This is a genomic window from Pseudomonas sp. Root329, from assembly GCF_001424925.1.
GTDB classification, from domain to species: domain Bacteria; phylum Pseudomonadota; class Gammaproteobacteria; order Pseudomonadales; family Pseudomonadaceae; genus Aquipseudomonas; species Aquipseudomonas arabinosi.
This window is the reverse complement of record NZ_LMCV01000010.1, coordinates 1-115,343: the sequence shown is the minus strand read 5'-3', so window position 1 is coordinate 115,343 and position 115,343 is coordinate 1. Positions and strand designations below refer to the sequence as shown.

Genomic DNA, 115,343 nt, shown 5'->3' with positions numbered 1-115,343 from the left:
TCTGTTCGTGCATTTCCGCGCTATTCAGGGCAACGGCTTCAAGAGCCTGAAAGAAGGCCAGAAAGTGACTTTCGTTGCTGTGCAAGGCCAGAAAGGCATGCAGGCTGACGAAGTACAAGCAGAAGCCTAACCTTCTGTAACGAAAAAGCCCCTGATGCTGACATCAGGGGCTTTTTTGTGCGCGTAAATCCGTAAAATGGCTTCTTTTTTCCGCCCAGAGGCTGCCATGTCGAAACACCTGCTCAAACCCCAGGGCGACTTTCCCGTCGCCACCCTGGGTCGTCGCCTGGCAGCGATGTTCTACGACTTCCTGTTGTGTACCGCCCTGCTGATCGTCACCAGCGGCATTTACAAGATGATCCAGATGGCGATCATCGGCGAAGACAAAATGCGCACCCTGACCGAAGCCGGCGCGCTGGACGGCGATCCATTGCTGTCGACGGTGCTGCTGTTTGTGCTGTTCGGTTTCTTCGCCAAATTCTGGACCTGGTCCGGTCAGACCCTGGGCATGCAGGTCTGGTGCATACGCGTGCAAAACGCCGATGGCTCATCCATCAGCCTGTGGCAGGCGTTGCTGCGCTTTGTGGTGTCGATCGCGTCCTTGCTGTGCGTCGGGCTGGGTTTCTTCTGGTCGCTGTTCGACAAACAGAAACGCAGCTGGCACGACATCTACTCCAATACCCAGCTCGTGCGGATTCCAAAGAAAACCAAGTAATTCAGCAGATGCAAAAACGCCCCGATCAAATCGGGGCGTTTTTTTTGGCTCACTGTCGGCGAATCAGGCGTTACCGGCCAATTTCATCCGCGCTGCCTGTGTGAAGTCGAGCATGCGCTTGAGCGGCCGAATCGCTTGCGGAATCAGCGCGGGATCAACAAAGATCTCGTTAGCCCCCTCCTTCAAGCTCTTGAGCGTGCGCTCAAGGGTATTCATCGCCATCCACGGGCAATGTGCGCAACTGCGGCATGCTGCGCCGTTACCGGCCGTTGGCGCTTCGATGAAGACCTTGTCCGGGCACAGCTGCTGCATCTTGTAGAAGATGCCGCGATCAGTGGCGACGATAAAGGTCTTGTTTGGCAGGCTCTGCGCTGCCGCAATCAATTGACTGGTGGAGCCGACGGCATCCGCCAACTCGATCACTGAAGTCGGCGACTCCGGATGCACCAGAATCGCTGCGTCCGGGTACAGCGCCTTCATGTCTTCGAGCTGCTTTGACTTGAACTCTTCGTGAACGATGCAGGCACCGTCCCACAGCAGCATGTCCGCGCCGGTCTGGCGCTGGATGTAGGTGCCCAGGTGTTTGTCCGGGCCCCAGATGATGGTTTCGCCGTTATCCATCAGGCTTTCAACGATCTCCAGCGCGCAGCTTGAAGTCACCACCCAATCCGCCCGGGCTTTGACCGCCGCCGACGTGTTGGCATACACCACCACGGTACGTTCCGGGTGCTGATCACAGAACGCCGAGAACTCGTCCACCGGGCAACCCAGGTCCAGCGAGCAGGTCGCTTCCAGGGTTGGCATCAGGATGCGTTTTTCAGGGTTGAGGATTTTGGCGGTCTCGCCCATGAACTTCACACCGGCGACCACCACGGTCTTGGCCGGGTGAGCACTGCCGAAGCGAGCCATCTCCAGCGAGTCGGAGACGCAACCACCGGTTTCTTCGGCCAGGGCCTGAATGACTGGATCGCAATAGAAGTGAGCAACCAGCACCGCATCCTGAGCCTTGAGCTCGGCAGCGATGGCGGCACGGTAATAGGCCTCTTCCTCGGCAGTCAGCGGCTTGGGCTGCTTGGCGTCGAGGTGGGCTTGAACCAGAAGGCGTTCGGAAATCTGCGTCATGTTCGCAAGACCTGCAGGCGCGTTCGCGCGAAAGTCGAGTATACACCCGGCTCCGGACCCTTCAGGGTACCGCCGGGAGAGTGAGTATCATCAGCCACGGACAACGTTGAAGCTGCGCAAGGCTACAGAATATCCCGTTGATGCAAAAGATGATTCTGACCTGCGTCACGGGTCGCAGCCCGGAACTGGGCGAGCTCAAATCGCGGGCAAAAAAAAATCCGGAAATCCTCACTTGCGTGGGCCTTCCAGACTTTTAAAACTGCTACAAAAATGGTGGGTCGTGTGGGATTCGAACCTACGACCAATTGGTTAAAAGCCAACTGCTCTACCAACTGAGCTAACGACCCGCTGTGTGGTGGCGCGTATAATACTGATTTTTAAGGACTATTCAACACCTAATTTGAAATAAATCAAAAATAAGGTGTTGGGTCGCTGATTCCGGCCGCCGCGAAGCCTTCTGCACGCAGTCGGCAGCTGTCGCATTTACCGCATGCACGGCCGTTATCGTCGGCCTGATAGCAGGAAACAGTCAGCCCGTAATCAACACCCAGCTTCACGCCTGCCTGGACGATCTGTGCCTTGCTCAGGTTCTGCAGTGGAGCCTGAATGCGGAAACCATTCCCCTCTACACCAGCCTTGGTCGCCAGATTGGCCATGCGCTCGAAGGACTCGATGAACTCGGGACGGCAGTCCGGGTAACCGGAGTAATCCACGGCGTTGACACCGATGAAGATGTCGCGGGCACCGAGCACTTCAGCCCAGCCCAACGCCAGCGACAGAAATACCGTGTTGCGCGCCGGCACGTAAGTGACTGGAATGCCCTCCCCCAGCTCTTCCGGAATGTCGATGCTGCTGTCAGTCAGTGCCGAGCCGCCCATACCGTTCAGGTTGAGACCGATCACCTTGTGCTCGACCACACCCAGGTCACGGGCAACACGTGCAGCGGCGTGCAACTCTGCTTGAGACCGCTGACCATAATCGAAGCTCATGGTGTAGCAGCTGTAGCCTTCAGCACGAGCCATCGCCACGACGGTCGCCGAGTCAAGGCCGCCGGACAGCAGAATGACCGCACGTTTTTCGGTAGTGTTCAGTTGTTCAGTCATTTCAGCGCCCCGGCTCGTCATTCCAAAGATATTTATGCAACTGCAATTGCAGACGCACTGGCAGGTTGTCCGCCACCACCCAGTCAGCCAGGTCCCGAGCATTCAGGTCATGGTGACTGGGCGAGAACAGGACTTCGCCGGCGCGCTGATCCAGACCGTACTGGATCAGCTTGGACACGGCCCAGTCATAGTCTTCCCGCGAGCAGATGACAAACTTCACCTGATCGTTGCGCGTGAGCAGTTCGATGTTCTCGTAGCGGTTGCGGTGAGCTTCTTTCGAACCCGGGGTTTTCAGGTCGACGACGCGACTGACCCGTGGATCGACCGCAGAGATATCCAGGGCACCGCTGGTTTCCAGCGAGACCTCGTAACCGGCGTCACACAACTGCTTGAGCAATGGGATAGCGTTGGGTTGTGCCAGCGGCTCACCGCCGGTGACACAGACGTAACGCGGACGAAAACCGGCCACTTGCTCGAGGATGTCATCGAGCGGGCGAATGGTGCCGCCTGTGAATGCGTAGGCGCTGTCGCAGTATTGGCAACGCAATGGGCAACCGGTCAGGCGCACAAAAACAGTGGGCAGCCCGGCAGTCCGCGTTTCACCCTGCAACGAGTAGAAAACTTCGGTAATTCTCAATGTGTCTTGCATAGTCGCCACGGGCATAACAGCTAAACAGGCTGTCCGCCTCCGTCAGGCACTTCAAGGAACCCCGCCAACGCGCAGATTCCAAAAAGCGTGTTTCATAAAAAGGGCGTGAATTCTAACGAAAAAACCCGCGACAAGCGCGGGTTTCTTCAAAACAGGTCAAGCAGCCTTACATCTTTTGCAGATCACGCTGGGCCAGCTGAGCGGCGGAAGTGCCCGGATATTGGGACACAACCTGCTGCAGAATGCCTTTGACCTTGTCGGGATGACCAAGGCGACGCTCTACATCAGCCAGCTTGTACAGCGAATCAGGCACTTTAGGGTGCTTGGGGTACAGCTGCGAAACCTTGGCAAACGCCTGACCTGCACCTTGCAGATCGCCTTTGGCCAAATTCACTTCGCCCAACCAGTACTGAGCATTGCCCGCGTACTGGCTGTTCGGGTACTTGCGCAGGAATGCGGCAAACGCCTGGCTGGCCTTGTCGAAATCCTTGGCCTTGATCAGGTCGAAGGCTGCATCGTAATACAGTTTTTCCTTCGCCGGATCAGCCGGTTCGCTACCCGCGGCAGGTGCCTGAGCGGCTGCCGCTCCTGCGGCTGCCCCCGCTGCTGCACCGGGGGCATTCAAATTGCCACCGGTGGAAGAATTATCAGGAGTCGCGGCTGGTGCAACGCCGGTTCCTATGCGCCGATCAAGATCCTGATATCGCTCCAGGTTCTCTTGCTTCATGCGCGCTACATCATTTTGCAGAACTTCGATGATGCCTTGTTGGCGCGAGATCTGCTCCTGCATTGATTGCAGTTGGTTGAACAGCTCGCCCTGTGCCGAGACAGGGGCCGAAACCCCTCCCCCGGCATAGGCGCCGTTCGTACCGTAACCTGCAGGCGGATTACTAGTCCCGCTATTGGTATAGCCGGAGTCGTTATCGACCACAGGAACCGCAGCCCACACCGCAAGCGGTGCGAGGCTGAGAGCCAAAACAGTTACAGCACGACGGCACGTTCGCATGACGAATTACTTACGCAGTTCGACGCGACGGTTTTGAGCCCAGGACTGCTCGTCGTTGCCGGTAGCAACTGGACGCTCTTCGCCGTAGGAAACCAGTTCCAGCTGAGCTGGGGAAACACCTTGCAGTACCAGGTAACGCTGAACGGCTTTCGCACGACGCTCGCCCAGTGCCATGTTGTACTCACGAGTACCACGTTCGTCGGTGTTGCCTTCCAGAACAACGCGAGCGCCGTTTGCTTTCAGGTCCTTGGCGTGAACGTCCAGAGCGCGCATGGCTTCTGGCTTCAGGTCCGAACTGTCGTATTCGAAGTAGAAAGTGGTGATTGCGCGCAGAGCAGCTTCTTCGCTCAGGGAGCCGTCAACTGCACCAGTGTTTGCGCCGTAACCAGCGTTTGGATCTACAGCGCCTTCACCGGCATTGTCGCCGCCTTTGGACGAGCAACCTACAGCTACAGCCATGGCCAGAGCCAGCGCAGCAAATTTACCAAACTTCAGCATTTCCATCGTAAAACTCCTAATGAACCCCAATGTGTTAAGTACAACGTATAGCGCCGCGTCAGTTCAGGTAAGGGGACCAGGAAGGTTCTCTGACTTCGCCTTGTGCGGTAGGAAGCGGGAGCCTTACGCGTCCATTAATGGACACGAGCATCAAGACTCCCCGGCCCTGCTGGCGGGTGGCGTAGATTACCATGGTGCCGTTGGGCGCAACAGTAGGCGACTCGTCCAGAGTGCTATCAGTGAGGATTTTTACGCTTCCGCGCTGCAAATCCTGGGCCGCCACCTTGAAATTAGTGAAACCTTCCTGACGATGGATCATCACCAGGGTCTTTTCATCAGCCGAAAGCTTAGGGTTAGCGTTGTAGTTACCGATAAAGGTCACACGTTCCGCACCACCACCGCCTGCGCTGGTTTTGTAGATCTGCGGCTTGCCGCCACGGTCCGAGGTGAAGTAGATGGTCGAACCATCCTTACCCCAGAACGGTTCGGTGTTGATGCCAGGACCGTTGGTGACGCGAGTGATCTGACGCGAACCCAGGTTCATCACGTAGATGTCCGGGTTGCCGTCTTTCGACAGTACGAATGCCAGACGATTGCCATCAGGCGACCACGCTGGCGCGCCATTCAGGCCTTCGAAGTTGGTGATCTGCTCACGGCGACCGGTGTCGATGTTCTGCATGAAGATACGCGGACGCTTCTGCTCGAACGACACATAAGCGATGCGCTTGCCGTCCGGTGCGAAACGCGGCGACAGGATCGGCTCGCGCGATTGCAGCAGGGTCACGGCACGGGCACCGTCATAGTCCGAACGTTGCAGCGTGTAGCGAGTGTTCTTCTCGGAGAAACGCTCGGCCGTCACGTACAGCAGACGAGTCGAGAACGCACCTTTGATACCGGTGAGTTTTTCGAACGACTGGTCCGCAATGTAGTGCGACATGTCGCGCAGTTGTTCGACGCTACCCGACACACTGCCGGTCAGCACTTGCTGCTCGGTGGCGACGTTGAACAGTGCGTATTGAACCTGCAGGCGACCGCCCGCAGGAGCAATGCTGCCGACCATGACGTACTGGGCGCCCAGCGCCTTGAAGTCACGGAAGATGATTTCGCTGGCCTGGCTTGGCTGGCTGATCATGTTCTGTTTTGGAATCGGCGAGTAGTAACCCGAGTTGCGCAGGTCGTTACCGATGATTTCGGCCATGTCGTCCGGCAGCACGCTGCCGCCCTGGTTGCCAAACGGAACGACTGCGATCGGGGTGGCCCGATCACTGCCGCTGGTGACCAGAATGTTTTTTTCATCGGCTGCCGCTATCCCTGCCATGCAGCAGATAACGACAAGCATTCCTCGAAGAAGGTTTCTCACAAGGCTAGATCCTCAGGTGTGAATGTCATCTTGAATGAACGATACGGAGCGAAATCGCTCGGCTTCATTCCCTGCATTTCTGTCAAACGTCCAATATTCTTCACCGCTGCTACAGCCGAAGCGTCGAACGGACCATCGCCACTGGACTTGGCCACGCTGACCGAAGTCACCGTACCGTCCGGCAACATGCCGATTTGCAACACGACTGTCATGCCTTTACGGGCCGAAGGTGGACGAGCCCAGCCTTCCGCTGCACGAGCACGGATCAGATCATCGAAACTACCGGCGACTTCGTCACCCTGCTCATCCGCCAAGGCCTGCTGACGCTGCGGCGTGTCGGAAAGCAAATCTGCCAGGGCCTGAGCCTTTTTGTCTTCGGCGGATTTACGCGACGCTTCCTGCGATTTTTTCTTCGCAGCATCGGCAGCAGCTTTCTTCTTCGCGTCTTCCGCGACTTTCTTCTTCGCGTCTTCAGCTTCAGATTTCTTCTTGGCGTCTTCCGCGGCTTTCTTCTTCGCGTCTTCGACGATCTTTTTCTTCGCTTCTTCAGCGGCCGCTTTCTTGGCCTCTTCTTCAGCTGCTTTCTTGGCTTCTTCTTCAGACTTCTTCTTGGCTATATCAGCCAATTGTTTCTCTTCGGCCTTTTTGGCTTCGGCGGTCTTCTTCGCTTCATCGGCTTTCTTGGCTTCATCAGCCTTTTTAGCCTCTTCCGCTTTCTTCGTCTCGTCAGCCTTTTTGGATTCTTCGGCTTTTTGAGCCGCATCTTCCTTCTTTTGTTCCGCGGCTTTGATCGCTTCCTGCTCGATCTTCTTCTGTTCCATCTGTTCGACTTCGGTCTGGCGCGCAGCAGATTTCTGCGCCTCACCCGCAATCTTCTGATTGGTCTGAGTGGTCGCCCGACTTTTCGATTTCAGTTGGTACAGGGTTGCCTGGACAATAGGCTTGGCCGGCGGTAATTCCGGCGTGAAGGCGAAACTGACAAACAGCATGCCGAAAACCAGCACGTGCAAGACAAGCGCCCAGACACTAGGCCAGAAGTAGCTTTCCGAGGCGGACGGCTCTCGCATTTGCTGCATCAGGGTGCCTCGGTAATCAAGCCAACATTACCGACCCCGGCTTTCTGCAACCCGCCCATGGCGCCCATGACGGAACCGTAGTCGACGGTCTTGTCGCCGCGGATGAATACCTGGGTACGCTTGCCACCTTCAGTGCCGGCGCGAATGATCTTGGTCACGGCGTCAGTCATCTGCGGCAAGGTCATGGCCTTGTCCTGTTGCTTTTCAGTGTCGACTTCGCTGCCAAGGTTCCAGTAGTAGGTCTTGTCAGCCTTGATCGAAATGGTCAGGACCTGGGTGTTGTTGTCCTGCGGCAAGGCTTCGCTGGAAACCTTGGGCAGATCAACTTTCACGCCCTGATTGAGCATCGGAGCGGTCACCATGAAGATGACCAGCAGCACCAACATCACGTCGATGTAAGGCACCACGTTCATCTCGGCAACCGGCTTGCGCTTTTTGCGAGCTCGAGCGATTAAAGCCATTGGAAATTACCTGCTTATTCTTCGCTGGTGTGCACTTTGCGGTGCAGGATCGCCTGGAATTCATCGGCGAAGGTGTAGTAACGGCTCAGCAGGGTTTCACTGCGAGCAGCAAAACGGTTGTAAGCGATAACGGCCGGGATGGCGGCGAACAAGCCGATCGCGGTTGCAATCAGTGCCTCGGCGATACCTGGAGCCACAGTGGCCAGGGTCGCTTGCTGGGCAGTGGCCAGGCCACGGAAGGAGTTCATGATCCCCCAGACGGTACCGAACAGACCGATGTACGGGCTGACGGAACCTACGGTCGCGAGGAACGGCAGGCTCTGCTCGAGCTTTTCTTCTTCGCGGGAAATGGCGACGCGCATGGCACGGGCCACGCCTTCCATGACCGCTTCCGGGTCAACGCCTGGCTGCTGGCGCAGACGGGAGAATTCCTTGAAACCGGCACGGAAGATCTGCTCTACGCCCGAATCCGGATCAGGGTTGCTGCCGGCCTGACGGTAGAGTTTGGACAGGTCGATACCCGACCAGAAGCGCTCTTCAAAGCTCTCCAGGGCACGTCGACCGGCGCGCAGCAGGTTGCTGCGCTGAAAGATCATGATCCATGAGGTCACCGATGCGGCTACCAGGATCAGCATTACCAGTTGCACCACGATACTGGCATTGCTGACCAGGCTCCACATGGAGGAATGGTCGACGACGTTAGCTTCCACGCTTTATCTCCTGCTTTGAGTGTGTACCCGCGCCGCTCACGTCGGCAAAGGCCGCACGTAGAGCTTCGGGAATGGCCCGGGGTTTCAAACTGTTAGTGCGCACACAGGCCACCAAAAACTGCCCTTCGCAGAGCAGCGCATTATCCGTGGCTCGCCTGACCTGCTGTTTAAAGCGCAGGCTGACACGGTTCAATTCGATTACTTCAGCGCTTACCAGCAGCTCGTCGTCCAGTCGCGCCGGCGCGTGGTAACGCGCTTCGCTGGAATGCACGACGAACAACAGGTCCTCACCTGCCAGCTGGGATTGGGCAAAGCCCAGCTCCCGGAGCCGCTCGGTTCGAGCCCGTTCCATAAACTTGAGGTAATTAACGTAATACACGATGCCGCCCGCATCGGTGTCCTCGTAATAAACGCGACAACGAAGTGCGAAAGGCTCAAGCCCGTTTTGCGCGCGCATACTCTAGTGCTTACTCCTCAGGTTGCCAATCCGGCCAGGCAACTGTTTTTCATTGATTCACGGCTTTCTGGCGAAAGTACGGTCCTGAGACCGCACAAACCCCGAATAAATCAGCGCGCAAAGGTTATTAATCGTCCACGGCATCGAGGAACTCGTCTACCACGGGCATCTCGCCCAATCGTGACGGGATGTTTAAACCGAAGTGCAAGTACGCATGCCGGGTCACCACTCGCCCCCGCGGCGTACGCATGATGTAGCCCTGTTGGATCAGGTACGGCTCCAGCACGTCTTCAATGGTGTGGCGCTCTTCACTGATGGCTGCGGCGAGGCTATCGACCCCGACCGGTCCACCGTCGAACTTCTCGATCATGGTCAACAACAGACGTCGATCCTGGTGATCGAAGCCACGCTCGTCGACATCCAGCAGGTTCAAGGCCAGGTCGGCGATCGGTTTGGTGATGTGGCCCTTGGCGCGAACTTCGGCGAAATCCCGAACCCGGCGCAGCAAGCGGTTGGCGATCCGCGGCGTACCACGGGCACGGCGGGCGATTTCGAAGGCGCCTTCAGGGTCCAGCGGCAAGCCGAGGATGGTAGCCGAACGACTGACAATCGTTGCCAAGTCAGCGGTGTTGTAGAACTCAAGGCGCTGGACGATCCCGAAACGGTCGCGCAGCGGATTGGTCAGCATTCCCGCCCGCGTCGTCGCACCGACCAGGGTGAACGGTGGCAGATCAAGCTTGATCGAGCGCGCGGCCGGCCCTTCGCCGATCATGATGTCGAGCTGGAAATCTTCCATGGCCGGGTACAGCACTTCTTCGACGATCGGCGAGAGCCGATGGATTTCGTCGATGAACAGCACGTCGTGTGGCTCAAGATTGGTCAGCAGCGCAGCCAGATCACCCGGGCGTTCAAGCACTGGGCCCGAGGTGCTCTTGATCGAAACGCCCATTTCCTGGGCGATGATGTTGGCCAGCGTGGTTTTACCCAGACCCGGCGGGCCGAAAATCAGCGTGTGGTCCAGGGATTCATTGCGCCCACGGGCAGCCTGGATGAACAACTCCATTTGCTCGCGAACGGTCGGCTGGCCAATGTACTCGGCCAGACTGACAGGACGTATCGCCCGGTCCTGGACTTCTTCGCGGTCACGAGGGCCAGGCGTGGCCGTAATCAGACGATCAGCTTCAATCACTTAGATCATTCCCTTCAGGGCACGACGAATCATGTCTTCACTGCTCAAACCTTTCTCCTTGATCGCAGAAATCGCCTTGCTGGCTTCCTGCGGCTTGTAGCCCAGGGAGATCAGCGCGCTGACCGCGTCATTTTCGGCGGTGGCGACCGGCGTCGTATCTGGCCCACCCGGCTGGTTTGGTACCAAAGCGAACATCGCCGGCACCGTTTCCCAGGCCTTGAAGCGGTCCTTGAGCTCCACCAGCAAACGCTCGGCAGTCTTCTTGCCCACGCCCGGCACCTTGGTCAGCGCCGAAGTGTCCTGGGACTGAACGCAGCGGACCAGTTCATCGACTTCCAGGCTCGACATCAGGGCCAGGGCCAGTTTCGGCCCTACACCATTGAGACGGATCAACTCGCGAAAAAAGTCTCGCTCACGCTTGCCGAAGAAGCCATAGAGTAACTGCGCGTCTTCGCGTACGACCAAATGGGTGTGCAAGGTCAGCGGTTCACCGACCGACGGCAAGCGATAAAGCGTGGTCATGGGCACTTCCAGCTCATACCCCAGACCGTTTACATCCAGAATCAGGTGCGGCGGCTGTTTCTCAGCCAGTGTGCCGCGCAAGCGTCCAATCACGTTTCAGATCCTTGAGCGTTGGCCAGATCAGTGCTGGCGACTGACAGAACAAGGGTTTTGCGCCGACGACACAGGCGCAAAACCCTCGCTCCATAAAAAATGATTGCTGATGCTATCAGAGACGCAGGCGCCCGCCACGACTGCGTGCCGTACCCAGGCCATGGGGCAACAGGCTGGAACGGGTGTGAGCATGGCAAATGGCAATGGCCAGGGCGTCCGAGGCATCGATTTGCGGCTTGCTGGTCAGTTTCAGCATGTGCATGACCATCATTTGCACCTGTTCTTTATTCGCCGCGCCGGTCCCGGTCACCGCCTGCTTGACCTGGGTCGCGGTGTACTCAGCGATTTCCAGGCTTTCTTCCGCCCCGGCAACGATGGCTGCGCCGCGGGCCTGGCCAAGTTTCAGCGCAGAGTCGGCGTTGCGCGCCATGAAGACTTTTTCGATGCCCATGGTCACCGGGCCGTAGGTCTGGATGACTTCGCGTACACCGCGATAGACGATTTGCAGGCGTTCATGCAGCTCGCCGGAACCTGTGCGAATGCAGCCCGACGCCACGTACACGCAACCACGCCCGGTATCACGCACCACGCCATAACCGGTAATGCGCGAACCGGGGTCGATACCAAGAATTAAAGTCATAACGCCTGCAAAGCTAGTGCGAGTATTCGAGGGTAACTGTAGGAGCTGCCGAAGGCTGCGATCTTTTCAAATAAACGCTGAAAATCAAAAGATCGCAGGCTTCGCCAGCTCCTACCTGTACAGCGTAGGGCTTTGTGAAGGCTGCGATCTTTAATAAATGCATCAACCGAGCTGCGCAGCGACCGACTCAGGGATATCCGCGTTGGAATAAACGTTCTGCACGTCATCCAGGTCTTCAAGCATGTCGATCAGCTTGAGAACCTTCTCGGCGCCTTCCAGATCCAGTTCGGCACTGGTGGTCGGCAACATCACGATTTCCGCGTCATCACCTTTGAAACCGGCCGCTTCCAGCGCGTTACGCACCGAGTAGAAACCGGCGAACGAGGTGAATACGTCGATGGAGCCGTCTTCGTGGGTCACCACGTCATCGGCATCGGCCTCCATTGCCGCTTCCATCAGCGCATCTTCATCGACGCCCGGCGCGAAGGAAATCTGCCCCTTGCGCTCGAACAGATAGGCCACCGAACCGTCCGTACCGAGGTTGCCGCCGCACTTGCTGAACGCGTGGCGAACAGCGGCTGCGGTGCGATTGCGGTTGTCGGTCATGCACTCGACCATCACCGCCACGCCGCCCGGGCCGTAGCCTTCGTAGCTCAGTTCGACCATGTCGTCGGTGTCGGCAGCACCGGCGCCGCGGGCGACCGCGCGATCAATGATGTCGCGGCTCATGTTCGCGCCGAGGGCCTTGTCCAGCGCCAGACGCAAACGCGGGTTGGAACCCGGATCACCACCGCCCTGACGGGCAGCAACGGTCAGTTCACGAATCCACTTGGTGAAAATCTTGCCCTTCTTGGCATCCTGACGTTCTTTGCGGTGCTTGATGTTCGCCCACTTGGAATGACCCGCCATATCTCGCTCCGAATTCTCTTTGAAACATTGCCCGCCGCGCCATGAGGCGCCAGCCAGCAAACAAAAATCTCGACCATTCTATAAAGAAAGGGCGCATCCGAAGATGCGCCCTTCTGGTCAGCCTTACTCAGCTTTAGGCGTTTCGCGCAGACGAATGTGCAGTTCGCGCAATGCCTTGGCATCTACAGCACCCGGAGCCTGAGTCATGACGTCAGCCGCGCTCTGGGTTTTCGGGAAAGCGATCACTTCACGGATCGACTGGGCGCCGGTCATCAGCATCACCAGACGGTCCAGACCGAAGGCCAAACCACCGTGTGGCGGCGCGCCGTACTTCAGGGCGTCGAGCAAGAAGCCGAATTTCTCTTCCTGTTCCGCTTCATTGATACCCAACAGGCGGAACACCGTCTGCTGCATTTCCTTGCGGTGGATACGGATCGAACCGCCACCCAGCTCGGTGCCGTTCAGGACCATGTCGTAGGCACGGGACAGAGCGGTCGCCGGGTTGGCTTCCAGTTCTTCCGGGGTGCACTTCGGCGCGGTGAACGGGTGGTGTAAGGCAGTGAAGCTACCGTCGTCGTTCTCTTCGAACATCGGGAAGTCGACGACCCACATCGGCGCCCACTTGCAGGTCAACAGTTCCAGGTCGTTACCGACCTTGATCCGCAGCGCGCCCAAGGCTTCGCTGACGATCTTGGCTTTGTCGGCACCGAAGAACACGATGTCGCCGTCAACCGCGCCAACGCGATCGAGGATCACATTGAGGTTGGCTTCAGGGATGTTCTTGACGATTGGCGACTGCAAGCCTTCAACGCCTTTGGCGCGCTCGTTGACCTTGATGTACGCCAGGCCCTTGGCACCGTAGATGCCGACGAACTTGGTGTAGTCGTCGATCTGCTTGCGCGGCATGCTCGCAGCACCTGGAACGCGCAGGGCGGCAATACGGCATTTCGGGTCGTTGGCCGGGCCGCTGAACACCTTGAAATCGACGTCTTTCAGTTGGTCGGCAACGTCAACCAGTTCCAGCGGGTTACGCAGGTCCGGCTTGTCGGAACCGTAACGACGCATGGCCTCTTCGAAGGTCATGTGCGGGAAGTCGCCGAATTCCAGATCCAGCACTTCCTTGAACAGGTTGCGGATCATTTGTTCGGTGATGCCCATGATCTCTTTTTCATCGAGGAAGCTGGTCTCGATGTCGATCTGGGTGAATTCAGGCTGACGGTCGGCACGCAGGTCTTCGTCGCGGAAGCACTTGGCGATCTGGTAGTAGCGGTCGAAGCCGGCAACCATCAGCAGTTGCTTGAACAACTGTGGCGATTGCGGCAAGGCGAAGAAGGAACCGGCGTGGGTACGGCTCGGCACCAGGTAGTCGCGGGCGCCTTCCGGGGTGGCACGGGTCAGGATCGGCGTCTCGACATCGAGGAAGCCGTTCTCGTCCAGGAAGCGACGGATGCTGGTGGTCATGCGCGAACGCAGACGCAGCTTCTCGAGCATTTCCGGGCGACGCAGGTCGAGGAAGCGATAACGCAGGCGGGTTTCTTCGCCGACGTCGGAGAACTCGTTGAGCGGGAACGGCGGGGTTTCCGATTCGTTCAGCACTTCAAGCTCGTAGCCCAGCACTTCGATCATGCCCGACGCCATGTTGGCGTTGGTGGCACCGGCCGGACGCAGGCGAACCTTGCCGGTGATCTTGACCACGTATTCGCTGCGCACGCGATCGGCGGCGGCGAAAGATTCAGCGCGGTCCGGGTCGAACACCACCTGGGCCAGACCGTCACGATCACGGATATCGAGGAAAATCACCCCACCGTGGTCACGGCGACGGTGAACCCATCCGCAAAGGGTAATTTCCTGGCCTTCCAGGCTTTCGTTCAGTTGGCCGCAATAATGGCTGCGCATCATGGTAGTGGTTTCGCTTCTCGTAATTCGAAATTCGGTTGGAGACCTTGCTCATATCCTGCCCTTGTGAAAGGCGCCAGATGAGGCAAGAGCTCGCACGTGTCGTTCAACTCAGGTTCAAGACCCTAGTCAGCTTTGTCGCCGCCGGCCAGATTCTTCTTGGAACCGGTCTTGAAATCGGTTTCGTACCAGCCGGTGCCGCTAAGGCGGAAGCCCGGCATGGACAGCATCTTCTTAAGCTCTGGCGCCTGGCAGGCAGGGCAGTCGACCAGCGGTGCTGCGCTGATCTTTTGAATGGCTTCCAACTGATGACCACAGGAAGCACATTGATAGTCGTACATCGGCATGGGGGTTGTCTCGGCGATCAGATTGCTACCGCACACGCTGGGTTTTGCGGCAAAGAGCGGGATTATATCCATTAAATGCAGCCTGTGCAGCCGTAAGACTGCACAGACCGACACTCTACCCATTCCACCCCTTGTGGCTAAGGCATGGCGACGCAGCCGCCTTCCTTCAGACTGTGCACGACGCACACAACCCGCACCAGCCCGGTGAAGTTCTTGACCCCGCCGTGACGCAAATGCACCTCGCGGTCCACATGGGACAACAGCGCACTGACCGTACAGCAGTTGTCCTTGGCCATGTCGCCCAAAATATCCCAATAGACCTGCTCAAGCCGCAAGCAGGTGGCGAAGCCATTCAAACGCACCGACCGGGATAAAGGCTGGGCCAGGCCCATATCAAATTCGCTGACAAATGGATCGATCCTTATCTCCTTGACCGGGCCGACCCTCCCCTCGTTTCTCCTGTCTTCGTAATCCATATCGTTGACACTCCTTAGCCATCCTTGCCTTCTTTAAGAGCAATATCTGTTGCCCTATAAAAGCGCAGGCGCAAAGGTATATCCAGATGACTTTATGACCATCAACGTAGGATAAGCCAACAACTGAAGGGCGATCATGGAGACCGTCCTAGGCCGGCCATTTTCCTACACGCCTGAGCGCAATATCATTCAACAGAAAGACACTTACGCGACAAATCGACCCTCAGGGCACCGCTGGACTGGCTGATTTGAGTAGCCGCAGGCTTTGCTGTTAAATAGACAGTGTGTCGCTACCGCCTATTTTCCGGGGGCTGCGCATAGGCTGGTACCGGGTACGTGTCCAACGCCTCTTATTGTTCTGAAGCGAACCGTGCTCAATCAGCTCTTCCTTGTGATCCGTCTTAACGTGAGTTACTCAAAATGTTGAAAATTGTCCACCTGCTAATGGGCGCAGCAGCCTTGCTGTTGTCCTTCATCCCTAGCCTGCGATCCGAAGCCGTACCTTACCTGCAACAACCCGATGCGCTGTACCTGGCCTTTTTCGGCCTGCTCAACCTCACCCTCGCTCCTGTTATCCCTTACTGGAACAAAGGCCCGCGTCATCAACTGCAAAACCTGGTCAGCGCCCTGCTGGTTCTGGCCGTCGTCCTGCAAACCCTGACGCTGATCGCGCCAATGCCTGTCATTGCCGGTCAACCTGCTGTTCTGTTCAGCCTGGTCGCTGCCCTGATTGCCGTTTTTCTGCACCTGGCCATCAGCTTCTACAAATCTTCACCGGCCGCCGCCTCGCCAAGCTATGACATGAGCAACCGCGATACCGGTACCGTAAAGTGGTTCAACACCTCTAAAGGCTTCGGCTTTATTTCCCGTGATTCCGGTGATGATATTTTCGTGCATTTCCGGGCCATTCGTGGCGAAGGTCATCGTGTTCTGGTCGAAGGCCAGCGTGTGGAGTTCTCTGTCATGAACCGTGACAAAGGCCTGCAAGCCGAAGATGTGATCGCCGCACTGCCGCGTCGCTGATCCAAGGCTAAAAAAAACCGCGAACAGCCTGGCTATTCGCGGTTTTTTATTGTCCGTCTGTTGGTCACAACTCAGTAGTGTGGCGGCGGCGCTTCTTCTTCGAACGTCTCGAACTGACCGGCCATTTCCTCTTGCCGCTTGAGCAAGGCGGCCATTTGCAGTTGCAGTCGCTCAACCGCACGCTGCTGCGTCGCCAGCACATCACTCAATGCCTGGATGGTGTCATCCTGAAACGCCAGCTGGCTCTCCAGATCGGTAACGCGATCTTCCAGGCTCATGATTCAACCCTCCAGAAACGTAAAATCATCGGTCAAAACCAGGCGCAACCGTTCGCGAATCAACGCGATCTGCTCCGAGTTATAAGCCTTGGCTGGGTGTCTACCCCAGACCGGCGCCGGCCAGGCGGCATCCTCACGCTTGCGCACAATCACATGCATGTGCAACTGACTGACAACGTTACCCAGGGCCGCGACATTCAACTTGTCCGCGTCAAACGAGTCCTTGAGCATTTCTGCCAGTGCGGTCGTTTCCTGCCACAGCTGCTGTTGATCGGCGACATCCAACTGAAATATCTCACTGATATCGTCGCGACGTGGCACCAGAATGAACCAGGGGTAGTTCGAATCATTGGACAGCAGCAACCGGCAGAGTGGGAAGTCCCCGATCGGTAATGTGTCTTGTTGAAGCCGTGGATCTAAAGCGAACACTGCGCGCACTCCCGCCTGGTCATCATTTTTCAGCTTAGCGTCCATCCCGAGAGACAGCGCACCAAGCGACAGGACGGCAGCATACCTGCGAACGCCGCCGGCTTCACGACGAACCATGGTCGAAGCTAACCTGAAAAACTACAAACGACTGGTCGCGCGCCCCGACATGAGTCATTTTCGATCAGGGCGCACCATTACAGAACCAATAACCACGCAAAAAACGCCGAACTGACTGAAAAACAACGAAGCGTTCGTGATTGGCAAACGGGTGCACTGTATGAATTCAGTACAGCGATAAAAATTTTTTGCACCAAAACCGCACAGTGCGTCTACGCTGAGTCGGTCAGGCATCCGCCATCTACTCACTGGTGGGGTGAACCGGTAACGTTTTTGGTTGTCATGCAGTCGGCCACGAGGGTACAACACGATGCAAACCATGGCGTCAAGCCCGAACAAAAGGTGCTTGAACACCCCGGTTTTATGAGGTTTTTACAGCGACAGGCGGGCATTCAGAAAAAAAACCAGCAGGATTCTGATTTGTGCACGCTTGTTGCATTCACACCCACATCGCCTCTAAAGCGTCCGCTGGAAGTGGACGCCTTAAGGCAAATAAAAACAGTGGCAGGGTTGCCCGATGGAGATTCAAACGTTTCACCAGGGACTCTTTTTACCGATGCCCAGGCCCTGGAAAACAACGCTAAAGTTGCCAGCCCGCTTGCATTGAGGCTATAAATTTGCGACATCTACCAAGCTGTTTGCGACAGGGTCGTAAAGAAGCTGAAAGGTTAGATACGCAAGTATCGCCAACATGGTCGGCGTGATATAAGTTTGCGCCGACACAAAAAGAAAGAGCCGCCCAGATAATAAATCAGGTGGGACGGCAGTACTCTTCTAAAACCAAAGGAGCAAATCACGATGCGCGTGATGAAGTGGAGCATGATCGCACTGGCAGTTGCAGCAGCAGCCAGTACTCAGTTGGCTACGGCCGCACCTTTTGTAAGTGACCAGGCTGAAGCCAAGGGTTTTGTTGAAGACTCCAAGTTGAACTTGAATCTTCGCAACTACTACTTCAACCGTGACAACAAAAACACCAACCACGACCAAAAAGACTGGACCCAGGGCTTTTGGGCCAACTACAGCTCCGGTTACACCCAGGGTCTTGTAGGTGTTGGCGTTGATGCATTCGGTTACCTGGCCATCAAACTGGATGGCGGCGATGGCACTTCCGGTACGGGTAACATGAGCCGTAGCGACACCGTTAAGGCCAACGGTTACGCCCACGACGTCAACGACAGCCAGGGTAAATCCGGCGCAGCCGTTAAATTCCGCATCTCCAAAACCGAGCTGAAAGTCGGTGACATGCAGCCAAGCACTGCTCCAGTGTTCGCTGTTGGCGGTTCCCGTGTCCTTCCTCAAACTGCCAGCGGTTTCCAACTGCAGAGCAGTGAAGTCAAAGACCTTGACCTCGAAGCCGGTCACTTCTACTCGTCGACCAGCCAGGACAAAAACGCTCGTGACGGCGGCCTGTGGGCAACCTACGCTGGCGTGGAAGCCAACTCCATCGACTATTTCGGTGGCAAGTACGGCATCACCGACAACCTGAGCGCATCGCTGTACGGCGCCAAGTTGGAAGACATCTGGAACCAGTACTACGCCAACCTGAACTACACCATTCCAATGGGTGGCGATGAGTCGGTTAACCTGGACGGTAACATCTACCGCACCACTGATACCGGCAACGCAAAAGCTGGCGAAATCAGCAACACCGCCTACTCTCTGGCAGCTGCTTTCTCGTTCCTGAAAGCACACACCATCACCCTCGCCTTCCAGAAGGTTAACGGTGACACTCCGTTCGACTACATCGGTGTAGGTGGTCACAATGGTTCCACCAACCGTGGTGGCGACTCGATTTTCCTCGCCAACTCCATCCAGTACTCCGACTTTAACGGCTCAGGCGAGAAATCGGCTCAAGTCCGTTATGACCTGAAAATGGCTGAGTACGGCGTTCCTGGTCTGAGCTTCATGACCCGTTACGTGAAAGGCTGGAACATCGACGGTACCAACACTCCAGCAGGCAGCCAATACGCTGGTCTGTATGGCGAAGATGGCCGGCACCACGAAACCAACTTGGAAGCCAAGTACGTCGTACAAACTGGCCCGGCAAAAGATCTGTCCTTCCGTATTCGTCAAGCATGGCACACCGCTAACGCTGACGAAAAAGAAGGCGATGTTAAAGAGTTCCGCCTGATCGTCGACTACCCGATTTCGGTTCTGTAATTGCCGAAAGCTAGTTCGCGGTAATAAAAAAAGGCCCATCTTCGGATGGGCCTTTTTTGTTGCTTACTGCACCGCCGATTCCTGAACCACTCGAATCACCCGCTGTGGAAACGGAATATCGATGCCAGCCGTTTTCAAACGATCACGGGATTGCTCATTGAACATGAACATCACATCCCAATAATCCGCTGTCTTGACCCACACCCGCAGAGAAACAGTAATCGAACTATCACCCAGCGTCGAAATCACCGCCTGCGGTGCCGGCTCAGTTAAAACACGCTCATCTTTAGCCAGTTCCAGCAAAACATGACGAGCTTTCTGCAGGTCCGCTTCGTAATCAACGCCCACATCAAACACGACTTTGCGGGTCGGTTGACGGTTGGTATTGGTGATGATGCCGTTCGACAAGTTGCCGTTAGGCACAATGATGGTTTTGTTATCGCCGGTACGCAGTACGGTGTGGAAGATCTGAATGCTGTCGACTGTGCCGGCAACACCTTGGGCTTCGATCCAGTCACCAATGCGGAACGGACGGAACAACAGAATCAGCACACCACCGGCGAAGTTCGCCAGACTGCCCTGCAAGGCCAAACCGATTGCCAGACCTGCCGCACCGATGGCCGCGACGAACGAAGTGGTTTCCACCCCGATCATTGATGCCACGCTGACGATCAGCAGAACCTTGAGAATAATGTTCGCCAGGCTGCTGATGAAGCCTTGCAGCGCGAGGTCGGCGTTACGCAGCGCCAGCAGGCCGCCGAGCTTTTGCGCCACCTTGTTGATCAGCCACCAGCCGATGGCCAGGGTGATCACCGCCAGCAGCACGCGGCTGCCGTATTCCATGATCATCGGAATCCAGGCTTGTGACGCCTTGACCAGGTTGTCCACTTCAGTATTCAAATCCATCTACATTCTCCTGATTTCCGGCCATCCGGCACGCGAAAATAAGCGGCAGAAAAAGACCCGCCGGAATAAACACAATCCCTGTGGGAGCGGGCTTGCTCGCGAAAAAGGTGTATCAGTCGACATCATTGTTGAATGACACACCGCTTTCGCGAGCAAGCCCGCTCCCACAGGTTCCCGCCTGAAAGGTCAGTCGCGGAAGTTGTTGAACTGCAGCGGCATATCGAACGTCTTGGCGCGCAGCGCCGCGATGGCTTCCTGCAAGTCATCACGCTTCTTGCCAGTAATGCGCACCTGCTCACCCTGAATGGCAGCCTGAACCTTGAGCTTGGCGTCTTTGACATGAGCGACGATTTTCTTCGCCAGCTCTTTGTCGATGCCTTCCTTGAGGACCGCTTCCTGCTTCATCAGCTTGCCCGACGCGTAGGCATCCTTGACTTCAAGGCACTGCACGTCGATTTTGCGCTTGACCAGGGCCAGCTTGAGGATCTCAATCATCGCTTCGAGCTGGAAATCGGCTTCAGCTGTCAGGTTGACGGTCAGGTCCTTTTCCTTGAACTCGAAGGTGCCTTTGCCTTTCAGGTCATAACGACGATCGAGTTCCTTGACGGCGTTCTCGACCGCGTTGGTGACTTCGTGTTTGTCCAGTTCGGATACCACGTCGAACGACGGCATGTAATCTCTCCAATAAAAGGGCATGCTCGATCACGAGGGAGCACGCCTGGCTTGCGGTTAAAATCCGCGCTGATTATAACGGGTCTTTCCCATCATTCACTGCGAGCCTCCCATGCGCGCGATAAACAGAGCAAAAAGCTGATGTCCACCACCTGGCATGTTCTGGGCGCCGGCAGCCTTGGCACCTTATGGGCCACTCGACTGGCGCGGGCCGGCGTGCCGGTCAAGCTGATCGTGCGGGACGCTGCCCGCTTGCAGGCGTATGAGGCGGCGGGTGGGTTGACGCTGGTCGAACACGGTAAAGCGCAGTGTTATCCGGTGCCTGCCGAGACACCCGACAACAATGAACCGATCAACCGCCTGCTGGTGGCCTGTAAAGCCTACGATGCCGAGAAAGCCGTGGCCCAACTGGCACCGCGCCTGGCCCCCGACGCCGAGCTGATCCTGTTGCAGAACGGTCTTGGCAGCCAGGACGCCGTCGCCACGCAGGTGCCGCAGGCTCGCTGCATTTGTGCGTCGAGCACCGAAGGTGCCTTTCGCGATGGCGACTGGCGCGTGGTATTCGCCGGCCACGGTTACACCTGGCTGGGGGATGCCGGGCATCCCGTGGCGCCGATCTGGCTGGATGACGTGAGCGCCGCCGGTATTCCCCACGAGTGGAGTACCGACATCCTGACCCGGCTGTGGCGAAAACTGGCGCTCAACTGTGCGATCAATCCGCTGACCGTGCTGCACGATTGCCGTAATGGCGGTTTACAGGAACACCACTGCGAAGTCGCCACCCTTTGCGTCGAATTGACCGAGTTGCTTGAGCGGTGCGGTCAGCCAGCAGCGGCCGAGGACCTTCAACAGGAAGTCGAACGGGTGATTCACGCGACCGCCGCCAACTTCTCTTCGATGTACCAGGACGTCGCGAACCAGCGCCGAACCGAAATCAGCTATCTATTGGGTCATGCCTGCAAAGTCGCCGCGAGGCATCAGTTGAACCTGCCGCACCTCAATCAACTTGAGCAAAGGCTGATCACCCATCTGCACAGCCTTGGATTGCCCAGCGACTGAGCAGCGGCTACGCTGGCCACTTGTTCCTTTTCAGCGATGAACCTGATGCCATTGCGCCAGCGCCTTGAAAACCTTCCGGTCGGCCAGAAATTGCTGGCCGCCCTGCTGGTGCTGTTGACCACCGTCCTGCTGGTCGCCAACCTGACCTTTATCAGCGCCGCGTACTACATCTCCCAGGAAAGCATGGCACCTCAGGCCTTGCAGACCATCGGCCGCCTGGTGTCCAATCCTAGCCTGGTGTCCGAAGCCTTGCAGTCACCGCAAAGCGCCGAACGCCTGCTCAATGAACTCAACAGCTATTCACCGCTGCGCGCGGCGGCCCTTTATGACGGCAAGGGCGAGCGTCTGGCGCAGTTGCAGCATGGCGAGAATCTGAGCCTGCCAACGCGTTACCGGCACATTGAATCCTGGCAAGCCACCGAGTTTCGCAGCAACCAAATCATCACCCTGCCCCGCCCCGGCACCGCGCCCGGCCACCTGTTACTGGTCGCCAGCAGCGAACTGCCGATGGCGTTCTACACCGGCACCCTCACCGCCAGCCTCGGGATTCTGATCTTCAGTGTGCTGTTGTGGCTGGTGATCGCCCGACAGATCAAACGCCTGATTACCCGGCCGATCCATGAGCTCGAAGAGTTGTCCCGGCAAGTGACCCGGGAGGAGAACTACGCCCTGCGCGCCTCCCGCGGCAACCATGACGAAATCGGCAGCCTCGCCGAGGCGTTCAACACCATGCTCTCGCGGATCGAGGCCCGTGAGCAGCAACTCAAGCGGGCCCGGGACGATTCCCAGGCCGCGTATGACCAGGCTCAGGGCCTGGCCGAAGAGACCCGCCATACCAATCGCAAACTGGAACTCGAAGTTCAGGTGCGCAGCAAGATCGAGAAGAAGCTCACCGGTTTCCAGAACTACCTCAACAGCATTATCGATTCCATGCCATCGGCGCTGATCGCTCTTGATGAACAGCTCTACGTGACGCAGTGGAATCAGGAGGCCAGCGCCCTCTCCGGGACGCGCCTCGACGAAGCTTTGAACCAGCCGATTTTTCTCGCTTTCGAACCGCTCAAACCGTTTCTGCCACAGCTCAAGCAAACCGTCGAGCAGCACACAGTGGCCAAGATTGAACGGGTGACGTGGTTCAAGGACGAAGAACCCAAGCACTACGCGCTGACGTTCTACCCGCTGATGGGCGGCGCCGGGCGTGGTGTGGTGATCCGGATCGACGACATCACCCAGCGCCTGTCGCTGGAGGAAATGATGGTGCAGTCGGAAAAAATGCTCTCGGTCGGTGGCCTTGCCGCGGGTATGGCCCACGAGATCAACAACCCGTTGGGCGCGATCCTGCACAACGTGCAGAACATTCGCCGACGCCTTTCGCCTGATCTGCCGAAGAATCTCGAACAAGCCGAGCAAACCGGGATCGCGCTGGATACGGTCAATAAATACCTGCAAGCGCGCGAAGTCCCGCAGTTGCTCGATGGCATTCAACAGGCTGGCGCCCGGGCGGCGAAGATTGTCACGCACATGCTCAGCTTCAGTCGCCGCAGTACCCGGCAAATGGCCCCGTGCGACCTGCCGGCGCTGATCGATCAGGCGGTAGAAATCGCCGGTAACGACTTCGACCTGGCGATCGGTTTCGACTTCAAGGGCCAGGCAATCATTCGCCAGTTCGATCCACAACTCGGCCCCGTGCCCGGTACCGCCAACGAACTGGAGCAGGTGCTGCTCAATCTGTTGAAAAACGCCGCTCAGGCGATTCACCAGCGCGAAGACGACCGCGAGCCGGGACGGATCATTCTGCGCACCAAACTGAACCCGCCCTGGGCGGAAATCCAGGTGGAGGACAACGGCATCGGCATGAGCGAGAGTGTGCGCAAACGCACCTTCGAACCGTTCTTCACCACCAAGGAAATCGGTCAGGGCACCGGCCTTGGCCTGTCGGTCTCGTATTTCATCATTACCAACAACCACAAGGGTCAGATGGAAGTGCAGTCGACCCTGGGCCAAGGCACATGTTTCACCTTGCGCCTGCCCTTGGCGGGCACCCCGCTCGTCTCTCAAGAACTCAATCAGCTATCGAGGTAACCATGGGCTTTCGCTTGTCGAAGATTTACACCCGCACCGGCGACAAAGGCGAAACCGGGCTGGGCGACGGCCGCCGCGTGCCCAAGGATCATCCGCGGATCGAAGCCATTGGCGAAGTCGATACGCTGAACAGCCAGGTGGGTGTGCTATTGGCCGGGTTGGCGGCGGAAAGTGGCGAGTATCCGGGCTTGAACGAAGTGATCGAGGTTTTGGCGCCTTGCCAGCATCGGTTGTTCGACTTGGGTGGCGAGTTGGCGATGCCGGTGTATCAGGCACTGAACACGGCAGAAGTCGAACGTCTGGAAGCGGCGATTGATGTGTGGAATGAAGAACTGGGGCCGCTGGAGAATTTCATTCTGCCGGGTGGTTCGGCGTTGATTGCCCAGGCCCATGTGTGCAGATGCCTGGCACGCAGTGCGGAGCGGCGGTGTCAGCATTTGAATGCAGTCGAACCGTTGGCCGGGGTTGGGTTGGCGTATATCAATCGGTTGTCGGATTTGTTGTTTGTGGTGGCGCGGTTGATTGCCAAGCGACAGGGGATTGCCGAGATACTTTGGCAGCCGGCGCCGAAACCAGAGGTTTAATCGGCGCCTGCCAGGCCGCTTTCGCGAGCAAGCCCGCTCCCACAGGGGAACGCATTCCAATGTGGGAGCGGGCTTGCTCGCGAAGGGGCCAGCAGCGTCAACGCAGAATCAGGCCCCAGGCCAAAACGCCCGAATCCCCGCCGCACCCTGTGCGCCCGCTTCCCAGGCTTTCTGCAGATCAGCCGGGCCAACACCACCGAGCAGGAACACCGGTTTGCTGAAACCTTCGATCAACACTGAAGCCTGCTCCCAACCCAGCGGCTGAGCCCCCGGATGAGTCAGGGTCGGTTGCACCGGTGACAGGGTCACAAAATCCACCCCCATCTGCTCGGCCAACGCCAGTTCTTCAGCGTTATGGCAGGACGCCGCCAGCCAGCGCGACGCCGGTAACGGGCGGCCAGCCGCCGCGTGCTTGCGCAGTTGCGCGGAAGTGATGTGCCAACCGGCGGACGGGAAATCTCCCAGCCATTCGAACGGCCCCTTGATCATCAACTGCGCCTTGCCAGCACACAGCCCCGCCGCATCCACTGCCAGATCGCGGTACTTCGGATCGTAGCCGTTGGGTGCCCGTAACTGGATCAGCTTGATGCCGCCAGCAATGGCTTTTTGAATACCGCGCAGCAAGGCCGGGGTTTCCAGGTCTTCCGGAGTAATCAAATACTGCGCGGGTAACCGTGCAGCCGCGACAATCGGCTGGTTGGCCGCCGGGAACTCGTAGTTCAGCAGATCGCGGGGCGCGACCCATTCCAATGGCTGGCCTTCGGCGCCGTGCGGTTCGCCGGTAAAGGCCGACACTTCCCAAACGTCCAGCAACACTTGCTTGTCCGGGTAATCGTGCCGGACCTTGATCAGCGGACGAGCCGCGTTGACCACGATGCCCAACTCTTCATGGAGCTCGCGAGCCAGGGCGGATTCAACGGATTCGTCGGCCTCGACCTTGCCACCGGGGAATTCCCACAGGCCACCCTGATGCTGGGTGTCGGCACGGCGGGCAATGAGGATCTTGCCACTGCTATCGCGGATGACAGCGGCGGCTACGTGTACTCGCTTCACTGCCCGACCTCCTCCAGACCCGCCTTCTGCCACGCCTTGAAGGCTGGCCATTGGTAGAGGGTTTCGACGTAGGCCGCGTCCGCTGCGGGCAACCTCACCTGATAGGTGCGCAGGCGCACGGCGATCGGTGCGAAGAACGCATCGGCCAGGGTCGCGCCGCCGAACAGGAACGGACCGGTTTCGGTGGCGGCAGCGCGGCACTCGGCCCACAACGCCAACATCCGCTCGATGTCGGCCTGGACGTCAGCCGGTGCTGGCGACAGCGCAGCGTCGTGGCTCAGGTCGAATGGCATGTTGCCGCGCATGGCGAAGAAACCACTGTGCATCTGCGCGCACGCCGAGCGGGCCTGGGCGCGGGCGGCGGTGTCTTTGGGCCAGAGGCCGGCGTCGGGGAACTGCTCTGCCAGATACTCGGCAATCGCCAGGGAGTCGGCGATGGTGCCGTGTCCGGTTTTCAACAGCGGGACTTTGCCGGTCGGCGAGTGCTTGAGCAGACGCTCACGCGTATCTGGCTGGTTCAGCTTGATCAGTTCTTCGGTGTAAGGAACGCCAGCCAGGTCGAGAGCCAACGCGCCGCGCAGGGACCAGGAGGAAATCAGTTTGTCGCCGATGATCAGGTGCAAGCTCATGTTCGGGACCTTTTGATGGAGGGAACAAGCCAGTCTATATAGTGACTGACAGACCGCTTTCGCGAGCAGGCTCGCTCCCACATTGGGTTTGTGTACACCTCAATACCCTGTGGGAGCGAGCCTGCTCGCGAATGGAGCGACTCGGTCTTACGTGCGGTATTCGGCGTTGATCTTCACGTATTCGTGGGACAGGTCAGTGGTCCAGATGGTTTCGCTGCAATCACCGCGACCCAGCTCGATACGGATGGTGATTTCTTCCTGCTGCATCACGGCCGCGCCCTGGGCTTCGGTGTAGGTCGATGCGCGAGCGCCACGGCTGGCGATACACACGTCACCGAGGAACACGTCGATTTTGCTCACGTCCAGGTTCGGTACGCCGGCACGGCCGACGGCGGCCAGAATGCGGCCCCAGTTCGGGTCGGAGGCGAACAGTGCGGTCTTGATCAGCGGCGAGTGAGCCACGGTGTAACCGACGTCCAGGCATTCCTGGTGATTGCCGCCGCCGTTGACTTCAACGGTCACGAACTTGGTCGCGCCTTCGCCGTCACGAACAATGGCCTGAGCCACGTCCATGCACACTTCGAACACGGCCTGTTTCAGCTTGGCGAACAAATCACCGCTGGCTTCAGTGATTTCCGGCAGTGCTGCCTGACCGGTAGCGATCAGCATGCAGCAGTCGTTGGTCGAGGTGTCGCCGTCGATGGTGATGCGGTTGAACGACTTGTTGGCACCGTCCACCAGCAGGTTTTGCAGCACGTCGCGGGAGACTTTGGCGTCGGTGGCGATGTAGCCGAGCATGGTCGCCATGTTCGGGCGGATCATACCCGCGCCTTTGCTGATACCGGTGACGGTGATAGTCACGCCGTCATGCTGGAACTGGCGGCTGGCACCTTTTGGCAGGGTGTCGGTGGTCATGATGCCGGTGGCGGCAGCTTCCCAGTTGTTGACCGACAGGTCGTCGAGGGCGGCTTGCAGAGCCCCTTCGATTTTCTCGACCGGCAGCGGCTCGCCGATCACACCGGTGGAGTACGGCAGCACCAGGCTGGCGTCGACGCCGGTCAGCTCAGCCAGTTTGGCGCAGGTGCGCTCGGCGGCGGCAAGGCCTGGTTCGCCAGTACCGGCGTTGGCATTGCCAGTATTGGTCAACAGGTAACGCACCGGACCTTGCACACGCTGCTTGGCCAGGATCACGGGAGCTGCGCAAAAAGCGTTCAGGGTGAACACGCCAGCGACCGTGGAACCTTCGGCACAGCGCATGACCACAACATCCTTGCGCCCCGGGCGCTTGATGCCAGCCGAGGCGATACCGAGTTCAAAACCGGCAACCGGGTGCAACGTTGGCAAAGGACCAAGACCAACAGCCATGAATGCGCTCCTTAATAAATGATGTCAGCACCGCTTTCAGGAAGAACGGTGGTTTAAATGGCAAAACGCCGCGACGGCATAAGCCGGTCGCGGCGCGGGTATTTCAGCGTATGAAACGGGTTTTACTGGATCTGCCCGTGGCAATGCTTGAACTTCTTGCCCGAACCGCAGTAGCAAAGTTCGTTGCGGCCCAGCTTCTGTTCGTTGCGTACCGGCGCGATGGCAAGGGCGACATCGACCTCTTCACCCAGCAGTTCCGGTTGCTCAAGCCCCGGTGCTTCGTCGTGCTGGAACTGCATGCGTGCAGCCAGCGCTTCGGCTTCCTGACGCAGACGTTGTTCTTCTGCTTCCGGGTCTTCGCGGCGAACCTGAACGTGGGACAGCACACGGATAGAGTCGCGCTTGATCGAATCCAGCAGCTCGGAGAACAGCGTGTAGGACTCGCGCTTGTACTCTTGCTTCGGGTTCTTCTGTGCATAACCACGCAAGTGGATGCCGTGACGCAGGTGATCCATGGTCGACAGGTGGTCTTTCCACAGGTCATCGAGCACACGCAGAACGATTTGCTTCTCGAAGGAGCGCAGCGCTTCGGCGCTCGCCTGCTCTTCTTTCTCGTTGTACGCGGCCAGCAGCTCGGTCATGAGCTTCTCGCGCAGGGTTTCTTCGTACAGGTGATCGTCTTCGTCGAGCCATTTCTGGATCGGCAGCGCTACACCGAAATCGCTCTGCAACGCTGCTTCCAGACCGACCACGTCCCACTGCTCAGGCAGCGATTGCGGTGGAATGTGGGCGCTGACTGTTGCGTTGAGCACGTCCTGACGGAAGTCGGCGATGGTTTCACCGATGTTGTCGGCAGCCAACAAACTGTTACGCATGTGATAAATCACTTTACGTTGTTCGTTGTTGACGTCGTCGAACTCGAGCAGTTGCTTACGAATGTCGAAGTTGCGGCCTTCAACCTTGCGCTGAGCCTTCTCGATGGCGTTGGTCACCATGCGGTGCTCGATCGCTTCACCAGGCTGCATGCCCAGGGCCTTCATGAAGTTCTTCACCCGATCAGAGGCGAAGATGCGCATCAGGCTGTCTTCCAGCGACAGGTAGAAACGGCTGGAACCGGCGTCACCCTGACGACCGGCACGACCACGCAGCTGGTTGTCGATACGGCGCGATTCGTGACGCTCGGAAGCAATCACCTGCAAACCACCCGATTCGAGCACTTGCTGGTGACGTTTCTGCCAGTCGGCCTTGATCTGGGCAATCTGCTCAGGGGTCGGGTCTTCCAGGGTTGCCACTTCTACTTCCCAGTTACCGCCCAACAAGATGTCGGTACCACGACCGGCCATGTTGGTGGCGATGGTCAGTGCGCCTGGGCGACCGGCCTGGGCAATGATCTCGGCTTCTTTTTCGTGGAACTTGGCGTTCAGAACCTTGTGTTCGATGCCTTCCTTCTGCAGCAGCGCAGACATGTGCTCGGAAGTTTCGATGGTTGCAGTACCCACCAGCACCGGACGGCCCTGGGTCATGCATTCCTTGATGTCATTGATGATCGCCGCGTATTTCTCTTCGGCGGTCAGGAACACCAGGTCGTTGTAGTCTTTACGCGCCAACGGTTTGTTCGGCGGGATAACCATCACCGACAGACCGTAGATCTGGTGGAATTCGAACGCTTCAGTGTCGGCGGTACCGGTCATGCCGGACAGCTTGTTGTACAAACGGAAGTAGTTCTGGAACGTGGTCGAGGCCAGGGTCTGGCTTTCGGCCTGAATGTTCAGGTTTTCCTTGGCTTCGATAGCCTGGTGCAGACCTTCGGACAGACGGCGACCCGGCATGGTACGACCGGTGTGTTCGTCGACCAGAACGACCTGGCCATCCTGCACGATGTATTCGATGTTGCGATTGAACAGTTTATGAGCGCGCAGACCGGCATAAACGTGGGTCAGCAGACCGAGGTTGTGCGCCGAATACAGGCTCTCGCCTTCAGCCAGCAGGCCAACGCGGGTCAGCATGTCTTCGATGAACTGGTGACCGGCTTCGTTGAGCTCGACCTGACGGGTCTTCTCGTCGACGGTGTAGTGGCCGGCCTTGGTGACTTCGCCTTCCACTTCTTCGATGTGCAACTCAAGCTGCGGGATCAGTTTGTTGATCTCGATGTACAGCTTGGAGCTGTCCTCGGCCTGACCGGAAATGATCAGCGGGGTACGGGCTTCGTCGATGAGGATGGAGTCGACTTCGTCGATCACGGCAAAATTGAGTTCGCGCTGGAATTTTTCTTCCATGCTGAACGCCATGTTGTCGCGCAGGTAGTCGAAACCGAATTCGTTGTTGGTGCCGTAGGTAATGTCGGCAGCGTAAGCCAGACGTTTCTCTTCCGGCGGCTGGAACGGCGTGACAACACCGACCGACATTCCGAGGAATTCGTAGAGCGGACGCATCCAGTTGGCGTCACGACGGGCCAGGTAGTCGTTCACCGTCACAACGTGCACGCCCTTGCCGGACAGCGCGTTGAGGTAAACGCCCAGTGTTGCCACCAGGGTCTTGCCTTCACCGGTACGCATTTCCGCGATCTGGCCTTCATGCAAGGTCATGCCGCCGATCAGCTGGACATCGAAGTGGCGCATACCCATGACGCGCTTACCGGCTTCGCGGGCGACCGCAAAGGCTTCTGGCAGCAGCTTGTCGAGGGTTTCCCCTTTGGCGATGCGGGCCTTGAACTCATCTGTCTTGGCACGCAATTGATCGTCCGAAAGGGCCACCATTTGCTCTTCGAAGGCATTGACGAGTTGCACCGTCTTGAGCATGCGTTTGACTTCACGCTCGTTCTTGCTTCCAAAAAGTTTCTTTAACAAAGGCGCAAACATATCGGCAGGATCTTCCACACTAAAGGGATGGAGGGCGGCCCCGTGAGTCGCCCGAGCAGCCCTCATGGCCGCATGCGAACGAGCATTCTACCCGGAAACGATGGTGAGGAAAGTGGCGTTGTTCCACGATGCTGGCACAGCGTTGTAACGGGGCTCACTTAAAATAAGGGCTTTTGGCTGAACTTCAAGCCATTCACGGCAGAAGTTACTTGTTGATTTAATGGGTAAAGCGCTCGCAAAGCAATGGCTCGGGTGCATCCGGTGCTTTCTGCTACCATGGCGGCTCTGTTACTTCAGGTGTCTGATCATGGCATTTCGCCCTCTTACGGCCAGAGCACCCGCCGTTCTGCTTCGCGAAGCCAAACCGCTGAAAGCCATCTTCGGCCACGCTCAACGCCTGGGTCATTTACAACGTCTGCTGGAAAGCCAATTGCAGCCCGCCGCCCGCGAGCATTGCCATGTGGCGTCGTGGCGCGAAGGCAGTTTGTTGCTGATAGTGACCGACGGTCATTGGGCAACCCGCCTGCGTTATCAGCAAAAGCGTCTGCAACGGCAATTACAGATGTTCGACGAGTTCGCCAGCCTGACGCGGATTCTGTTCAAGGTTCAACCGCCCACGGTTCAGCAAGGGGCGGCTGGCCATACCATCAGCTTGTCGACCGATGCAGGCGCGACCATTCAGGCCACAGCCGACGGAATCAGCGATCCGAATCTGCGGGCAGCGCTGGAACGGTTGGCGGCTCACGCCAAACCCAAAACCTGACGCAAATCTAATGTGGGAGCGGGCTTGCTCGCGAAGACGGTCTGACATTCAACATAGATGTTGTCTGATCTACCGCTTTCGCGAGCAAGCCCGCTCCCACATTTTTATCGTGCCCGCTTGTTATCGGCGCTTGCTGCCGCCGAGCAGCGAGCCCATCAAGCCGCGTACCAACTGTCGGCCCAATTGATTGGCCGCCTGGCGCATCGCTGATTTCAGTGCCTGCCCCGCCGCGGTGCCGAGGAATTCCCCCGCCTTGTCGGTGAAGCTTGGCTCTTCGGCTGCCGGTTTGCCCGCTGCAGCGTCAGGCTCTGGTGCCAACCCTTTGCGCCCCATCAACACTTCATAAGCCGATTCGCGATCAACGGGTTTGTCATACCGCCCCTTCAATGGCGACCCCGAGATCAGCGCTGTGCGCTCAGTCTCGCTCAACGGCCCGATCCGCGATTGCGGCGGCGCCACCAACACCCGCTGGACCATCTCCGGCGTACCCTTGTCCTGCAACGTACCGACCAGCGCCTCGCCAATCCCAAGCTCGGTCAGCACCGACAAGGCATCGAACGCCGGGTTCGGCCGGAAACCTTCGGCCACCGCGCGCAGGGATTTCTGCTCCTTGGCGGTGAACGCGCGTAAGCCATGCTGAATGCGCAGGCCGAGCTGAGCCAGCACGTCATCCGGCAAGTCGCCCGGCGATTGGGTGACGAAATACACGCCAACGCCTTTCGAGCGAATCAACCGCACCACTTGCTCAAGACGATCCTGCAACGCCTTTGGCGTACCGGCGAACAATAAATGCGCTTCGTCGAAAAACAACGCCAGCAGCGGTTTGTCCGCATCGCCGCGCTCCGGCAGTTGCTCGAACAGTTCGGCCAGCAACCACAACAGGAACGTCGCGTAGACCTTCGGCGCTTCGTGCACCAGGCGGCTGGCATCGAGCAAGTGAATGCGCCCGCGGCCCTCGGCGGTCGGTTGCAGAATGTCTTCGAGCTGCAGCGCCGGCTCACCGAACAGCGCTTCGGCGCCCTGCTGTTCCAGGGTCGCCAGACGCCGCAACAGCGCCTGACTGGAACCGGTGGTCATCAGCGCGGCGTCATCACCCAGCAATTCGGGGTTGTCACGCAGGTGATTGAGCAGTGCCTTCAGGTCCTTGAGGTCCAGCAACAACAGCCCTTCACGGTCCGCCACCTTGAACGCGGCGTACAGCGCCGACTGTTGACTGTCGGTCAGCTCCAGCAGGCTGCCAATCAATAACGGCCCCATTTCGCTCAAGGTTGTGCGCAATGGATGACCGGACTGACCGTGAATGTCCCACAAGGTCACCGGATACGCTTGAGGCGTGTGATTCAGCCAGGGCATCCCGGCGATCCGCTCGGCGACTTTGCCTTGAGGGTTGCCGGCGGCGCCCAGACCACACAGGTCACCCTTGATATCGGCGGCAAACACCGCCACGCCGGCATCGCTGAAGGCTTCGGCCATCCGTTGCAAGGTGACGGTTTTGCCCGTCCCGGTAGCGCCCGCGACCAAACCATGACGGTTCGCCAGACGCATGGCCTGGGCAACGGGCTGCCCGGCGAGGTCGGCACCGATAACGAGTTGTAATGAGTCAGGCATTTTGTCACCCATGGTTAATCTTTGATCCTTCACGGCCGATAGGAATAAGCGAGAGACCCAATTGAAAGCAAGGTCCGACATTCCCCTATGGAGAGCAGGAATTACCGACTCGCTCCATTGCGCACTCATTTTGCGCGCATTAACAGCAACGCGCCCCGAACAATAAGACCTTAGCGGACCCCCCGAGCCATGAACAAAAATCTGCGCTTCAGCCATAAAATCCTGCTTGCCGCCGCCCTCATCGTGATTGCCGCCTTCGCCTCGTTCACGCTGTACAACGACTATTTGCAGCGCAATGCGATACGCCGCGATCTGGACAACTACTTGCAGGAAATGGGCAGCGTCACCGCAAAAAACATTCAAACCTGGCTGGCCGGCCGCAGTCTGCTGATCGAAAACCTGTCGCAAACCGTTGCCTTGAACGCAGATGTAGCCAATGTCTCCAACCTGCTGGAACAGAAGGCCGTGTCGTCGACCTTTATGGGCGCCTACCTGGGCAACAAAGATGGCACCTTCATCATCCGCCCGGACAGCAAGATGCCCGACGGTTATGACCCTCGTGCCCGCCCCTGGTACAAGAGCGCGCAAAGCACCAGCGGTTCTGCCCTGACCGAACCCTACATCGACCTGGCTTCTGGTCAGTTGGTGATTTCCATCGTTAATAGCGTACTCAAGGACGGTCAAAACATCGGCGTGGTCGGTGGTGACTTGAGCTTGCAGGTGATCACCGACAGCCTCAACGCACTGGACTTCGACGGCATGGGCTATGCGTTCCTGGTCGGTGCCGACGGCAAAATCCTGGTCCACCCGGACAAAGCGCTGGTGATGAAGTCCCTGAGCGAGGCGTACCCGAAAAACACTCCGCGCATCAGCAGCGACTTCAGTGAAGTAGACGTCGACGGCAAGACTCGCATCGTGACCTTTACACCGATCAAAGGGCTGTCCTCAGTCAACTGGTACATCGGTCTGTCGGTGGACAAGGACAAAGCCTTCTCCAAGCTCAGCGAATTCCGCGCCTCGGCGCTCGTTGCGACAGTCATTGCCGTGGCCATCATCATCGCCTTGCTGGGCATGCTGATCCGCATCCTGATCCAGCCGCTGCACGTCATGACCCGCGCCATGGCGGACATCGCCGACGGCGAAGGCGACCTGACCAAACGCCTGACCATCGTGAACAACGATGAATTCGGTGTCCTCGGTACCGCGTTCAACCGCTTCGTGGAACGTATTCACGGTTCGATCCGCGAAGTGTCGTCGGCCACCGGGCAAGTCAACGAAGTGGCTCTGCGTGTCGTGGCCGCCTCGAACTCGTCGATGTTCAACTCCGACCAACAGGCTTCGCGCACCAGCAGCGTGGCCGCGGCGATCAACCAGCTCGGCGCCGCCGCTCAGGAAATCGCCCGCAATGCCGCGCAAGCATCGAGTCAGGCCAGCGATGCCCGCAGCCTGGCCGAAGACGGCCAGCAAGTGGTGGATCGCAGCATTGTCGCGATGAATCAGCTGTCGCGCATGCTCAGCGCCTCGAGCACCAACATCGAATCGCTGAACAGCAAAACCGTGAACATCGGGCAGATTCTCGAAGTGATCACCAGCATCTCCCAGCAAACCAACCTGCTGGCGCTCAACGCGGCCATCGAAGCGGCGCGCGCCGGTGAAGCCGGACGTGGTTTTGCCGTGGTGGCCGACGAAGTGCGCAACCTGGCGCACCGCACTCAGGAGTCGGCGCAACAAGTGCAGACCATGATCGAGGAGCTGCAAGTCGGCGCCCGTGAATCCGTCAGCACCATGAGCGACAGCCAGCGCCACAGTCAGGACAGCGTCGAAATCGCCAACCTGGCCGGCGAGCGCTTGAACAGCGTGACGTTGCGTATTGGCGAGATTGACGGGATGAACCAGTCGGTAGCCACGGCGACCGAGGAACAGACGGCGGTGGTGGAGTCGATCAACGTCGACATTACCGAGATCAACACACTGAATCAGGAAGGGGTGGAAAACCTGCAGTCGACGTTGCGGGCGTGCTCGGACCTTGAGCAGCAGGCGGCGCGGTTGAAGCAGTTGGTAGGCAGTTTCCGTATCTAACGTCTGATAGGGCCCCATCGCGAGCAAGCTCGCTCCCACAGGTTCAACGCCAGACCTTGTGGGAGCGAGCCTGCTCGCGATGGCGGTCTGAAATACACCGCAAAAACCTCACTGACACCCCGCCACAAAACCCCAACCGAACATCTATCCTTCATAAAGGTCAACCAAGGGAGAACAACGGACCGGAGGGATGTTCATCGTGCATATCGCTGACATAACCATGTTCTACGCCCCTGCCAGCGGTGGCGTGCGCACTTATCTGGATGCAAAACACCGTCGCCTGAGCATCAAGCCGGGCATTCGCCACAGTCTGTTGATCCCAGGGGCTTACTTCAGTGAACAGGATGGCGTTTACACGGTTCCGGCCCCCGCCCTGCCCTTCGGCAAGGGTTATCGTTTTCCTCTCCGTCTCGCGCCATGGCGCAATGTTCTACAGGATTTACAGCCCGACCTGATCGAGGTCGGCGACCCCTACCTCACCGCATGGGCGGCCCTCGACGCCCGGCGGCAACTCGATGTCCCGGTGATCGGCTTTTATCATTCGGACCTGCCGCTGCTGGTCAGCAATCGCATGGGCAACTGGGTCACCACCAACGTCGAAGCCTATGTCAGCAAACTCTATGGCAACTTCGATCGGGTTCTGGCGCCCAGTCAAGTCATGGCCGACAAACTGATCGGGCTGGGGGTGAAGAATGTTTTCGTGCAACCGCTGGGCGTCGACTTGCAAACCTTCAATCCCACGGCACGAGACACGGGCCTGCGGGCCGAATTGGGCATTGATGAAAACACTCATTTGCTGATCTTCGCCGGGCGCGGTTCCAAGGAAAAAAACCTGCCGGTGCTGCTCGACTGCATGAAATGCCTGGGCCGACGTTATCACCTGCTGCTGGTAGGTTCGTCGATGCCGGCCGCGGTGCCGGACAACGTTACCGTGATCGGTGAATTCTGTACGGCGGCACACGTGGCGCGGTTGATGGCCAGCGCCGATGCGCTGCTGCACGCCGGTGACCAGGAAACCTTTGGCCTGGTGGTTCTTGAAGCCATGGCCAGTGGCATTCCGGTGGTGGCCGTGGCGGCCGGGGCCTTTCAGGAAATCATCACCGATCAATGCGGCCTGCTCTGCCCGCCGAATAATCCATTGGCGATGGCCAACGCAGTCCGCGAGCTGTTCAGTTCGGGCAGCGTGGTTTTGGGCAAACAGGCCCGCAGCCATGCCGAGCGGCATTACTCCTGGGACACGGTGGTCAACAGCCTGCTGGGGCACTATCACGCCGTGCTCGGCAGCCACTGGCCCCTTACGGCCAATGGTTGAGCCCATGAACCTGCCCAGCCTGTTACTCGTGCTGCACGACGTCGCACCGCAAACCTGGGCCGATTATCAATCCTTTGTCGATGCCGTCGACGCCATGGGCGAGGTGCCGATGACCTTGCTGGTGGTGCCCAATTTCCACAAGCACAACGATCTGGAGGAGCATCCGGGATTTCGACGTTTGCTCACCCGTCGTATCGCCCGAGGTGACGAACTGGCTTTGCACGGTTACTTTCATTGCGATGAAGCGCCCACTCCCACTACGCCACGAGACTGGTTCATGCGCCGGATCTACACCAACGAAGGCGAGTTTTACGGCCTGTCTCAAGACGCCGCCCTCGCCCGCCTGCGCGCCGGCATCGAAATATTCCACCGTTATCACTGGCCGCTGGAGGGCTTCGTCGCCCCGGCCTGGTTGATGAGCGAAGGGACGCGCCAGGCCTTGCGCCAGTTACCCCTGAGTTACACCAGCGATTCTCAGCATCTGTATCGTCTGCCGGACTTCAGCGCGGTTGATGCGCCAGGGTTAGTCTGGAGTGCGCGCAGTGCCTGGCGCCGTGGGTTGTCGAGGCTGGTCAGTGATCAACGCGAACAACGCTGGCAGCAAGCACCGGTGATTCGTCTTGGCTTGCACCCGGTCGATATGCGCCACGAGTTCTCGCGCACTTACTGGCTGCAAACCCTCAAGCGCTTGCTCGACGAAGGACGCGTGCCGATGACCAAGGCACGCTGGCTGGCGCTGCAAAGCGACCGTATCGGTCGCGCCGCATGAGTCGCGGGATTCTGCTGCTCGTCGCGCTGCTCGCTGCGGTGCTGATTCCGTCGCTGCTGGGCGGTAACGAAACCTGGTATCGGCTGCGAAGCTTTCCGCTGACATGGCTGCTGATCATGTTCGGCATGATCCTGCTGTGCTGGGTGCTGAACACGATGCGCTTGCGCCTGTTACTCGGGGATCAACGCGACAAGGTGGGTCCGCTAAAAAGTCTCGGGGTGGTGATGGCCGCCGAATTCGCCTATTGCGCAACACCGGGCGGCAGCGGCGGACCGCTGACGATCATGGCGCTGCTGGCGCGCAATGGCGTGCGTCCAGCCAGGGGTAGCGCCGTGTTTGCCATGGATCAGCTGAGCGATTTGCTGTTTTTTCTCTGCGCGCTGAGCGGGATCCTGATTTATGCGTTGTTCCAGCACCTCAGCCAACGCATGGAATGGCTGCTGACCGTCAGCGCCATTTCGATGTTCGGCGGGTTGTTCAGTTGCGTGGTGGTCGCCCGCTACCATCGAATACTGATTCGTCTGAGCGGTCGGTTGCTCGCTCGCCTGAATGTCAAAACCACCACACGCCTGCGCTGGGCGCGAAAACTCCTGCACTTTCTGGCGGCATTCACGGACACACTGAAGCTGCCCTTTCAGACGCTCATCACGGTGTTTGCCCTGACGTGCCTGCATTGGATCTTGCGCTATAGCGTGCTGTATCTGGCGTTGCGTGGGCTCGGGGCGGATTTGCAGTGGGCCTGGAGCTTTCTGATCCAGATGCTTTCGCTGAGCGCGGGGCAGTTCAGCCTGTTGCCGGGCGGTGCCGGGGCGGCGGAGTTAACGTCGGCGGCGCTGCTGGCACCAATGGTGGGAAAATCCACCGCGGCGGCGGCGATTCTGATCTGGCGGGCGGTGACCTATTACTTTTATCTGGTCGTCGGCGGGCCGGTGTTTTTACTGATGCTTGGGCGGCCGCTGCTGAAGAAGTTGATGAAGTTCAAACAGGCGTAGGAGCTGCCGGAGGTTCGGGCCGCGTTCGGACGATCTTTTAGGGCTCCCCGGTATTATCGTCGGACTCCGGATTCAACTGTTCCCACAACTCGGCAGCACCGGGAAACTCCGTGCCGTCTTCAGGGTTCATGTCATCCGGGTCGTAACGACTCAAACACCCTTCGCCCAACGTGGCAGGAGCCTTGGATGTCGCTTTGTCGAGTGGATCGGCCATGGTCATGTCCTCGCTCTACACCGATCGTTCCCACGCAGAGCGTGGGAACGATCAACAGCAGGCTGTCAGAACACGACAGTTTTGTTGCCGTGCACCAGCACCCGATCTTCCAGGTGATAACGCAGACCACGGGCCAGCACCATCTTCTCGACGTCCCGACCGAAACGCACCATGTCTTCGATGCTGTCACTGTGGCTGACGCGAACGACGTCCTGTTCGATGATCGGACCGGCATCCAGCTCTTCGGTCACGTAGTGGCACGTAGCGCCGATCAACTTCACGCCACGCAAAGATGCCTGGTGATACGGCTTGGCACCGACGAACGACGGCAGGAAGCTGTGGTGAATGTTGATGACCTTGTGAGCATATTCGCTGCACAACTCGGGCGGCAGGATTTGCATGTAGCGGGCAAGTACGATCACTTCGGCATCGTGCTGTTTGACCAGGCGCGAGACTTCGGCGAATGCCGGCTCTTTATCCTGCGGATTGACCGGTACGTGGTAATACGGAATCCCGTGCCACTCGACCATGCTGCGCAAGTCGTCATGGTTGGAAATCACGCAGGAAATTTCGCAATCCAGCTCATCACTGTGCCAGCGATGCAGCAAGTCGGCGAGGCAGTGAGACTCGCGACTGGCCATCAGTACCACGCGCTTTTTCTGCTCGGTATCGGTGATGCGCCAGTTCATCGAGAACTCTTCGGCAATCGGTGCAAACGCTTCGCGAAAGGCATCGATACCAAAGGGCAGCGAATCGGCACGAATTTCGTGACGCATGAAGAACCAGCCACTGAGATTGTCCGAGTGATGGCTCGCTTCAGTGATCCAGCCGTTATGGGACGCCAGAAAGTTACTGACTTTAGCAACGATGCCGACGCGGTCCGGGCAAGCAATCACCAGCCGAAAAGTGCGCATGAGGGTCAAACTCCAGAACTTCGCAAAGGCGGCCATTCTAGCGATTGCGCAGCAAAACTGCAGTATTGATGACGTTTGGCCCGACACAAAGGTAAGCGGCACAGGTTCTGGCAGCACCTGCAACCCGCGCGATGGTGTTCCTGTTGCCAATCTTCAAGTGCCCAATTGTGAATATTCGTGATGACTGCATCACACTATTTAACTACACCGGCAATTTATGCCCTATTCACCGTAACTAATTTAAATAAAACTCCGGTTATATGTTTACTTGATGAAACACCCTGACTATTATTGCCGCACTGTCACCTGCCATCCAGCGCCCCAACATAAGGTAGTCCTCATGTCCTTGATCAACGAATATCGCGCCACCGAAGAAGCTATCAAAGAGCTGCAAGCCCGTTTGAAGAACCTGTCCCAAGACGACAAACTGCAAACCGAGCTGGAATTCGAAGGCAAACTGCGCACCCTGATGGGCGAGTACTCCAAGTCTCTGCGTGACATCATTGCGCTATTGGATCCAGAGTCCAAAACCAAAGCACCACGCGGCGGCGCAGTAAAAACTACTGGCACCAAGCGTGCTCGCAAAGTTAAACAATACAAAAACCCGCACAACGGCGAAGTCATCGAAACCAAAGGTGGCAACCACAAAACTCTGAAAGAGTGGAAAGCCAAGTGGGGCGGTGACGTGGTTGAAGGCTGGGCTACCCTGCTGGGCTAAGCCGCAGAGCTTGTCGCAGACTCATCCGCGACAAAAAAGAACGCCAGCATCTGCTGGCGTTTTTTTATGCCCGGGATTCAGCACCCGGACATTTTCGATTTCAAAGATTCAAACGTTTGCGTAATGCCTGGACATAATTCTGCCATTCATTCAGCACCTCTCGCTGAAACGATGTAGCCGTACTACTCCATTGGGCTGCAGCCTCTACAAAAGTTTCCAGCGTATTTGGCGCCCCCCACTCGGGGGCTGACAAACGTTGCTGACAGAATATTCGCCAGCGCTCTTGCTCTTCGAAACTCAACGTATCGGGGAAGTTGCGTGCGCGATATCGAAACAATAATTCAGGCAATCGTTCATCATCGAAAGGCCATTGTTGTTGCGCTAATTGAGCCGGGTCGGCAGACCTGACTTGCTCACAAAGACGCCGATCCCGATCACCGATAAAACCATCGTATAACTGTTGCTCAGGGTCTTGGCTCGAGGTGAAATCTTCGCTGGCGTAAATCGCCTGAACTTTATCTCGCCAAACTGTTTGTGCGTCACTTAGCCGCAGCACGCGCTCTTGGTAGAGCGACATATCCAGCCCCAAACGTTGCTGATCTTCAGTGCGAAGTACCGACAACGGCGCCACCACCGGGCATTTATTGATGTGGATAAGTTTGAGCGGCACCGGCAACTCGCCCTCGACCAAGTCATCGCGGCGGGTATACAGCCGTTGGCGCAAGGTGTCGGCATCAAGATCGAGCAAGCCCTGAGGGTCCAGATGCAGGTCACAGACAATCAAGGCGTTCTTGTTGCGCGGGTGCCAGGCCAGGGGCAGCACCACACCGACATAATTGCGCGCCGCTGAAAAGCGCCCCGAGATATGCACCATCGGCTGCAACAGACGAATCTGATCCATCACCTTTTGTTTACCGCGCAACTGAAACAACCAGTCATACAACTTCGGCTGCTTTTCCCGGATCAGACGCGCCAGGGCGATGGTGGCGCGAACGTCCGATAGCGCTTCGTGAGCGTTTCCGTGATCAATGCCATTGGCGGCGGTCAGGCGTTCGAGTTTGAGCGTTATCCGCCCCTCGTCGTCTGTCGGCCAAACGATGCCGTCAGGGCGCAAGGCATACGCTGCACGCACCACATCGATCAGGTCCCAGCGGCTATTGCCGCCCTGCCACTCGCGTGCATAAGGGTCGAAAAAGTTTCGGTAAAGACTGTAACGGGTCATCTCGTCATCGAAACGCAACGTGTTGTACCCCGCCCCACACGTGCCGGGCGCAGCGAGCTGGGCATGCACCCGGGTCATGAAATCGGCTTCGCTCAAGCCTTGCTCGGCCAGTCGGCCGGGCGTGATACCCGTGATCACGCAGGCTGCCGGATGGGGCAGGATGTCTTCACTGGGCTGGCAGTAAAGGTTGACCGGCTCGTCTATTTCATTGAGATCGAAGTCAGTGCGAATCCCCGCCATTTGCAGCGGGCGGTCGCAACGGGGGTTGATGCCAGTGGTTTCATAGTCGTACCAGAAGATAGAGGTCACGGGCTATTCCTGAACTGAAGATCGGCGAAGTCTAGGCGTTCACATCCCGCCCCGGCCAGTAGTCTCGTCATTCAATCACCTCCGACCACTTACCGTGCAATACATAGTTATGTCGTTTTCCCCCGAGAGGCTGCTAGCATCGGACGGACATCGAATCCCGAACAGGCCACATCAAGGTTGCCCATGCTCGAGACCACAGCACTGCCAAGGAAAGCGACGCTGTCCCCGCCACTGGATACGCGGTATCAAGTCGAAACGCCGGAAGGCATCGACTTGCCATTGCGCCCGGCCGGGTTGATGGTTCGTGCGCTGGCGTTCTCCATCGATCTCGGGCTGCGCGGGTTGATCGTTGGCCTGCTGTTTATTGTCCTGGCGTTCCTCGGGAAACTCGGTGCAGGGCTCGGCTCGATTCTGCTGTTCGTGGTGAGCTGGTGGTACATGGTGCTGTTCGAAGTGCTCAATCAGGGTCGTTCGCCCGGCAAGCAATGGCTGGGCCTGCGGGTGGTGCAGGACGATGGCACGCCGATCGGCTGGTCTGCTTCGCTGCTGCGCAACCTGCTGCGATTTGTCGACATGCTGCCGTTCGGCTATTTCCTCGGGGCCATCAGTTGCCTGCAACATCCCACCTTCAAGCGCCTCGGCGATCTGGCTGCCGGCACGCTGGTGATCTACCGCGAACAACCGCTCACCCGACCGCAACTGCCTGACATCCAGCCCCGGCGCCCGGCCTTTGCGCTGACGCTGACCGAACAACGCGCCATCCTCGGGTTTGCCGAACGCCAGGGTGAACTCTCTGAAGCACGGGTCAAAGAGCTGGCGGCCATACTCGCGCATCCGCTGCAGGTGTCGGCGCCAGGGGCCGTGGACGAACTCAATGGCATCGCCCGCGGCTTGTTGGGCCCCACATGAAGCAAAGCCTTTTCGAAACTCGCCACAAGGCCGAATGGGAGCAATTTGCTCTCGTGCTTGAACAACTGGAGCAAGGCAAGGAAGCCGAGCGAGTCGCTGGTTTCCCCAGCGATTATCGTCGTCTCTGCCAACACCTGGCGCTGGCCCAGGAACGTGGTTACAGCAGCTTTCTGATCGACTCATTACAGCAACAGGTGCTGCGCGGGCATCAACAGCTTTATCGCCACCGTAGTCGACTGGGTGCCAACGTGCTGGGCTTCATCCTGGCTGACTTCCCGCGACTGGTACGCGAACAATGGCGTTTCGTACTCGCCGCCGGCCTGATGTTTTTTGGCAGCCTGATCGGCATCGCACTGCTGGTGTATCTGTTCCCCGACCTGGTCTACAACCTGATCCCGGCCGAGCAGGTCAGCGAGATGCAAGGCATGTACGACCCCGAGGCCGGTCACCTGGGGCGTTCGGCGGAACGGGCGGCCAGTGAAGACTGGGTGATGTTCGGTTACTACATCATGCACAACATCGGCATCGCCTTTCAGACCTTCGCCAGCGGTTTGCTGTTTGGCCTGGGCAGCGCGTTTTTCCTGCTCTTCAATGGTTTGATGATCGGCGCGGTGGCCGGGCACCTGACGCACATCGGCTACGGGCAAACCTTCTGGTCATTCGTGGTTGGCCACGGCGCCTTCGAACTGAGTGCTATTGCCCTGGCCGGTGCCGCCGGCCTGCAACTGGGCTGGGCATTGATCGCGCCGGGGCGCCTGCCCCGCTCCGAAGCCCTGCGATTGGCGGCGCGAAAGAGCGTACTGCTGATTTGCGGGGTCATGCTGTTTCTGCTGATTGCGGCGTTTATCGAAGCTTACTGGTCGTCCACAATCGGGGTCACGCCAATGACCAAATACCTGGTCGGTGCAGCGCTCTGGTTGTTGGTGGCGACTTACCTGCTGTTTGCCGGACGGACCCGCCATGCGCCTGAGTGACGCCACGGTAGTGATCCGCCCGCGCACGACCTGGGAAGCCATGGACCTTGGCGTCCTGCTGAGCCAGCGACATCGGCGCCTGCTGATGACCAGTTGGGCCATCGTGACCTTGCCGATTTTCGCCCTGCTCAGCTGGGTGCTGTGGGATTCGCCCTCCCTCGTCGTGTTCATCTTCTGGTGGCTGAAACCGGCGTTCGACCGCCTGCCGCTGTACATCCTGTCCAAAGCCATGTTTGGCGAAACGCCCACCCTGAAGCAGGCGTTGCGCCAATTTCCGCGGCTACTCCAACCGCAATTGCTGGCGAGTCTGACCTGGCGGCGCCTGAGCCTGAGTCGCAGTTTCCTGATGCCGGTGGTGCAACTCGAAGGGCTGAGTGGGCAGCCACGACAACAGCGCTTGCAGGTGCTGTTGCAGCGCAACGCCGGTGCCGCGCGGTGGCTGACGATCATCGGCGTGCATCTGGAAAGCGCGTTATGGATCGGCCTGATGGTGCTGTTCTATATGTTCTTGCCGCAACAGGTCGAACTCGACTGGAGCTGGCAGACCTTGATCACCGCCGCTACACAAGACTGGCGATGGCTGGAACACCTGACCAATGCCTTTTACGCACTGGTGCTCATTGTCTGGGAACCGATTTATGTCGCCTGCGGCTTCAGCCTTTATCTGAATCGGCGCACGGTGCTGGAGGCCTGGGATATCGAGCTGGTGTTCCGCCGCATGCGCCAACGCTTGAGCAGCGCCGCCGTCACCCTGCTGCTGGCGGTGTTCCTGTTGATGCCGACAACGCAAACCGTATGGGCCGCCGAGCCAGTCATTTCACCCGACAGCCCACGCCTGCTGGACCAACCGCTGACCAGTCAGGCGTCCCGGGACAGCATCAAGGCGATCCTCGATCAGCCTCCGTTCAAGAACAAGGAATCGGTCACACGCTATCGGTTTGGCGAGGACCAACCCGCCGCCGACACGGCGGACGATGACCCAACAACCGAATGGCTGGAGGCGCTGCTCAAGCTTCTGGACAACCAACGCTTCGGCACCGTGGCCTCTCTGATTGAGATCGTGCTGTGGGGGGTGTTAATCGGTGCCATTGGTTTGTTGATCTGGCATTACCGTGACGGGTTGCAGGCGTTCGTCAGTCGCCGACCGGCTTTGAAAAGCAAGGTCGCGCGGCCGTTACCGCAACAGGCTTTCGGCCTGGACCTCAACCGCGAAACCCTGCCTGCCGACATCGCCGCCAGCGCCGAACGCCTCTGGCAAACCCACCCTCGTGAGGCCCTCGGATTGCTCTATCGCGGTCTGCTCAGCCACTTGCTGCACGACTTCGACATGGCGCTGAAACCCGCCGACACCGAAGGCCAGGTCCTGGAGCGCATCGAACACCTGCAACAACCGGCCTTGCTGGCCTTCAGTAAAAACCTGACCGGGCACTGGCAGAACATGGCCTACGGGCATCTCTTGCCTCCCGCGCATTTGCAACAGGAACTCTGTGACGGCTGGCGAGCCCTGTTCGGCCCGGGAGCATTGCGTTGAACCGGCAACGTTGGCTGGCGGTCGGCGTGTTCATCGCCGTGCTATTGATCGCGCTGAGTGTTTATCTGTACATCAAGGCGACGCCCTATCAGGCAGACATAGATCACGGCCCCTCACCCGAAGCCCAGGCCAACCCCTATCTCGCTGCCGAGCATTTCTTGCGCAAACAGGGCCTGTCGGTGAGCCACGCCAACAGCCTCGACATTCTGCCGACCCTGGAGCCGCATCAGCACAGTCTGTTGTTGCTCGGGGACCGCTACAACATGACTCCGCGCCAAGTCGATCAGCTATTGAACTGGACCCGGGCCGGCGGGCGGCTTTTGTTTGTTGCCCAGTCGCTGTGGGATGAAAAGACCGGCCAAAGCAACGACCTGTTGCTCGACCGGGTGCAGCTGCATCAGTCGCTGAGCAAAGACCTCAAGGACCCGCCGCCCGCCATCGACGACGATCCTTATCCCAAGCTGACCAAGCTGTATCTGGAAGACGAAAACGCGCCGGCCTACGCCAGTTTCGATACCGCGTTCCATCTCGAAGACCCGAAAAACCTCGCGCAAGCCTGGGCCAACAGCGGCAAGGCCACGCACATGATGCAGCTCAATCACGGGCTCGGTTCGATCACCGTGGTCACCGACGCCGACCTGTGGAAAACCCCGGCCATCGACCACTACGACAACGCCTGGCTGCTCTGGTACCTGACCGCGGACACGAACGTGACCCTGCTGTTCAACACCGATCACGACGGATTGCTGACCTTGCTCCTGCGCTATTTCCCCCAAGCATTGGTCGCCCTTTTTGCCCTGATCGGTCTTGGCTTCTGGCACGTCGGCGTGCGCCAGGGTCCGTTGCTGGAACCGGCCCCGAGAGCCCGCCGTCAACTTCAGGAACACCTGCGCGCCAGCGCCGATTTCATGTTGCGCAGAAACGGTCAGCAGCACCTGCTGCAAACCTTGCAGCACGACATCTTGCGCCGTGTGCGGCGCCGTCATCCCGGTTTCGAACAACTCGGCGTTGCCGAACAATGGCTGGTGCTCGCACGCCTGACCGGCCAACCCACACGCGCTATCAGCCAGGCCATGAGCCCGCGACCGAAGCAGCGGCAGTCCAGCGCTGAATTCAGCCGTCAGGTCGCCCACCTGCAAACCTTGAGGAACGCCTTATGAGTGAACAGATCGAGCCCGGCGTACAGAGCCACGCTGCGCAGCAACGCCAGCGCGCCAGCCAATTGGCCCAAGCGGTAAGAACTGAACTGCAAAAAGCCGTGATCGGCCAGAACACCGTGATCGACGACGTCCTCACCGCCCTGATCGCCGGCGGCCATGTGCTGCTCGAAGGCGTGCCGGGGCTGGGCAAGACGTTGCTGGTGCGCGCCCTCGCCCGCTGCTTCGGCGGTGAGTTCGCACGTATCCAGTTCACCCCGGACCTGATGCCCAGCGACGTCACCGGGCACGCGGTGTACGACTTGCAAACCGAGCAATTCAAACTGCGCAAAGGCCCACTGTTCACCAACCTTTTGCTGGCCGACGAGATCAACCGCGCCCCGGCGAAAACCCAGGCCGCGCTGCTCGAAGCCATGCAGGAACGCCAAGTCACCCTCGAAGGCCGCGCCCTGCCCATCGTGCAGCCATTCATGGTGCTCGCCACACAAAACCCCATCGAACAGGAAGGCACTTACCCACTGCCGGAAGCCGAGCTCGATCGCTTCATGCTCAAGGTGCGCATGGATTACCCCGACGCCGATCAGGAGCTGAACATGGTCCGCCAGGTCAGTCGCTCGACCCGGGCCGACATGCTCGATGTGCAACCGCTGCGCACCGTGTTGCAAGCCAAGGACGTGCTGGCCTTGCAACGCATCGCCAGCGATCTGCCGCTGGACGATCAGGTCCTCGATTACGCCGTGCGCCTGGCTCGCACCACCCGCAACTGGCCGGGCCTGATCCTCGGCGCCGGGCCTCGGGCCTCCATCGCCCTGGTGCGCTGCGCCCGTGCCCGCGCCTTGTTGCGCGGCGGCGAGTTTGTGATCCCGGATGACATCAAAGGCTGCGCATTGGCGGTGTTGCGCCATCGCGTGCGAATCGCCCCGGAGCTGGACATAGAAGGGCTGGACGTCGATCAAGTGCTCAAGCAACTGCTCGATCAAGTGCCGGCACCGCGCCTGTGAAACCCTCGCGCCTGTTGTTGATCTGGCTCGCGATCCTGCTAGCCATCGGCATCGTGCTGGGCGCGTTGCGGGCATTGGACATCGAGGTTCCATCAAGCCTGTTGTCGATCAACTGGGGATTGCTGCTGGCGCTGCTGGCCTTGGCGATACTCGACGGCGTCCGTCTCAAACGACTGCCCTCGCCTCGTGTACAACGGCAGATGCCCGGCAGCCTGGCACTCGGTCGATGGGGTGAAGTACGGCTAGAGGTCGAACATGACTTTCACCAGCCACTGAACATTCAGATCTTCGACCACGTACCGGACGGCCTGAGCTTCGAAAACCTCCCCCTGTCGGTCGAATTACAACCCGGCCAGCAAAGCCAGATCGGCTATCGCCTGCGCCCGCTCAAGCGCGGACATTTCACCTTCGAACACTGCGAAATCAGCCTGCCGAGCCCATTGGGTTTATGGTCCGACAAACGCCTGGTCAACGTGGCCGATAACACCCGCGTCTACCCAGACTTCGCCCGTCTCTACGGCGGCCAACTGCTGGCGGTAGACAACTGGCTCAGCCAGCTCGGCGTGCGCCAGCGCCAACGTCGCGGCCTGGGTCTGGAATTTCATCAGCTGCGTGAATTCCGCGAAGGCGACAGCCTGCGCCAGATCGACTGGAAAGCCACGGCACGACAACGCACGCCCATCGCCCGTGAGTATCAGGACGAACGCGACCAGCAAATCATCTTCATGCTCGATTGCGGCCGCCGTATGCGCAGCCAGGACGGTGAACTCGCCCATTTCGATCACGCACTGAATGCCTGCCTGTTGCTCAGCTACATTGCCCTGCGCCAAGGCGATGCGGTAGGCCTGAGTACGTTCGCCTGTGACCGACCGCATTACCTCGCCCCGGTCAAAGGCACCGAGCAACTCAAGGTCCTGCTCAACACCGTCTACGACCTCGACAGCACCCAACGCCCCGCGGATTACCAGGCCGCCGCCAACCAACTGCTGGCCCGCCAAAAACGCCGGGCGCTGGTGGTGCTGGTAACTAACTTGCGGGATGAAGACGATGAAGAACTGCTGACCGCCGTCAAACGCCTGAGCAAACAGCATCGGGTGCTGGTGGCGAGTCTGCGCGAAGACCTGCTCGACACGCTGCGGCACACGCCGGTGCAAACCCTGGACGAAGCCCTCGCCTATTGCGGCACGGTGGACTACTTGAACACCAAGGCCGAACTCCATGAGCGCTTGAGTGCTCATGGCGTTCCGGTGCTGGATGTGCGGCCGAGTGAACTGGGCGCTGAACTGGTAACGCGGTACTTGGCTTGGAAAAAAGCAGGGGCCATTTAGGGAACGCCTCACCGACATTCGAGCTCTGACTACTCAAGAATCTTCAATGTAATAGATGCTTTCGAAACACCAACCGGGTTTTTCAACACGCCACCAATTATTACGTCCCCGACAGCAGTGGCGGAATAATCGACTTTGGCCCAACCAAATACGTCACTGTATGTCGATGCGAACACCTTTTCATTGATTTCCCAGTCCACCCGTCTTCCTGATTGTGGAGTCACACCAGCAATAACCCGTACCGCAATCACCGAAGATTGCCCGACTTTGAGAAGGGGAGGATTAGCGTAGATACCCAGTAACAATGCAGCCGGCAAAGGCTTCACCATAATCCGCTGTATCTTTGAACCCGGTAAGCCGGAAGCCTGCGTGGCAACCAGATCATGCTCCCCGGTATCCGATGTCATAAACGTAACCGACGCGACACCATCGGCGTCGGTAAGCGAATCTGGCAATGAGCGACCCGCGAAACTCCAATTGATCTTGATACCTTCAAAGGGCTGACCGCCAGGAGAGCGAACGACCTTGGCCCAGGCATTGACCTCATAACCGGTATAAGTGACTGGCCTGTCACACGTGAGCGACTCAATGACCGGAACCACTCCGCCATACAGCAACGGCGCCATGTCCCAGCCACCCACACCGCCCTCCACCATCGCCACCACTACGTTGTCCTGATTGGCGGCCAGGGTAAAGCCCAACCAGGCAAACCCGTCGGCATCGGTCAACCCGGACGGCAAGCGTGAACCGTTCAACTCCCACATGACACTCACACCCTGCAACGGCTCGCCGGTGCGGCTGGAGACGATTTTGACCCGCACCCGCGCAGGCTCCTGCCCCGTGCCGGCCACTTCAATCAACTCAACGATTTTGCGCGGTTCGTTCAGGGTAAAGCCCAAGGCATTCGACTCCGAGTACAGCGCATCCCCCGCCGTCGCCGTCAGTGGTGTGATACCGGGAACCCTCGGTTTGAAGCGTATCCGGGCAACTCCGTAGTAATTCGTGGTCGTGGTCACTTCACCCAACTCGGGGCTGCGCCAGATCACCTTAATCTCGGCCATCGGCTTGCCGTTGATCGACGAGACGACCGTCACTTGTTCCTCCAGTGCCTGACCCCAGTCCAGTCTTTGCTCAGCCTGGCCGCTGGCGCGAAAACTCACCACTTGTGAGCCGGGGCCTTGGGACATGGCGTTGGCTGGGGACAGCCTGGCCAGCTTCGATGCCCCAAAGCACAGGGCGAAGCTGCCATCCCGCTGATCGCCGACAGCAAATTCGTATTGCAGTCCTACATCGGAAAAGTATCGGGATTCGCCGGGGGCACCCAGGTTGAACGTGATACCCAACTCTCCAGGTCCGGCGCCCATCATGCCGAGTGTCAGGGCTCGACCGAACAATGGGCTGCCGGCCTGCGCACTCAATTCGAAGAAGTGCCGGCCCTTGCGCCGGGGAAAGTAAGTCTTTTCTCCCCAGGCCACAGGCGGCAACCCATCGAAACTGATCAGCAGGTCTTGCCAGGGGTCACTCGCCAATGCCGTCACGGCCGTGGACTGGCGAACCTCATTGTTGTCATACAGGCTGAGCACCGAAACTTCTATGTCATGGCGCTGAGCATTCTGTGGTTCAAAGTCAAAACCGGACCAGCCATCCGCATCGGTCTTTATCGCGCGGGATTGCCCTTGCACCGTCCAGTTCACCGGCACCTGGGCGACGGGCTTCCGGGTAAAGAAAGAAAACACCTGGCCCCAGACCCAGGCAGGGTCCTGACCGACAATTGGGTCGACGACCGGGGTATTCAGGGTTTCAATTTGCAATTTGTTATCACCCAGGCGCATCGTCGTGGCCGCCGACGTCAGCGTCAGTTGCGGCACCTCCAGCGCCAGGGCGAACTCACCATTGCGGGGGCTGCGGGTGAAATCCAGCTGCCACTGCACGCCGCCATCGCTGAACACCAACGGCTGGTCCAACGCCGGAATCACCGTTGCGTTCAACTCCTCGCTCGGGGTGCCTGTCCAGATCAGTCGTGCGTTCAACCCCACCAGCGGGCTCAACGCATTGGGCAGGACGCTGAATCGGTGCAAGGCACCCAGGCACGGATACAGCGTGTCGCCACCCATCGTGGCGTGAATCTGGTCGAGCACGGCACTCGTTTCATCAGCCAGGTCGAACGAGAGCAAACGCCCGAGCAGCGAACGAGGTTGGAGTTCCTCAGCGGTCAGGGTCAGATAAAACACGGCACTGTGGCTGGTGCCGATCGACGAACTGACTGGCCATTCCCAGCCACCGTCCACCGCCGTGGGCGCGCCGATGGTCAGCCCCGGATTGTTGCCGGGATCGGTGGTCAACCCCAGTGGTTTGCCCACCACCGGGCTGTCGGGCGTGGGGATCACTTTAAAGCGATGGGCCTCGCCCCGCCGACACACCAGCCCCACCGTGGCCAGTTCGACCCGTTGGTCATCCAGGTAAAAGTCGACCCAGCCTTTCCATGGGCTGCTGGCCACGGGCGTCACGTCGAACTGGCGCACGATCGGCACCATCTCCGCGTGAGCCCTGACCTTGGCGGTCACGGTGTAATCCCGGGCCTCGGTCGGCCTGTCCAGCACACTGGCCCAGCCACCCGCGCCGGTGATCGTGGGGACAGTGCCGTTGGGCCCCTCCCAGTCCACCAGCGCATTGACCACGGGTTCACCGTTGCCGCTGGCAATCATGTGCAACACCTGTATGCGCAGCAGCACCGACTCTTGTTCGTCGACCACCGGCGAGGTGTTGCTGGCTTGCACATCGCCGATGTTGACCAGGTTGCGGGCCAGGGACATGCGTTTGTCCAGTGATCGGCGCAGCAACCGTGAGCAGCTCAGTGACAGCTCGAACTGGCCGTCGAGCCAGTCATCACATTCCAGGCTCCACTGCGGTTGCGTATCAGTGACCGGCACCGGTTCTTCAAGCGCGGGCTGCACCCGCACACCCAATTCGTCGGCGCTGACACCCGCCCATTGCAGTGCCACCTCGCTGCCGATCAAGGGGCTGTCCTCAGGCAGTTGCAAGGTCAACAGATAAGTCGATCCGCGATTGGGGTAGCCAGTCTTTTCCGCCCAAGGCGTTGCTCTCCCTTCGGTCACCACCCGCACGTCACGCCAGGGGTCTGTGGCCAGTGCCTGCACGGTCAATTGATGAGTAAAGACGCCGCTGACGTAATACAAACTCTCCACCGTCGCCTCGATCACATGCAGCCCCGCCGTCGTCGGCTGAAAACTGACGAATGCCCAGCCATCGTCATCGGTGGCGACGGGTTCATCGAGTGGCTCCCCACCGATGCTCCAGGTGACCTTGCAGTCGCGCTGGGGCTGACTGGTGTAGAACGAAATGACCTGGACGCCGAGGCGAACCTGTTCCTCATATTCCACCACCGGGTAATACGCGGCCTCCAGTACGTCCCGCACGTCCCGCCGATGGTGTCCCAGTAAAACACTGACTCCATAGGCGTCGGCGCTGTACTGACTACGCAGAGTCAGCAATAGCGACGGCCTTTGCTGATCGTCTATCCATGGACAGTCGAGTTTCCACCCGGTACTGAGGGGCTGGTCCGTGCCCCACGGTGGTGTGGCGACTATCGCCTCCTGCGGATTGTCCTCCAGGCTCAGCGCTGCCGCGGTGCCGGACCACGGAGAATCTGCTAGTGGCACCAAAACCAGATCGTGGATAGCGCCATAACACAAGTACAACGGGCGATCCGCCGCACGGGGCTCGCCGTCGAACATCACCTGCTGCAATTGCATGGGTGGCAGGTGCAAACGCAACCTGAGCCGGGCAACGTGGATTTTCGAACGCATGCCGCCGGCCGGCTGCGGGGGGCTGACGATGCTGACGCGAATCTTATCGCCGGCGGCCAGGGTCCGTGGCAAATCGCGTACAGTCTTGATCGGCTGGAAGTCCAACGGCTGAGCGTCATCCGGGCCGGCCTGTTGCCCATCGCGCAGTTGCGGGTGCGTAGGATCGAGGGGTAACTCGATCTTTTCTCCGCTACACAGTAGTTCCACCAGCAGCCAGCCCGCGGCGGTGCTGTAGGTCTCATGCAGAAAGCTGAGGACATAGCGGGTATCGGCGCTCGCGGCCTTCGGTACCGTGAGCACCTGGCTGACCGAGGCGCCGTCGCTGGCAATCAGGTAGCTGATGTCAAGGGCAACTTCGTCCGGATCACTATAGTAGGTGCTGCCAATGCCGATGTTGCGCGAGTTGGGCGGATCTTTCACCCAGGGGTCCGTGCCTTGGCCGAATTCGCCGTTGATGATCAGGCTTTCGTCAGCCTGAATGATCGGTTCAATGATGATCACTTCACTCATGAACAATTGCTCCCGCGTCTATCCGCTGTGCGGCGCGCGACTCGGCAGCGGTCACCAGATTGCGCACCTTGAGGGCGAAAGAAGGGTCGCCCGCCCGCGCCGTATAACGAACCCGCAAAATGACGTCAGTCAATGAGGCGAGCTTGGCCTCTTGCGGCTTCTTCTTCGGCCAAGGCCAATTCAATTGCCAGTTCGAAACCGCACCAGTGCATTCGAAGGGGTTGAGCAAGCCTTCCTCGGGTTTGATCGCGGTCATGCCGGTATCGGCAAGGCCGGTCGACAACGCGATCTGTTGCCCGCTGCGCAGATTGATCTGGATATCCGCCGGCGCGACTGCCGCCACTGGCGCATACAGATATTCCACCGAACGCGCCGAGGCTTTGGTCGCCGTCATGCTGCTGATTTGCAGCAGGGTGGCCTGGACATTTTCGTAAGGTCCGGCCAGTACCGGCAGGTCGACTTCCACCGAACTGATCTGGCGGCAGTAATGCCCGGGGTGATCGCGATCGAACGACAGTTGGCTGAGCTTGAATTCCAGCAGGCCGGTGCTCTGAAGTTCCTCGAGCGCCAGTTTCCAACTGGCCAGGCCGGTTTGCGGGTCCAGGGGATCATCAAACAATTGCCGCAGCGACACCGTCTTGATCAACTCCAGGCGCCGTTCGTGGCGTTGCAGGTATTCACGCTCCATGCGCAACAGGTGCCCGCGCAAATGCTCGCCAGCAGTCAAGCCATGACGGTTGTCGAGCCAGACCTGGGGCAACGGAATCTGCGTGTCATAGTCCCCGGTCTCGGCACTCATCGAGGCCTGGGCATTGAGGCACAAACTGACCACTGCATCGTAAGCCTGATAGTGCAGCGCCTTGAATTGGCCCACCAGCCAGCCGAACAACTCGGCATTGGTGGCGCGTTTTTGCAGAAAGCTATACAGCGCCAGCGCCTGGCTGTTGGCACGCAGGGTGTGATCCAGGCTGGCCCTGGCGGAAGCAACGGCATGGGTTTGTGCATTGATCTGCTCGGTGATGGCACTCACTTCCGCGAGTGCTTGATCGCGCTGCAATTGCCAGTCAGCGCGACGACGACGGTAGGCTTCAGTGGTGGCGCTTTTTTCCGCGTCCAGTTGCAGCAGTGTCGCGGCCAGATCCAGACCATGGACCACGGCGTCGGGGAGTTTTTCCAGGCGAAACCCACCACTGGCCACGCCAAAAATGTTCGGTGCCACGGCCGCCACCGCACCGGCGAACTTGATGGCCTTGGTGGCATAGCTCAAGCCCTTGGCTTCATGCAACGCGTTCATGACGCTGTATTCGACCTCGGTGATGTTCTGTTCATAGCGCTGGTTATAAGCATCCGCTCGCTGCTGGGCCATCGTTCGGCTCTGTTGCAGTGCGCTGATACTGGCCTGCAATTGCGCAATGTTGTGTTCCTGAACGGTTTGCGCGTAAGTCCCCAGCTCCACCAACTGGCCCTGCTGCAGTTGCTCCATCTCGGCGCGGTCGCGCTGTTCAAGCAGACGGAGTAACTGGCTGCCATAGTCTTGAAGGGTTTGCACTGCGCGCAACGCAGCCTCGAACATGATCCGCCAGCGAAACGCCACCACCACCAGGTGCCCCCCCATGGGTCGCGGCGCACCGATACCCCCGGCCGCCAGGTCGCGCAGCAATTGATTGGGATCGGTGGGCGGGCTGAACAAGGGCACTTGTAACGGTTGGCCATCCAGCGTCAGGTTGTTGCGCAAGTTATACAGGCGTCGGCCGGGGAGCTCGAACAGGTCCTGCAACTGCTCGTTGATCGGCAGCTTGAACGGTTCGCAGGCCAGCCGGCCGAGCAATGGCGCAGTCTTGGCCCTGGCAGCCAACTGGCCCACATTGAGGACAAGGGATTGTTCGAATGCCTCCAGCGCCGGCCGCGTGGTGGCGCTGCTCAACAAGGTGTCCACCGTCGCCGGCGTCCAGCGGTTGACCGTGCGCGCCGTGGGCGGATTGCCCATCAGGAACTCCGCCTGGACGTAACACAGCTTGGCCGCCACCAGACTGTCGCGGCTGAGCTGGCGGTAATACCAATCGCCCCAGGCCATCAGGTTCTTCACGTATTCAGTGAACGCCAGAATCTGGAAATGCCCGGGGTTTGAGTAACCGATAGCGTCCGGGTCGGTCGGCGCATCGGCTTCGCATCCGGGGTTGGCCTTCTTGGGGTTGGCCAGCGGTCGGCAGCGCCAGTAACGCGGTTTTTCCGGAGCAGGCGTCGCCACTTCCGGGGCTTGAGGGTCAAACAGGTAATGCAACCAGTCTTGCGCCTCGGCGTAGCGGTCTTCGGCCCGCAGGCGCGCCGTCACCAGCAACGGCAAGTGGCAATGCAGCTCCCAGAAGAACAAGCCATTGGCTCCGTCAAACGCACCGTTGGGTTCGCTGATCGTCCCGCCGGTGGGCGATGGCTCCGTCCGGTGCTGCAACGACCAGTCCAGCACGGCATCGACTGAAATGGCGGAGGCCTGCACCAGTTCGGGCCCATGCAGGGAGTTGAGGCGGACATACTTGAGCCACGGGGCCAATTGATTGAAGTCCAGGAATTGCGCGCCCGAAGGGTGGCTGCGGTTCAGCGTCGGCGTGACAAAGCCCCGGAGCTGATTAAAGTTCAGTACGTACCTTTTACGTCCCAGGCCGTCGCCTGCGGTGAGGCCGCCGAATTCAAAGGTGGCCTCGGTAAAACTCTCCCGACGCACCGCCATCCAGGGTGTGCGCCATCCACCCTTCTCGGGGAATGATCCGGTGATGGGGTCAGGGTCGCCGCTATTACTCATCATCAGTTTCAACTCGAATGTCTTGCTTGAGTCCTGGCCGGTCTGATTCTCCAGGCACTCACCGCACACCAGCAGCACATCCTCCTCCCCGGTGCCGGTGGTTTTCTTGCTGCGCAACACCACCGCGTGCAATGCGTAGAAATCGGTCAATCTGCCGGCAGGGTTTACGGTGTCGGTCATCGTCGGACGGTTCAGTGACAGGATCGAATGCTGCACCGTGTCGCGGTCGACAAACCGGTACTGGGCCAGCAGGTTCATGAACGACTTATCGCTGTCGATCTGGCGAAACAGCACGTCCCTGGCGGCGTACACATTCTCTTCGGTGTCATCTGGCCGTAGAAACAACACACACAGCTTGCCCTTGGGGTGCAGCTCATCGACAACCACGGTGGCGACAAGCCGCGCCGCGGCGGGAGTGACGTTGTCACCTTCGCTGCTGTGCAAGGACAACGGCCCCGACCACTGACCGTTCTGGGTCATGAAGGCGACATTGATGTCCAGCCGGTGCGGCGCGTAATCGGGTTGTCCCTGGGTTCCACGCTTCTCCCGCCAGTCGGCCCAGACCACGCACAGCCGTCCGCTCCAGTACACCGGCCGCATGTCCAGTACCAGCCCGGTGGTGGGAATCTCCACCGGCTGCCATTCGCTCCAGGCAGCCGGGTTGACGGACGTCGAGGTTGATTGAAGGACGATATCGGCCTTGCGCCAGAAGTACTGGAAAGGCTGCACCCGTTGCCGACCGATAAAGTAATAGTCCGCGCTGGTGGCCGACGCGCCATCGATGTAGCCACTGATCACGTCGAGGTTGCAGATCTGCTCGAACGTTTGCAGGTAATCCTGCAGGGCCATCTGCACCGAATCGGTGGTCAGGCGCGATTGGTTCAGGTTGTTTTCCAGGGCTTTGAACAGGCTGGTCTTGCGCTGGCGCACGAACGGGTTGATGTAGTTTTCCGGGTAGGCGGCGATCATCTGCAACGCTGCCCAGTCCGGGTAGTTGCTGTAGAGCTGCCACAGGTTCAACTCATCCTTGTCGAACTCGACGTCGCTGTAACCCGGCTCCAGTTTGCGGTATACCGCGTGAATGTATTGCTGGGCGCAACTGATCGCCTCGGCGGCCCAGGAACTCTGCACCGCGTAGCTGTCCAGCGGGTCGAGGCGCAGCAGTTCGAACAGGTCCGCCGGGGTCCTGACGAATTTATAGGTGTCGTTGGGTGCTGCCTTCTTGACCTGGCCAATGCAATAGTCGACCAGGGCTGAGCGACGCTGTTCGAGCAAGCCGGCGATGTTGATGCGATCCATGATGCTGTCCTCAAGACATGAGTCGATAGCGTTCGACGGCGCGGCGAGCCACTGCAGCCGTGACGTTGTGGGTCAGGCGGCTGGGAGGCCGGGCAAGAACGTGATGCGTTCGAAATCCAGCCCCGTGCTACTGCTGGTGCTTAACACCTTGAATATGAAGGACCCGCCGGTAGAGCTGGACACAAAGGCGCGGGCCAGGCCCTCTTGATTGGTGACGGCGCCGGCACGGATCACCGCCTCACCGCTGCTGCCTGCAGCGACCCGGGAGCTCCAATTCACCGGAGAGTCGATGCCCCGGTTGAAATAGTTGTCCTCCATCACCGCATAAAGCTCGACCTCAAAACCGGCCGGAACGTCGTAGGCCGGCACCTCGGAACTGAGCTCGGTACGGAATGCATAGGAATCAGCGTCGGCGATGACCGCCAGCTCAGGTGCTGGCAGTTTTTCCCCCAGATCCAGCCAGAACAGCGGTGTCTCTTCGCCCTGAATCCCCCCGGGAATAAAGTCCACATTCGCCACACCTTCCGGGGAGGTGGCGCTCTCTACGATCGTGCCCAAGGTGGTTTGCCAGTGCACGAAGACCCCGCTCATCGGTAAGTTCTGCATGTTGGTGACCGTGACCTTGTAGGTGACTTTTTCCTCCCGCTTGCCGGCAATCGCCTCGTTGTTGCCGAGCAACTCACAAGTGATTTTTACGGTCTGGGCAGGCTCGTCACTGGCCTGGGCCAGCACCGGCCCCGAGGTTTCGGACAGGCTCAGCAAGGCCTTCTCGGCGGCCACCTGATAAGCCGTTTTTTCTGCCAACGTGTTGGCGCTGGACGGTAGCCGGCCTATCAACAGCAGCGTGCGCGCATCCATGCCGCAGCGCGCCGACAGGGTGCGGATGCGTAGAAGAAGATCGAGCTGTTGCAGGGTTCTGATCAAGGGTTGGCTGATCGACTGGGCACACTCCAGCACGTCCTGAATACTCCAGCCGAAAAATACCGCCAGCCTGGCAGCGGCGGCCTGGGTGGCTAACGCCCAGGCATGCGCTGACAGCTTCGGAGGTGCTCCGGGCTCGATAATTTTGGGCAGTCGCGCCGCTTCGCGAAGGTAGTCCAGCAACTGGGCCTGGGGCCGTTCACTCAAGGTGAAGGCGTGAGCCAGGGTGGCCAGGTAGTAGAAGGTATTGAAGGACACCGCCAGCGGGTCCGGTTGGGTGATCCACTCGCGATTGCCGTAGTCGAGGTAGTCCTGCAGCACCTCGGCACTCAACTGCAGCTTCAAGACGATTTCACTGCGCCGGCGCACTTGCGCCAACTGCAACAGAAACGCATCGCCTTCGTAGACGCGCCCGGTACGGCCCATGGCGACCTCAAGCTCCGGCCGCGCCAGTACTTGCCGCAGAAATCTGTCCACCTGGCCGCTGGCCCACGTCAACACCGGGATCACCTGTTCCGAGGCCAGGCCGGTGTGCACTGCCAGGCATTCCTTGACCACCGACAGCTGCGCTGCCTTCGCCCGCAACAAGACGCCGAGCATGATCTCGACGATCGCGTCTCGCTCGGCTGCGTAGCGTTCGCCCAAGCCATCCGTGACCGCCCGAAGTAGTTCTTCACGGGCATGGCCCGGATAATCGGCCTCCAGCGGTTTAACAATCACCAACCCTTCGGCGTCGACCAGGATGCTCAGCAAATCCAACCAGCTAGCCCCGGCAGGCAGCGCGGGTACACCCGCCATCAGCAACTCAGTGCTGGTAAACAATGCGCCGGACAGCAGATTGCGAACCTGCTCGAACAACTGCAATTCAGCGACGGTTTCTTTCTGCGACTCGGCCGGCTCGCTCACTTGCTGCACCAGCCAGCGCACCTCGATGTCGTGTTCGCGGCACCAGCTCACGCAGGTGTGCAATCCCTCGATAACCACCAGCACATTGGCATGGGTCGCCGTGTGTGCCTGGATTTTCGGCACACCGGCCAACGCCCTGACCCAGCTCTCGCCGCCCAGCACGGTTAACAGCAACACCCCTTCGATCGGGGTGATGCCCAACAGCCGGGACAGTCGCACCAGACGATAGAAACCCGACACCACGGCCACGGATCGCGGCAGTTTGTTAGCCGTACCGCTGGAGGCCATGTACACAGCCTGGGTCAGGAAGCTATAGGTCAGCAGATCGATACCCAGGCCACCGCACAGTCGATTGACCGTCAGCTCCGATGTGCCCGCCGCCGGCAGGAGGTCGAAAAGACCGTTATCCAGCTTCAGCGGATCCCGATAGCCACCTTGTGCATTGAACACCCGATCAAACAGCGAGGGGCTATCGCCGCGCCCGTAGAACGACACTTCATGGATAAACGCGGCAAACTCCTCGGCGGTGCAGCCGTAACGCTCGCGCAAGGTTTGAAACAGGCCGAGGGCCTGCACGCCACCGTCGGTAATCGCGTACGTCGTATTGGCCGGCAGCTCGGCCTTGATCGCCGCCGCGAGCAGTGCATCTGTCTGCTCGGGGGGTAACCCCAGCCATTGGTCAAGACGCAGCTTGCGGTTCATGCGATCGATCGGGCCTACAGGGGCGTTTTTCAGACGATGCACCGTTGTCGCAAACTCGATATCCACCGGCGTGGCGTCACTGGCAGTGGCATTGATGTAGACCGAGCCCGGCCAGATGTTTGGCGTCCCGGTGACGGGAGGTACATTGTCCGAACGCACCGGGGCGAAACCGCGTATCGACAGCAGTGCTTCGAGTTGCCGGGAATCGAGTTTGGTGCGCTCGCAGAAGACCGGCACGTCTCTGTACCCATCTGTTCCCGTGGTATCGAGAATGCCGAAATGCCGCTGATAAAACGCGAGCACTTCGGTAGCGGCCGCTTCGGTCAGTATCAAGCGCTGATAAGGCCCCAGCCGCGAAGCCAGCAACCGGGCCCGTGCCGCATCGACGTTCAGAACGTCAGGGCGCAGGAAATACGGAAACGCCAGGTCCACCCGGTTCGCGATGTCACCGACCGTCATGCCGTTGTGCCGCGCCACATAATCCAGGCTGACCCAATGCTGGAAGTACGGCAGCCCATTGGGGTAGCGGGCCGTCAGCAAGGCTTCTTCCACGTTAAGTGTTTCCGCGCCGTGGCTGGTGATAAAGGTTTCCAGCACCGGAACGATGATGTCCACGGCCGACACCGCTTGGTACACCGCATTGAAGTCGATGGACAACGCTTTGAGGTCAGTACGTCGACTGTCCAGCGTCAACTTGGATCCCGTGCCTTGCTGCTCGATCTTGTCTCTGATCCACACCAGCAAATCGATCAGGTAAGCCACCGGTGAGTAGCAGGATTCCAGGGCATCCGGCGGGCTCAACGCATCGAAATCAACGTTGAACAAACGCTGGAAACTCGGCCCTTCCACCATCGACAACAACCCGCTTTGCGGCCCCGGCGCCGTTGCCGGGTCGCGGAACAAGGTGTGTTCGATAAATTGCCGGCGCACGTAGATCGCCAGCGCATTGGCCTGCTCCAGGAAGGCTTTGGCATCGTCCTCGGTCAGTTCATAGGTTTGCATCAACCCGCGAACCCCTTGCTCCACCAGCGGGAAAATCGACTTACCTTCGCGTAGGTAGGTCGCCAGGCCGGCGTACCCCTCTCGTTGCGACGGCTGACTGAAGGCCTGCTCAAACAATTGCAGCGCCGGACGACTTGGGGATGTGGCCATGCTCAAACTCCATGTACAGATAGCGGTAGGCATCGAACAACCCGGACAGAGGTTGGACTGAATGGCTTGTGCGGGATATTTGGCGGCAACGACTGGCTGGCGTCTACTGTCAGAACTGACAGTAGACGCTACCTTTCGTCGGCATAGGCCTTAGTACCGAGAACTACCCGGCGGGGAAGGCACCACCTCGAAACGGCGGCTGTCGGCCCAGTCGGAATGAATGGCGCTGCCACCACTGCCTATGACCTGCCTGAACCGAACCCAGTAACCGCCCTGCGGCAGCCGTATCGTGGCGTCGATTTGCCAACCGTTGGCGGTCACCGGAATGTCCCGCGCCACCACCCGCTCCGGGTTGAACCAGCTCACCAGCTCGCCGACGCCTGGCTGGCCCTTGCCAGCGAATGCAACAGGGTCGGTGACCCATCGGCTCGGCGCCGGCACATCGATACTGGGCAGGTATGGCCCCACTCGCACCTTGCGTGGCAATGACGCGTCGGAATGAAATTCGCCGCTCGACGCAATGGCAATCAAGTCATGGTCGCCCGCGGCGACCACCAGTTCGACCGCCACTGACCAGGTGCGATCAGCGAGCACCGGTGCACGCCCCAGCGCCGTTTGCGGTGCCGTGCTCAGGGCCACCGCCACCGTATCGCCGGGGTGGCCGAAGCCCGACACCATGACCCCGCGCCCGACTGGCACGGCGTCGACCGGGGTTTCGATGGTCGGCGCCAGCGGCACCACGCGAAAGGCCTGTGCGGGGGTGTCTTTCGACGGCAGGCCCTGGAAGGTCTGTCGCGCCCGCAGGCTGTGCCGCCCGATCTCCAGCGTTATCACCTCGCTTTGCCAGAGGCCATCGATATCGACCCTGATTCCCGTGAGGATCGGTTCGGCAACGCCTTGCAACCACACATCGACCGTGGCGCGTGGCAGGCCCTTGCCCGAAATCCTGGCGATGCGTGGCAATGTGCCGTCCGGGGCGGGGACCTCGATCTCGGGCGGCAGGACCACCACCTTGAACGAACGCACGGCACTGCGCTCGGACGTTCGCTCGCCCATGAGTTGCAGCGCGTACAAGGTGAAGTCGCGAAACGCCAGATTATTGAGTTGCACCTCCCAATCGCCATCCGCGATCAGGCTGTCACTCGCGCCCACCAACCCGCTGAACTGTGCATCGTGCAACTCGATTTTCCCGCCGGCGATCCCCCCGCGGCCCTTGACGAGCAGGTTGGGCCCCACTTCCGAGCCCGCGGCCGGCGCAGTGAACACCGGTTGGGGAATGAACCGCTCGAGCGAGAAGGCTCGGGTGGCAGCGGGCGAATCCTGCCCGGCCGCATACTGGGTGACGGTCACCGTGTGGGTGATGTCCGCGGCAAAGGGTGTACCGCGCCTGAAGGTCCATTGGTTGCCGCTGACGGTCGCAGGAAAGTCCAGCGAAGTATCACTGAAGCGCAGCTTGACCTCTGCTCCGCCCCAGCAGGTGCCCTTGAAGGTGGGTGAGTATTGGCCGTCGTCGATCCCGGTGATATCGGTGATGTCCGGCGCCAGCGGCGCGATGCTCACCTCAATCTCCACCCAACCCTCTGAGGTTTGCCCGCCCAGCTCTTGCCGCAGTTGAACCCTGCGCTTCCAGGTCGGGCCCCACACTTCAGACGCCGTACTGGACCAGCGCCCACCGCTCACCCGTGCATCCGGCGCAACTTTGCTGCCGCCCTGATTGAACAGCACCACCGTGGCGCCGGTGTAGCCAGTGCCGGAGAACACCGGTGTGTAATCGCCGGTATGACTCACCGTGGGCGCCGGCAACACCAGGGTGTAGCTGAAGGTATATTCCGTGGAAACAATCCAGCCACCGTTTTCATCGGACACTTTTTGCGTGGCCTTGAAACTGTATTGGCCCGGCGGCCAATTGGTGGAGTCCACTTGCCAGGTGCCAGCATCGCTGACCTTGACCGGCGGCACAGCCTGCGAGCCCGGCCCGCTGACCTTGGTCACGTCGACGGTGGCGTCTGCGTAGCCCGTGCCCGAGAACCTCAGGGCAGCATTGGCCAGCGGCGTGACCGTGACCGAGGTCAGTTTGGGTGGTAGGACTTTGAAGGTGCGGAGGGTGCCGCGTGGTGACTGTTTCCCACTATGGTTTTGTAACGCAACCAGAGATTGGCTCCCCGGGTCCACAGTCACCTGAGCGGTCCAGTTCGCACTCGTCAACACGCCGCTTTCACCGAACTTCGTAGTTCCCAAACCCTTGAATATCTCGACCTTGGCGCCGATAAGCCCCTGGTTACCGGAAAGGGTGAACGTCTGGTTCTGTTGACTACCGGAAGCAGGGGCAGTGATGACTGGAATGCCCAGGACACGAAAGGTCAGCGGGTCAGAATGATAGTATTTGTTTTCAAAAAGATACCGGGAGCGCACAGTCATAACACCACTAGGCAGACGCAGCGTTTCTTTGGCAGCAGCTTCCCAGAGTCTGGTGTTTAGATCCGGATTCGCAACAACGCTCACTACTTCGTTAAGGTTTTCCTGATTCACCACTGTGACGGGATTCGCGAGAAGGTCTGCCCGGCCCTTGAAAACGATCTTATCGCTGAGCACAACTTCACTCGGTGCAGGTGAAGTGAATACAAGACCCGAAAACAATAGAAGAACCGTCTCAGAGTAAACAGGCGGGTAAGCGCCGAAAGACATCTGCGCAACAATCCTGTGGCCCACGTTTTGGGCCAGATATTGGTTCAGCTCGACTTCCCAGGTACCCGAGTTAGAAACAGCAACATAATCGCTCAAGAAAACGTTTCGGTTGTCGTCTCGGACGATTCTGATCCTTGCGCCTGGCGCGCCCTCTCCTTTGACCAGGACAGGGTTCCACACCGGCGGACCCAACGGTGCAGTGATGCGTACAGGCGCTCCGGCCCAACACTCCCTCCGTATAGGCTCAAGGGGGTAAGCCCCCCTGAAACCTTCAAACAACAATGGCGTCGCATGGGTGTAATCCAGACTCCCGGCAGAAGGAAAGTCGAATTGCACACCGGCTAACTTAAGCTGCCCATCCATCTTGGCAACTTCTGAGCCAGCGGCCTTCAGAGACAGCCACACTTTATCCGGCAGTATCCCGTTTAAACTCAAGACAAAATGGGGGTTACGACCAGTAAACGACATACTTTGGGGACTATGTAGCTCCATGCCAGGAGACAAAATCGCGTTGTCCTCTTCGGAAGTCATTTCAGTGCGCTCTTCGTCGGTCATGAGGGCATTACCTACATAGTCTGGTAAGGAGAGTTGATTTCTTGACTCCTGTTCTACAACGCCTCCAACAAACCGCCTACCTGTAAAAACTGACAGTGCCGACGAACGGTCACCCTATACCCCATCACTTTTCCTAATGTTTTCAACGCCTCAGTCCGCGGCTACAGCTCCTTGCGCCATTGCCTACAGATCCGCCAGAATCGGCCGGCTTGTGCGCCTTGGTGTTGCCCCGTAACTTGATCCGCGTCGCTGCCAATCAGCGATCGGGTTTAGTCGCCCGGAAGTAGAAATGATGTGCATAAGCGTCATCCAGTCGGGTATTCCCTATCCCCGCACTCGATGGTGGCTGTGCGCAGGGCGCCCTCGGGCGCGCCGGGATTCATTTCTCCACCGGTCGACTAACCTGCGTACAGCCGCCACCCTTCGTTTAGTCGCGAGCCGGTGGTAGCCCCATACCGGAGAAATGACTATGTTCAAAGCAACACCTAATCCCCCCGAAACCGACCCGGTTTCCCCCTACGCCACCCTCGATTCAAAAAAGCTCCACGCTGCCGCCGACAAGGCGCTGGATCACTACCTCAAACCCGACCCCACCTCCCTCCGCTCTTCCCAGGACCGCGCCATGAAAATGTTCACCGTTGTCCCCGACGCCAATCCCGAAGCCTTGACCATCGAAACCTACGAAACCTTTTCGACGGTCAGCATTCTGCTGCTGGACCTGGCCGAAAGCCTGGACGACAAGCCGCGACATCTGGCGATGGCGATTTATCAGTTGAGTGAGTTGGGGCTGATGCTGGTAGAGAGGTCGCTGGCGAACGAGATGGCGATCAAAACGACGTAACGACAAATTCCTGTAGCAGCTGGCGCAGCCTGCGTTCGGCTGCGAAGCAGTCGTAAACCCTGAGTGCGCGGTGAATCTGGTGTACCGCATAGTCTGACTTCACGACTGCTGCGCAGCCGAACGCAGCCTTCGGCAGCTGCTACAGGTTGTGGAGTGTTGTCAGGCAGAAGCAGGCAACGGCTGAAAACTGAAGTACTGCTTCAACGCGCTGACCAATTGCCCATATTCCGGCGGTGCCCGTTGCAGGCTGAACCCGGCGTCATAGTGGTGAGGGGTCGTGTCTTCATGGCACCACAAACAACACGCCTGAAGATCAATGACCTGCAGGCAGCCATCGCTGGCGGGGATTTTCAGGCGCAAATCGAAATCGGCGCCGATCATCATCGGCAACTGGCTGATCAGCATCAGCCCGTCTTCGGATACGTTGCCCAGAAAGCCGATGGGTTTGTCGGTGACGCTGTTGAACACTCTTAGAAAATACGGCAGTTGATGCCGCTCGATCCGGCGGTCAGTAAACATGTGCAAATGGCCCAGCAAGGCTCTTAAGCAGAGCCGCACTAATGCTTCGGAACGGGCCTGCTTCTATTTCTGCTTCTATTTCTTACAGAAAGGCATAGACATAGGCGCGCTCTCCCTGATCCCGGTGCGACAGTCTATAAAGCCGCTGCCGCTTACTCCTGCCGATCACAGGTGTTGCGTCGATTAGAGGCAAGGCTCTAAACCGATCTATTCGACTATAGCTCACCACCGCCGGTGAGCCAGCCTTTGACCTTTAGAACTGCGTCGGGCGCACGACCGCAGCCGTACTGCGCAGCGGATAGTGGCCCAGCGACTGCAAGGTTTCCAGGCGGGCGCGGGCGCGGTAGGCGTATTCACTTTGCGGGTACGAGGCGATGATGAACTGGTAGGTTTGCGCCGCATCGACAAACAGTTTCTGCCGTTCCAGGCACAACCCGCGCATCATCGATGCTTCCGGCCACACGTAAGGCCGAGCTCGGCTGGCGCGTTCGACTTTGGACAGTTCGAGCATCACCTGCTCGCAATTGCCACGGTCGTAGGCGCTGTAGGCATTATTCAAATGATGGTTCATCGACCAACGGGTGCAGCCCGTGACGCTGAGGACACTGATGGCAAGGGCGGCAATGAGCACGAATCGCATGGGGGTTCTCCTGTCTTGAGCTCTGTATCGACCCGTGGCGCGAAATCTTCAGGAATGTTCGTTTCAATAAACAAACGAATAAGTAGTGCATATGAACAATGACTACAACCGGAGACCATAGTAGCCTCACTCAGCGCTTGAACTCAGGAGTCTATGCATGTCCGTCCGTCGCACCAAAATCGTCGCTACCCTTGGCCCGGCCAGTAACTCGCCGGAAGTTCTCGAACAGCTGATTCTGGCTGGCCTGGACGTCGCCCGCCTGAACTTCTCCCACGGCACCCCCGACGAGCACAAGGCTCGCGCGAAGCTGGTGCGTGACCTCGCTGCCAAGCACGGACGCTTCGTCGCCCTGCTGGGTGACCTGCAAGGCCCGAAAATCCGTATCGCCAAATTCGCCAACAAGAAGATCGAGCTGAAGATCGGTGATCAATTCACCTTCTCCACCAGCCATCCTCTGACCGAAGGCACCCAGACCATCGTCGGTATCGACTACCCGGACCTGGTCAAGGACTGCGGCGTAGGCGACGAGCTGCTGCTCGACGACGGCCGCGTGGTGATGCGCGTTGATACCGCCAATGCCACCGAGCTGAATTGCACCGTACTGATCGGCGGCCCGCTGTCCGACCATAAAGGCATCAACCGTCGCGGTGGCGGTCTGACCGCACCGGCCCTGACTGAAAAAGACAAGGCCGACATCAAACTCGCTGCGGAAATGGAAGTCGACTACCTCGCCGTGTCCTTCCCGCGTGACGCTGCCGACATGGAATACGCCCGTCAACTGCGCGACGAAGCCGGCGGTACCGCCTGGCTGGTGGCGAAGATCGAACGCGCCGAAGCCGTGGCCGACGACGAAACCCTCGACGCGCTGATCAATGCATCCGACGCCGTCATGGTGGCTCGTGGTGACCTGGGTGTGGAAATCGGCGACGCCGAGCTGGTGGGCATTCAGAAGAAAATCATTCTGCACGCACGCCGCCACAACAAGGCTGTGATCGTGGCGACCCAGATGATGGAGTCGATGATCCAGAACCCGATGCCGACCCGCGCCGAAGTGTCCGACGTGGCCAACGCCGTGCTCGACTACACCGACGCCGTGATGCTCTCGGCTGAAAGTGCTGCCGGTCTGTACCCGCTGGAAGCGGTGCAAGCCATGGCGCGCATCTGCATCGGCGCTGAAAAGCACCCGACCAGCAAGACTTCCAGCCACCGCATCGGCAAGGTCTTCGAAAGCTGCGACCAGAGCATCGCGTTGGCGGCCATGTACACCGCCAACCACTTCCCGGGCGTGAAAGCGATCATCGCCCTGACCGAAAGTGGCTACACGCCGTTGATCATGTCGCGCATCCGTTCCTCGATACCGATCTACGCGTTCTCCCCGCACCGCGAAACCCAGGCCCGCGCGGCCATGTTCCGTGGCGTCTACACCGTACCGTTCGACCCGGCATCGCTGCCGCCTGAGCAAGTCAGCCAGGCCGCGATCGACGAGTTGCTCAAGCGTGGTGTCGTGGAGAAAGGCGACTGGGTCATCCTGACCAAGGGCGACAGCTACCACACCATCGGCGGCACCAACGGGATGAAAATCCTGCACGTTGGCGACAAGATGGTCTGATTGCCAGACCGCTGAAAAACAAAAGCCCCGCCATGTGAATGGCGGGGCTTTTTGCTTTACCTGGATTCACGTTCTCAGTGATAGCCATAGGCCAACTGTCAACTATGACAGTATCCATTTCCTCTCCAACCCGTTTTAGTCATTGGCATCTGCAATCCATGCAGACGTTTGATCACATGCCACGGAGAGTCAAATGTCCACTTCAACCCCAGTCCACTTAGCAAATATGCCCGGCCAAATCGACTTTGCTTTTGGGAAAGACGGCGTTGTACGAATCAACGTACCTGGAGCATTGAGATCACGCGTTGTCTCGGTGATCAACGGCCCTGACGACACACTGTATGTGTGTGGGTCCGCGGACTTCGCGTCTGGCACTTCACAGTTTTTCATCACCGAGTTGAACTCGGCAGGCGACGTCATCAGCGGTTTTGGCGACAACGGTTATGTCATCAATGTGTTCAAGACAAACAGCGCTTCGCACGCGCGTCAGCTAGTCCTGACAGGTAACAAATTGCTGCTGATCGGAACAGTATCTGGCGGTCCCCAACCGGCGTTGGCCCGGTTTGACTTACAGGGAAACTTTGACCCCGCGTTTGGAGAAAATGGAAGCGGCAAAATTGTCATCAGCCTCCCCGCTCCCCCAGGCGCATTATCCGACCAGAATAGCCCGGACGCTTTTCAAGCAGACTCAACGAGCAGCAGTGGCACGCTCGAAGGGGCGGCGAATATCCTTGATGACGGGAAAATCCTGCTTACTCACTACTTTGTCACAGACCGGCCAACCTATGGCCTGATCATCCGCACGCATGCCAATGGCTCGCTAGACACTGACTTCGCTAATGCTGGGTATCTCGCTGTCATCGTTCCTGGGTATGAAAAAGACCAGACACAAATTCAAAGTGTCACCGTCGATTCAGAAGGTCGATACGTTGCCTGCGGCAGCGTCCACCGCGTCGGATTAAATAGAGTCGACACCTTCTTTGCTCGCTACAGTCCTGAGGGCCAATCCGATACATCGTTCGCAAAGGAGGGATTCGAGATTATCGAGAGCCATATCGAACTTCCTGGTGGAGCACGAGCCGTGGCAATTATCCCGATAGAGCGGGGACGTATTTTAAGCGTCGGCGGCTCCAATCGAGCCCCCTACTTGGGCCAATTACTGATGCTGGAAGAAAACGGCCAGATGAGTCCTGACTTCAATGGCGGTGAACCGCTCAACACGCAATTGGGTCAGAGCAGTACGCTCTGGAAAGCGTCCACGCGTCATACCAACGAAAAACTCGTCGTTGCCGGGGCCATAGACAAGCAAATGGACTCGGGAAATTTCGATGTCGTCGTCGCCCGTTTTGATAAAACGGGAAAACTGGATACAGAGTTCAATAATGGACTCGGCTGGACGCGAACACGCTTAGGTAGCAAAACCGCCAGGGCTACTACGGTGCTCTTGCAAGAAGGCAAAATTGTCGTTGGTGGAGTGTCAGACGACGTGGCCAGTGGCGTTGTAATGCGGTATCACGGCTAATGCCTCCACTTCCAACGGCATGAAAATCCTGCACGTTGGCGACCCAATGGTCTGATTGACCGGTTGCTGAAAAACAAAAGCCCCGCCATGTGAATGGCGGGGCTTTTGGCTTTCTGATCCAGGAAAAATGTTGTTTGGGCGGGCCCCTTCGCGAGCAGGCTCGCTCCCACAGGGATTTTGTGAACGCCACAGATCCAATGTGGGAGCGAGCCTGCTCGCGAAGAGGCCCGCCCAGTCACCGCAGAGTCAATGCCGTTTGATGAACCCGGTCAACGCAGCAATCGCTTCCGGCGAGCGCAACCGTTGGGTGAACTGTGCGCTCTCTTCTTCTATTGCCTTACGCAGTTGTTCGCGGTCCGGGGCTTTCATCAATTGCTTGCTGATACGCACCGCTTCCGGTGGCAGCGACTCGAAACGCAACGCCATCTCCCGCGCCTTGGCCAGCGCCTCTTCGCCACTGCCCAAGGCTTCGGTCGCAATCCCCCACTGCGCGGCCTGCTCACCACTGAAACCTTCGCCAAGCAGCAACAACTCGGCGGCTTTGGCCTGCCCGAGCAGTCGCGGCAGGATCAGGCTGGAACCAAACTCCGGGCATAACCCAAGATTAACGAACGGCATGCGAAGGCGCGCATCGCGACTGATATACACCAGATCGCAATGCAGCAGCATCGTCGCGCCAATACCTACCGCAGCACCGGCCACGGCGGCGATCACCGGTTTGCGGCATTCGAGCAGGGTGAGCATGAACTGAAACACCGGGCTGTCGAGGTTGCTCGGTGGTTGCTGGATGAAGTCGGCGATGTCGTTGCCAGCGGTGAAGCACTCGGCGCTGCCAGTGATCAGCACGGCGTTGATTTCAGGGTCGGTATCGGCCAGTTTCAACGCTTCAGCCAAGTGGCTGTACATAGCGCGGGTCAGGGCGTTTTTCTTGTCAGGGCGGTTGAGGCGCAGGGTCAGCAGGCCGCGCTCACGTACAAATTGGATGGCATCGCTCATGGTCGGTCTCGCGTCTGAAAATCAGCGCTCAACCGCGGAGAACAAAGACGTCCGCCAGCAGTTGATTGCGCGGCAATCCCGCCAGATACAAGCGCCGGGCAAAGGCGTCGACGCTGTCAGGGGCCCCGCAGAGTAAGGCCAGGGTTTGCCGTGAAACAAGCCGCAGTTGCGCCAAAGCCGCGGGCAACTCGGCCGCTGTCCACAGTTCAATGCTCAGGTTCGGGCGGCTGGCGGCCATGGCTTGCAGGGGTTTGCCCAGGTAATGCGCCTCGGCATCATGGGCCAGGTGAATGACGCGAATGGCACCTTGGTGATCTTGTCGTAGCGCTTCACGCAAGATGCCGAATAAAGGTCCCAAACCCGTGCCGGCAGCCATCAGCCAAAGCGGTCGGGTGTTCCAGTCCGGGTCGTAATGCAATGCCCCGCCGCGTAACTCGCCGAGGCGGATCGAATCGCCGATTTTCAGCTGGCGGGCCGCGTCGCTGAATTCCCCCGGCTGGCGACAATCAAGATGGAACTCCAGAAAGCGGTCTTCTTCCGGCAGGCTGGCCAATGAATACGGCCGTGCCACGTTGCCCGCCCACAACACCAGATGCTGCCCGGCGCTGTAGCGCAAAGGGCTTTGAGGGGTCAGGCGCAAACGCAACACGCTGGCGCTTAACCAATCGACAGCCGCCACCTCGGCCGGGCGGCCATCCTGCTGAGGATCGAAGGTGTGCACCTGCAAGTCCTCGACCACCTGACACTGACACGCAAGGCGCCAACCTTGCTGACGCTGGTCTGCGCTCAGGGCGTCGGGTCGGCTGTCACTCGGCAGCCCTTGGACACATTGCACCAGACACGCATGGCAACTGCCGGCGCGACAGCTGTAGGGCACCGATACGCCGTTCTGATTCAACGCATCGAGCAGGTTGCTGCCCGCCGCCACCGACCATTGGCGTTCGCCGACCCGTATCTCAGGCATCGACGTTCTCCCACGCGGCCGCGCAACGATTGCGGCCGTCACGCTTGGCGCGATAAAGCGCCTGATCGGCGCGCTGCAAGGCTTCATCGAGATCGTCGCCCAGTTCGAGCAACGTCATGCCCGCCGACAAGCTGAGATGGGCGACGTTGAGTCCGATCAGTTCTACATCGGTGAACGCAATGCGCAGCCGCTCGCAACAGGAGGTCAAGCGCTCGGGGTTGCAATCGGGCAACAGCACGACGAATTCTTCGCCACCGTAACGGGCCAGGACATCGCCATCGCGCAAGCAGGCGGTGGCCACGGCGGCAAAGGCTTGCAGCACCTGATCACCGGCGGCATGGCCGTGCACATCGTTGATCCGTTTGAAATGGTCGAGGTCGATCAGCGCCAGGCCATGCAGGACACCGGCGTCCATGGCCTTCAGCTCACGGGAGGCCAGGCGCAGGAAATGCCGGCGATTAAACAGCCCGGTCAGTTCGTCGGTGGCCACCAGGTCTTCGAGCTGGCGCATCATCCCGCGCAGGGTGTCCTGATGCGCCTGCAAGGCAAATCGGCGCTGACGCATGCGTAGACGGGAGGCCTGGACGTGACGGGCATAAAGTTCCAGCCAGACCAACACGATGAGCAGCACGCACACCTGCAACGCGGCCAGTGCCGGGTCGGGTAACTGGAAGTGGTAGCCCTCCCACAGCGTGATCGCGCTGAAACTGAAAAACACCAACAGCGCGCACCGCAAAAAGGCAAAGCGCGAAAGATGGAACAACCCGAACAGCAGAATCAGCACGTAGAACACCAGGAACGCGCCGCGTGCCTCGTCCAGATGGGCGATCAGCCAGGTTTGCCAACCCAGCCCCAGCAACACTTGTGCTTCGGTCAGGCTGGGGTCGGAAAAACGCAGGTTGCAGCCGCTGTAAAACAGCGCAAACAACGCGGCCTGACTGATGACCACCAGCGCACTGCCGACGGCCACGTTGGACAGGGATTCATCGTAATGACCGGTGAAAAACGCCAGCCACAACAGCAACAAAGCCAGGGCGTAGGTGCCGGCTGCGAGGGCAAAGCGTTTGAGCAACAAGCGCTGGATGGCGTTATGGGTCAATCGTTGACTCACCGTGCGAAGGGAGGCTGCTTGAGTGTCCTACTCTACAGACCGAATGCCACTTTAGTAGCGTGCCTGATAAATGACCATTCAATTTTAAGGGCGGAAAACTGGCGTCAATGCCATGACCTTCGACTTTCCGCAAATTTGCACACAAACCTTTGTGGGAGCGGGCTTGCTCGCGAAGGCGGCGTGTCAATCACATCAATGCTGGATGTGCCGACGTCTTCGCGAGCAAGCCCGCTCCCACCAAAAGCCCTGCCGCAGGTTTATTTGCATCTCCTGCCTATGCGACCAACGATTGACTACCGGCGGGTGTGCCCGGAACCGAGGCGCGTTATACTGCCGCGCCTTTTTAGCGTCGCGCCAGCAGCCCCGGCGTGCCTTGTAAAGGTGCTTGCAACCGACCGATGCACCCAAGCTGCAAGCACCTTATTGAATGTTCCCGTCTTTTAGAGGAGCGCGACTCATGACCGTGATCAAGCAAGACGACCTGATACAGAGCGTTGCCGACGCCCTGCAGTTCATTTCCTATTACCACCCCGTTGACTTCATCCAGGCGATGCACGAAGCCTACCTGCGCGAAGAATCGCCAGCGGCCCGTGACTCCATGGCGCAAATCCTGATCAACTCGCGGATGTGCGCCACCGGCCACCGCCCGATCTGCCAGGACACCGGCATCGTTACCGTCTTCGTTCGCGTGGGCATGGACGTACGTTGGGATGGTGCCACCATGGGCCTGGACGACATGATCAACGAAGGCGTGCGCCGGGCTTACAACCTGCCGGAGAACGTCCTGCGTGCCTCGATCCTCGCCGACCCGGCGGGCGCTCGTAAAAACACCAAGGACAACACCCCGGCCGTTATCCACTACTCCATCGTTCCGGGTAACACCGTGGAAGTGGACGTGGCGGCCAAGGGCGGCGGTTCCGAGAACAAGTCGAAAATGGCCATGCTCAACCCATCCGACTCGATCGTCGACTGGGTGCTGAAAACCGTTCCGGAAATGGGCGCTGGCTGGTGCCCACCGGGCATGCTCGGCATCGGCATCGGCGGCACCGCCGAGAAAGCCGCCGTCATGGCCAAGGAAGTGTTGATGGAATCCATCGACATTCACGAGCTGAAAAAGCGCGGCCCGTCCAACCGTATCGAAGAGATGCGCCTGGAGCTGTTCGAGAAGGTCAACCAACTGGGCATCGGCGCCCAGGGCCTGGGTGGCCTGACCACCGTGCTCGACGTGAAGATCATGGATTACCCGACCCACGCCGCTTCGTTGCCGGTGTGCATGATCCCCAACTGCGCCGCCACCCGTCACGCGCACTTCGTGCTCGACGGTTCCGGTCCGGCCTCGCTGGAAGCGCCACCGCTGGACGCCTACCCGGAAATCGTCTGGGAAGCCGGCCCATCGGCCCGTCGCGTCAACCTCGACACCCTGACCCCGGAAGACGTGCAGAGCTGGAAGCCGGGCGAAACCGTCCTGCTCAACGGCAAGATGCTCACCGGTCGCGACGCCGCGCACAAGCGCATGGTCGAGATGCTGAACAAGGGTGAAACCCTGCCGGTGGACCTGAAAGGTCGCTTCATCTACTACGTCGGCCCGGTTGATCCGGTACGCGAAGAAGTCGTTGGCCCTGCCGGTCCGACCACCGCGACGCGGATGGACAAGTTCACCCGTCAGATCCTCGAGCAAACCGGCCTGTTGGGCATGATCGGCAAATCCGAGCGCGGCCCGACCGCGATCGAAGCGATCAAGGACCACAAAGCCGTTTACCTGATGGCAGTCGGCGGCGCGGCTTACCTGGTGGCACAAGCCATCAAGAAATCCCGCGTGGTGGCTTTCGCCGAACTGGGCATGGAAGCGATCTACGAGTTCGACGTGAAAGACATGCCGGTTACCGTTGCGGTTGATAGCAAGGGTGAGTCGGTTCACATCACCGGTCCTGCCATCTGGCAGAAAAAGATCAGTGAAAGCCTGGCGGTGGAAGTGCAGTAAGCGCTTTAGCTTGCCAATACGGCTGGGTCGTTTTTTAGATGACCCGGCCGTTTTTTTGCGTACCACATTTACTATTCGCTATAAAGCGCAGCGATTTTCACAATATAAGGTCTAAAAAAACCCGCCTTACCTGTCATATCTGACAGGTCACACCTTCCCCTGATTTTGTTAGCGTCGCTCTATCCGCGACACCGTTGCTACGGGAGAGCGCCAAGCCGACACAGGATCAGTTCCATGGAAGAGCAAGCGTCCCTGAGCATCACTGAGCCCTCCATCGCCAAGAGTGCTTCCATTGCCACGATTGGCAAAAGCTGGGGATCGGTCGGCGTGACAGGCAGTGCCTCATTCGAGTTGCCGCTGCCCCTTTCAGCAGGGCGCGGTTTCGATCCCGTCATGGCGCTGAGCTATGACAGCCAGGGCGGTAACGGTCCGTTCGGCATTGGCTGGCGTTTGGGCACCAGTGCCATCACTCGCCGGACCAGCAAGGGCGCGCCCGATTACCTTGCCACTGACATCATGGTCGGCCCTGGTGGCGAGGAGTTGATGCCCGAGCTGGATGACGAGGGTAAGCCAAAGTCCAGAATCGAGACTCAATACCACGAGCACCCCATTGGCGTGCACAGCGTGGTGCGCTACTGGCCGCGGGTCGAGAGTTCGTTCGATCTGATCGAGCTGTGGCGTTCTGACGTCACCCCTCAAGGATTCTGGCTGGTGCACGGTGCGGACGGCAGTCTTCACCTGTTCGGTAAGTCCGACACCTCACGTAGGGCTGATCCGCAGGACCCGCAACGCGTGGGTGCCTGGTTGTTGCAGGAAAGCATGAACACCCACGGTGAACACATTTGCTTCGAATACAAAAAAGAGGACTCGTCTGAGGACTCGGGTCTGCCACACGACTACCGGGCTCAGCGTTACTTGCATCGCGTGCTGTATGGCAACTTTGAGGCGAGCAGCCACTTGTATGGCTGGAACATTCTGAGATTAGCGCCGCCATCATGGCACTTCCATCTGGTGTTTGACTACGGCGAGCGCACTAAAGCCCTGACGGAAAAGCCAGTCTATGACGGCGACACACTTGATCCATGGCTGATGCGCTCAGACCCCTTTTCCTCCTATGGTCAAGGCTTTGAAGTGGGCACTCGCCGCCTTTGCCAACAAGTGTTGATGTTTCATCAAATTCCCGATTTAGGGGCCGATCCGGTGCTGGTTCGACGCCTGGTACTTGATTACCCGCCCAGCACTGCGCTCTGGTCCTATAGTCAAATAGTGGCGGCGCACTATCAGACGTACGACGCCAGTGGCGCCGTGGAAAACATGCCGCCAGTGGAGTTCGACTATTCAGGCTTCGAACTCAATCAGCAGTCGAGTCCGTTCTTCCCGTTCCAAAACATGCCCGGCATCGAGGACGGCGCGCACCATCAGTGCGTTGATTTGTTCGGTGAAGGCGTGCCCGGATTTATCTGTCGTTACGACAAGAGCTGGTATTACCGCGAACCCTTGCGTGCGCCCACGGGCACCGACGACATCCACTATGGCCTATGGACAGAACTGTCCAGAATTCCCGTGGCCGATCGCAATCAACCGACCTATCAGGCGTTGACCGATCTGACCGGCGATGGTCGGCTTGACTGGATCCTCGCCTCACCCGGCATGAGCGGTTTCCACACCCTCAACCCCGATCGCAGCTGGTCAGGGTTCATTCCCTTTACGGCGTTCCCGGTGGAGTTTTTCCACACGCTTTCACAGTCTGGCGACTTGATGGGCGACGGGCTCAGCTCGATGGCGCTGATCGGCCCGCGAAGCGTGCGCCTGTACGCCAATCGACGTGAGGATGGTTTCGCCCCGGGTCAGGACGTCGAGCACGAACCGGACACCGATCGCTTGCCGCTGTTCAGCAACTCGCGTAGCGAACTGGTGATGCTGGGCAACTTGCTGGGCAGCGACATGAGCGAGTTGTGCCGCATCCGGCATGACGAAATCAAATGCTGGCCGAACCTGGGCCACGGTCGGTTCGGCAAGGGTTTTGTCATGAGTGGCCCGACCTTCGACTACGCGACATTCGACGCGGCGCGGGTGCGGATTGCCGACCTCGACGGCTCCGGTGCACCGGCACTGATTTATCTGAGGTCCGACTGTTTCGAGATCTATTTGAATCACGGCGGCAATGGCCTGGAGCAGTTCCCTGTCACGGTCCTCTGGCCCGACGGCATCCGTTACGACAACTTGTGCCAGGTCACCTTCGCCGACCTGCAAGGCCTGGGGTGCGCGAGCCTGATTCTGACCGTGCCACACATGAAGCCACAGCACTGGCGCTACGATTTCGTCAGTGCCAAGCCTTACATGCTGGTGGCCAGTAACAACAACATGGGTTGCAGTACGCAGGTGGTGTATCGCAGTTCGGCACAGGAATGGCTGGATGAAAAGAATCGGATACTCAAGCTCAAGCGTTTCCCGATTTCCTACTTGCCGTTCCCGGTGCCCGTGGTCAAGCAACAAAGCCAGCTCGATGAAATCACCGGCAACCGCTTGAACCAGTTTTTTCAGTATTTGCACGGTTATTACGATGGCCGAAACCGCGAGTTTCGCGGCTTTGGCCTGCTGCGCCAGACAGACAGCGAAACTGCCGCACGTGCAGACGACATCGGTTTTACCGCCCCGGCGCTGGTCTGCACCTGGTTTCACACCGGACGGCTGATCGACCTGCCACGCGATGGCTACTTCAATCGTGATCCCGATGCCCTTGCCTTGAAACCCACGTTGTTTTGCCGGTATCACCGCAACGACCACTTTGATGATCCCGTCCCACCCGCCGACGAAGCCAGCGCCCACGAAATCGCCCGCACCCTCGCCGGGTCGGTGTTGCGGGTCGAAACCTACGCCGCCGACGATGACCTGGCCACGGCAGTGCCTTTCGCCGTAGAGGAAAGCCGCTACAAGGTCCGCGAACTGCGCAAAAAAGGGGACCATGACGCTTACCCCATCATGCTGCCCTTGCAACTGGAGAAGATCAGCTACCAGTACGAGCGCTTCGCGAATGACCCGCTGTGCCGACATGAAATCACCTTGGGCCATGACGAGTTCGGTCTGCCTGTGCATACCATTACGGTCAGTTATGCACGGCGCAGAACCTCCATTGATGAACCGCCCTTTGACGATGTCGATGAACAGAAATGGTGGCTTGATGCCCATGACCCGGCGCAACAGTCGTATTACCTGAACGAATCCCGCACCGAGTTCATTCACTTGAAGGAGGACCTGCAAGGCTGGCGACTGGGTCTGCCCTATCTGCAACGGGGCAACGCAATGGTCTTGCCCAAGGGGACGGCCCCCGCAGGACTTACCCCGGCAGATATCTCCCATGAACGGTTTATCGAGCTGTACGCCACGCCCGAATGGGCCGCACAGAGGCTGCTGACCACGCAGTCGGTACATCGCTACCTCAAGACTGACGATCGAACAGTACTTGCCGATGGCAAAGCCGATTTCGAAGCGCTGAGGGCTCCGTTGGAACTCGCACAACTGGACAAGACAGCACTGCAAGCCTACGACACGGTGCCGTCGCTCGTTATTCGGGACGAACTGGAAAAAATCGGCTATTCGGCCATGCCTCTGGTGCTGGGGATAGACGAGGAGGCAGACAAGGAAGAGGACAAGGAGAGAAATCTATGGTCGTCCCGGTATGGTTTTGCCAAGTACGGCGAGTTCGATAGTTTTTACAAAGTGATGGAGTACAACGAAACGCCCAGTTACGGCATCACGACAGCCCGTTACGACGCCTACTGTTTGCTGCCGAAAAGCATCACGCAGCCGGACGGGTGCGAAGCCCGTTTCGAATATGACTATCACGCGCTGCAACTCATGCGCAGCATTGATGCCAATGACAATGTCGAGGAAGCCCTTTACGAGCCGTCCGGACAACCCCTTGCCATCAGTTTTTATGGCACTGAAGACGACAAAGACGTTGGTTTTCGCCCCATCGATGAACACATACGTCCCGTGGACCATCGTCCGGACCCTGCCATCGAAGATCCGAAAGGCGCCCTGCAAAAAGCGGCCAGCGTATTGCGCAAGGACCTGTTCAGCTGGATGGGCGAACTCCCCCATTCCGTCAGGCAGACACCTGACTGGCTGACCACCTGGATTGCGCAAGGTTACGTGCTACCCACCCTGCATATTCGCGCCAGCGCCCGCCGTCGCCTGTCCCGGCTCAAATCCCTGACTGCGCCTGAACAAGCGCTGCTCGACCTGATCCACTCGACTCCCCGCGAACCGGTGCACAGCGTCGTCCTCACTGCTGACCGTTATTGGGATGATGAGCTGCAGCAAATCCAGATCGTCAAAGCCTTTGTGGATGGTTTCGGTCGGCCACTGCAGACCAAACAGTTGGTCGAGCCGGGACAGGCTTTTGTGGTGGAAAACGGTGAGCTGGTGATTGAAGACGGCAAGCCAAAAGTCGCGCACGCCGATCAACGCTGGCGCGTCAGCGAACGTGTGGAATACAACAACAAAGGACTGGCTGTTCGGGTGTTTCGCCCTTACTTCGCCAATGGACATCGCTATATCAATGACCATTCCTTCCGTGAGTTCGGCCATCACGATCAGAACTTTTACGACGTGCTGGGTCGCCAGCACAAAGTCATCAACGCCAAAGGAGATGTCGCGCTCGAGATCATCCATCCCTGGTACGCCACCAAGCTGGACTTTAATGACACCTACGTTGCGCCGCCTGAAAGTGGGTTGAAGGCAGGCAAGTCATGACGACCGGGGTCCATTGGCGCACCCCGAACCTGACGGTCATTGATAGTCGGGGGTTGCCGATTCGCCAGGTCGCCTATTTGCGCAAGGTCATTGACGGGTCGCTGGAAACTCTGATTACCCGACAGTGGCATGACGCTGCCGGGCGAATGCTCGGACAATCGGACCCGCGCCTGTTCGGTATCGTGCCCAACCTGAACACGGTGTACCGCCTTAGCGGCGAACCGCTGAAAGTCGATTCCGTCGATGCCGGTTGGCGATTGAGCCTGCCGGGGCTGGCGGGTGAAGAGCTCCAGCGCTGGGATCAACGCGGCAGTCATTGGCGCACCACCTACGACCCTCAGTTGCGCCCCCTCGCCATCGAGGAAAACGGCCAGCCGAACGTCGAAACCGTTACCTACGCTGACGCCTCTGCCGATCCCGCCCGCAACCTGCGCGGCCAATTGACCGAGCAGGTCGACCGCTCCGGCACCTTGAGTTTCGACAGCTACGGTTTACTCGGACAACCCCTGCGCGACACCCGAATTCTGGTCGAGGGCAAGCCTTACCTCAGCAGCCGAATTTATAGCCCGCTCGGCACCGTGCTGAGCCAAATCGATGCCGGTGACCACCAGCAACAGTTGCGTTACGACGTTGCCGGGCAGCTCAAACAGGTTGAGCTGCGACTAAAAGGCAGCCCGAACTGGCAGCCGGTGCTCAAAGACGCGCAGTACAACGCCGCCAGCCAGATCACCGAACAACGGGCCGGCAATGACGTACTGAGCACCTGGACCTATGACCCGGCCGATGGACGCCTATCCACGCAACGTGCGCAAAAAAACGCCGAACCGGCGCTGCAAAACCTGGAGTATTTCTACGACCGCGTCGGCAACATCACCCGCATCGAAGACCACGCGTTCAAACCGATTTACTTCGCTAACCAACTGATCGACGGCCACCGCGACTTCACCTACGACTCGCTGTACCGGCTGACCCGCGCCACCGGTTACGACGATGCGCCACCGTCGGATATTCCGGGACGGCCCCTGCCCGGCGACCCCAACAATCGGCTCAACTACCAACAAGGCTATGAATACGATCACGGCGGCAACCTGATCAGGCTGCGTCACGTGCGGGCGGGCGCTTCGCAGACTCGCGAGATGTTCATCGACCCTGCCAGCAACCGCGGTGTGCGCTGGACAGAGGGAGATCCTGCTCCGGTTTTTTCCGAGTTGTTCGACCTTCACGGCAACCTCCAGAACTTACAGCCGGGCAAAGCCTTGCAGTGGAACGCCCTGGATCAGCTGGATTCGGTCACGCTGGTCAAACGCACTAACGGCTCGGATGACGAAGAGTTCTACCGCTACAGCCAGGGCGTGCGCGTGTACAAACGGCATAAAACCCACACGCCATCGCTGACCCATTTCCAGGACGTGATCTACCTGCCGGGGCTGGAAATCCGCACCCGCGACAACGACGAAGAGTTGCACGTGATCACCCTGCCCGGCGGACACGGCAGTGTGCGTTGCCTGCACTGGGTCAGCGGTAAACCCGCAAAAATCGCCGACGACCAATTGCGCTACAGCCTCGATGACCACTTGGGGTCCTGCGCGCTGGAACTCGATCATGATGCGCAAGTGATCAGCCAGGAAGGTTATTACCCGTTCGGCGCCACAGCCTGGTTCGCGCGCGGAAGTGAGGTGGGCGTCGACTACAAAACCATCCGCTATTCGGGCAAGGAAATGGATGACAGCGGGCTGTATTACTACGGCGCACGCTATTACGCACCGTGGTTGCAGCGCTGGGTCAGTGCCGACCCGGTGGGGGATGTGGACGGGTTGAATCTGTATGGGTTTGTCGGGAACAACCCGTTGCGCTATGTGGATCCTGAGGGAGGAACCAAAGCAGAAAGCGTGATTTCCCTCTACGCGGGTTTTATTTCCACCCTTGGTGGTCATGCCGAGCAGACACTTGGGCAACTCCACAACATCATCCAGCAGAAGAGCCCCTTACGAAGTCTGGCAGTGAATATGGTCGGCGAGGTAGCTCAGGGGATCGCTGGCTATGAGGGGGGTGTTATAGGTAGCGGGCAAGTGGGCGCCGTTCTGCCAAATGCCTCTCATACAATCCCGTTCGCGGATCCAAACGCGCTGATCGGCGGCAACGGTGGCGGGGATGTGGCCAGCGCGATGTCAGCCCCGATAACGACCAGCACGGGGTCGTTTGGCCCACTTATTCCGCAAACCTCAAAGATGTCCGTTGGTGCGATTGATCGCCAGTTAGGCATCACTGGTGCAGTTAACGAAATAAACAGCTGGAAAGACGTAAAGAGTGAGCTGATCAACCCGGCGCTCAACGCAGTCCTCAACCCTGAATTTATGATGAACAGAGTGATCGCCTCGGTGATATCGATCATCCCCGGCGCTCTCAATATGTTTGCTCGCGCCATCGAAGCCGAAGACATCAAGAACCGGCTCGATCCGGTCAAGATCGGCAAAATCGAGACAATGCTCAGCGAGTGGAAAACGGCTGTTGAGCAGCGTTCAGCCTGGAGCGAAGCGGCCTTCGATGCATTGGGAACCGACGTTATCTTCCCGGCCAACTTGCTTCCCAATGTCAACCACATGACATCCAGAGAAGACTTGGCACCGATTAGCCGGTCAGCCTTGCGCCAGCAAACCAGCGCCGTCCTTGCCGACATAACACACGCTCAAGGAGGGATCGCCGCCTACAAAGAGATGGGTACCACGGATAATCAGTTTTTAAGACGGCAAGCTCATCCGGCCTCCGCAAGTCGCTCCAGGTTGGTCAACTGGTGGAACAACAATGGATAGTTCTGTCCACCTGCGCACGCCCTCGCTCACGGTGAATGAAAGCCGGGGCCTGCCGGTCCGCCAGGTGGCTTATCTGCGCACTGTCGCTGCCGGCCCGGTGGAAACCCTGATCACCCGCCAGCACTACGACGCCGCCGGGCGACTGCTCGAACAATCGGACCCGCGCCTGTTAGGTATAGTCCCCAACCTGGTCACGGTCTACCACCTCTCCGGCGAACCGCTGAAAGTCGACAGCGTCGACGCCGGCTGGCGTCTGAGCCTTCCAGGCCTGGCCGGGGAAGTGCTGATGCGTTGGGACCAACGCGGCAGTCATTGGCGCACCACCTACGACGCTCTGTTGCGCCCGCTCAGCATCGAGGAAGACGGTGAGCCCAACGTCGAAACCTTTACCTATGCCGATGCCTCCGCCGATCCCGCCCACAACCTGCGCGGTCAGTTGACCGAGCAGCTCGACCGCTCCGGCACCTTGAGTCTCGACAGCTACAGCCTGCTCGGACAGCCGCTGCGCGACACCCGAACCCTGCTCGAGAGCAAGCCCTACCGCAGTAGCCGGATTTATGGCCCCCTCGGCACGGTGCTGAGCCAGACCGATGCCGGTGACCACCAGCAACAATCGCGTTACGACATTGCCGGGCAGCTCCAGCAGGTTGAGCTGCGGATAAAAGGCAGCCCGAACTGGCAACCGGTACTCAAAGACGCGGAGTACAACGCCACCGGCCAGATCATCGAACAACGCGCCGGCAACGACGTGCTGAGCACCTGGACCTACGACCCGGCCACTGGACGCCTGTCCACACAACGTGCGCAAAAAAACGCCGCGCCGGCGCTGCAAAACCTCGAGTACTTCTACGACCGCGTTGGCAACATCACCCACATCGAAGACCACGCGTTCAAACCGATTTACTTCGCCAACCAACTCATCGACGGCCACCGCAACTTCACCTATGACTCGCTGTACCGGCTGACCCGCGCCACCGGTTACGACGATGCGCCGCCGTCAGATATTCCGGGCCGGCCCTCACCCGGCGATCCCAACAATCGGCTCAACTACCAACAAAACTATGAGTACGATCACGGCGGTAACCTGATCAAACTGCGTCACGTGCGGGCGGGCACCTCACAGACCCGCGAGATATTCATCGACCCTGCCAGCAACCGAGGTGTGCGCTGGAAAGAGGGGGATCCTGTACCCGATTTTCCCGAGTTGTACGACCGCCACGGCAATCTCCAAGACTTGCAACCGGGCAAAGCCTTGCAGTGGAACAGCCATGATCAGCTGGCATCGGTCACGCTGGTCAAACGCGACAATGGACCCGATGACGAAGAGTTCTACCGCTACAGCCAGGGCGTGCGCGTGTACAAACGGCATGAAACCCACACGTCATCGCTCAGCCATTTCCAGGACGTGATCTACCTCCCGGGGCTGGAAATCCGCACCCGCGACAACAGCGAAGAACTGCACGTGATCACCCTGCCCGGCGGGCACGGCAGCGTGCGTTGCCTGCACTGGGTCAGCGGCAAACCCGCCAACATCGCCGCCGATCAATTGCGCTACAGCCTCGACGATCATTTGGGTTCCTGCGCGCTGGAGCTCGATCAAAATGCACAGGTGATCAGCGAGGAAGGTTATTACCCGTTCGGCGCCACGGCCTGGTATGCGCGGGGAAGCGAGGTGGACGTCGACTACAAAACCATCCGTTATTCAGGCAAGGAAATGGATGACAGCGGGCTGTACTACTACGGCGCACGCTATTACGCGCCGTGGTTGCAACGATGGGTCAGTGCAGACCCGGCGGGGGCTGTGGATGGGTTGAACCTGTATGCAATGGTCGGCAACAACCCGCTTCTGTACGTCGACAAGTCAGGCACATTCAAAGCGGTGTTTGAACTGGCGGAGGGTTTCGTCGGCGTACTTGGCAAAGCCAAAAACGCTGTCGACCAGATACACAACCTGGCCACTAAATTCGACGGCCTCATTCCCGAAGGCGCCGATATTGCCGAGGTCCGGCAGAGCATGACGCTGGGTAAATTCATTAAATCCAAACATGGGTTTGGAGCTATGGCCGCGGGCGCCTCCGCGGGCTTTACTGTAGGAGGAATACTGGGTTCTGCAGTGCCCGGCATCGGTAATGCAATTGGCAGCGCTATCGGGGCAGTTGTAGGCGCCATTGCAATGCCGTTGGTGCGGTATTACTTTTTCAAGAAAGGCCTGAAGCTGGCGGAGACGCTACATACCCAAGAAATCAAAGATAGCTTGAACACTGCTGTCGACACCACGAACAAAGTCATCGATGGGGCACAAAGTCTTGTCAGCGGTGGCCGCGATATGTTCGAAAAAATCAAAAATTTCTCAGACAGCATCAACGCCTACCCAGAACGAATTCAGAACCTGTTTTACACGCAGCTGGAGGAACTCACCTCCGAAAATCAACGTGAGGCGATGAAACTGCTGAATAGCGGTATCAACCCTTTTGAGGCAATTACTCAGGTGCTGGAGAAAGCACAAACCATTGTTGACGTGCCAAGCGAGGCAGAGGGTGCTAGTGATCGGCTGGCACAACAGGCTGACGAAGTCGCGACCCATGCATCCAGCAGGCCCGTCCCCAAACCCAGAAAACTGATACAGAATCTTCAACGAAGAAACAGCGAATCAACCGCGTAGAACGACACACCCACGAAACCTGGTGGGCAGAGTCTCCCGGCACCTCATTGAAAAGCACGCCGCCTGACGTGCCGGGCAAAAACCGATTGGCCGCCGTCACTCCATGTTATGGTGCCGGCCCCGACCTTCTATGCGTTTGCGACAAGCATGCTGCCGACCTCTCGTACCCTGCGTCTGACGTTGTACACCTTGCTGATCCTCGCCGGTGCCGCGCTGGCAGCCGGGCTTGCCGTGCGTCATGCCGAACGCCAGGCCCTGGTCGAAGACGCCGCCCGCGCCAATCAGCAATTGGCGTTGTATGCCAACTCTTTGCACACCCTGATCGACCGCTACCGCGCCCTGCCCGCCGTGCTCGCGCTGGACCCGGAGTTGCGTTCCGCGCTCAACGGACCGGTGACGCCCGAACAGCAGGACGCACTGAACCGCAAACTGGAAAAGATCAACGGCGCGGCGCAATCCTCGACCCTGGAACTGCTCGACCACACCGGTCTGGCGGTGGCCGCCAGCAATTGGCGTTTGCCCAGCAGTTACGTCGGTCACAACTACGGTTTCCGCCCCTACTTCAGCGAGACACGCACCCAGGGCACCGGGCGCTTTTACGCGGTGGGCGTGACCAGCGGCATTCCCGGTTACTTCCTGTCCAGCGCGGTTACCGGTGACGACGGCCAGTTCCTCGGCGCGATGGTGGTGAAACTCGAATTTCCGGAACTGGAGCGCGAATGGCGTCAGGGCAGCGACACGCTGCTGGTCAGTGATGCACGCGGGATTATCTTCATCGCCAACCAGCCGGGCTGGCGCTATCGCCTGTTGAAACCGCTGAGTGACAGCGATCACGCGGAGCTCAAGGCCACCCGCCAATACGACAAACAACCGCTGACCCCGCTCGAGTATCAATCGGTGCGGCGCTTCGACGACAACAGTGATCTGACGCGGGTCGTGGGCCCTGACGGGACGGCCAATTACCTGTGGGAATCGCTGCCGCTGAGCACTGAAGGCTGGACGTTGCACCTGCTGCGCCGCCCGCAAGTCGCATTCGAAGACAGCCGTAACGCCGGGCTCGCCGCCGCCGGGTTGTGGCTGGCGGTGGTGTTTCTGTTGCTGTTCCTCAATCAGCGCTGGCGTCTGGCCAAGCTGCGCCAGCGCAGTCGCGAAGAGCTCGAACAACTGGTGGAAGAACGCACCCGCGACCTGCGCACCGCTCAGGACGGTCTGGTGCAATCGGCCAAACTCGCCGCACTCGGCCAGATGTCTGCGGCGCTGGCCCATGAAATCAACCAGCCGCTGACCGCCCAGCGCATGCAGCTTGCTACTCTGAGGCTGCTGCTCGATCACGGCCGGGTCGATGACGCCTACAAAGCACTCAGACCGGTGGATGACATGCTGACGCGCATGGCCGCCCTCACCGGTCACCTGAAAACCTTCGCCCGCAAAAGCCCCAGCGGTTTACGCGAACGGCTGGATTTGGCGTCGGTGGTGGACCAATCGTTGCAGCTGCTCGACACAAGGTTGCGCGATGAACAGGTCAGCACGGTGCTGCACCTGACTCGCCCGGCCTGGGTGCGTGGCGATGCGATTCGTCTGGAACAGGTGCTGATCAATTTGCTGCGCAATGCCCTGGATGCGATGCACGATAAACCGTGCAAGCGCCTGGAAATCCGTATCGAAGCCGACGAACAACTCTGGCGCCTGACCGTCGCCGACAACGGTGGCGGCATTGCCGAAGAGCACTTGGCCAACGTGTTTGATCCGTTCTTCACCACCAAACCGGTGGGTGATGGCCTGGGCCTCGGGCTGGCCGTATCCTTTGCCATCGTGCACGAATCGGGCGGACGCCTGAGCGCCAACAATCATGCAAACGGCGCGGTGTTCACCGTGACCTTGCCCATCGACCTGGAGGCCCCTGGCTCATGCTGAACTCAGTGATGGTGGTCGACGACGAAAGCAGTATTCGCAGCGCCGTCGAACAATGGCTGAGCCTGTCGGGGTTCGAGGTGCAGTTGTTCAGCCGCGCCGATGAGTGCCTGGCGCAGCTGCCGAAGCATTTCCCCGGGGTGATCCTCAGCGACGTGCGCATGCCGGGCATGACCGGCCTGGAACTGCTGGCCGAGGTTCAGCGGCGCGACGCCGACTTGCCGGTGATTCTGCTGACCGGTCACGGCGATGTGCCGATGGCGGTCGAAGCGATGCGCGATGGCGCCTACGACTTCCTTGAAAAACCCTTCAGCCCTGAAACCCTGCTAGGCAGTCTGCGCCGCGCGCTGGACAAGCGGCGGCTGGTGCTGGAAAACCGCGCCCTGCACGAGCAGGCGGACAACCGCGCCAAACTCGATGCGACGTTGCTGGGCGTGTCCCGTGGTTTGCAGACACTGCGTCGGCAAGTGCTGGACCTGGCGACGCTGCCGGTCAATGTGTTGATTCGCGGTGAAACCGGCAGCGGCAAGGAACTGGTTGCCCGTTGCCTGCACGACTTTGGTCCGCGGGCCGACAAACCGTTTGTGGCATTGAACTGTGCGGCGATCCCCGAGCAGTTGTTCGAGGCCGAGCTGTTCGGTCACGAAAGCGGCGCCTTCACCGGCGCTTCAGGCAAACGTATCGGCAAGCTCGAATACGCCGATGGCGGCACGCTGTTTCTCGATGAAATCGAAAGCATGCCGCTGGCCCAGCAGGTGAAATTGCTGCGGGTGTTGCAGGAGCAGAAGCTGGAGCGGTTGGGCTCGAATCAGAGCATCCGCGTGGATTTGCGAATCATCGCCGCGACCAAACCCGACTTGCTGGACGAAGCCCGGGCCGGACGTTTTCGCGAGGATTTGGCCTATCGGTTGAACGTGGCCGAGTTGCGGCTGCCGCCGTTGCGCGAGCGGCGTGAAGACATTCCACTGTTGTTCGAGTCGTTTGCACAAAATGCCGCCGAGCGTTTGGGGCGCACTTTCCCACCGCTGAGCGGCCCGCAGTTGAGCCACCTGCTGAGCCACGACTGGCCGGGCAATGTGCGCGAGTTGGCGAACGTTGCTGAGCGACAAGTGTTGGGACTGGGCGAGCCGGAACCGGTGGGGATTGATCCTGGGCAATCGCTGGCGGCGCAGCAGGAAGCGTTTGAAGCGCATTGTCTGCGCGCGGCGTTGACCCGGCATAAGGGCGATGTGAAAGCGGTACTTGAAGAACTTCAACTGCCGCGCCGCACGTTCAATGAAAAGATGCAGCGGCATGGCCTGACCCGCGAGATGTTTGTGTAATCGACCGTCAAGATCAAAAGGTCGCAGCCTTCGGCAGCTCCTACAGGGTGTACTCCGATCTAACGTAGGAGCTGCCGAAGGCTGCGATCTTTTGATCTTTCGGCGATTTTCCGCTCACACCCAACTTAGAATAAGCGGATTTCCGCTCACGAAATCTTCAAAACCCCTCTAAACCGGCCCTCCTCCCCTTGGCACAGCTCCTGCTATAGCCCAAGCAGGCTGCGTTTCAACGCGCTCCACAAAAACAATTAAATGAAGGATCCGTCATGGATAACTCACAAACCCTGCCTCTTGGGTCGGCAGCTACGCCTGCCAAAGAAAGAACCACTGCCAGTCGCATCAAATCGATCTTCAGCGGCTCTGTCGGCAACATGGTCGAGTGGTACGACTGGTACGTCTACGCCGCCTTCTCCCTGTACTTCGCCAAGGCCTTTTTCCCCAAAGGCGACACCACCGCACAACTGCTGAACACCGCCGCGATCTTCGCCGTGGGCTTCCTGATGCGCCCGATCGGTGGCTGGCTGATGGGCCTTTACGCCGACAAGGCAGGTCGCAAGAAAGCACTGATGGCTTCGGTGTACCTGATGTGTTTCGGCTCGCTGCTGATCGCCCTGAGCCCGGGTTATGAAACCATTGGCATCGGCGCACCGATCCTGCTGATTTTCGCCCGTTTGCTGCAAGGCCTGTCGGTCGGTGGCGAGTACGGCACCTCGGCAACGTACCTCAGCGAGATGGCGACCAAGGATCGTCGCGGTTTCTACTCCAGCTTCCAGTACGTGACCCTGATCTCCGGTCAGCTCATCGCCCTGGCCGTGCTGATCGTGCTGCAACAGACCCTGACCACTGAAGAGCTGTACGCCTGGGGCTGGCGCATCCCGTTCGCCATCGGCGCGCTGTGTGCCGTGGTCGCGCTGTACCTGCGTCGTGGCATGGAAGAAACCGAGTCGTTCACCAAGAAAGAGAAGGCCAAGGAAAGCGCGATGCGCACCTTGATGCGTCATCCGAAGGAACTGATGACCGTGGTCGGCCTGACCATGGGCGGCACCCTGGCGTTCTACACCTACACCACGTACATGCAGAAATATCTGGTGAACACGGTCGGCATGAGCATCTCCGACTCCACCACGATTTCCGCTGCCACGCTGTTCCTGTTCATGTGCTTGCAACCGCTTGTTGGCGGGCTGTCGGATAAAGTCGGTCGCCGGCCAATCCTGATTGCCTTCGGTATTCTCGGGACGCTGTTCACCGTGCCGATCCTGACCACCCTGCACACCGTGCAGACCTGGTGGGGCGCGTTCTTCCTGATCATGGCGGCGCTGATCATCGTCAGCGGCTACACCTCGATCAACGCGGTGGTCAAAGCCGAACTGTTCCCGACCGAAATCCGCGCCCTGGGCGTCGGCCTGCCGTACGCGCTGACCGTGTCGATCTTCGGCGGCACCGCTGAATACATCGCACTGTGGTTCAAGAGCATCGGCATGGAAACCGGTTACTACTGGTATGTCACCGCGTGTATTGCCGTGTCGTTGCTGGTCTACGTGACCATGAAAGACACCCGCAAGCATTCGCGGATCGAAACGGACTGACAGGCACATCGAGGTCGGCTGTACCGGCCTCTTCGTCGGAACGCCGCCCGAACCAAGCCCGCTCCCACATTCGACCCCATTCTTCTGAAAGAACTCGGTCAACCTGTGGGAGCGGGCTTGCTCGCGAATGCCGCGACTCGGTTTCAAGACAACTCGGCAACTTCCTGCTTCGTGTATTTGCTCTGCACGATCGAAGCCCCCGCAATCATCACCACCAGAATCCCCGCCAACACCAACGACGAACCGATGGTGCCGAAATCCAGCCCACCCTTTGCATGGGGCTTGGTCAGGAAATCGCCCAACGTCGCGCCAAACGGCCGTGTCAGCACAAACGCCACCCAGAACAGCAGCACCGACGAAATCTTCGTGAAGTATTTGAGCAACACCACCACCGCAATGGTCGAGCCGATCAGCAGTGCACCACCGGCAAAACCGAGACCCGAGTCATCAGCCAGGTAGTCGCCAAGCGCAGTGCCCAGGGTGTTGGAAAACAGTATCGCCATCCAGTAAAACATCTCGCCGCGAAAGGTCTGGACCTTGGTGACGTTCAGCGAATCGCCGCTCAAGCGCCACGCAGCAAAAATCCCTATCAAAATCGCAATCAGGATCATCGAGCCCGTGGCATAGCCCAACTCAAGGGTGCGGTCCATGAAATCAGACATGGTGGTGCCGGCCGTGCTGGTCGACAAAATCACGATCCAGTACAGCACCGGTTTGTAGGTTTTGGACATCAGTTGTGTGATCAGCGTCAGTACGAACACGCTGATCAAAATCAGCGAGCTGATGGCGTAACCGACGTTGAGGGTCATCGACAGCAAGTCGCCGGCGGTTTCCCCCAGGGTCGTCGCGCAGATTTTCATCACCCAGAACGCCAGGGTGATTTGAGGAAGTTTGTTCATCGAGGGTAAAGCTCCAATAGTCAGGGCAGCCGTTTCTCAGGCTTTGGACGCCGCGCAGACTGAAGGTGAGGCCGTGAAAATTAGGTAGGTGCTTTATGAAAAAACTGTCACACAAGCCAATGCGCCGTCATTGCCACACTGGAAATTGCTGGCCACCGCTTGCACTATGGCCCTCTTCGCTACAAACCGAACTCAGGAACCCCGCGCCATGCCCGACGACATCCACTTCTACGAACCCGCCAACGGCCACGGCCTGCCGCATGATCCGTTCAATGCGATCGTCGGCCCGCGTCCCATTGGCTGGATTTCCTCTCAGGATGCCAATGGCCGCCTGAACCTGGCGCCTTACAGTTTCTTCAACGCGTTCAACTACATTCCGCCGATCATTGGGTTTTCCAGTGTCGGGCGCAAAGACAGCCTGAATAACATCGAACAGACCGGCGAATTCGTCTGGAACCTGGCGACCCGGCCACTGGCCGAGCAGATGAACCAGAGCTCTGCCATGGCCCCGCCCGAGGTCAACGAGTTCGAGTTGTCCGGGCTAACCCCGGCAGCGTCGAAAATCATTCAGGTGCCGCGCGTCGCCGAAAGCCCGGTGTCCTTCGAGTGCAAGGTCACGCAGATCATTCAGTTGCAGCGGGCCGATGGCAACGTGGTGCCGAGCTGGCTGATTCTCGGCGAAGTGGTCGCCGTGCATATCGCCAAATGGCTGTTGAAGGATGGGGTGTACGACACCGCCGCGGCAGAACCGATTCTGCGCGGCGGCGGGCCAGCGGATTATTTCCAGCTGGGGCCTGAGGCGTTGTTCAAGATGTATCGCCCGGGGGCGAAAAGGTAATTACCAGATCAGGTCGCCGTCTTCGCTGACGTCTTTGAGGTGTGTCAACTGCAGCGCAGCGGCTTCATCGGCCTCGCGGGCAGTTTTGAAGGTCTGTTCTTCGAGCAGCTTGTGAAAGCGCGGCGCACCCGAACCACCGATGGCTTTGGTGGCGATTGCGGCGTGATAACCACCTTCACGGGGTACTACGGCAGATACGGCTTCGAAGGTTTCAAAGGCTTTGCGTGCCATGTCGCGGATCCTGGCTGAATGGAGAATTGAGCCATTAAACCCTCAACCCGCCATTTTGTGTACCCACGACTGAGACTGCCCCAGCGCCTGGGCGGCCGACACGTCCTTGAAGGTATGAAAATCCAGGCTGTTGACCACCAGGTCTTGCACCAACCCGGCAAAAATCTGCATGGCCGGGGTGCTGAAGTAAGCGGTCATGGCCTGCTGGTTCATCCAGAAACCGGACACCAGCCACAACTCCGGATCGCACTGCGAATGTTGCAGGGCAAAATTCAGGCAACCCGGTGCGCTGCGGGACGGCTCGATCAAGGCGCTCAGGCGCGCACCGAGTTCCGCCGAACGCCCGGCGCGGGCGCGGACAAAGGCCATATGACTGACGGGGATCTGCGTAGACATGTTCAACCCTCCCAGGTACTCGAGTGGCAGCCGTGGGACGGGCTGCGACAGGATCAAAGGTTAAGCGCGCCGGTGGAAGCGCGGTTAGTCGATTCCTGCCGGCTTATTGCACAATCCTGCGCGGCTTCTCGAAAAACCTGTAACAACCTGTAAAAGCTTTCGCGCCAATGAAACAGGGCTTTCAAGCAAGTTTTCCTTGGGTTGCCCTGTCATAGAGGTGCCGTTAATTCACTCCGTGCAGAATCAGGCAAGGTTGAGGCAGGATGTGTCTACCGCTTCATCTTGCACAAACTTAAGCTCGCCTCATTACCAACGCCTTGCCGAGGATGCCTAGCATGTCGTCGCTCGATCACTTTCAAGCCCCGCTGGACGCCGACATGGAGAAACAGCGCGCGGAACTGGCCGCTATCATTCGCCAAAACACGGCGGAGGATGGCACTTATGCGACTGCCGTCGGCTCGCTCTTCATGTCTCGCCATAGCCAGTCCCATGAATTTGCCCCGGTACTGGCGCAACCCGCGCTGTGCATCATGGCGCAGGGCCGTAAAGAGGTCAGGCTGGCCGATGAGTACTTCAACTACGATCCGCTGAATTACCTGGTGGTGTCGGTCTCGATGCCACTGAGCGGGCGTGTGGTGAATGTCACGTCTGAAGAACCGATCCTCGCGGTGCGGCTGGATATCGACCCGGCGGAAATCACTGCGCTGATTGCCGACGCCGGCCCTCTTAGTGTGCCCACCCGGCCGACGGGGCGCGGCTTGTATGTCGAACGGATCGACACCGCGATGCTCGACGCGGTGTTGCGTCTGGCACGTTTGCTGGATGCACCGAAAGACATCGCCATGCTCGCACCGCTGATTCGCCGGGAGATTCTTTATCGGTTGTTGCGCAGTCAGCAGGGCCATCGGTTATACGAAATCGCTATCGCCAACAGCCAGAGCCATCGCATCAGCCAGGCGATCAAATGGCTCAACGGCAACTATGAACAGCCGCTGCGCATCGATGATCTGGCGAAGGAAGTGAACCTGAGTGTGTCGACGTTGCATCACCGCTTCAAGGCGATGACGGCGATGAGTCCGTTGCAGTATCAGAAACAACTGCGCCTGCAAGAAGCGCGGCGGTTGATGCTGGCGGAAGGCTTGGAGGCTTCGGCAGCGGGGTATCGGGTGGGGTATGAAAGCCCTTCGCAATTCAGCCGGGAGTACAGCCGATTGTTTGGGGCGCCGCCGTTAAGGGATTTGGCGCGGTTGCGGTTGACGGTCTAACTGAGATTTTTGTCGGATGTACCGCCCTCTTCGCGAGCAAGCCCGCTCCCACATTCGACCGTATTCTCATGAAGGAACTCGGTCGAATGTGGGAGCGGGCTTGCTCGCGAAGGGGCCAGTACAGTCAATCCACCTATAAAGTCAGGCGCCGAGTACTCGGCACGCATCAGCCGGCAACGTCACCGACACTGGGTTGCCAATGCTCAACCCAAACCCCTGACACGGCGTACTCAACGCCGTAAACGACACCCCGGAACACTCCACGGTCGTTTCAATTGTCGCGCCAATATCACGCACAAACGTCACCTTACCAAGCAACCGATTCCCCGCCGTGGCCTGTGGATGCGACAGTTGCAGGTCTTCAGGGCGAATCAGCATCTTCACTTTCTCACCGACCACGATGCTGCTGCAGATCGGCACTTCCAGCGCATCGCCACCCGGCAGCCCAATCTTGCCGTTGCCCAGCGCGGTGGCCGGGAAGATATTGCCCGAGCCGATAAAGTCCGCGACAAATTCATTGGCCGGGTGACGATAAATCTCAATCGGCGTGCCCACCTGCTGCACGCGATGCTCACCCAATACCACAACGATATCCGCCATGGTCATGGCTTCACGCTGGTCGTGGGTCACCATGATGGTGGTGATGTTCAAGCGTTGTTGCAGCTGACGGATTTCCACCTGCATCGATTCACGCAGCTTGGCGTCCAGCGCCGACAGCGGTTCGTCGAGCAGCAGAATTTTTGGGTGATTCGCAATCGCCCGGGCAATCGCCACGCGCTGACGTTGGCCACCAGAGAGTTTCGACACCGGACGGTCGATCATTTCCTGCAACTGAATCAGTTGCAGTAACTCCACCACCCGCGCCTGCTGATCAGCCTTGCTGACGCCACGCAGTTTCAGCGGATAGGCGATGTTCTCCCCCACCGTCATGTGCGGAAACAGCGCCAGCGATTGAAACACCATGCCGAAATTACGTTGATGCGCAGGCGTATGGCCGATGTCTTCACCGTCCAGGCGAATCTCGCCGCCGCTCAGGGTTTCAAGCCCTGCGATCATGCGCAGCAAGGTGGTTTTGCCGCAGCCCGACGGGCCGAGGAAACACACCAGTTTGCCCTCGGGCAAATGCAGGTTTACATCCTTTACCGCGCAGGCCGAGCCGTAATGTTTCTCGACGTTTTCCAGAATCAGACCAGTCATGTTGCACCTCAAGAATCAGAACGAAACGCCACCTTCACCAACCAGCTTCTCCAACGCCCAGATCAGGACGAAGTCGATCAGCACGATCAGCACGGCAAACGAGAAAACGGTTGGGTCGAGCGAAGACACGGTGCGGCTGTACATCCAGATCGGCACGGTCATGACGTCGATGGTGTAAAGGAAGTAGGTCACGGTGAATTCGTTGAACGAGACGATGAACGCCAGCAGCATCCCCGCCAGAATCCCCGACTTCATCAGCGGCACCACCACATCGATGATCGCCCGGGTCGGCGAAGCACCGAGCATCTGTGCGGCCTCTTCAACTTCGCTGCCGATGGAGAGCATCGCGGCGGTGCAGTTTTTCACCACGAACGGCAGCGCCAGGATCACGTGGGCAATCACCAGCCGTGAGGTGGTCATCTGGAACGGCAGGCTGTCGAACACCAGCAGCAACGCCAGGCCCAACACCACCATCGGAAACACCAACGGCAACGACATCAGTTGCAGCGCCACGGCTTTGCCGCGGAACTCGCAACGGGTCAGCGCATAAGACGCCGGCACTGCGATGATCGTTGCAAACACCATGGTCAGGCACGCCACCATCAGGCTGGTGGTCATGGCTTTGCCCAGGCTCAGCACGTCGCTGGCGTCCGGCGAGACGAAGGTGTGCCAGGCCGCTTTGTACCATTGCAGGCTATAGCTGCTCGGCGGGAAGTCGAGGTTCGACGAGCCGCTGAACGACATTACGATCATGGTCAGGATCGGCAACACCGCCAGCAGCAGGATGAAGCCCGAGAGGATGCCGGCGAATTTGCCGGTCTCGCCCGGCAGCAGCCCATAACGTTTCTTGATCAGGGTACTCATTGCGAAGCCTCCAGCATGCGCCGACGGCGGCCAGTGATGTATTCGGACAAGGTCATGATCGCGAGCGTGGTGACAATCAACACCACACCGGCAGCGGAGGCGGCGGGCCAGTTCATCAGCGGGGCGATCTGGTCATGGACCATCACGGCCAGCATCGGCACGCGTCGGCCACCGAGCAGCAAAGGCACCACGAAGCTGCTGGCGTTGTAGGCAAATACCAACGTCGCGCCAGTGATGATCCCCGGCATGCTCATCGGCAGCACCACCTGACGGAACACCTGCAAACGGCTGGCACCTAGCGTTGCAGCGGCTTCTTCATAAGTACGGGCGACGCCGCGCATGGCGCTGGCAATCGGCAGCACGGCCAACGGGAACGCGGTTTGCACCAGGCCCATCAGTACGCCGTTCTGGTTGTAGAGCAACATGATCGGGCGCTTGATCAGGCCCAGGCCCATCAGCGCCTGATTGAGCATCCCGCCTGGGCCGAGAATTACCAGCCAGCCGTAGCTTTGCAGCAGCAGGTTGACCAGCAAAGGCAGCAGCACCGCGGCGAGGAAGATCCGTCGCACAAACGGTGAGGTCAGCCGCGACATGGTGTAGGCCACCGGGATCGCCAACACGACCGCGATCACCGCGCTGATCAACGCCAAGCGCAGGGTCAGCAGCAAGGATTTGAGGTAATACGGTTCCAGCAATTGGGCGTAACTGGCCAGGCTGAACCCGGTCCATTCCGCGCCCTTGGTGCCCACGCTCATGCGCAGTACCAGCAGGCTGGCGGCGATCAATACGCCCAGAAACAGCATCGACGGCGAAAGGAAAATCCAGGCACGCGTCGTCGGCGAAACACCCCGATTGACGCGCACAGGAGCGGCGGCGACCGGATGAGTCAGAGGTTGGTGTTCCATAGCAAGGGTCTCGTCAATGGAAGATCAGAAATATCTGCGCGCCCGGCCCCTGTAGGAGCTGCCGAAGGCTGCGATCTTTTGATCTTTTCAGAGCCACCGAAGAGCAGGATCAAAAGATCGCAGCCTTCGGCAGCTCCTACGGATCAGGAAGAAAAGATTTCCGTGTAACGACGAATCCATTGGTCATGCACGGTGGCCAGGAAGGCGTTGTCGTGCATGATCGCCTTCTCGGCAATCTGCTCTGGCGTGAGGATGAACGGGCTCTTGCGCGCTTCGGCGGAGATGATCGCCTTGGCGTTGACCGGGCCGTTGTAGATGTCTTCAGCCATCTTGCCCTGCACCAACGGGTCCAGAGAGTGGTTGATGAAGGCGTACGCCATGTCGGTGTCGCCCGGACGGTTCTTCGGCATCACCGATTGCATCAAGTCGGTGTAGAAACCTTCCTTCATGCCAAAGGTTGCACTCAGACCGTAGGCCGGATCGCGGATCTGTTTCGGGAAGAATGCCGGCGCATACAGGCCGCCCATGTCCAGGGAACCGGTGCGGAACAGCTCGGCGATCTGGTTCGGGTTTTCACCCAGGGTGACCACGCGATCTTTCAGCTCGGCGAGTTTCTTGAAGCCTGGCTCAATGTTGTGTTCGTCACCACCGGCCAGTTTGGCGGCGATGATGATCAGGTCCATGGCCTCGGTCCAGTTTGGCGGCGGCAGGAAGATGTTCGGCGCAGCGTCGGCGTCCCACAGGGCGGCGTAGCTGTCCGGCGCTTCTTTCTGAGTGCGCGTGCTGTATACCAGGCTGTTGCACCAGAGCAGGTAACCGATACCGTGGCCATTGGCGCCGGTGCGGTATTTTTCCGGTACGTCGACCAGGTTCGGGATGCGGTTGAGGTCGGGTTTTTCCAGCAGGTTGGCGGCGGCCAGACCTTCGGCGCCGACGCCGGCCAGGGTGATGATGTCGTACTGCGGACGATCACCGCCAGCCTTGAGTTTGGCGACCATTTCCGAAGTACTGCCGGTACGGTCAGCGATGACCTTGCAGCCGTACTTGTCTTCGAAGGTCGCGGCGATGTTACGCAGGGCTGCCAAGCCGGTGTCATCGGACCAGGTCAGCAAACGCAGGGTCTTGCCCGCAAAGCGTGTGTCGCTGGCGTTAGCCTTGATGAACGGCATGCTCATAGCGGCCGCTGCCACCGAGGCTACGCCCACGGTTTTGATGAATTGACGTCTGTTCAGATCATGCTCGCCCATTACGGACTCCCTTTGTTTTTGTAGGTATGAGGCTGGTCGCAACCGTTGCATCTGCGCCGCCAGATCTGCTTCAAGCCCCCGTATTCACGGGGTTTGCGCTGAGCCGACGGGTTCATCCTGAGGTCGTGCAAAACACCTGACTATCGATAAAAACTCATTGAAGCCATGACGCCAGCGCATGCCTCATCACGAGGCATGCGCTGACCCTTTTCGAGCCGTCAGACCGCTCGAATCACGTGTTTGATTTCCTGGAAAGCCTGCAAACCCCACGGCCCCAATTCGCGGCCGATGCTGCTCTGTTTGTAGCCACCCCAAGCGGTCTGCGGGAAGATCACTTGTGGCGCGTTGATCCACACAAGCCCCGCCTGCAAGGCGTTGGCGACCCGATCTGCCGCTTCCGCGTCGCGAGTGACCACGCTGGCCACCAGACCGAACTGGCTGTCGTTGGCCAGGGCAATCGCCTCGGCTTCAGTGGCAAAACTGCGCACGCAGATCACCGGACCGAAAATCTCTTCGCACCACAGCGCACTGTCGAGGGGCACTTCGGTGAAAATCGTCGGCTGCAAAAAATAGCCGCGCGGCAGGTCTGCCGGGCGATTGCCGCCGCAAACCAGCTTGGCGCCAGCACTCAAACCACGATCGATGTGGCCGAGTACGCGCTGGTATTGCGCCTGATTGACCAGTGCGCCCATTTCCACGTTCGGGTCGAACGGGTCCGCCACGCGAATGGCTTCGGCGCGGGCCTTCAAACGGATGAGGAATTCGTCCGCCAGTTCATCGGCGATCAGCACGCGGCTGGTGGCCGAACACATCTGCCCGGCGTTGAAGAAACCGCCGCCACAGGCCACTTCCACGGCCAGTTCGATGTCAGCGTCTTTGAGCACCAGCAGCGAGGATTTGCCGCCCAGTTCCAGGCTCACGCCCTTCACGGTTTCTGCGGCACGTTGCATGACTTGAACACCGACGGCGTTGCTGCCGGTGAAGGAAATCTTGGCGATGCGCGGGTCAGCCGACAACGGCGCACCAACGGCCAGGCCCGTGCCGCAGACCAGGTTGAACACACCCTTGGGCAGACCGGCCTCGGCGATGATCGTCGCCAGTTCCAGTTCCGGCAGCGGCGTGACTTCGGACGGCTTGAGCACCACGCAGCAACCGGCAGCCAGGGCCGGGGCGAGTTTCCAGGCAGTGGTAACCATCGGGAAATTCCACGGCACGATCAGGCCGACCACACCGCACGGCTCACGGCGCACACGAGCGCTGAAGTCGTCGGTTGGCAGCTCCACATTGCTGTCTTGCTTGGCATCGAGACCTTCGGCCAGACCGGCGTAGTACTCGAAGGTGGCAATCACGTCGTCGACGTCGATGGCCGCTTCGAACAGTGGTTTGCCGTTGTTGCTCGACTGCAAATGCATCAACTGTTCGCGACCGGCCTGCACGCCCGCAGCAATTCTGCGCAGGATCGCGCCGCGCTCGGCGCCGGTGGTTTTCGACCATTCCTTGAAAGCGTTGGTTGCGGCAGTGACGGCTTGATCGACAGCACGTTCATCGCCGCCGTTCACGGTGGTCAACAGGGCTTCGGTGGCCGGGTTGATCACGCGCAGGTGTTCGTTGCCAGCGGACCATTGTCCGTCGATGAACAGGCCGTCGAGGGTCGTAGGGAAAGTCATTTCGACACCGCCTTCATCCACACAGTCTGATCGATTTCAATCAGGGTCGGGCCCTGGCGATCGGCGGCGGCGCGCAGTGCGCTGCGCAGTTGCTCGACACCGCAGATGGCTTCGGCGGCACAGCCCAGCGCCTTGGCCACGCCGATGAAGTCCGGGGTGTAGATGTCGACGCCAACCGGCTCGATGTCGCGGTTGACCATGTATTTCTTGATCTCTTCGTAGCCCTGGTTATTCCACAGCAGGACGATCACCGGGGTGCGCGCTTCAACGGCGCTGGCCAGTTCCGGCAGGGTAAATTGCAGGCCACCGTCGCCGATCAGGCACACCACTGGAGGACGTGCGCCGTTTTCAACGCTGCCGCCGAGCCAGGCGCCGATGGCTGCCGGCAAGGCGTAACCGAGGGTGCCGTAACCGGTGGACGAGTTGAACCAGCGACGCGGGCGTTCCGGGTTGAAGGTCAGGTTGCCGGTGTACACCGGTTGGGTTGAATCGCCGACGAAGACTGCGTTTGGCAGTTCGTGCAAGACGGTTTCCAGGAAGCGGGTCTGGGCCAGGGTCGGAGCGTCCCAAGTGGCAGCCAGTTCATCGCGCAAGCGTGCGGCACGGACCTGGCCCCAATCGTTACGGCGCTCGGCCAGCGAGTGGTGGGACAGTTCGCTCAGCAAGGCTTGGGCGGCGTTGCGCGAGTCGGCTACCAACGCGATTTTCGGCGGGTAGTTGCGCACGGTCTGGTCGGGGTCGATGTCCACACGCAGCAGCACGCCAGGAATCTCGAAACCGCCGGCGAAGGTCACGTCGTAATCGGTCTCGGCCAGTTCGGTGCCGATCGCCAACACCACGTCCGCTTCAGCCACCAGAGCGCGAGTCGCGACCAGGCTTTGGGTCGAGCCGATCAGCAACGGATGGTTGGATTCGAGCATGCCTTTGGCATTGATGGTCAGGGCCACCGGGGCGTCCAGCAGCTCGGCCAGTTCAGTCAACTCGACGGCGGCATCGATGGCGCCGCCACCGGCGAGAATCAGTGGGCGCTTGGCACCGGCCAGCAACGCGGTCATGCGGCTGATTGCACTCGGCGAGGCACCGGCGCGGTCAATGTTGACCGGTACGCTGGCGAGCAGGTCATCGGCCTCTTCGACCAGGACGTCCAACGGAATTTCGATGTGCACCGGACGCGGACGGCCGGCCTGGAACAATGCAAAAGCACGTGCCAGGACGCCCGGCAGTTCAGCCGCCGACATCAAGGTGTGGGAGAACGCCGCCACGCCACCGACCAAAGCGCTCTGGTTTGGCAGCTCGTGCAGCTTGCCGCGACCGCCGCCCAACTGGCTGCGCGATTGCACGCTGGAGATCACCAGCATCGGGATCGAATCGGCGTAGGCCTGGCCCATGGCGGTGGTGATGTTGGTCATGCCAGGGCCGGTGATGATGAAGCACACACCCGGTTTGCCGCTGGTGCGAGCGTAACCGTCGGCCATGAAACCGGCGCCCTGCTCGTGACGCGGAGTGACGTGGTTGATGCTCGAACGGGCCAGCCCGCGATACAGCTCCACGGTGTGAACCCCGGGAATGCCGAACACCTGCTCAACCCCGTAATCTTCGAGTAACTTGACCAATACTTCGCCGCACGTCGCCATGTCTTTGCCCTTCTTGTTCGTTTGAGACGCCGGACCTGCGCAGTGTTTATGATGAGTGGGCAGGTCCAGGGATGGCCTCATTGGAACGGGCGACACGTAGCCGCAACAATGGATAAAAAGTCATACTAGCCATGTCCTCACGTCATACCTTGGATCCCAATGAAACGATTGCCTCCCCTGCCGGCGCTGCACACTTTTCTGATTACCGCGCAGTGCTGCAACTTCACCCGTGCTGCCGAACAGCTGTACATCACCCAAGGGGCGGTGAGTCGGCAGATCGCCGGGCTGGAAGAACATCTGGGTTATGAACTGTTCATTCGCCAGGCCCGAGGCCTTGACCTGACGGCCGAAGGACGGGAATGGCTGCCACGGGTCCAGCAGATTTTCGGCTTGATCGACGAGGCGGTGGAGCAGATCGGCGAGAAGCGCGAAACCCTGCAACTCAAGGCCCCGACGTGCGTCATGCGCTGGCTGTTGCCGCGGTTGTTGCAGTGGCAACGGGAGCGCCCGGATGTGCCGGTGGAGTTGACCACCACGGTCAAACACGGTGTGGATTTTCATCGCGAGCAGTTCGATGCAGCGGTGATGTACGGCGCACCGCCGGACAGCGCGCTGGCCTCTTTTCATTTGTTCGATGAGCAACTGACACCGGTCTGCTCCAAACCTCTGCTGGAAGGTCCAGTGCCGCTGATGACGCCGGAGGATCTGGAGCAGCACATGTTGCTGCACCCGACCCGGGATGAACGGGACTGGAAAGCCTGGCTGGCCACCGCTGATATTCGCTTGAGCAATGTCGCCAAGGGTCAGCATTTCGAAACGCTGGACCTGGCGATGTCGATGGCGTCCCAAGGGACCGGCGTGGCGATCGGGGATTGGTCGTTGATTGGCGATGATTTGAGTGCGGGGCGGCTGGTCATGCCGTTTGAATTGAAGGTGAAGACGGGATTGGCGTATTACCTGGTTTTCCCGGAAAAACCCGGGCCTTCGCCGAAGTTGAGGGAATTGATGGGGTGGTTGGTGGAGCAGGCTCAGAGTCGCTGAAAAGCTTCGCGAGCAAGCCCGCTCCCACCTTGATCGTAGGCGTTCACAAATAGTGTGTTCACCTGCGGTCCAGTGTGGGAGCGGGCTTGCTCGCGAATGGTTTCAGCCGCGCTATCAATACCCGACTGTGAACCGCTGGCGGGAATGCTTCGGCGCTTCCACTTCATCGATCATCGCAATCGCATAATCAGCAAAAGTGATCCAGCTACGCCCTGCACTGCTCACCAGCAAATCATCCTTGCCAACCCGAAACGTCCCCGTGCGCTCACCTTCGACAAACTCTGCCGACGGCGACACAAAGGTCCAGTCCAGCTCTTTTTCCTGCCGCAGGTTTTCCAGAAACAGCGCACCGGCACTGGCCTCAGCCTTGTACGCCTGCGGAAAACCCTCGCTGTCGATGACGCGGGTTCCGTCCGGCAGCAACAGCGAACCGGCACCGCCCACCACCAGCAAACGTTTCACCCCGGACTTCTGCACCGGCCCGATGACGGCGCTGGCTGGAAGGGTCGCGAAGTGCGCAGCGCTGATCACCACGTCATGGCCCGCAACGGCCGCTTGCAACGCTTGGGCATCAAGGGCATCGACATTCTTGGTGACCACACCAGCACGCTGGCCGATCTTCGAGGTGTCGCGGGCAATGGCGGTAACGCTATGACCACGGCGCAGGGCTTCTTCCAGCAGTTGGCTACCGGCACGACCGGTGGCACCAATGATTGCGATCTTGCTCATGACGTTCTCCAGTTGGCTTGTGTGTATTGATCAGGTACGGCGGGTTACCACTTCATCTCGCCCTTGGCGACTTTGGCGCTCAGCTCAAGCGAGCTTTCTTCACCCAGCTTCGGGTAGCGTTTTTTCATCGCGGCGATCAGCGCGGCAGCGTCCTTTGCCTTGGCGGTTTCTTCGTCGAAGGCCTTGATGTAATCGGCGGTGAACTGCACGGCGGCCAGCGAACGGGCGCTCTCACCAAGGTAATGACCCGGCACGATGGTTTTCGGCTTCAGGGTTTCGATGGCGTGCAGCGTAGTCAACCAATCGGCGTGGGACTGCGGCGTCTGGGTGTCGGCCATCCACACGTGGATGTTTTCCGCGACGACGACGCCACCGACCACTGCCTTGATCGACGGAATCCAGACAAAGGTGCGATCCGGCTGCTTGCCCTCAAGCCCCACCACCTGCAATTTCTGCCCTTCGAGCATCAGGCTGTCGCCTTTGAGTACCTGCGGCACGATGGTTTTGGCCGGTACATCGGCGCCCATTTTCGGCCCCCAGAACGCCAGTTTGCCGTCGACGGTTTTCTGGATGTGATCCACGGTCGGCTGCGAGGCGAGCACTTTGGCGTTGGGGAATGCGGCGGTCAGGGTGTCGAGGCCGAAGTAGTAATCCGGGTCACCGTGGCTGATGTAGATGGTGGTCAGTTGCTTGCCGCTGGCGCGGATCTTCTCGACTACTTGCTCGGCCTGGGATTTGCCAAACTGCGCATCCACCAAAATCGCGTCTTTCTCGCCGCTGACCAATACCGAGGTCACCGGGAAGATCGCCTTGACGCCCGGGTTGTAGACATCCAGGGTCAGGGTCGAGGCTGCCGCTGCGTGGGCGGCGAAACCGAGGGTGGCGGTGGCCAGCAAAATACGTTTAAGCGAGGTGAAGCCGATCATCTGTTGCTCCGTTGTCGATGGCCAGGGATAGCCGATGGCTCTGTAGGAGCTGTCGAGTGAAACGAGGCTGCGATCTTGTAAAGGCAAGATCAAAAGATCACAGCCTCGTTTCACTCGACAGCTCCTACAGGGGACAGAGCTTAGTTGCATGACTCAGTACAAAAAATGCGATGCTGGAACATAGTTTGTTTCTGAAAGCGGGCAAATCATGGATCGTCTACAAGCAATGCGGGTGTTCGTCACGGTGGTTGACCTCGGCAGCCAGTCGGCCGCCGCCGATCACCTGGACCTGTCACGGCCGGTGGTTTCGCGCTATCTGGCGGAGCTGGAAGATTGGGTCGGCGCACGCCTGATGCACCGCACCACGCGCAAGCTGAGCCTGACCGCCGCCGGCAGTGAAATCCTGCCTCGGTGTCGGCAGATGCTCGACCTGTCCACGGACATGCAAGCCGCCGTCAGCGAACCGGACGAGGCACCACGCGGCCTGTTGCGGATCAGCGTCAGCACTTCGTTTGGTCAGGCACAACTGGCGGATGCCATGGCCGCTTACGTCAAACGTTACCCTGGCGTCAGCATCGACCTGCAGATGCTCGACCGCACGGTGAACCTGGTGGATGAGCGCATCGATCTGGCGATCCGCACCAGCAACGACCTGGACCCAAACCTGATCGCACGACGGCTGACGGTCTGCCGCTCGGTGATCTGCGCCTCCCCCGCTTATCTGCTCGAACATCCGACACCGCTGCGGGTCGAGGATCTGAGCCAGCACAATTGCCTGACCCACTCCTACTTCGGCAAAAGCCTCTGGCATTTCGAGGAGGACGGCGAGCAGGTGTCAGTGCCGGTGCAGGGCAACATCAGCGCCAACGAAGCCAGCACGCTGTTGCGCGCGGCGATGGCCGGTGCCGGGGTGGCGATGCTCCCCAGTTATCAGGCCGGCGTGCATATCCACAGCGGCGAACTGATCCGCCTGCTGCCCCACGCCGAACCCCGGCAAATGAACGTTTACGCGGTGTATGCCTCACGCAAACACATGCCGGCGGCGTTGCGCAGCATGCTGGATTTTCTGGTGCTGAGGTTTCCGGAAGAACCTGCGTGGGATATCGGCCTGTAACCAGATCAAATGTGGGAGCGGGCTTGCTCGCGAAGGCGGTGTGACATTCAACAGTGATGTCGACTGACACGGCCTCTTCGCGAGCAAGCCCGCTCCCACATGGGGATATCAGCGTTCTGAATGTCGGGTTACATGCGCAAGCCGCGCGGCTGGCAACTCACTGGCGCTGACCTATGCTGAAAGTAGTACCGAAGGGTATTCGTTCAGAGGTCAACGCCATGAACATCAAAACAAGAAGATACCTCGCGATTTTCATCACCTGCGCGGCCACGCTCGCGCTGTATGGCACCGCGGCCTGGCGCGTCGAGCAGTTGCGACAACTGCCCCGTGAATACGCGAGCTGCAACTTCGAACGCTGCATTCCCCACAACGCGACCCTCAACGCCCTCAAGTAACGAAGGGGATCAGGCCTCGTTGTCCTGATCGGCCTTCAAGCGGTCGCGAAATGCCTTGGGCGAGATCCCCACTCGACGCCGGAACAGGCGCGTGAAGTTGGTCGGATCAGAGAACCCCAACACGTCGGACATTTCATAAATGGTCATGCTGGTATAGGTCAGCAAACGCTTGGCCTCCAGCAACTGACGCTCGTGCATGATCTGCAACGCCGGTTGTCCCGCCAGCTCACGGCAGGTGCCGTTGAGGTGGGACACGGAAATCCCCAGCCGATGGGCCAGGTCTTCGACCTTGACGTGCTGGCGATAGGTCTCTTCCACCAGTTGGATAAAACCGTTCAGATATTCCCGGGCACGCTGCGGACGCTGGCTGGCGTTGCGACGGGAAATCACCTGACGGCTGACCCACACCATGATCACGCTGACCAGCGAATGCATGAGCATTTCGCGAGCCGGCTGGTGGCCGGTGTATTCGTCTTGCAGCGCTGAAAACAGGCTGTTGAGGTATTCGCCTTCCTTGCCCGCCGGATAACTTTCGGCCTGGGCCAGGGCGTTCACCGAGTTGCCCAGTTGCGCCTGAAGATGGGCGACCAGCGGCGCGGCAAGGGTCACGACAAACCCTTCGACGTCCTCGGAAAACCGGAAGCCGTGCACCGACAGCGGTGGCAAGATCTGGATCGCCGGCTCGGTCAATTGCGTACGTTTGCCTTCGATTTCAAGCTCTGCCTGACCTTTGAATACGAAGAGCAACTGGCACAAATCGGCGTGGCGGTGGGGTTTGATTTCCCATTGGTGTTCGCGGCTGCGTTTGGAAATGGTTTCACAGTGCAGCAAGTCCGGGGTCGGCCAATCCAGGCTTTCACCATAGAGCTTGAACACTGGAATCGAAGGTAGGTCAGGCTTGTTCATCACTTCAATCCAGGCCTCGGGGGTAGGCGGGCGATAATCGCACCGATTGGCAGAATGTACAGGTATCGGCTCAGTTTTCCCCTTCAATTGACAGACTCGCGAGAGAAAAATGCAAGCACTCGATCCATAAAAATTATTCACCGGCCCTGGTCGCGTGAAGCTTGCGAGTCATAAAAACAATGAAAACGCTGAAAACCCAAATCGCCATCATCGGCGCCGGTCCGTCCGGTTTATTGCTCGGCCAATTGCTGCACAACGCCGGCATCGACACCCTCATTCTCGAACGCCAGACCCCGGACTATGTGCTCGGACGAATCCGTGCCGGCGTCCTCGAACAAGGCATGGTAGAGCTGTTGCGCCAGGCTGGGGTGGGTCAGCGCATGGACGCCGAAGGGCTGGTCCATGGAGGCTTCGAACTGGCCCTCGACGCACGCCGCGTACACATCGATCTGCAAGCCCTGACCGGTGGCAAAACGGTGATGATCTACGGTCAGACCGAGGTCACCCGCGACCTGATGGCCGCTCGTCGGGAGGCCGGTGCACAGACGATTTACGAGGCAGGCAACGTCGTTCCTCACGGGATGAAAACCGAAGAGCCGTTCGTGACTTTTGAGAAGGACGGCGAGCTGTATCGACTCGATTGCGACTACATCGCCGGGTGCGACGGTTTCCATGGCGTGGCCCGGCAGTCGATTCCTGCCGAGTGCCTGAAGGTGTTTGAGCGAGTCTATCCGTTTGGCTGGCTCGGCATCCTCGCTGACACGCCGCCCGTTCACGAAGAGCTGGTTTATGCCCGGCATGAGCGCGGTTTTGCCCTGTGCAGCATGCGTTCGGCCACCCGCACCCGCTATTACCTTCAGGTACCGGCCGACGAGCACGTCGAGAACTGGTCGGATCAGCGCTTCTGGGATGAACTCAAATCCCGTCTGCCTTCCGAGTTGGCAGCGTCATTGGTCACTGGGCCTTCCATCGAAAAAAGCATCGCGCCGTTACGCAGCTTTGTCGTCGAACCGATGCAGTACGGACGGATGTTTTTGGTCGGCGACGCCGCGCACATCGTCCCGCCCACCGGCGCCAAGGGCCTGAACCTGGCGGCCAGCGACGTCAGTACGCTGTTCAACATTCTGCTGAAAGTTTACCGAGAAGGCCGTGTGGATTTGCTGGAGAAATACTCCGAGGTCTGCCTGCGACGGGTGTGGAAAGCCGAACGGTTTTCCTGGTGGATGACCTCGATGCTGCACCGCTTCGACGATAACGACGCCTTCAGCCAGCGGATTGCCGAGTCGGAACTGGGCTACTTCGTCGACTCCGAGGCCGGTCGAAAAACCATTGCAGAAAATTACGTCGGCCTTCCATACGAGGCTATCGAATAGCCTGCTACCGACTTACACTGGCGAGCATCCCCGCTCGCCTTGCTCCTTGCGGGTCAATCACTGTCCGCAGGTTCTAACCCGTGACCAATCTCAACCAGCCTGAAACGCCCAAACCGGCCATTCGCAGCGTGTTGATCGCCCTGATGCTGGCAATCTTTCTTGGCGCGCTGGACCAGACCATCGTCGCCGTATCGATACCGGCCATTTCCGCACAATTCAAGGACGTCAGCCTGCTGGCCTGGGTGATTTCCGGCTACATGGTGGCGATGACGGTGGCGGTGCCGATCTACGGCAAACTGGGTGATCTGTACGGTCGCCGCAAGTTGATGCTGTTTGGCATGGGGTTGTTCACGGTCGCTTCGTTTTTTTGCGGCATGGCCCAGAGCATGGAACAGCTGGTGCTGGCGCGGATTCTTCAGGGCATCGGCGCCGGCGGGATGATTTCGGTCAGCCAGGCGATCATCGGTGACATCGTGCCGCCCCGGGAGCGCGGCCGCTATCAAGGCTATTTCAGCAGCATGTACGCCGTGGCCAGCGTGGCCGGCCCGGTACTCGGCGGTTACATGACCGAGTACCTGTCATGGCGCTGGGTGTTCTTGATCAATCTTCCGTTGGGCCTCGGTGCCTGGCTGGTGGCCAATCGCACGTTGGTGGGTTTGCCGGTGCCACAACGCAAACCGATCATCGATTACCTCGGCACGCTGCTGATGATCATCGGCTTGACCGCCTTGCTACTGGGCATCACCCAGGTCGGCCAGGGCCATTCGTGGCGCAGTGCGCAAGTGCTGGGCCTGCTCGGTTGTGCAGTGTTGGTATTGGCACTGTTTGTCTGGCATGAACGCCGGGCGCGGGAGCCGCTGCTGCCGATGCATTTGTTCGCCAATCGCAATGCGATCCTGTGCTGGTGCACGATCTTCTTCACCAGTTTCCAGGCGATCTCGCTGATTGTGTTGATGCCGCTGCGCTTCCAGAGCGTGACCGGCGCCGGAGCCGACAGCGCCGCATTGCACCTGTTGCCGCTGGCGATAGGTTTGCCGATCGGGGCGTATTTCGCCGGCCGCCGAACCTCGGTGACCGGGCGCTACAAACCCATGATCCTGACCGGCGCCCTGCTTATGCCGATCTCGATTCTCGGTATGGCGTTCAGTCCTCCCCAGGCCTTTGTGCTCAGTAGTTTGTTTATGTTGCTCAGCGGGATCGCTAGCGGCATGCAGTTCCCGACGTCCTTGGTCGGTACGCAGAATTCGGTGGCACAACGGGACATCGGTGTCGCCACCAGCACCACCAACCTGTTCCGCTCATTGGGCGGCGCGGTGGGTGTGGCGTTGATGTCGGCACTGTTGCTGGCGTTGTTGCAAGACTCAAGTTTCGCCCACCTGGCCGGCTCTTCGATGATTGCCGAGGGCAGTTCGGGGAACGTCTTGCTCGATGGTTTGAACGCCGCGCCGGGGGATGCGCAGAACGCCTTGCGTGCCGAACTGCTGCTGACCTTTCAACATTTGCTGATGGTTAGCGCGGCGGTGTCGCTGCTGGGGCTGGCGGCGGCGATTGCCATGCCGAATATGGTGTTGCGGGGGCGTGAGGATAAAGTCCGCTAAAAGCAAAAGATCGCAGCCTGCGGCAGCTCCTACAGTGGAATGCGTACACCCTTGTAGGAGCTGCCGCAGGCTGCGATCTTTTGATCTTCAAGGGCTGTAATACCCGACAGCCACCAGAAAATGCCCGACCTTTTTCAGGTAGGCATGCTTGTCCTCGACCTTTCCGGTCACCGGGTTTTTCCAACGGTATTCGTATTCGCCGTAGTCCTGCCTGGCCATCAGCGCCAGGATCGGCTCCCCAACTGGTTTGCCTTCCGGATCCTTGATCTTGCTGAAATCGGTATTGATCAACCGCAGGTTGGTGCCGTGGGCGACGTATCGCTGGTTACTCAGGTCAACAACGAAGACGTACAAGTCATCCTGCAAGTACCCGCCCTTGAGTGAGTTGATGGCCGTGAGCGTGCCCTTCTCGTCCTTGGCCAGATCGGCTGCTGCTTTGTTCAGCAAGGCCATCGCCTGTTCCGCTGAAGCCCGTGGCAAGTAGTAACCCACCGCCAGGATCCGCTGACCGATGCGCTGGTAGAACACATGCTTGCGTTCGACCTTGCCGTCGGACCAGTTCTGCCAACGATATTCGGCCTGCTGAATGCCATTGCCCTCCGGCACGTTCAAAGCGTCTTTGAAGGCTTTCTGCAAATCCGGCCCGAGCACATCGGACACATCACGGCCAATCAACGCCGAAGACGGCCCACCGCTGGCGAGCATCACGCCCTTGGTGTCGAGCACGAACACGTAACGATCCTTGTCGACAAACTCTCCCTGACGGCTGAAAGCAGCGAAGGCCTTGTCACCATTGTCGTGGTAGTACGCCAGGGCTTTTTCCAGCAAGGCTTTGGCCGCCTGGCTGTCGTCCTTTTCCGTGCCGGCAGCTTGAACCTGGCCCAGGCACAGCAAAAGCATCACGCCCAGCAAGGCCATCCTATGCAAAAACCCCATTGCGCATCCCTCGTTCTTGTCGGTGTTTCAAGAGCGTAGACGGCAATGGGGTATGTATGGATATTCAGCGAATGGCAGTGTGTAAGGAAATCATTCCCGGGAAATCCGGGAATGATTCATGGCTCAAGGCCGGGCGCGCAGCTGCTGTTGCAGATTCTGGATCTGCGCCTGAAGGGTGTTGATGTTGCGGGTGACCTGGCTACGGAAGGCGTCGAATTCGGCGGTATTGGTCCCGCCTGGCGTCGCGGCCGGGCGATTGTCCTGTTGGCTTTTGAGGATGATGACTTCCTGCTCCAGGCGCTCGATGGCGGCGCTCGGGTTGCCTTGTTTCCTCAGTGCAACGATATCGGAGCCAAGGCTCTTGAGTTGCGCGTCGAATTTGTCTGTGTCCGCCGGGTTGCTTTTCAGCACGGCGACATCGCTGTTCAAGACTTTGACCTGAGCCTGCAACTGAATGGTGGCGGTCTGTTGCTCAGTGGTCTGAGTGGTCATCTGCGCCAAGCGCTTATCCAGATCGGTGGTTTGTGCGCTCATCAGTGCCAGGCGCTTGTCCAGATCGGTGGTCTGACCGACAACGCCTTGCTGTTGTTTGCTTTGATCCTGGAGTTTGCTTTCCAGCTGTTTGATTTGCAGCTTCAAGGCTTCGCTGTCGCTGCTGACGTTGGTCTGACTGGCGACAACCTTGCCGGAAATGTCCTGCAAGCGCCCCGCCGCATCCTCACTGATACGCGCGAAACTTTCCTGGGTCGCCACCAATTGCTGCTCCATCAGCGAGAGCTGCTGAAAGCTCCACCAGGCCAGGCCTGCAAACGCAAAGAACAAGGCGCCGACCAGCGCCCACAGCGGGCCGGTGCTCGGGCTTTTGACTTTGACGACTGGCGCGGTCCGCGAATGCACGGAGGTACGAGCGCTTGTCGGAAAATCATCGTCGTCGAGGCTATCGGCACGCAGGCTCGGTACATCGTCGAAGTCGTCGTTGGCATCGTTACGCATGGACATTGAGTCAACCTTTGAGGAACGCGGTGATGGCTTGATGCGGCGCAGTATAACCCCCACTGCCGCATCGATTGACCCTCAACCCCGAACTCGGTTCAGTGCGGCGGCGCTAACCCGCGCGTCAGCGGATGTCCTGGGCCTTCCACCAGCCGCAGAATTCATCGAGGGCGGTCCAGAGACTGACTTTGGGATCGTAGTCCAGATAATGCCGGGCGCGGCTGATGTCCAGGGTGAAATTTTTGTTCATCACCTGCATGCCCAGGCGCGACAGGGTCGGCTCGGGACGACCCGGCCACAACTTGCACACCCCTTCGTTGAGCGCCGCTACGGTGTAGGCCAAGCCGTAGGAACGGTAGCGCGTGACCTGTGGGACATCCATCTTGCGCATCACGTAATTGACCACGTCCCACAGCGGAACTGGCGTGCCGTTGCTGATGTTGTAGGCCTTGCCCAACGCCGAACCACTGGCCAGCAAACTGCTGAGCAACGCTTCATTGAGGTTTTGCACGCTGGTGAAATCAACCTTGTTCAGGCCGTTGCCGATGATTGAGAGCCGTCCTTTACGCTGCATTTTCAGCAATCTCGGGAAGATGCTCATGTCGCCAGCCCCCGTCACGAAACGCGGGCGCAGGGCCAGGGTTTCGAGGCCGAACTCCTGAGCGCCGAAAACTTTTTGCTCGGCCAGGTATTTGGTCGCGGCGTAGGGATGCTTGAAGCGCTTGGGCACCTGTTCTTCGGTCAGTCCCAGATGATCGCGGCCATCGAAGTAGATCGACGGCGACGACAAGTGAACCAGTCGTCGAACCCGCTGTTTCAGGCAGGCCTCGACCACGTTTTCAGTGACCTGGACATTGCCTTGATGAAAGTCCTGATAACGCCCCCACAAACCGACCGCACCGGCGCAATGCACCACGGCTTCGACGTCGGAGCACAGATCGCGTGCCAGTTCCGGGTCGCTCAAGTCCCCCTGGATGAACTCGGCGCCACGGCGCACCAGATGCTCCACACTTTCGGCCCGGCGACCGTTGACCCGCAAGTCCAGGCCCTGCTCCAGGGCAAAACGCGCAAAGCGCCCGCCGATGAAGCCGCTTGCGCCGGTAACCAGAATCTTCATGAATTGCTCCGAATATTTCGTTTTGCGTTTTGCGTTTTGCGTTTTGCATAGGGCGTGAGGTCTTGACGCTGCCCGTCAGTCCAACGGCACCAGCCATTGCTTCGACGAACGCACCAACTGATCGGTGAGTAACCCCAGCAACTGACCGCCATTGCGCCAATGATGCCAGTACAGCGGCACATCGATCGGCTTATCGGGCAAAAGCTCTACCAATACACCGCGCTCCAGTTGCTCGCGCACCTGCAGTTCAGGCACCAGGCCCCAACCGAGTCCCGCTTCCGTGAGGCGGATGAAGCCTTCGGACGAGGGGCATAGATGGTGTTCGAATCCGCCATCGACACCGAGGGACGCGAGGTAGCGATGCTGTAGGAAATCGTCCGGGCCAAACACCAACGCGGGCGTTTTCGACAACAGATCGGCGCGTACACCTTCAGGAAAATGCCGGGCGATAAAGGCCGGGCTGGCCAGCGCACGGTAGCGCATGGCCCCCAGCAAAACGCTGCGCGCGCCGGCCACCGGGCGCTCGCTGGCGCAGACGCACGCCGCGACTTCACCGGCGCGCATGCGTTTGAGGCCGACGGTCTGGTCTTCGACCACCAGATCGAGCAGCAAATGCTGCTGCGCACAAAAATCCCCGACCGCCACCGCCCACCACGTGGCGAGGCTGTCGGCATTCAAGGCAATGCGCAGGCGTTCCGGCAGACCTTCTTCGTCGAGTGCCGGCACCAATGTTTGCAAGTCCCGTTCAAGCAAACGCACCTGCTGCACATGGTTGAGCAGTCGTCGGCCAATTTCGGTCGGGGCCGGCGGCGTCACCCGTACCAGCACCGGTTGGCCGACCCGCGCCTCCAGCAACTTGATGCGCTGGGAGATCGCCGATTGCGACAAACCGAGCACCTGAGCCGCACGTTCGAACCCGGCCTGCTCAACCACCGCAGCCAAGGCAGAAAGCAATTTATAGTCGAACATCAGTTTTCCTAATGAGCGATCAGCATGATTGGTTTTTCTTATACAGCCTGACACCGGAGAATGGCCAGCAAGAACTCTTCAACAAGGATCATCGACATGGCTGGCGAAACTTCATTGGCAACGCTGCTGCGCAGCATGAGCCCGCAACTCAACGTCGGCGAATACGTGTTCTGCACCCTGCGCGACGGCAATCTGCCGGCAGGACTGGAGATTGTCGGCAGCTTCCGCGAGCAGGAAGGTCTGACAGTCATTCTGGAACGTTCCCACGCCGAGAAGGCGGGTTTCAGTTTCGATTACGTCGCGGCCTGGATCACCTTGAACGTGCATTCGGCCCTCGAAGCCGTCGGCCTGACCGCCGCGTTCGCCACGGCATTAGGCCAGGCGGGTATCAGCTGCAACGTGATCGCCGGCTATTACCACGACCATTTATTCGTCGGCCAGGCCGATGCCGAACGCGCTCTGCACGTGCTGCGGGACCTTGCGGCCAACGCGGAGTAAACATCTTATGTGGCAAAGCTACGTGAACGGCCTGTTGGTGGCCGCGGGGCTGATCATGGCGATCGGTACTCAAAATGCGTTTGTGTTGGCTCAGAGCCTGAGACGTGAACATCACCTGCCCGTGGCGGCACTGTGCGTGACTTGCGATGCCTTGCTGGTGGCCGCCGGGGTATTCGGCCTGGCGACGGTGCTGGCGCAGAACCCGACATTGCTGGCAGTCGCCCGCTGGGGTGGCGCGGCGTTTCTGATTTGGTATGGCAGCCTGGCATTGCGTCGAGCCTGCTCGAAACAGAGCCTGCAACAAGGCGAAAGCCAGACCGTGCGTTCACTGCGCGCGGTGATGCTCAGTGCTTTGGCCGTAACGCTGCTTAACCCGCACGTTTATCTGGATACCGTGTTGCTGATTGGCTCCCTCGGTGCCCAACAAACAGAGCCTGGCGCTTATGTGGTGGGCGCGGCCAGTGCGTCGTTGCTGTGGTTTTTCACCTTGGCGCTGGGCGCGGCGTGGTTGGCGCCATGGTTGGCTCGGCCAAGTACCTGGCGAATCCTTGATCTGTTGGTGTCAGTGATGATGTTCACCGTGGCGTTTCAATTAATCGTCGCCAGCTGATTATTCCAAAAGGCTCTGGAACCTCTATTCCACACAGTTGTTGCGTGGTTATGCCGCACCCCCGGTGCTATGATCCGATCCGATGCGCCGCAAAGAGTACAAACTCCCCGGCGCTTGTCTGGCCGCCCGTGATCGGCCTTGCGCTCACCGCAACTGACCTGATTAGGAGAATCATCATGGCTTTCGAATTGCCGCCGCTGCCTTACGCACACGATGCCCTGCAGCCGCACATTTCCAAGGAAACTCTGGAATTTCACCACGACAAGCACCACAACACCTACGTCGTGAACCTGAACAACCTGGTGCCAGGCACCGAGTTCGAAGGCAAGACTCTGGAAGAAATCGTCAAATCTTCCTCGGGCGGTATCTTCAACAACGCCGCTCAGGTCTGGAACCACACTTTCTACTGGAACTGCCTGGCGCCAAACGCCGGCGGTCAACCAACCGGCGCACTGGCTGAGGCGATCAACGCAGCCTTCGGTTCGTTCGACAAGTTCAAGGAAGAATTCAGCAAGACTTCCATCGGCACCTTCGGTTCCGGTTGGGGCTGGCTGGTGAAAAAAGCTGACGGTTCCCTGGCCCTGGCCAGCACCATCGGCGCCGGCAACCCGCTGACCAACGGCGACACCCCGCTGCTGACCTGCGACGTCTGGGAACACGCTTACTACATCGACTACCGCAACCTTCGTCCAAAATACGTCGAAGCGTTCTGGAACCTGGTCAACTGGAAATTCGTGACTGAGCAGTTCGAAGGCAAAACCTTCACCGCTTAAGATCGACGCCAGTCAAAAAAACCCGGCTTTTGCCGGGTTTTTTTATGGGCGGTGGAAATGTGGTGCCTGGGCGGCCGCCTTCGCGAGCAAGCCCGCTCCCACAGGGGGAATACATTTCAAATGTGGGAGTGGGCTTGCTCGCGAAGAACGATGACACGGTCAACCTGACGGAATGCCTACTCCTGCGGGTCGACGATATCCAGCGCCCGATTAACAGCTAAGTCCGCCAACATGACGATCTGCGCGATGGCCAACGCCGTACTGCGCTGGGAGCCGGTCAGGTAGGTGGCGAAATCGCTGGCCAAGACGTTGGCTGAAGCCAATGACTCACAGGCGTGGGCCAGGAGGGATTCGGTATCCATGTCGGGGGCGATCATGAACATAGTGTTGGGACTGTAGGGTTTGGTGGTGTTGAAGGGGGGATCGGGGATTAATTTATCCAAGGGAATGCCTATGACGTTGGGTGCCATTCCCTCGCCGTTTCTCACGCGACGAAGAGGTGGCAGCTATGTGCGAGGTGAGAAACCGGTCATAGACACCCGGCCAGACCGAAGTCTGCCCGCACACAGCCGCCATAACGCATATGCAGCAGATAAACTGGCGGCAATTATGCGGATACTGGCGCTGGATGACTATGACTTGCCGGGTTCTCACGCCCGATCGCTGATTTTCAGCGACAGCCAAAAGGTTATTGAACCCGCTTCCTACGGGCAACCTGAAAACCTCGTGGGAAAGGTCTGGTTTTTTTACCGCTGTTTAAACGGACGCATCCGTTGCCTGTACAGCCGCCATCGCGAGCAGGCTCGCTCCCACAGGGATTGGATGTTTGGCAGAAAGAGATTGGTCGGCTGTCAGGCCGCCTTCGCGAGCAAGCCCGCTCCCACAGGGGGATCGGTGTTCGCCTTTCGCCTTTCGCTCCTCACCACTCAACAGGCCGAGCGTTAGCTCGCCTGCAGCTTGTGATCTTGATCCACCCGCCCCCTCGGGAGGCTGAGTGGAGGTGTGCATCCGGGGAGTGGCGCGCAGCGCCGTTCGACGCAGTCGAACACGCTGCATGTAGGTCGTCGCGAAGCAGACCGGAGGGCCGACATGGTCGACTTGCCGCCGGGAAGCAGCCTGCTGGTGGTGCNCGCGATGGCGACCGAGAAACCACTCAACAGGCCGAGCGTTAGCTCGCCTGCAGCTTGTGATCTTGATCCACCCGCCCCCTCGGGAGGCTGAGTGGAGGTGTGCATCCGGGGAGTGGCGCGCAGCGCCGTTCGACGCAGTCGAACACGCTGCATGTAGGTCGTCGCGAAGCAGACCGGAGGGCAGTGTCCCCGGATGGATACCGGAACGAAGGAACGCCGAGCCTAAGCGAGGGGCCGGACGCTCGGGGCGAGCCTTTTTTTG

General features: G+C 59.2%; 96 protein-coding genes, 1 tRNA gene and 1 pseudogene (1 of these 98 running past the window's edge). 42 read left to right on the top strand and 56 right to left on the bottom strand.

The window, feature by feature from the left end; all coding sequences use genetic code 11:
• Together ASC74_RS11050 and ASC74_RS11045 are read left to right on the top strand one after the other, a co-directional pair.
• On the top strand, positions 1–130 hold the 3' portion of the coding sequence (locus tag ASC74_RS11050) for a cold-shock protein (protein WP_003227496.1). Its footprint begins 83 nt before the window's first position; 130 of the gene's 213 nt are visible here — the last part of the coding sequence; the start codon falls outside the window, past its left edge; it ends in the stop codon at positions 128–130.
• Positions 131–226: 96 nt separating this feature from the next.
• Positions 227–715: an RDD family protein gene (locus tag ASC74_RS11045; protein WP_056741405.1), complete on the top strand. Its 489-nt coding sequence runs from the start codon at positions 227–229 to the stop codon at positions 713–715.
• A gap of 63 nt (positions 716–778) precedes the next feature.
• On the opposite strand, the gene nadA is transcribed toward ASC74_RS11045, so the two are convergent.
• The 18 genes from nadA to ASC74_RS10955 all read right to left on the bottom strand — a co-directional run bounded on the left by nadA (position 779) and on the right by ASC74_RS10955 (position 15,229).
• Complete coding sequence (gene nadA, locus ASC74_RS11040) at positions 779–1,837, bottom strand: quinolinate synthase NadA (RefSeq protein ID WP_046049655.1); 1,059 nt, start codon at positions 1,835–1,837, stop codon at positions 779–781.
• A gap of 271 nt (positions 1,838–2,108) precedes the next feature.
• Positions 2,109–2,184 (bottom strand) — tRNA-Lys (locus tag ASC74_RS11035).
• Between the two features lie 63 nt (positions 2,185–2,247).
• The gene (queC, locus tag ASC74_RS11030; RefSeq protein ID WP_046049656.1) at positions 2,248–2,940 is read right to left on the bottom strand and encodes a 7-cyano-7-deazaguanine synthase QueC; all 693 of its coding nucleotides are present in this window, start codon (positions 2,938–2,940) and stop codon (positions 2,248–2,250) included.
• Position 2,941: 1 nt separating this feature from the next.
• Positions 2,942–3,589, bottom strand: a complete 648-nt coding sequence (gene queE / locus ASC74_RS11025; protein WP_046049720.1) for a 7-carboxy-7-deazaguanine synthase QueE — start codon at positions 3,587–3,589, stop codon at positions 2,942–2,944.
• 166 nt (positions 3,590–3,755) lie between these two features.
• Entirely contained in the window at positions 3,756–4,595 is an 840-nt protein-coding gene (ybgF, locus tag ASC74_RS11020) for a tol-pal system protein YbgF (RefSeq protein ID WP_056741404.1), read from the bottom strand.
• Positions 4,596–4,601: 6 nt separating this feature from the next.
• Positions 4,602–5,099 carry a peptidoglycan-associated lipoprotein Pal gene (gene pal / locus ASC74_RS11015; RefSeq protein ID WP_003178634.1) on the bottom strand — a complete coding sequence of 166 codons (498 nt, stop codon included), beginning with the start codon at positions 5,097–5,099 and terminating at the stop codon, positions 4,602–4,604.
• Between the two features lie 52 nt (positions 5,100–5,151).
• On the bottom strand, positions 5,152–6,432 hold the full coding sequence (tolB, locus tag ASC74_RS11010) for a Tol-Pal system beta propeller repeat protein TolB (protein WP_177338849.1): 1,281 nt from the start codon (positions 6,430–6,432) through the stop codon (positions 5,152–5,154).
• Between the two features lie 17 nt (positions 6,433–6,449).
• Positions 6,450–7,529 carry a cell envelope integrity protein TolA gene (tolA, locus tag ASC74_RS11005; protein ID WP_046049658.1) on the bottom strand — a complete coding sequence of 360 codons (1,080 nt, stop codon included), beginning with the start codon at positions 7,527–7,529 and terminating at the stop codon, positions 6,450–6,452.
• The gene (gene tolR / locus ASC74_RS11000) at positions 7,529–7,981 is read right to left on the bottom strand and encodes a protein TolR (RefSeq protein ID WP_161807482.1); all 453 of its coding nucleotides are present in this window, start codon (positions 7,979–7,981) and stop codon (positions 7,529–7,531) included. The genes tolA and tolR overlap by 1 nt, the downstream gene beginning before the upstream one ends.
• Positions 7,982–8,004: 23 nt before the next feature.
• The gene (gene tolQ / locus ASC74_RS10995; protein ID WP_046049659.1) at positions 8,005–8,700 is read right to left on the bottom strand and encodes a protein TolQ; all 696 of its coding nucleotides are present in this window, start codon (positions 8,698–8,700) and stop codon (positions 8,005–8,007) included.
• Positions 8,690–9,157: a tol-pal system-associated acyl-CoA thioesterase gene (gene ybgC / locus ASC74_RS10990; RefSeq protein WP_008147372.1), complete on the bottom strand. Its 468-nt coding sequence runs from the start codon at positions 9,155–9,157 to the stop codon at positions 8,690–8,692. The genes tolQ and ybgC overlap by 11 nt, the downstream gene beginning before the upstream one ends.
• 127 nt (positions 9,158–9,284) lie before the next feature.
• Positions 9,285–10,346, bottom strand: a complete 1,062-nt coding sequence (gene ruvB / locus ASC74_RS10985; protein ID WP_056741402.1) for a Holliday junction branch migration DNA helicase RuvB — start codon at positions 10,344–10,346, stop codon at positions 9,285–9,287.
• Entirely contained in the window at positions 10,347–10,961 is a 615-nt protein-coding gene (ruvA, locus tag ASC74_RS10980) for a Holliday junction branch migration protein RuvA (RefSeq protein WP_046049661.1), read from the bottom strand.
• A gap of 115 nt (positions 10,962–11,076) precedes the next feature.
• Positions 11,077–11,601 (bottom strand): crossover junction endodeoxyribonuclease RuvC, encoded by a 525-nt coding sequence (ruvC, locus tag ASC74_RS10975; protein WP_008147379.1) that lies wholly within the window; start codon positions 11,599–11,601, stop codon positions 11,077–11,079.
• 162 nt (positions 11,602–11,763) lie between these two features.
• Positions 11,764–12,510, bottom strand: coding sequence for a YebC/PmpR family DNA-binding transcriptional regulator (locus ASC74_RS10970; protein ID WP_056741401.1), 747 nt, complete (start codon positions 12,508–12,510; stop codon positions 11,764–11,766).
• 123 nt (positions 12,511–12,633) lie between these two features.
• Entirely contained in the window at positions 12,634–14,409 is a 1,776-nt protein-coding gene (gene aspS / locus ASC74_RS10965; RefSeq protein WP_056741400.1) for an aspartate--tRNA ligase, read from the bottom strand.
• Positions 14,410–14,531: 122 nt separating this feature from the next.
• On the bottom strand, positions 14,532–14,753 hold the full coding sequence (locus ASC74_RS10960) for an FmdB family zinc ribbon protein (protein WP_010457489.1): 222 nt from the start codon (positions 14,751–14,753) through the stop codon (positions 14,532–14,534).
• A 137-nt stretch (positions 14,754–14,890) separates the two neighbouring features.
• The gene (locus ASC74_RS10955; protein WP_056741399.1) at positions 14,891–15,229 is read right to left on the bottom strand and encodes a ribbon-helix-helix domain-containing protein; all 339 of its coding nucleotides are present in this window, start codon (positions 15,227–15,229) and stop codon (positions 14,891–14,893) included.
• Between the two features lie 420 nt (positions 15,230–15,649).
• Between ASC74_RS10955 and ASC74_RS32460 the strand changes: the two genes are divergently transcribed.
• Positions 15,650–16,252, top strand: a complete 603-nt coding sequence (locus ASC74_RS32460) for a cold-shock protein (RefSeq protein ID WP_056741398.1) — start codon at positions 15,650–15,652, stop codon at positions 16,250–16,252.
• A gap of 71 nt (positions 16,253–16,323) precedes the next feature.
• On the opposite strand, the gene ASC74_RS10945 is transcribed toward ASC74_RS32460, so the two are convergent.
• Together ASC74_RS10945 and ASC74_RS10940 are read right to left on the bottom strand one after the other, a co-directional pair.
• Complete coding sequence (locus tag ASC74_RS10945) at positions 16,324–16,530, bottom strand: SlyX family protein (protein ID WP_056741397.1); 207 nt, start codon at positions 16,528–16,530, stop codon at positions 16,324–16,326.
• Positions 16,531–16,533: 3 nt separating this feature from the next.
• Positions 16,534–16,959, bottom strand: a complete 426-nt coding sequence (locus ASC74_RS10940) for an HIT domain-containing protein (RefSeq protein WP_056741412.1) — start codon at positions 16,957–16,959, stop codon at positions 16,534–16,536.
• A gap of 399 nt (positions 16,960–17,358) precedes the next feature.
• On the opposite strand from ASC74_RS10940, the gene ASC74_RS31765 reads away from it, so the two are divergent.
• Together ASC74_RS31765 and ASC74_RS10930 are read left to right on the top strand one after the other, a co-directional pair.
• The gene (locus ASC74_RS31765) at positions 17,359–17,691 is read left to right on the top strand and encodes a hypothetical protein (protein ID WP_056741396.1); all 333 of its coding nucleotides are present in this window, start codon (positions 17,359–17,361) and stop codon (positions 17,689–17,691) included.
• A gap of 183 nt (positions 17,692–17,874) precedes the next feature.
• The gene (locus ASC74_RS10930; protein WP_056741395.1) at positions 17,875–19,236 is read left to right on the top strand and encodes an OprD family porin; all 1,362 of its coding nucleotides are present in this window, start codon (positions 17,875–17,877) and stop codon (positions 19,234–19,236) included.
• Between the two features lie 63 nt (positions 19,237–19,299).
• Here the strand turns inward: ASC74_RS10930 and ASC74_RS10925 are convergent, their stop codons facing one another.
• Entirely contained in the window at positions 19,300–20,142 is an 843-nt protein-coding gene (locus ASC74_RS10925; protein WP_056741394.1) for a mechanosensitive ion channel family protein, read from the bottom strand.
• A gap of 186 nt (positions 20,143–20,328) precedes the next feature.
• Entirely contained in the window at positions 20,329–20,814 is a 486-nt protein-coding gene (locus tag ASC74_RS10920; protein ID WP_007906601.1) for a YajQ family cyclic di-GMP-binding protein, read from the bottom strand.
• Between the two features lie 141 nt (positions 20,815–20,955).
• On the opposite strand from ASC74_RS10920, the gene ASC74_RS10915 reads away from it, so the two are divergent.
• The 3 genes from ASC74_RS10915 to ASC74_RS10905 are packed head-to-tail and all read left to right on the top strand — an operon-like array spanning position 20,956 to position 24,539.
• On the top strand, positions 20,956–21,873 hold the full coding sequence (locus ASC74_RS10915) for a putative 2-dehydropantoate 2-reductase (RefSeq protein WP_056741393.1): 918 nt from the start codon (positions 20,956–20,958) through the stop codon (positions 21,871–21,873).
• A gap of 45 nt (positions 21,874–21,918) precedes the next feature.
• The gene (locus tag ASC74_RS10910) at positions 21,919–23,955 is read left to right on the top strand and encodes a sensor histidine kinase (RefSeq protein WP_056741411.1); all 2,037 of its coding nucleotides are present in this window, start codon (positions 21,919–21,921) and stop codon (positions 23,953–23,955) included.
• A 2-nt stretch (positions 23,956–23,957) separates the two neighbouring features.
• Positions 23,958–24,539 (top strand): cob(I)yrinic acid a,c-diamide adenosyltransferase, encoded by a 582-nt coding sequence (locus tag ASC74_RS10905; RefSeq protein ID WP_056741392.1) that lies wholly within the window; start codon positions 23,958–23,960, stop codon positions 24,537–24,539.
• 108 nt (positions 24,540–24,647) lie between these two features.
• On the opposite strand, the gene ASC74_RS10900 is transcribed toward ASC74_RS10905, so the two are convergent.
• The 4 genes from ASC74_RS10900 to secA form a co-directional block, all read right to left on the bottom strand.
• Positions 24,648–25,592, bottom strand: a complete 945-nt coding sequence (locus ASC74_RS10900) for a Nudix family hydrolase (protein ID WP_056741391.1) — start codon at positions 25,590–25,592, stop codon at positions 24,648–24,650.
• Positions 25,589–26,221: a glutathione S-transferase family protein gene (locus ASC74_RS10895; protein ID WP_056741390.1), complete on the bottom strand. Its 633-nt coding sequence runs from the start codon at positions 26,219–26,221 to the stop codon at positions 25,589–25,591. Before ASC74_RS10895 ends, ASC74_RS10900 begins: the two co-directional genes overlap by 4 nt.
• A gap of 147 nt (positions 26,222–26,368) precedes the next feature.
• Positions 26,369–27,586 (bottom strand): bifunctional glutamate N-acetyltransferase/amino-acid acetyltransferase ArgJ, encoded by a 1,218-nt coding sequence (gene argJ / locus ASC74_RS10890; protein ID WP_056741389.1) that lies wholly within the window; start codon positions 27,584–27,586, stop codon positions 26,369–26,371.
• 122 nt (positions 27,587–27,708) lie between these two features.
• Positions 27,709–30,444 (bottom strand): preprotein translocase subunit SecA, encoded by a 2,736-nt coding sequence (secA, locus tag ASC74_RS10885; protein WP_056741388.1) that lies wholly within the window; start codon positions 30,442–30,444, stop codon positions 27,709–27,711.
• Positions 30,445–30,751: 307 nt separating this feature from the next.
• Between secA and ASC74_RS10880 the strand changes: the two genes are divergently transcribed.
• Positions 30,752–31,207, top strand: coding sequence for a DUF721 domain-containing protein (locus ASC74_RS10880; protein ID WP_008147416.1), 456 nt, complete (start codon positions 30,752–30,754; stop codon positions 31,205–31,207).
• A gap of 120 nt (positions 31,208–31,327) precedes the next feature.
• Here ASC74_RS10880 and ASC74_RS10875 read toward each other — a convergent pair whose 3' ends face one another.
• Positions 31,328–32,815 (bottom strand): helicase HerA-like domain-containing protein, encoded by a 1,488-nt coding sequence (locus ASC74_RS10875; RefSeq protein WP_056741410.1) that lies wholly within the window; start codon positions 32,813–32,815, stop codon positions 31,328–31,330.
• Between the two features lie 189 nt (positions 32,816–33,004).
• Here ASC74_RS10875 and ASC74_RS32635 point away from each other — a divergent pair.
• The 5 genes and pseudogenes from ASC74_RS32635 to ASC74_RS10855 all read left to right on the top strand — a co-directional run.
• Positions 33,005–34,036 (top strand): annotated as a pseudogene (locus ASC74_RS32635) (HAMP domain-containing protein); the annotation flags it as partial.
• Between the two features lie 93 nt (positions 34,037–34,129).
• Positions 34,130–34,894 carry a methyl-accepting chemotaxis protein gene (locus ASC74_RS32630; protein WP_442965774.1) on the top strand — a complete coding sequence of 255 codons (765 nt, stop codon included), beginning with the start codon at positions 34,130–34,132 and terminating at the stop codon, positions 34,892–34,894.
• Between the two features lie 190 nt (positions 34,895–35,084).
• Positions 35,085–36,206 (top strand): glycosyltransferase family 4 protein, encoded by a 1,122-nt coding sequence (locus ASC74_RS10865; RefSeq protein WP_056741386.1) that lies wholly within the window; start codon positions 35,085–35,087, stop codon positions 36,204–36,206.
• Positions 36,199–36,975, top strand: coding sequence for a DUF2334 domain-containing protein (locus ASC74_RS10860; RefSeq protein WP_056741385.1), 777 nt, complete (start codon positions 36,199–36,201; stop codon positions 36,973–36,975). Before ASC74_RS10865 ends, ASC74_RS10860 begins: the two co-directional genes overlap by 8 nt.
• Complete coding sequence (locus ASC74_RS10855) at positions 36,972–37,967, top strand: lysylphosphatidylglycerol synthase transmembrane domain-containing protein (RefSeq protein ID WP_056741384.1); 996 nt, start codon at positions 36,972–36,974, stop codon at positions 37,965–37,967. The genes ASC74_RS10860 and ASC74_RS10855 overlap by 4 nt, the downstream gene beginning before the upstream one ends.
• A gap of 37 nt (positions 37,968–38,004) precedes the next feature.
• Here the strand turns inward: ASC74_RS10855 and ASC74_RS31840 are convergent, their stop codons facing one another.
• Together ASC74_RS31840 and purU are read right to left on the bottom strand one after the other, a co-directional pair.
• Complete coding sequence (locus ASC74_RS31840; protein ID WP_177338847.1) at positions 38,005–38,181, bottom strand: hypothetical protein; 177 nt, start codon at positions 38,179–38,181, stop codon at positions 38,005–38,007.
• A 65-nt stretch (positions 38,182–38,246) separates the two neighbouring features.
• Complete coding sequence (gene purU, locus ASC74_RS10845) at positions 38,247–39,095, bottom strand: formyltetrahydrofolate deformylase (protein WP_056741382.1); 849 nt, start codon at positions 39,093–39,095, stop codon at positions 38,247–38,249.
• Positions 39,096–39,435: 340 nt separating this feature from the next.
• Between purU and mvaT the strand changes: the two genes are divergently transcribed.
• Positions 39,436–39,813, top strand: coding sequence for a histone-like nucleoid-structuring protein MvaT (gene mvaT / locus ASC74_RS10840; protein ID WP_007933316.1), 378 nt, complete (start codon positions 39,436–39,438; stop codon positions 39,811–39,813).
• Positions 39,814–39,913: 100 nt separating this feature from the next.
• Here mvaT and sbcB read toward each other — a convergent pair whose 3' ends face one another.
• Entirely contained in the window at positions 39,914–41,344 is a 1,431-nt protein-coding gene (gene sbcB, locus ASC74_RS10835; RefSeq protein WP_056741381.1) for an exodeoxyribonuclease I, read from the bottom strand.
• 183 nt (positions 41,345–41,527) lie between these two features.
• On the opposite strand from sbcB, the gene ASC74_RS10830 reads away from it, so the two are divergent.
• The 6 genes from ASC74_RS10830 to ASC74_RS10805 are packed head-to-tail and all read left to right on the top strand — an operon-like array spanning position 41,528 to position 48,244.
• Positions 41,528–42,253: an RDD family protein gene (locus ASC74_RS10830; RefSeq protein WP_056741380.1), complete on the top strand. Its 726-nt coding sequence runs from the start codon at positions 41,528–41,530 to the stop codon at positions 42,251–42,253.
• On the top strand, positions 42,250–43,227 hold the full coding sequence (locus ASC74_RS10825) for a stage II sporulation protein M (RefSeq protein WP_056741379.1): 978 nt from the start codon (positions 42,250–42,252) through the stop codon (positions 43,225–43,227). The genes ASC74_RS10830 and ASC74_RS10825 overlap by 4 nt, the downstream gene beginning before the upstream one ends.
• Positions 43,214–44,758, top strand: a complete 1,545-nt coding sequence (locus tag ASC74_RS10820) for a hypothetical protein (RefSeq protein WP_056741378.1) — start codon at positions 43,214–43,216, stop codon at positions 44,756–44,758. The genes ASC74_RS10825 and ASC74_RS10820 overlap by 14 nt, the downstream gene beginning before the upstream one ends.
• Positions 44,755–45,918 carry a DUF4350 domain-containing protein gene (locus tag ASC74_RS10815; RefSeq protein WP_056741377.1) on the top strand — a complete coding sequence of 388 codons (1,164 nt, stop codon included), beginning with the start codon at positions 44,755–44,757 and terminating at the stop codon, positions 45,916–45,918. The genes ASC74_RS10820 and ASC74_RS10815 overlap by 4 nt, the downstream gene beginning before the upstream one ends.
• Positions 45,915–46,916 carry an AAA family ATPase gene (locus ASC74_RS10810; protein WP_056741376.1) on the top strand — a complete coding sequence of 334 codons (1,002 nt, stop codon included), beginning with the start codon at positions 45,915–45,917 and terminating at the stop codon, positions 46,914–46,916. Before ASC74_RS10815 ends, ASC74_RS10810 begins: the two co-directional genes overlap by 4 nt.
• A complete protein-coding gene (locus tag ASC74_RS10805; protein WP_056741375.1) occupies positions 46,913–48,244 on the top strand; it encodes a DUF58 domain-containing protein in 1,332 nt (443 codons plus the stop codon). The genes ASC74_RS10810 and ASC74_RS10805 overlap by 4 nt, the downstream gene beginning before the upstream one ends.
• 29 nt (positions 48,245–48,273) lie before the next feature.
• Here the strand turns inward: ASC74_RS10805 and ASC74_RS10800 are convergent, their stop codons facing one another.
• The 4 genes from ASC74_RS10800 to ASC74_RS10785 form a co-directional block, all read right to left on the bottom strand.
• Positions 48,274–52,581, bottom strand: coding sequence for an Ig-like domain-containing protein (locus ASC74_RS10800; RefSeq protein ID WP_056741374.1), 4,308 nt, complete (start codon positions 52,579–52,581; stop codon positions 48,274–48,276).
• Positions 52,574–56,677: a neuraminidase-like domain-containing protein gene (locus ASC74_RS10795; protein WP_056741373.1), complete on the bottom strand. Its 4,104-nt coding sequence runs from the start codon at positions 56,675–56,677 to the stop codon at positions 52,574–52,576. Before ASC74_RS10795 ends, ASC74_RS10800 begins: the two co-directional genes overlap by 8 nt.
• Before the next feature lie 72 nt (positions 56,678–56,749).
• Entirely contained in the window at positions 56,750–60,358 is a 3,609-nt protein-coding gene (locus ASC74_RS10790; protein ID WP_056741372.1) for a Tc toxin subunit A, read from the bottom strand.
• A gap of 150 nt (positions 60,359–60,508) precedes the next feature.
• Positions 60,509–63,598, bottom strand: coding sequence for a hypothetical protein (locus tag ASC74_RS10785; RefSeq protein WP_156400813.1), 3,090 nt, complete (start codon positions 63,596–63,598; stop codon positions 60,509–60,511).
• Positions 63,599–64,067: 469 nt separating this feature from the next.
• Here ASC74_RS10785 and ASC74_RS10780 point away from each other — a divergent pair, with 469 nt between their 5' ends.
• Entirely contained in the window at positions 64,068–64,439 is a 372-nt protein-coding gene (locus ASC74_RS10780) for a DUF6124 family protein (protein WP_056741370.1), read from the top strand.
• 159 nt (positions 64,440–64,598) lie between these two features.
• On the opposite strand, the gene ASC74_RS10775 is transcribed toward ASC74_RS10780, so the two are convergent.
• Together ASC74_RS10775 and ASC74_RS10770 are read right to left on the bottom strand one after the other, a co-directional pair.
• Complete coding sequence (locus tag ASC74_RS10775; protein ID WP_056741369.1) at positions 64,599–64,958, bottom strand: PilZ domain-containing protein; 360 nt, start codon at positions 64,956–64,958, stop codon at positions 64,599–64,601.
• A gap of 253 nt (positions 64,959–65,211) precedes the next feature.
• Positions 65,212–65,598, bottom strand: coding sequence for a tetratricopeptide repeat protein (locus ASC74_RS10770; protein WP_056741368.1), 387 nt, complete (start codon positions 65,596–65,598; stop codon positions 65,212–65,214).
• Between the two features lie 157 nt (positions 65,599–65,755).
• On the opposite strand from ASC74_RS10770, the gene pyk reads away from it, so the two are divergent.
• Entirely contained in the window at positions 65,756–67,207 is a 1,452-nt protein-coding gene (gene pyk / locus ASC74_RS10765) for a pyruvate kinase (RefSeq protein WP_056741367.1), read from the top strand.
• Between the two features lie 193 nt (positions 67,208–67,400).
• Positions 67,401–68,729: a hypothetical protein gene (locus ASC74_RS10760; RefSeq protein ID WP_056741366.1), complete on the top strand. Its 1,329-nt coding sequence runs from the start codon at positions 67,401–67,403 to the stop codon at positions 68,727–68,729.
• A 246-nt stretch (positions 68,730–68,975) separates the two neighbouring features.
• On the opposite strand, the gene ASC74_RS10755 is transcribed toward ASC74_RS10760, so the two are convergent.
• The 3 genes from ASC74_RS10755 to ASC74_RS10745 are packed head-to-tail and all read right to left on the bottom strand — an operon-like array spanning position 68,976 to position 71,788.
• Positions 68,976–69,725, bottom strand: coding sequence for an enoyl-CoA hydratase-related protein (locus tag ASC74_RS10755; RefSeq protein ID WP_056741365.1), 750 nt, complete (start codon positions 69,723–69,725; stop codon positions 68,976–68,978).
• 28 nt (positions 69,726–69,753) lie between these two features.
• Positions 69,754–70,689, bottom strand: coding sequence for an iron-sulfur-binding ferredoxin reductase (locus tag ASC74_RS10750; protein WP_056741364.1), 936 nt, complete (start codon positions 70,687–70,689; stop codon positions 69,754–69,756).
• A complete protein-coding gene (locus tag ASC74_RS10745) occupies positions 70,682–71,788 on the bottom strand; it encodes a GGDEF domain-containing protein (protein ID WP_056741363.1) in 1,107 nt (368 codons plus the stop codon). The genes ASC74_RS10750 and ASC74_RS10745 overlap by 8 nt, the downstream gene beginning before the upstream one ends.
• A gap of 469 nt (positions 71,789–72,257) precedes the next feature.
• Between ASC74_RS10745 and ASC74_RS10740 the strand changes: the two genes are divergently transcribed.
• The 7 genes from ASC74_RS10740 (at position 72,258) to ASC74_RS10710 (ending at position 88,830) form a co-directional block, all read left to right on the top strand.
• A complete protein-coding gene (locus ASC74_RS10740) occupies positions 72,258–73,781 on the top strand; it encodes a fumarate hydratase (RefSeq protein WP_008156025.1) in 1,524 nt (507 codons plus the stop codon).
• 234 nt (positions 73,782–74,015) lie between these two features.
• A complete protein-coding gene (locus ASC74_RS10735; protein WP_056741362.1) occupies positions 74,016–78,539 on the top strand; it encodes a SpvB/TcaC N-terminal domain-containing protein in 4,524 nt (1,507 codons plus the stop codon).
• Entirely contained in the window at positions 78,536–81,349 is a 2,814-nt protein-coding gene (locus ASC74_RS10730) for an RHS repeat domain-containing protein (protein WP_056741361.1), read from the top strand. The genes ASC74_RS10735 and ASC74_RS10730 overlap by 4 nt, the downstream gene beginning before the upstream one ends.
• Positions 81,342–84,011: an RHS repeat-associated core domain-containing protein gene (locus tag ASC74_RS10725; protein ID WP_056741360.1), complete on the top strand. Its 2,670-nt coding sequence runs from the start codon at positions 81,342–81,344 to the stop codon at positions 84,009–84,011. The genes ASC74_RS10730 and ASC74_RS10725 overlap by 8 nt, the downstream gene beginning before the upstream one ends.
• Positions 84,012–84,158: 147 nt before the next feature.
• Positions 84,159–85,925 (top strand): sensor histidine kinase, encoded by a 1,767-nt coding sequence (locus tag ASC74_RS10720; RefSeq protein WP_056741409.1) that lies wholly within the window; start codon positions 84,159–84,161, stop codon positions 85,923–85,925.
• Positions 85,919–87,244 carry a sigma-54-dependent transcriptional regulator gene (locus ASC74_RS10715; RefSeq protein ID WP_056741359.1) on the top strand — a complete coding sequence of 442 codons (1,326 nt, stop codon included), beginning with the start codon at positions 85,919–85,921 and terminating at the stop codon, positions 87,242–87,244. Before ASC74_RS10720 ends, ASC74_RS10715 begins: the two co-directional genes overlap by 7 nt.
• A 266-nt stretch (positions 87,245–87,510) precedes the next feature.
• The gene (locus ASC74_RS10710) at positions 87,511–88,830 is read left to right on the top strand and encodes an MFS transporter (protein ID WP_056741358.1); all 1,320 of its coding nucleotides are present in this window, start codon (positions 87,511–87,513) and stop codon (positions 88,828–88,830) included.
• A 143-nt stretch (positions 88,831–88,973) separates the two neighbouring features.
• Here the strand turns inward: ASC74_RS10710 and ASC74_RS10705 are convergent, their stop codons facing one another.
• Positions 88,974–89,729: a COG4705 family protein gene (locus ASC74_RS10705; RefSeq protein WP_056741357.1), complete on the bottom strand. Its 756-nt coding sequence runs from the start codon at positions 89,727–89,729 to the stop codon at positions 88,974–88,976.
• Between the two features lie 208 nt (positions 89,730–89,937).
• Here ASC74_RS10705 and ASC74_RS10700 point away from each other — a divergent pair, with 208 nt between their 5' ends.
• A complete protein-coding gene (locus ASC74_RS10700; protein WP_056741356.1) occupies positions 89,938–90,567 on the top strand; it encodes a flavin reductase family protein in 630 nt (209 codons plus the stop codon).
• Here the strand turns inward: ASC74_RS10700 and ASC74_RS10695 are convergent, their stop codons facing one another.
• Positions 90,568–90,798 (bottom strand): hypothetical protein, encoded by a 231-nt coding sequence (locus tag ASC74_RS10695; RefSeq protein ID WP_056741355.1) that lies wholly within the window; start codon positions 90,796–90,798, stop codon positions 90,568–90,570.
• 42 nt (positions 90,799–90,840) lie between these two features.
• A complete protein-coding gene (locus tag ASC74_RS10690; RefSeq protein WP_046049698.1) occupies positions 90,841–91,194 on the bottom strand; it encodes a putative quinol monooxygenase in 354 nt (117 codons plus the stop codon).
• Between the two features lie 335 nt (positions 91,195–91,529).
• On the opposite strand from ASC74_RS10690, the gene ASC74_RS10685 reads away from it, so the two are divergent.
• A complete protein-coding gene (locus tag ASC74_RS10685; RefSeq protein ID WP_056741354.1) occupies positions 91,530–92,459 on the top strand; it encodes an AraC family transcriptional regulator in 930 nt (309 codons plus the stop codon).
• A 141-nt stretch (positions 92,460–92,600) separates the two neighbouring features.
• On the opposite strand, the gene ASC74_RS10680 is transcribed toward ASC74_RS10685, so the two are convergent.
• The 6 genes from ASC74_RS10680 to ASC74_RS10655 all read right to left on the bottom strand — a co-directional run bounded on the left by ASC74_RS10680 (position 92,601) and on the right by ASC74_RS10655 (position 99,973).
• Positions 92,601–93,656, bottom strand: a complete 1,056-nt coding sequence (locus tag ASC74_RS10680; RefSeq protein ID WP_056741353.1) for an ABC transporter ATP-binding protein — start codon at positions 93,654–93,656, stop codon at positions 92,601–92,603.
• Between the two features lie 15 nt (positions 93,657–93,671).
• Complete coding sequence (locus ASC74_RS10675; RefSeq protein WP_056741352.1) at positions 93,672–94,520, bottom strand: ABC transporter permease; 849 nt, start codon at positions 94,518–94,520, stop codon at positions 93,672–93,674.
• Positions 94,517–95,425, bottom strand: coding sequence for an ABC transporter permease (locus ASC74_RS10670; protein WP_046049702.1), 909 nt, complete (start codon positions 95,423–95,425; stop codon positions 94,517–94,519). The genes ASC74_RS10675 and ASC74_RS10670 overlap by 4 nt, the downstream gene beginning before the upstream one ends.
• Before the next feature lie 143 nt (positions 95,426–95,568).
• Positions 95,569–96,672 carry an extracellular solute-binding protein gene (locus ASC74_RS10665; RefSeq protein ID WP_056741351.1) on the bottom strand — a complete coding sequence of 368 codons (1,104 nt, stop codon included), beginning with the start codon at positions 96,670–96,672 and terminating at the stop codon, positions 95,569–95,571.
• Between the two features lie 218 nt (positions 96,673–96,890).
• Complete coding sequence (locus tag ASC74_RS10660; RefSeq protein ID WP_056741350.1) at positions 96,891–98,339, bottom strand: aldehyde dehydrogenase family protein; 1,449 nt, start codon at positions 98,337–98,339, stop codon at positions 96,891–96,893.
• Positions 98,336–99,973, bottom strand: a complete 1,638-nt coding sequence (locus ASC74_RS10655; protein WP_056741349.1) for a 5-guanidino-2-oxopentanoate decarboxylase — start codon at positions 99,971–99,973, stop codon at positions 98,336–98,338. The genes ASC74_RS10660 and ASC74_RS10655 overlap by 4 nt, the downstream gene beginning before the upstream one ends.
• 159 nt (positions 99,974–100,132) lie before the next feature.
• On the opposite strand from ASC74_RS10655, the gene ASC74_RS10650 reads away from it, so the two are divergent.
• Complete coding sequence (locus ASC74_RS10650) at positions 100,133–101,014, top strand: LysR substrate-binding domain-containing protein (RefSeq protein WP_056741348.1); 882 nt, start codon at positions 100,133–100,135, stop codon at positions 101,012–101,014.
• Between the two features lie 114 nt (positions 101,015–101,128).
• On the opposite strand, the gene ASC74_RS10645 is transcribed toward ASC74_RS10650, so the two are convergent.
• Positions 101,129–101,743, bottom strand: a complete 615-nt coding sequence (locus tag ASC74_RS10645) for an NAD(P)-dependent oxidoreductase (RefSeq protein ID WP_056741347.1) — start codon at positions 101,741–101,743, stop codon at positions 101,129–101,131.
• 44 nt (positions 101,744–101,787) lie between these two features.
• Complete coding sequence (locus ASC74_RS10640) at positions 101,788–102,669, bottom strand: MBL fold metallo-hydrolase (protein ID WP_056741346.1); 882 nt, start codon at positions 102,667–102,669, stop codon at positions 101,788–101,790.
• A gap of 208 nt (positions 102,670–102,877) precedes the next feature.
• Here ASC74_RS10640 and ASC74_RS10635 point away from each other — a divergent pair, with 208 nt between their 5' ends.
• Positions 102,878–103,783 carry a LysR family transcriptional regulator gene (locus ASC74_RS10635; protein ID WP_082555795.1) on the top strand — a complete coding sequence of 302 codons (906 nt, stop codon included), beginning with the start codon at positions 102,878–102,880 and terminating at the stop codon, positions 103,781–103,783.
• Positions 103,784–104,001: 218 nt separating this feature from the next.
• Entirely contained in the window at positions 104,002–104,178 is a 177-nt protein-coding gene (locus tag ASC74_RS31835) for a hypothetical protein (protein WP_170206612.1), read from the top strand.
• Between the two features lie 9 nt (positions 104,179–104,187).
• Here the strand turns inward: ASC74_RS31835 and ASC74_RS10625 are convergent, their stop codons facing one another.
• Complete coding sequence (locus ASC74_RS10625; RefSeq protein ID WP_008156068.1) at positions 104,188–105,084, bottom strand: helix-turn-helix domain-containing protein; 897 nt, start codon at positions 105,082–105,084, stop codon at positions 104,188–104,190.
• 188 nt (positions 105,085–105,272) lie between these two features.
• Here ASC74_RS10625 and pobA point away from each other — a divergent pair, with 188 nt between their 5' ends.
• Positions 105,273–106,457 (top strand): 4-hydroxybenzoate 3-monooxygenase, encoded by a 1,185-nt coding sequence (pobA, locus tag ASC74_RS10620; protein WP_177338848.1) that lies wholly within the window; start codon positions 105,273–105,275, stop codon positions 106,455–106,457.
• Between the two features lie 80 nt (positions 106,458–106,537).
• Positions 106,538–108,055 (top strand): MDR family MFS transporter, encoded by a 1,518-nt coding sequence (locus ASC74_RS10615; protein WP_056741343.1) that lies wholly within the window; start codon positions 106,538–106,540, stop codon positions 108,053–108,055.
• A gap of 87 nt (positions 108,056–108,142) precedes the next feature.
• Here the strand turns inward: ASC74_RS10615 and ASC74_RS10610 are convergent, their stop codons facing one another.
• The 4 genes from ASC74_RS10610 to ASC74_RS10595 all read right to left on the bottom strand — a co-directional run bounded on the left by ASC74_RS10610 (position 108,143) and on the right by ASC74_RS10595 (position 112,070).
• Positions 108,143–108,991 carry a cache domain-containing protein gene (locus ASC74_RS10610; protein ID WP_056741342.1) on the bottom strand — a complete coding sequence of 283 codons (849 nt, stop codon included), beginning with the start codon at positions 108,989–108,991 and terminating at the stop codon, positions 108,143–108,145.
• A gap of 123 nt (positions 108,992–109,114) precedes the next feature.
• Positions 109,115–109,990, bottom strand: coding sequence for a hypothetical protein (locus ASC74_RS10605; RefSeq protein ID WP_056741341.1), 876 nt, complete (start codon positions 109,988–109,990; stop codon positions 109,115–109,117).
• Positions 109,991–110,108: 118 nt separating this feature from the next.
• Positions 110,109–111,101 (bottom strand): NAD-dependent epimerase/dehydratase family protein, encoded by a 993-nt coding sequence (locus ASC74_RS10600; RefSeq protein WP_056741340.1) that lies wholly within the window; start codon positions 111,099–111,101, stop codon positions 110,109–110,111.
• A gap of 75 nt (positions 111,102–111,176) precedes the next feature.
• The gene (locus tag ASC74_RS10595; RefSeq protein WP_056741339.1) at positions 111,177–112,070 is read right to left on the bottom strand and encodes a LysR family transcriptional regulator ArgP; all 894 of its coding nucleotides are present in this window, start codon (positions 112,068–112,070) and stop codon (positions 111,177–111,179) included.
• Between the two features lie 96 nt (positions 112,071–112,166).
• Between ASC74_RS10595 and ASC74_RS10590 the strand changes: the two genes are divergently transcribed.
• The 3 genes from ASC74_RS10590 (at position 112,167) to ASC74_RS10580 (ending at position 113,951) form a co-directional block, all read left to right on the top strand.
• Entirely contained in the window at positions 112,167–112,568 is a 402-nt protein-coding gene (locus ASC74_RS10590; RefSeq protein WP_056741338.1) for an ACT domain-containing protein, read from the top strand.
• 7 nt (positions 112,569–112,575) lie between these two features.
• The gene (locus ASC74_RS10585; RefSeq protein ID WP_056741337.1) at positions 112,576–113,178 is read left to right on the top strand and encodes a LysE/ArgO family amino acid transporter; all 603 of its coding nucleotides are present in this window, start codon (positions 112,576–112,578) and stop codon (positions 113,176–113,178) included.
• 176 nt (positions 113,179–113,354) lie between these two features.
• Positions 113,355–113,951 (top strand): superoxide dismutase, encoded by a 597-nt coding sequence (locus ASC74_RS10580; protein WP_056741336.1) that lies wholly within the window; start codon positions 113,355–113,357, stop codon positions 113,949–113,951.
• Between the two features lie 176 nt (positions 113,952–114,127).
• Here ASC74_RS10580 and ASC74_RS10575 read toward each other — a convergent pair whose 3' ends face one another.
• Positions 114,128–114,394, bottom strand: a complete 267-nt coding sequence (locus ASC74_RS10575; protein WP_046049726.1) for a DUF6124 family protein — start codon at positions 114,392–114,394, stop codon at positions 114,128–114,130.
• A gap of 10 nt (positions 114,395–114,404) precedes the next feature.
• Between ASC74_RS10575 and ASC74_RS31605 the strand changes: the two genes are divergently transcribed.
• Positions 114,405–114,896, top strand: a complete 492-nt coding sequence (locus tag ASC74_RS31605) for a hypothetical protein (RefSeq protein ID WP_156400812.1) — start codon at positions 114,405–114,407, stop codon at positions 114,894–114,896.
• The last annotated feature ends 447 nt before the right edge of the window (positions 114,897–115,343 follow it).

Bases quoted from the DNA above. Each gene is read 5' to 3' on its own strand.
- ASC74_RS11045 (WP_056741405.1), top strand. From the start codon at position 227: ATGTCGAAACACCTGCTCAAACCCCAGGGCGACTTTCCCGTCGCCACC.
- nadA (WP_046049655.1), bottom strand. From the start codon at position 1,837: ATGACGCAGATTTCCGAACGCCTTCTGGTTCAAGCCCACCTCGACGCC.
- queC (WP_046049656.1), bottom strand. From the start codon at position 2,940: ATGACTGAACAACTGAACACTACCGAAAAACGTGCGGTCATTCTGCTG.
- queE (WP_046049720.1), bottom strand. From the start codon at position 3,589: ATGCAAGACACATTGAGAATTACCGAAGTTTTCTACTCGTTGCAGGGT.
- ybgF (WP_056741404.1), bottom strand. From the start codon at position 4,595: ATGCGAACGTGCCGTCGTGCTGTAACTGTTTTGGCTCTCAGCCTCGCA.
- pal (WP_003178634.1), bottom strand. From the start codon at position 5,099: ATGGAAATGCTGAAGTTTGGTAAATTTGCTGCGCTGGCTCTGGCCATG.
- tolB (WP_177338849.1), bottom strand. From the start codon at position 6,432: ATGCTTGTCGTTATCTGCTGCATGGCAGGGATAGCGGCAGCCGATGAA.
- tolA (WP_046049658.1), bottom strand. From the start codon at position 7,529: ATGCAGCAAATGCGAGAGCCGTCCGCCTCGGAAAGCTACTTCTGGCCT.
- ybgC (WP_008147372.1), bottom strand. From the start codon at position 9,157: ATGCGCGCGCAAAACGGGCTTGAGCCTTTCGCACTTCGTTGTCGCGTT.
- ruvC (WP_008147379.1), bottom strand. From the start codon at position 11,601: ATGACTTTAATTCTTGGTATCGACCCCGGTTCGCGCATTACCGGTTAT.
- ASC74_RS10970 (WP_056741401.1), bottom strand. From the start codon at position 12,510: ATGGCGGGTCATTCCAAGTGGGCGAACATCAAGCACCGCAAAGAACGT.
- aspS (WP_056741400.1), bottom strand. From the start codon at position 14,409: ATGATGCGCAGCCATTATTGCGGCCAACTGAACGAAAGCCTGGAAGGC.
- ASC74_RS10960 (WP_010457489.1), bottom strand. From the start codon at position 14,753: ATGCCGATGTACGACTATCAATGTGCTTCCTGTGGTCATCAGTTGGAA.
- ASC74_RS10955 (WP_056741399.1), bottom strand. From the start codon at position 15,229: ATGGATTACGAAGACAGGAGAAACGAGGGGAGGGTCGGCCCGGTCAAG.
- ASC74_RS32460 (WP_056741398.1), top strand. From the start codon at position 15,650: ATGTTGAAAATTGTCCACCTGCTAATGGGCGCAGCAGCCTTGCTGTTG.
- ASC74_RS10945 (WP_056741397.1), bottom strand. From the start codon at position 16,530: ATGAGCCTGGAAGATCGCGTTACCGATCTGGAGAGCCAGCTGGCGTTT.
- ASC74_RS31765 (WP_056741396.1), top strand. From the start codon at position 17,359: ATGCAGTCGGCCACGAGGGTACAACACGATGCAAACCATGGCGTCAAG.
- ASC74_RS10930 (WP_056741395.1), top strand. From the start codon at position 17,875: ATGCGCGTGATGAAGTGGAGCATGATCGCACTGGCAGTTGCAGCAGCA.
- ASC74_RS10925 (WP_056741394.1), bottom strand. From the start codon at position 20,142: ATGGATTTGAATACTGAAGTGGACAACCTGGTCAAGGCGTCACAAGCC.
- ASC74_RS10920 (WP_007906601.1), bottom strand. From the start codon at position 20,814: ATGCCGTCGTTCGACGTGGTATCCGAACTGGACAAACACGAAGTCACC.
- ASC74_RS10915 (WP_056741393.1), top strand. From the start codon at position 20,956: ATGTCCACCACCTGGCATGTTCTGGGCGCCGGCAGCCTTGGCACCTTA.
- ASC74_RS10910 (WP_056741411.1), top strand. From the start codon at position 21,919: ATGCCATTGCGCCAGCGCCTTGAAAACCTTCCGGTCGGCCAGAAATTG.
- ASC74_RS10905 (WP_056741392.1), top strand. From the start codon at position 23,958: ATGGGCTTTCGCTTGTCGAAGATTTACACCCGCACCGGCGACAAAGGC.
- ASC74_RS10895 (WP_056741390.1), bottom strand. From the start codon at position 26,221: ATGAGCTTGCACCTGATCATCGGCGACAAACTGATTTCCTCCTGGTCC.
- argJ (WP_056741389.1), bottom strand. From the start codon at position 27,586: ATGGCTGTTGGTCTTGGTCCTTTGCCAACGTTGCACCCGGTTGCCGGT.
- secA (WP_056741388.1), bottom strand. From the start codon at position 30,444: ATGTTTGCGCCTTTGTTAAAGAAACTTTTTGGAAGCAAGAACGAGCGT.
- ASC74_RS10880 (WP_008147416.1), top strand. From the start codon at position 30,752: ATGGCATTTCGCCCTCTTACGGCCAGAGCACCCGCCGTTCTGCTTCGC.
- ASC74_RS10875 (WP_056741410.1), bottom strand. From the start codon at position 32,815: ATGCCTGACTCATTACAACTCGTTATCGGTGCCGACCTCGCCGGGCAG.
- ASC74_RS32630 (WP_442965774.1), top strand. From the start codon at position 34,130: ATGTTCAACTCCGACCAACAGGCTTCGCGCACCAGCAGCGTGGCCGCG.
- ASC74_RS10865 (WP_056741386.1), top strand. From the start codon at position 35,085: ATGTTCATCGTGCATATCGCTGACATAACCATGTTCTACGCCCCTGCC.
- ASC74_RS10860 (WP_056741385.1), top strand. From the start codon at position 36,199: ATGGTTGAGCCCATGAACCTGCCCAGCCTGTTACTCGTGCTGCACGAC.
- ASC74_RS10855 (WP_056741384.1), top strand. From the start codon at position 36,972: ATGAGTCGCGGGATTCTGCTGCTCGTCGCGCTGCTCGCTGCGGTGCTG.
- ASC74_RS31840 (WP_177338847.1), bottom strand. From the start codon at position 38,181: ATGGCCGATCCACTCGACAAAGCGACATCCAAGGCTCCTGCCACGTTG.
- purU (WP_056741382.1), bottom strand. From the start codon at position 39,095: ATGCGCACTTTTCGGCTGGTGATTGCTTGCCCGGACCGCGTCGGCATC.
- mvaT (WP_007933316.1), top strand. From the start codon at position 39,436: ATGTCCTTGATCAACGAATATCGCGCCACCGAAGAAGCTATCAAAGAG.
- ASC74_RS10830 (WP_056741380.1), top strand. From the start codon at position 41,528: ATGCTCGAGACCACAGCACTGCCAAGGAAAGCGACGCTGTCCCCGCCA.
- ASC74_RS10825 (WP_056741379.1), top strand. From the start codon at position 42,250: ATGAAGCAAAGCCTTTTCGAAACTCGCCACAAGGCCGAATGGGAGCAA.
- ASC74_RS10820 (WP_056741378.1), top strand. From the start codon at position 43,214: ATGCGCCTGAGTGACGCCACGGTAGTGATCCGCCCGCGCACGACCTGG.
- ASC74_RS10810 (WP_056741376.1), top strand. From the start codon at position 45,915: ATGAGTGAACAGATCGAGCCCGGCGTACAGAGCCACGCTGCGCAGCAA.
- ASC74_RS10800 (WP_056741374.1), bottom strand. From the start codon at position 52,581: ATGAGTGAAGTGATCATCATTGAACCGATCATTCAGGCTGACGAAAGC.
- ASC74_RS10795 (WP_056741373.1), bottom strand. From the start codon at position 56,677: ATGGATCGCATCAACATCGCCGGCTTGCTCGAACAGCGTCGCTCAGCC.
- ASC74_RS10790 (WP_056741372.1), bottom strand. From the start codon at position 60,358: ATGGCCACATCCCCAAGTCGTCCGGCGCTGCAATTGTTTGAGCAGGCC.
- ASC74_RS10785 (WP_156400813.1), bottom strand. From the start codon at position 63,598: ATGACCGACGAAGAGCGCACTGAAATGACTTCCGAAGAGGACAACGCG.
- ASC74_RS10780 (WP_056741370.1), top strand. From the start codon at position 64,068: ATGTTCAAAGCAACACCTAATCCCCCCGAAACCGACCCGGTTTCCCCC.
- ASC74_RS10775 (WP_056741369.1), bottom strand. From the start codon at position 64,958: ATGTTTACTGACCGCCGGATCGAGCGGCATCAACTGCCGTATTTTCTA.
- ASC74_RS10770 (WP_056741368.1), bottom strand. From the start codon at position 65,598: ATGCGATTCGTGCTCATTGCCGCCCTTGCCATCAGTGTCCTCAGCGTC.
- pyk (WP_056741367.1), top strand. From the start codon at position 65,756: ATGTCCGTCCGTCGCACCAAAATCGTCGCTACCCTTGGCCCGGCCAGT.
- ASC74_RS10760 (WP_056741366.1), top strand. From the start codon at position 67,401: ATGTCCACTTCAACCCCAGTCCACTTAGCAAATATGCCCGGCCAAATC.
- ASC74_RS10755 (WP_056741365.1), bottom strand. From the start codon at position 69,725: ATGAGCGATGCCATCCAATTTGTACGTGAGCGCGGCCTGCTGACCCTG.
- ASC74_RS10750 (WP_056741364.1), bottom strand. From the start codon at position 70,689: ATGCCTGAGATACGGGTCGGCGAACGCCAATGGTCGGTGGCGGCGGGC.
- ASC74_RS10740 (WP_008156025.1), top strand. From the start codon at position 72,258: ATGACCGTGATCAAGCAAGACGACCTGATACAGAGCGTTGCCGACGCC.
- ASC74_RS10735 (WP_056741362.1), top strand. From the start codon at position 74,016: ATGGAAGAGCAAGCGTCCCTGAGCATCACTGAGCCCTCCATCGCCAAG.
- ASC74_RS10730 (WP_056741361.1), top strand. From the start codon at position 78,536: ATGACGACCGGGGTCCATTGGCGCACCCCGAACCTGACGGTCATTGAT.
- ASC74_RS10725 (WP_056741360.1), top strand. From the start codon at position 81,342: ATGGATAGTTCTGTCCACCTGCGCACGCCCTCGCTCACGGTGAATGAA.
- ASC74_RS10720 (WP_056741409.1), top strand. From the start codon at position 84,159: ATGCTGCCGACCTCTCGTACCCTGCGTCTGACGTTGTACACCTTGCTG.
- ASC74_RS10715 (WP_056741359.1), top strand. From the start codon at position 85,919: ATGCTGAACTCAGTGATGGTGGTCGACGACGAAAGCAGTATTCGCAGC.
- ASC74_RS10710 (WP_056741358.1), top strand. From the start codon at position 87,511: ATGGATAACTCACAAACCCTGCCTCTTGGGTCGGCAGCTACGCCTGCC.
- ASC74_RS10705 (WP_056741357.1), bottom strand. From the start codon at position 89,729: ATGAACAAACTTCCTCAAATCACCCTGGCGTTCTGGGTGATGAAAATC.
- ASC74_RS10700 (WP_056741356.1), top strand. From the start codon at position 89,938: ATGCCCGACGACATCCACTTCTACGAACCCGCCAACGGCCACGGCCTG.
- ASC74_RS10695 (WP_056741355.1), bottom strand. From the start codon at position 90,798: ATGGCACGCAAAGCCTTTGAAACCTTCGAAGCCGTATCTGCCGTAGTA.
- ASC74_RS10690 (WP_046049698.1), bottom strand. From the start codon at position 91,194: ATGTCTACGCAGATCCCCGTCAGTCATATGGCCTTTGTCCGCGCCCGC.
- ASC74_RS10685 (WP_056741354.1), top strand. From the start codon at position 91,530: ATGTCGTCGCTCGATCACTTTCAAGCCCCGCTGGACGCCGACATGGAG.
- ASC74_RS10680 (WP_056741353.1), bottom strand. From the start codon at position 93,656: ATGACTGGTCTGATTCTGGAAAACGTCGAGAAACATTACGGCTCGGCC.
- ASC74_RS10675 (WP_056741352.1), bottom strand. From the start codon at position 94,520: ATGAGTACCCTGATCAAGAAACGTTATGGGCTGCTGCCGGGCGAGACC.
- ASC74_RS10670 (WP_046049702.1), bottom strand. From the start codon at position 95,425: ATGGAACACCAACCTCTGACTCATCCGGTCGCCGCCGCTCCTGTGCGC.
- ASC74_RS10665 (WP_056741351.1), bottom strand. From the start codon at position 96,672: ATGGGCGAGCATGATCTGAACAGACGTCAATTCATCAAAACCGTGGGC.
- ASC74_RS10660 (WP_056741350.1), bottom strand. From the start codon at position 98,339: ATGACTTTCCCTACGACCCTCGACGGCCTGTTCATCGACGGACAATGG.
- ASC74_RS10655 (WP_056741349.1), bottom strand. From the start codon at position 99,973: ATGGCGACGTGCGGCGAAGTATTGGTCAAGTTACTCGAAGATTACGGG.
- ASC74_RS10650 (WP_056741348.1), top strand. From the start codon at position 100,133: ATGAAACGATTGCCTCCCCTGCCGGCGCTGCACACTTTTCTGATTACC.
- ASC74_RS10645 (WP_056741347.1), bottom strand. From the start codon at position 101,743: ATGAGCAAGATCGCAATCATTGGTGCCACCGGTCGTGCCGGTAGCCAA.
- ASC74_RS10640 (WP_056741346.1), bottom strand. From the start codon at position 102,669: ATGATCGGCTTCACCTCGCTTAAACGTATTTTGCTGGCCACCGCCACC.
- ASC74_RS10635 (WP_082555795.1), top strand. From the start codon at position 102,878: ATGGATCGTCTACAAGCAATGCGGGTGTTCGTCACGGTGGTTGACCTC.
- ASC74_RS31835 (WP_170206612.1), top strand. From the start codon at position 104,002: ATGAACATCAAAACAAGAAGATACCTCGCGATTTTCATCACCTGCGCG.
- ASC74_RS10625 (WP_008156068.1), bottom strand. From the start codon at position 105,084: ATGAACAAGCCTGACCTACCTTCGATTCCAGTGTTCAAGCTCTATGGT.
- ASC74_RS10610 (WP_056741342.1), bottom strand. From the start codon at position 108,991: ATGGGGTTTTTGCATAGGATGGCCTTGCTGGGCGTGATGCTTTTGCTG.
- ASC74_RS10605 (WP_056741341.1), bottom strand. From the start codon at position 109,990: ATGTCCATGCGTAACGATGCCAACGACGACTTCGACGATGTACCGAGC.
- ASC74_RS10600 (WP_056741340.1), bottom strand. From the start codon at position 111,101: ATGAAGATTCTGGTTACCGGCGCAAGCGGCTTCATCGGCGGGCGCTTT.
- ASC74_RS10595 (WP_056741339.1), bottom strand. From the start codon at position 112,070: ATGTTCGACTATAAATTGCTTTCTGCCTTGGCTGCGGTGGTTGAGCAG.
- ASC74_RS10590 (WP_056741338.1), top strand. From the start codon at position 112,167: ATGGCTGGCGAAACTTCATTGGCAACGCTGCTGCGCAGCATGAGCCCG.
- ASC74_RS10585 (WP_056741337.1), top strand. From the start codon at position 112,576: ATGTGGCAAAGCTACGTGAACGGCCTGTTGGTGGCCGCGGGGCTGATC.
- ASC74_RS10580 (WP_056741336.1), top strand. From the start codon at position 113,355: ATGGCTTTCGAATTGCCGCCGCTGCCTTACGCACACGATGCCCTGCAG.
- ASC74_RS31605 (WP_156400812.1), top strand. From the start codon at position 114,405: ATGACGTTGGGTGCCATTCCCTCGCCGTTTCTCACGCGACGAAGAGGT.